The organism is Coprococcus eutactus (assembly GCF_025149915.1).
GTDB classification, from domain to species: Bacteria; Bacillota; Clostridia; order Lachnospirales; family Lachnospiraceae; genus Coprococcus; species Coprococcus eutactus.
Genome location: NZ_CP102278.1, coordinates 2449582 through 2564924 on the forward strand (window position 1 = coordinate 2449582; position 115343 = coordinate 2564924).

Genomic DNA, 115343 nt, shown 5'->3' on the forward strand with positions numbered 1-115343 from the left:
CCTCTGCATCTCCCTGAAGCACACAGGTGCCATTCTTGATAAAGAATGCGTGATCCACGATCCTCTCAAGCTCATCCACAAGGTGGCTTGACATGAGCACGGCTGTGTCATCCGATATATTCCGGACAATCGTGCTGATGATCTTCTCCCTCGCTATGATGTCTATTCCGTTCAGTGGCTCATCAAGCATAACGATCCTGCTGTCTCTGGACAGAGTAACCGCTATCTTGAGCTTTGCAAGCATTCCTGAAGACATGCTCTTCGCCTTCTGATCGGGATTCAGCTCCATCTCAGCAAGCAGTCCCATGTATTTGTCATAGTCAAAGTCATCAAAGAAATCTTTGTAATACTTTCCTATGTCTTTACAGTTCATATATCCGAAGAAGAAAGCCTCCGTCGGCATATACGCTATGTCTTTCTTTGACCTGTATGTCATAGGCACTCCATCTATTGTAATAGTTCCTGAATCCGGCTTGACCAGACCAGCTATGATCTTCATAAGTGTTGACTTTCCACTTCCATTCGGACCGAGCAGCGCATATATGTGTCCCGGCTCAATCTCCAGTGACAGATCGGATATGGCTGTGGTCGTGATATACTTCTTAACCAGATGTTCGCATTTTAACATTGTATCATTTCCCTTCTTTTTTATTACTTCTTACTTCCCAAAGTGTTCTTTTAGCAGTTCAAGGATCTCAGCCTGTGAAAACCCCATACCGGTGAGCTGTTCATCAAAGCTCTGTATGATTTCCTCTATTCTCTCCTTTTTCAGGTCGTCTATGACCTTGTCATCCTCCGTCACAAATGTTCCTATTCCGCGTCTGGTATAGGACAACCCCATAGACTCCATCTCGCTGTAAATCCTCGCTGCAGTATTCGGATTTATCTGGTATTCTATGGCAAGTTCTCTTGATGACGGAAGCTTAGATCCCAAAGGCAGTGTGCCCGCTATGATCTTCTGCTTTATATCCTCTATGACCTGAAGATATATGGGGATATTCGTCTTAAATTCCATCACACACCTCCTCCTTGTATGCTGTCTAGCTCTTCTGTACCGCTGTACTAGTTGAATAGTACACTAGTATCATAGTATTGTCAACTGTATTTTTAAATAAAGTATATTTTTTTAGTTTTTTGTCATCTCGATAGTAACTCATGCACCCGGTCATCTCGTCATCTTTGCTTATTACCTACATTTTATCTCATATACAATGTTTTCACTTAAAAGATAAAAAATTATCCATAAAACACATTATTCTGTGTCCTACGGATAATTTTTTAAAATTTTTTCTTTTTTAGAGATTTTTCATCTATTTGGAGATAATTTTGTATCTTTTCCCTGGTTATCCCAACAGCCACTAGAGAATTCATACAAATTAAATTTCTAACAAACCCTCAGCACCAGTGCTTGCAGCTCGCACACATTCATATAAAGCTTCTCAACTCTGTCTGCAAATATCGCTGTGGAGAATTTATCTGCCGACTGCACCGCATTTCGTCTGAGCTGCTGCCTTGAAGCCGCACTCATATCAAGCCACTTTACCAATGCGTTCTCAAATGTTTCCTCATCCGTGAATTCCCATCCATTCTTTCCGTTATCCACCACATCGATAAGACACGTATCCTCTCTGCACAGAAGGGGGATCCCGGCTGCCAAAGCCTCCACATATGTAAGCCCCTGTGTCTCGCTTGTGGATGCACTCACGAAGAAATCACCTGCCTGATAATACTCAGCCACCTTGTCTGGCTCAATCATCCCTGTAAATATCACACTCTCTGAGATTTCAAGCTCTCTTACCTGTTCCTCTATCTCTGCCCTGTATGGTCCGTCTCCAACTATCATGAGGATTGTACCATATCTGCTCACTCTCTTCTGACATCTGAGTATCTCAAGGGTATTCTTCTCTTTCGCCAGTCTCCCAACATAGAGAAGTACCGTCTGTTCTTTGCTGAGTCCATACTGCTGCCTGATCCTATACCTGCCGTCCGTCTCTATATATTTGCCGAATTTATCCGTGTCGATCCCAGATGGAATCACCTCAACAGGACATAACACATCATACTTTTCAAGCACATCCTCTATCTTCCTGCTCGGTGCTATCATGGCTTCCACCCTCGATGATAACATCCTGGTAAGTTTCTGCACAACTTTACGTCCCCACGCTGCATTTGGCGAAAAGTAATGAGTGTAATCCTCGTACACCGTGTGATATGTGTGTACTATCGGCGCATTTGTCTCATCTGCTATCTTCTTCGCCATGAAGAAGGTTGAAAACTCACACTGGGAATGTATGACATCCGGTTTCCATTCTATGAGTTTGTCTATTACCGCCTTAATGACAGGCATCTTAAGTCTTGCCTCCGGATATATCTTTCCGGCACCTATCGATGCAGCATATATCACATCCCCTTCTGCGTATGTATGATGACTTCTGGACAGTGTGAGTATTTTCACCTCATGCCCTCTTTTCTTGAGTTCATTTGACAGATTGACAACTGATGTCACAACTCCATTTATAACAGGTTCATACCAGTCCGTAGTAATAAGTATCTTCATGATCTATCGTCTCCTTCTATTTCAGGCGGCATTCATTCTGTACATCACCACCTGCACTTTATCCTCATATCAACTACTTTCTGATTACTACTCTGCCATACACATATAAATTCCCATTGTAACAAATCTAAATATTATATAAATTGTATCTATGTGCACCCAAAAAACAGATCTATGACCACCTCCCAAAATAGATCTATGACCACCCCAAATGGATAATTATCTGCTACTGATAGATTTTCTGTTTCATAAAAGAGCTTTTCGAAAAGAGCTTTTCGAATATTCTGAATATAGATTGCCGCGAAGATTTCTGTGTTTGAAAATTTCTGGGAGTAAAAATTTCTAGTGTTAAAATTTCTTGGCAATTTATTTAGAAAACTCCTTGCATTTTTTTCAGAATGTTCTTATACTATTATGGCAGTGTTGATATAACACTATCGGTGCGTGGCTCAGCTTGGTAGAGCGCTTCGTTCGGGACGAAGAGGTCGTGGGTTCGAATCCCGTCGCACCGATTTTTTATGCGCAAAAATATCTTGATTTCCTGTCAGAATATCACATCTGATCTCTTATCCGAATCAGTCTTGAAATACTCCACAATATTGTGACCCGTTATGTCTGCAACCACCGATGAAGGGAACTGACTGCACAGATTGTTATAATTTGTCACACCTGCATTGTACAGTCTTCTTGCCGCCTGGATGTGCTCTTCCGCATTTGTGCAGCTGTTCTGAAGGACCTCTATATTCTTGCCCGCCGTCAATTCCGGATACGCCTCCACTACTGCATTTATCTGATCCGAAGCGTTTTTCATAAGCTTCTCCACTCCTGTCTTTTCATCAGGTGTCATTCCTTTCCTGAGCTTTATCGATGTTATCAGATTCTCGCTCTCATACGACATATATGACTTTACAATCGCATACTGTTTTGTGAGCAGATCATATCTCTTTGCAAGAGCAACATCAACATCCGAATCCAGCTCTCTTACCTTATTTTCCGCTGCTTTCAGAGCATTTGCAGTCTTTATCACATACGCTAAAAATATCAAAACTATTACCACCAACACACCAAATACTAACACACCTTTGCTAAATAATATTGTAAACATACATTTTCCTCCGTGTACTTTTGCTCATTTTCACAATTTCTCTTCTATAGTAACAGAGCCGCATCCAGCGTCTCCTGCAGCATGCGCAGGTATTTGTCCAGATAAGCTTCCACATCATTCATACTCTTTATATTTTTCTCTTCGTCAAATACCATGTATTTATCACTCTTGCTTATACACATATACAATCTGTCCCCATCGAATGTCACATGGAGAGCCGCCTTCTCCTTTGGATAAAGTGCCGCCAGCCTCTCCATAACATACGGGGTAAGCATATAAAATATATTCTCCTCATCATTGCAGTTTATAGTGAACAGCAGATTAAAGTTCTCGTTTTCTGTCTTTTCTATTCTTCCCACTGCGCCACTCTCCGAACCACACTTCAATATATTCTTCATCGCCAGTTCAGAGTTTCCCATGACTCCCAGCAAAGCCGATGAAACCTTTCTATATGGTATCTCAACAACCAGCCCCCCAAATAATTTGTCTATTTTTTTCTCTTTATCACCATCACTGTACTCGTGATAATACTCGTACTCCATGTATTCATAACTGCACCTGAAATGAACACCCTTGTATGTTCCCTCCACCATGTCGCGGCCGTTAACCAGCAAAGGCTTGCCATCCAGTGTAAATGGTCTGCCAGCAAAGCAGTTCAGTCTTCTCATCTGTTCATCAGGAAGTCCGCCCTGATGTCTGTATACGCTACCCTCTCCATAACGTCTCCTGATAATCTGTGGGATCAGCTCCGTGTAAATCACACTGGAATCTGAAATATTCTCTTTTTTCTTTTTGCTCTTACTCACCCATCTGAATATAAGGAAGATAACTACTCCGTATACGATCACCAGTCCGCCGGGATTTTCTGAATCTGTTCCGCCACCAGCTCCCGCACCGCCTGATGATATGTTGTCCATATCGCCAAATATCTGCTCTACCCTGTCAAATATCCGCTCTGTTATACTCATGCCGTTTATCAGCCCGGCCTCATTAAGTATCGTGAACGCCATGATCACCACTACTACGGTTATGAGCACTATTCGTATCCCGAGCCATTTTGCCCTTCTCTTCGCATCCGCCTGATCGCTCCTTCTCTGAAAATCACCGGGCAAGCCTCCATTCTCGTATCTTGATATAACATCCTCTGACCGATCATTCTGTCTGGCTTCCCCGTAGAGCCTCTCCTCTATCTCCTGGCGCCACATGGCATCAAGTGCTTCCCATCTCAGCTTTATCTGCTCATTTGTCATGCCCTGCTCCCGCATCTCTTTCTCTCTTTGGCTGCGGTATATTCTGGAATACATGTTGGGCGCTCCGGCATCCGGTCCAAGATACATTCGGTCTCTCTCATCTATCGGCAGATCGGCATATGCATCTCCGGGCATAAGCGTCCCATCCGCATAGTTCCTGACATGATACTTGGCTGATTCATTTGCAAATTCAAGTGCGCGAGCCAGTCTATCCCCGTGTTCCTTTTTCATCCGTGATTTCTCCTTTATCCCCGTCCAGATCAACTGTTATTTGATTTACTATAAAACATTTTCACGTCTGTCCACTATCAGCGCCGTGTAAAATTTCAGTCAAATGCGTGCAAGACGGCACTTATCTGCTCAATATAACCGGCGACTCCGCATCCCAAAAATGAAGGTGGGGACGGAGGGGTCAGGTACCTCCGTCCCCACCTCCATCTCCATTTTTTCTCAGGACGACTCTATCTGAGCAACGAAAGTTTTTTATCTGCCTGAATGTTATTTCACAGATATACATTAGCAAATTTGAGTATAAAACTCCTGTTCACTGTCCATACTCTATTTAGGAGAAAATCCACAGACTGCCAGGCAGTCACCAGTTTTTTCAGATAGATTCATAATTTCAGGAGGTATACAGTACATGTCAAATATGTTTTGTTTTCAGTGTCAGCAGACAGCGGGGGGATCCGCATGTATCAATACCGGAGTGTGCGGCAAGCAGCCATCCACATCTAATCTACAGGACGAGCTTGTGTGTGAGCTTATAAAACTTGCAGAACTCTCAAAAAATGAGAATAAACACAGCGCGGTCGCCGACAGACTTATCATAGACGGTCTTTTCACAACCCTGACAAATGTAAACTTTGACAACAATGCAATAAAAGAATTTATGGGAAGGGTTAAAAACGAGCAGAACAAGATCAGCAGACCTGAGGCTGAAAAGATACAGGTGATCAACCTATGGGATGGTGACACGGATATAGTGTCCTTGCGTTCCACCCTGCTGTTTGGACTCAAGGGGATGGCGGCATACGCCCATCACGCCATGAATCTCGGCTACACAGATAATGAGGTTCTGAAGTGGTTCTACAAGGGACTATGCGAGGTTAACAGGGAGCACAGCGTCACCGAATGGATAGAACTCATCATGGAATTTGGCCAGGTCAATTTCAAATGCATGGAGCTGCTGGACAAAGCCAACACTGAATCATTTGGCAATCCTGTGCCTACGAGAGTAAATGTTGACATCAAAAAAGGGCCATTTATCGTGGTCTCCGGTCACGACCTGAACGACCTGTCACAGCTCCTTGAGCAGACTGAAAAGACGGGAGTAAATGTATATACCCACTGCGAGATGCTGCCTGCGCACGGCTATCCGGAGCTTAACAAATACCACAATCTGGCGGGCAACTTCGGAACGGCATGGCAGAGCCAGCAGACGGAATTTGAAAATATTCCCGCACCGGTGCTTTTTACAACAAACTGTCTCATGCCGCCAAGGCCGAGCTACAAAGACAGAATCTACACCACATCGGTTGTTGGCTATGATGGTATGGTACACATCTCCGGCACAAGAGCCGGCAAAAAGGATTTCACTCCTCTGATCAAGCACGCACAGAAACTTGGCGGCTACGAACACGACAGGAGCATGAGTGGCATAAACGGTGGTCACATGCTGACAACCGGCTTTGGCCACAGCGCGGTTCTGTCACAGGCTGGCAAGATCATAGACGCCATAAAAGCCGGACATATCAAGCACATTTTCCTCGTTGGTGGCTGTGACGGCGCGCATCCGGGACGCAACTATTACACCGAATTCGTAAAACAGACTCCGATGGACACTCTTGTCCTCACCCTCGCCTGCGGCAAATACCGTTTCAATGATCTCGATCTCGGTGACATCGATGGTATACCAAGAATACTCGACATGGGTCAGTGCAATGACTCCTACAGTGCAATCAAAGTCGCCCTGGCTCTGGCCGATGCATTTAATTGCAGCATAAACGATCTCCCACTCACCCTTGTACTGTCATGGTACGAACAGAAAGCCGTCTGCATTCTTCTCACCCTGCTGTCGCTGGGCGTGCGCAACATGTATATCGGACCGACACTTCCGGCATTCATGTCCGAGACCGTGGTGAAATATCTAGTGGAGAATTATAAGCTAAACCCGATCACTGCTCCTGAACAGGATATGGATGCGATACTGAAACGTTGAGTATATCACTTATACTCTCCGCCATATCCGCATTTATCCCTATAGCTCTGTTCCCAAGACTTTCTGGAATCACAGCCTGATCGAGATTTAACCTGATAAGGGTTATGTTATCGTGTTCTCGTATCAGCTTCTCAAAAGGAAATCGGATTATGGTTGGCGTGTTGAATCCAACCCCCAGCTCAAGGAGCACAAGCTTCCTGTCCAGGGATCTGGAGACAAAATCACCGAAGCGTCGCTCTGCCTCATACCAGGCACTGTCCTGAACAAAATAATCATCCTTGCGGAGGTTCATGTCCATCGGACCTCCGCAGACAGGACAGCGTGGAACCATAAATGTTGGGATCTTGCAATCTCTTCTTACCTGATCCATTTGCAGAAACATATCAGTGGCATCGTATGTCTTGTCATGGCAGGCATGCGCGCACTGTATATGAAAATAATCGCCCTAGGTGCAGAATTAGCTGCACCCCCGCAAATGTATGGATACAGTTGTCAATACAGGCGTGACAAGGAATATAACATCCGGTCATGCCACTATTTGCTGCATTTACTATGGCCGAGACTGCAAGCCTTGTTATATCTCCTCGCCACACATATGTGTCTCTCTGGATCTCCGCGATATCTTCCAAGTCCACTATTCCTTTCTCGAAATTCACCTGCGCCAGATATTCGTCCTGTATCTTCAGAAAATCCGCATCAATAGCTCCCGGCATCCTGACATTCATAAGAAAACGGAGAAGTCTCCGCTGAGCCTCACTGCCAGATGGGATCTGCATGCCTGAACAATCGCTGCGTTCTTCCAGCAACCGTTTTATCAAATATATTCTTCTCTCACTCTGGTTCATCTAATTCTCCAATCAACTATCACTATTTACCCTGGGGCACTAATCAAGACCTGCCACAAGGCTGTACTGGCAATCCCCGATCTGTCCATCTTTCAGATTGCACTGGTGCCTCTGCCTGTAGACAAGCTATGCCACAAAGTCTGTCGCCGGATTTTTCAGTATCTCCGTCGGCGTGTCATACTGTTCAACATCACCTTTGTTCATGACTAACACCTTCGTTAGTGCAGACAGTGGGTCTGATTTATCACAAAATCCTTAATGCGCTTCTGCGGGCAGATCCGCTCACATTTCCCGCACTGGATACATTTGTCGGTTATCTCGTATCCCTTGAAAGTCTTTTCACTAAAATAACCATACCTCATATGAAGTATGGTCATCTAATAAACCGTTATATTACTCAGATATTTCTTCCCTGGTACTGAACGGTTACTATATATACTCTATTTTGCTCCTTATCAATCTTGAATATTACGATGTAGTTATCTACTATCAGTTGCTTATATCCTTTTCCAGCAAATCGCCCAACCAAGCGGTCCTGATGTGATTCAGGCAATTGTTCAAGTGATTTTATCGCATCCCATATCCTATCCGTTTGTCCCTTTGCATTCTCCGGGGACATCTTCTCAAGCGCTATATACGCATATATGTCATCGATATCACGAAAGGCTCTGGGATATAAGATTACGCTATATTTATCCATAGTATTTTTTGTTCAGCCTTTCTATAGCACTGTCTACCGATATCAGTTCAGCCCCATTCTCTACTTCTTTTTCAGCTTCATAGATTGCCTGATCGATCCTGTTGATCTGTGCAAATTTTTCGTACAGCTCTGCACTCATTACAACTAAATCACTATATCCATTTTTTGTAATAAAAATAGGCTCCTGTTTCTTATGAGCTAATTCTGAAATCTCACTTGTATTTCTCAAATCTCTAATTGGCATAATAGTTGGCATGATCAACACCTCTCTTTCTTGTGTCATTATTGTAGCATAATTATGTCACACTGTAAATGTATAATCTTATGTCAACTGTCACCCCAATATGCGCATTCATATTATAAAAATTGCCGGCATGCCCGGTTGAGACGACATTAAGTCTTATCGGCGACAAATGGAAGGTTCTGGTCCTGAGAGATCTGATAACCGGCACAAAGAGATTTGGAGAACTGAAAAAATCCATCGGAACTGTTTCACAGAAGGTTCTCACCGCACAGATCCGTGACATGGTGGAAAACGGACTCGTTCACAGAAAGGTGTATGCGGAGGTTCCTCCCAGAATGGAATACTCACTGACTGAACTCGGTCAGAGTCTCCAGCCTGTGCTTGACGCAATGAGAAATTGGGGCGAGGATTACAAAAGCAAGAATGCCTGAAACAACATTGTTATATACAAAGCAAGGGCTGACTACTCTGTTTAGAGAGACCGTTTCAAGTTTTGTGTAAACGTTAAAAACTGATATAAGATTTGTGAATAGTTACAAATGGGCAGAGCCGATTTTCCGGATTCTGCCCATATCTGCATTATACAGTAGTTTTTAGGCATGTCAATAAAACCTGCCTAAAATTGACTGCTTTACAGGTTCCGTCCCGCCAGACGTTCTTCAAAATAAATTTCAAGCTGGGAATGGATCTGTCCCCAGTCCTGCCTGTGTCCGGTCCATTTTTTCGTGATATCCATGGTTGCCAGATACAGCATTTTCAAAAGGCTGTCATCCGACGGAAAAACCGTTTTGCTTTTGGTCACTTTCCGGAGCTGGCGGTTGAATCCTTCAATGGCATTTGTGGTATAAATCAGCCGTCTTACTGCCTCTGGATATTTGAAATAAGTGGACAGTGTTGCCCAGTTATCATGCCAGGATTTATAGATTTTCGGGTACTTGGAATCCCATTTATCCTTGAACAGTTCCAGTTCATTTAAAGCGGTTTCTTCCGTTGGAGCCGCATATACAAGCTTCAGATCAGCCATCAGTTTTTTGATATCTTTGTAAGAAACAAACTTCGTTGAATTACGGATCTGATGGATGATACACTGCTGAATCTCTGTTTTTGGATAAACAGCCTCGATTGCCTGTGGAAATCCATTTAAACCATCAACGCATGCAATCAGGATATCCTCAACGCCTCTGTTTTTTAATCCATTCATGATAGAAAGCCAGAACTTCGCACTTTCGTTTTCTCCAACATACATTCCAAGAACATCTTTTTTCCCATTCATATCGATACCAAGGGCAATGTAAACCGCACGTTTTACAATACGTCCTTCACTGCGGACGTGATAGTGGATTGCATCCATAAATACTACAGCATACACTTCTTCCAAAGGGCGTTCCTGCCATTCTTTTACAATCGGCAGGATTTTGTCTGTGATCCGGCTGATTGTGCTGTCAGAAATATCAATATCGTATAATTCACGCATGTGGGATTCAATGTCTCCAGTTGTCATTCCCTTGGCATACATGGAAAGTATTTTTTCTTCCATGTCCTGAGTTACGGTATTCTGATATTTTTTAATCAGCTGTGGTTCATAATCACCATTACGATCCCTTGGGATTGCCACATCCATATCTCCATAACTGGTGTGCATGGTTTTGCTGGAATGTCCATTTCTACTATTGTCTGTTTCTTTGTTTCGATAGTCGTACTTGGAATATCCTAATTCTTCATCCAGTTCTTCATCCAAAGCACCTTCCAAAATGACAGACATCATGTCACGCATGATACTGTTTACATCGGTGCCGTCTTTGATGCTGATATCATTATTCTTCAGATAATCACGCATCATTTCTCTCATTGCTGCTTTTTGTGGGCTGTCTTTTCTTCTTGCCATAAAAATAACCTCCAAACTGAGTAATTTTATCTTACATCAGTTTGGAGGTTTACACAAACTTTGGGATGCTCCCTGTTTAGAGCAGTCAGCCCAATTATTGTCAGTCGACAATTTCGTCTAATTCCCGCTTAACCTTCTCAAGCTCTGCCTTATAGTCTGCCAGATGTCTCTTCTCCTGCTTTATCCTATAAACATAATTGCTGGTATCCTGGGATGTTCCTTTCTCCTCCTGACGGCAGTGAACATACATTGGTATCTCTTTCGCAGCTATCTTTTTCTCGGACTCAGAGATCAAATTCTCTGTATCCCGGATTTTCGCCGTGAGCTGCTCTGCGATACTCATCACCTATTTCTTCATTTGACTTTTTCTGTGATACCGATAAATGCATATGTCTTCCTCCTTATTTCCTGAATATCAATCTCACTTCAACCCCGTCATCGACATTCTTCATCTCACAGTCAAATCCATGTCTGTCCATGATGGTCTTGACGATCGAAAGTCCAAGTCCGGTGCCCTTATGTCCATGACGACTGTTATCACCCTTGACAAATGGCTTCCACACATTTGTCAGTGTGTCCTTATCAAGCGGTTCGCAGGAATTGACAAATGACACCTCTTTGTCAGACAGCTCCACCGCGATATGTCCGCCGCCAGTCACATACTTGACAGCGTTATCCATGATGTTGACAACAGCCTGATACATCAGAGCTTCATCCGCAGAGACCGTGCATGCCCCCGATATATTGATCTGCACGTTTTTCTCCGATATTTTCTCATTATATATCTGTGCCACAGTGTCAACTATGCCTGTCAGATCCACTTCTGTCTTTTTGAGCTTTGTATCCACGTCCTCTGCCTTAGCCATATCCAGTATAGTCGCAACCTGCGTATTCATCTGTCTGACCTCATCCAGTATGCCGTCCATATAATACTGGTTCTTCTCAGGATTTGTGCCAGCCTTGAGATTTTCAGCGTAAAGTGAGATGACCGCCAGTGGACTCTTCAGATCGTGCGCCATAGCATTTGATGTGGTACGCCTGTACTGCTCCATGTCATAGACAGATTTGTATGATCTGTACAATACATAGGCTATTGCAAGAGAGACAAGCGTGCTCAGCAGTGCTATTCCTATCCACGTGGCAATTATTGCTTTTCCAAATGAAGACTTTACGAGGTCGGTGTGATAATCCATCACCAGATAATAACTATTTCCAATCGGTACCACATCGGTGTTGTGCTTTCCCTGATCACAATTCCTACTGACTCTTGATGAACTTCCAACACCGGAGTCCCCCAGATCTGCCACAAGAGTCTCTATATTTCCTTCATAATCCATATTACGGGAAGCTGCTCCCGAACCGATAAGACTGCTATTATAAAAATGGTATCCTTTGCTTGTGTCAAGCTTCACATAACCATCGGGGATCTCTGTTACTGTGACACTCTTCTCATCAGATTCGCCATAGTCCATTGGGGCCTCATGAGTTCCTATGACCTTAACGTCATCACCGTAGTCATAGTAACTGTATTTACTTATCCAGAAACTGGTTCCCTTTACATATATCTCTTCTATCCTAGATAAAGCAGGCAAACCATCGGCACTTCCGTATCTTGGAGCCTCCGCCATCATCTTCTGATAATCCTCATATGTACATGACAATTTAAACTTTTTATTGTTATCATCTGTGACAACAAAAAACATACGGTAGTCATGCCCGGCAACCAATGTCAAAGTGCCATCTGAGTCCTTATAGTACAGACTTGCAGCAGCACCGCCATCCACTGCAATCGCACTTAGCATTTCGCACGTATATTCAACATCACTGGTGAATTTGTTATCCGCAGTCTCAAAATCATAATTGATCCCATCCACATAGGCTCCTGCCAGTGCATCTTGATATTCTGTAACTGCTTCATTTACATTTGACCTGATTCGTTCCTCAGCACTCGCTACACCGTTGTCTACACTAGTATTATATATAGATACCAACAGATAGGTCACGATCCCTCCCAGCAATGCTGCCACCAATATAAACGGCACAAATATTCTCAGAAAAAATGAACCGAATCTTTGTTTTTTCCCATATAACATATTTTTATTCATATTATAAAACATCCTTTCCCTTTTAATAACCTCCGAGTCATGGGGTCTGTGTACTGGCACATCCGTTAGACCTTCATACACTTTGCACAGTCTTAATCCATCCTGTATCCCTTTGCAAATACTGTCTTGATCTTTTTACCCGGCTCTCCAAGTGCCTGGCGCAGTTTCTTGATATGATTGTCCACTACTCTGTCGCTACCCTCATAATCATAGCCCCACAGCCTGACCAGAAGGTCGTCCCTTGTGATAAGCATTCCTCTGTGTTCCATAAAGTACTTCAGCATGGCATATTCCTTCGGTGCAAGCCTTACCTCGTTCCCGGCAACAAATACCTGAAGCTTGTCCGGATAGATCACGATGTCATACGCCTCTATGCTGCTCTTCTTCTCCCACAGCCCCTTGCTTCTTCTGAGGAATGACATGATCTTTGCAGAAAGCTCCGCCATGGAAAACGGCTTCACCACATAATCATCACAGCCTATGTCATAGCCGTACAGCCTGTCCTCCTCCCTGCCCCTTGCAGTCAGGAAAATGACAGGCACATAACTCTTTGCCCTGATGGCCTTGCATATCTCAAATCCATCTGCCCCCGGAAGCATGATGTCCAGCAGCACCAGATCGTATTCGTTCTCATACACAAGCTCCAGTGCCTTGTCTCCATCATCAGCCCAGGTAAAACAGGTCTCATATTCTGCTTCCCCGCCGTTCATATAGTCCATTATCCCCTCTGCTATCTTCTGCTCATCCTCAACTAGCAATATGCTATGCTTCATATTTCCTCCCCGTGGCAGCTTTGATTCTATATACCTCACGGCGCCGTGCCACTCTATGTAAATCGTCGATATCTAAGATTCTGAACACAGTATACTTCAAACTTATATCCTTTTTATATCCTTTTTGTATCCTTTTGCATGTTTTTTATAAACAAATTGACCTTCTACCAGGAATCCGATTACGTATCGCGTAATCAGGTGTATGCATACAACCCAATCATAAACGAGTCTGGGGACACTTCTCTGGAGGTTTATCTGCTCAATTCTAATCTGAAGGACTTTACATTTCCTGAGTCTTTCTGGGGAGTACCTGTGACACGGATTGCTGAGGGCGCATGCAATAACAAGTTTACAGGTTCGGCAATACATGTTTTGAAGCATGCAGCTTCATTTCGGATATTACACTACCAGACAGTCTGCAATATATTGGAGACTACGCATTCAACGACGCTTTGAGGAATGTAAGTCTGAAGATCCCATCTACTGTAAAGGAGATCGGGAAGCGGGCATTTTACAGGAGCGTAACCCCGGCATATGGTGGATACCTGTCGCTGATCGTTGAACCTGGCAGTTATGCATACGACTACGCAAAAAAGAACGCCTTATCCATGGATCTGGGTGAAACTACTATCCTATACACAACCTGCATGAATGGTGATCAAGACTGGCGCGTCATCGTCGATAAGGACCCTACATGTACAGAGGACGGACAGAGCCATGAACAATGCTATGATTGTGAGATCATAAAAGAAGGCAGTGATAAAGTCCTGCCTGCAAAAGGACATAACTGGGGATATGAATATATAAGACAGGCTACATGTACCGAAGATGGCTACAAGTCCTACGACTGCATGAATAAGGGCTGCATTGCAACGAAAAAGGATACTCTTCCTGCCACCGGTCACAAGCTGGAGGAATATACCAAGTATGAAGCCAATTCACACAAGGGAACCAGATACATCTATTGTGTGAATTGTAATTACTCCAGAACAGAAGCTGTGATATATGTGGATTAACAGAAACCCGCAAATATGGGAAAAAGGTCACCGCGACAATGCGTGTCAATGTGACAGCCATCACATTGAACACAGGCCAGAGCTCAAGCAGACTGAAGGTTACAGGTTTTCAGAGAGGGGACAGTGTCAGGGCATGGACATCTGGCAACAGCAGGATCGTGAAAGTTACTGGAAAACCCAATGGAACCTGCGTTCTGACCGCCGGCAAGGTAACAGGCAAAACCACCATTACCATCACTATAAAGAGCGGCATAAAGAAAACAGTCACGATAACTGTCAAAAAGCCTGTTGTCAAAACCAGAAAGATTACTAAGGTTCCAACGAAGATCAACCTTAAGCGCGGCAAGATATCTGCCAGATGCAAAGCTACAGTAAAGTAAATAAAGTGGACGGGGGATTCTATCCTCCGTCCACTTATGTGTTTTATATCTAGTTGTTGGATACCGTCCCCTCGGATTGCTGTGCCTCCAGCGACACAGTCTCTCCGGACATATACTTCACATAATCCAGATAGTCATTATTCCAGTCCGCATACTTTTCTGAATGTCTCTTATCCTTAAAAGAATAATTCTCTGAAATATATTTTCCAAGATAGGCGCTTACCTTCTCTGCGCCCTTGCAGTTGAGATGTCTTCCGCCATCCCTCGTGTCGGTGCTCCAGTCAATAGCATAATCACCCTTGAGCGTATTCATATCGACAAAATCAATATTCTTGGCCTTAGCATACTTAACCATTGCATTGTGTCTTGCATAATTCCATGACTTCGCCGTCGGAGTCTCCATGAATATGATCTTGATTCCATTCTTCTCACACTTGTCTATAAGCTTATCGAGCAGTATCTTTGATACCTCCGGTATGTCCTCAACAGCCTTGGTTTCCACCATCTTGCTCTGGCCTGAAAACGGCTTAACATCCATGCTCAGATACTGGCCTCTTGATGCCGATCTGTATGTATAATCCTTGCTTCCGAACATGTCCTTCACATCCATGGACTTCCATCTGTTGTGATACTGTGCAAGAGGCAGATACTTATATGCCAGATTCTTCAGATTGTTCTCCACCTTTTTCAATGTCGTCTTGCCTGTCCACAGCATATTTACATCGAACACCACAAGCTTCGGTTTCTGACATGAGAGCACCTCGTCCAGTAGGTTTGAGGCACCTGTCACATTCTGAAATCCCTCTGCTGCAACATACGTTGGTATCCCGAATCTGTTCCATATATACATTGGCGAACATGCACTGTATGCATTGCTGTCTCCAAGTATCAGCACATCTATCGAATTCTTTGGCTCACCATAAAACCCTCTTGCATTTGAGTTTGTTATTCCGCTTCCCGGGTCACTGCGCTTCGGGGTAAATGCCACGCCAAGCACCCCCAGGATAACCACAAACACCATTGCAAATGCTATCATCTTTATAAGATTATGTCTGCTGTCTTTTTTCATAATCATCACCCTTACTGTTGCCTGTCAGTCAACTGTGATCACTCCCCCTCGCCTGCATTCCCCGGCTCCTGAACATCATCACTGTCAACTTCTATATATATTTTCTTCTTCAACATATAGCTTCTATACTCCGCATACTCCTTATTCCAGTTTGCGTACTCTATGTCATTCTGCTTATTCTCAAATGTATAGTTGGATGTGAGATACTTTCCAAGGTACGCAGTAACTTTTCTGGCACCGTACGAATTCATGTGCATTCCGCCATACCTGGTATCCTCACTCCAGTCTATTGCATATTTTCCTGTCAGAGTATTAAAATCAATAAATGTCATATCGTGCTCTTCCGCATAAGCTTCCATAGCAACATGTCTTGCATATGTCCACGAAGTTGCAGTTGGAGTCTCCATAAGAACCACTTTTATTCCATTTTCTTCACATTTTTTTAAAAGCTTTTCAAAAAAGAATTTCGTTATCCATGGGATGTCATCAACCTCATCCGATTCCTGCATCTTATCCTCGCCAACATATGGAAGAACCTTCCTGCTTAAATTCTGTCCGCGGGTACTTGATCTGTAAGTATAGTTCTTGCCCTTAAATCCATCGCCCAGAGACATATTCTTCCATCTGTTGTGATACTTTATGATCGGCACATACTTATACAGTATATTTGTTATGCAGTCTTCTGTCCGCTGTGTATCGGTTTTTCCCGACCACAGCATATTCACATCAAATACCATAACCTTGGGTGACTGACACTCAAGCACCTCATCTAGTATATTTAGTGCACCCACGATATTTTGGTTTCCCTCTGCTGCTACATATGATGGTATACCATATTTCTTCCATATAAACATAGGTGAATACGCACAGTATGCATTGCTGTCACCAAGTACCAAAAGGTCTATGGAATTCTTCCTTTCTCCGTAAAATCCCCTGGCATTTGGATTTGTCATTCCTCCCTGCAGATCGCTTGTCTTAGGTGTAAATACCTCACACAGCACCGCCAGCATTGTTGCAAACAGTACCACAAATATAATTGACTTTATCAGTTTCTTAATACTCTTGCTATTCATCCGGATCAATTCTAATCTCCACTAAAATTTTATAAATCTAGAACTGGGCATATATGAATCCTGCCACCTCGTAGCCCTTTCCATATGCGCCAAGTATTATCACAGAAAATAGCAGCACATAATATACTGCCCATCTGAGGACTATATTCTTCGATGCAAGCTCCGCTCTTATCTGATGTCCTTTCTCCTTGTAAAGTCCAACCAGGAACAGTATGAGCGCTCCCGCCATCAGCACTGCGAAATCAGCCATGTCAAGCTTTATTCCAAGCAATGTTCCATTTGTAAGATCTGCAAATGTAAATCCCTTGAACATTGACACAAACATATGCCCAAATGCTGTCAGATCATCCGCCCTAAACATGAGCATTCCAACATTTACAAACAGGAAAGTTCTAACAACCTGAAGCAGCCTGTATATCTTTCCCTGCCTGTCCACATGCATTTTATCATAAAGCTTTTTGAAAAACGGCTCGGTAAGCAGTCCGATAATCATAATCGCCCAATAATAAAGACCATACATTACATATTTCCAGCTTGCGCCGTGCCATATTCCCGTTCCAAACCAGACGATAAACATCGCAACAGACATAGGGACAAATGTCGCGAAGAACGCATTCATATGTTCCCTTGTCTTCTTGCTGAGCTTTACAAACGGCTTCGATAGGGATACAGAATAAAATACATAATCCTTGAACCATGAGCCCAGCGTCATATGCCATCTTCTCCAAAACTCGCTCACCGTCTTTGATATAAATGGCTGGTTAAAGTTCTCAGAAAGTCCAATTCCAAACATCTGGGCACTTCCTCTCACAATATCCATGCATCCGGAAAACTCTGCGTAGAGCTGAAGTGTGTAGAGAAGCATTCCGCATACGACAGGAAGTCCTGTGTAATCACTGTAATTGTTAAAGATCTGGTTGACGTACATATTTGCACGGTCCGCAATCACTATCTTCTTAAAAAATCCCCACAGTATGAGCTGAAGTCCCATCGTCATGTTCTCATAACTGAACTTGTGCCCCTCATACATCTGGTCAGCCACCAGGTCAAATCTTGCTATAGGACCCTCAACTATATGAGGGAAAAATGCCAGGAACAGAGCCACCTTGCCAAAACTGTCCGAGGCTCTGTATTTGCCCCTGTATACATCAACAATGTAGCTTACTGCAGACAGAGTATAAAATGATATTCCTAGAGGCATCATCCTCTGATACATGGGATTCTCAATATTTATATGTATAAGTCCCAAAATGTCCGTGAACACCTGTCCAAAGAAAACAGAGTATTTCAAAAATACCAATATGCCCACATTCACAAGCACAACACACACACATATACATTTCTTCTGCCATCCTACCAGTGCCTTGTACTCTTTTTTATTCTCCTTCGGAAGTGCCTTGCGCGCCATATTGTAGCCATCATCTATCTTGTTAATCAGCAGTCCGCCAATGTATATTGTCAGAGAGCCAAACAGGATAAACAAAATGTATTTTCCTGAGTTGATAAAATAAAACAGATAACTGAATGTAAGCAGCACCTTCCATCTGTGTTTGATCGGCACTATATTGTAGACTATAAAGCAGCCCAGCAATATAAATACCAGATATGATATCGACGTATATGACATATTTTCCACTCCTCAAGTATTTTTGACGGCAGTCAGTTCCAACCATCTTCCAATATCTGTATCTTGATCCTACTCATCTTCAAGTCTCTTTATCATATCGTAGATAGTCTGAACCGTCTTGAAGTTCTCAGGTGTGATGTCGACAGGTGTGATATCAACGTCAAATTCATCGCTGAGCTGGAGTACCAGAGTTACCATCGTGATGGAATCCAGAACACCGTGTCCTATAAGGTCTGTCTCATTCTCATAATCAACACCAGGCTTAACGTCATTTAAAATCTTTAATAATTCTTCCATAATCTCATATCTCCTTATAATAAAAATTTTCTACATATTATAGTAATACCATCGCAGCAAATAAAGTGGATTATATAGATATTCGCTATTTACCCTGCGCGTATTCCGCCTTCAGCTTCTTTCTGTCAATCTTGCCATTTGCATTGTGTGGCATGCTCGTGATCCTTATGAATCGGTTCGGCTCCATGTAGTGCGGAACCCTCGCCTTAAACGCATTTAGCAGTTCAGCATCGTCCTTCTTCTTTCCTTCATATATGAACAGAATCTTGTCCGCCGCATCATCGTAGATACATGCATAACTCCTGATTCCTTCTATGGCTCCCGCCGCAGCCTCTATCTCTCCAAGCTCTATACGATATCCCATGTGCTTAATCTGATAATCCTTGCGGCACACATACACAAGCTCGCCATATTTGTTGTACTTCACCAGATCACCAGTCTTGTACACCAATTCTGGATAATTCGGATTGAGCGGATTCTGGACAAATGCCTCCTTCGTCTTCTCTGCATTTCCATAATACCCAAGTGCCACAAATGAACCTCTCGCGTAGAGCTCTCCTTCGCAGCTGAAGCCGGTCTCGGGATCCACCTCCGGTGACACCTCTTTTCCATCTTCGCCAAGGACAAACACATCGCAGTTGTTGCATGCATGCCCCATTGGAAGCGGCTCATCATCCGCAAATTCCCTGTTCACGACATAGTATGTGCATATGTCTGTTGTCTCTGTAGGTCCGAACAGATTTGCGTACATAGCATCCGGCAGATTCTCTCTCCAGTAATTTAAAGGTCTTGTCGGCATGACCTCTCCGGCAAACAGAACCTTCTTGAGCTCCGGCAGTTTTGCATATTGGAACATCTTATAATTTGCAACGATCTGCAGAGCCGAAGGCACCCAATATATCGTGTTTATCTTATAGGTGTTCAAGAACTCCATCAGTTTCATAGGGAAGGTGAAATATACCTTTGGTATGATATACAGTGTCGCTCCATTTTTCAGTGTGCTGTATAGATCAGATACCGACATGCTGAAATAAAACGGTGTCTGGCTTCCAAACACTGTATTTTCATCTATGCCAAATGCCTCTGTGTACCAGTCTATGTAAGCAATGATATTTGAGTGTGATACCACAGCGCCCTTTGGAACTCCTGTTGATCCCGATGTGAAAAGCGCATACACCGGATCAGTGTCTATCATCCTGGCTCTTACACCGTCCAGCCCGCTCTGATCCGCGTCAACATCCATCTCATCAAGATCTAACACTTTGATCTCATCAATGCAGCAGTTTCGTTCTCCTTCTTTGGAAACAGCCACCGCTTCCTGTGGCTCTGCCATCTTCTTCACTGCATATGCGACGTCCTTCGCAAGCTCCACATGAAGATCATCCGTCAATATCGCTGCCGGTCTTAAAGCTGCAAGTATGGACTCCGCTCTCTGCTTTGGCATCTCTGCATCGAGCACCACATAAAAGTTACCGCTGTAGACAACTCCCATGTACGCCGCCACACTCTCTGGTTTCTTGTCCAACAGCACAGCTATAGCTTTATTTCTCACGCCCTTGATCTCCGCCAATATCCATGCGCCTATCTTTCTTGAAAAGCTCTCCAGCTGGCTGTATGTCAGGCCACCATTCTCATCCGCAACCGCCAGCTTATCAGGATATCTCGCTGCTGAATTCTCTATAAATTCAAGTATATTTTTCAATACAACTCACCTCGTTCAATAACCTTTTTATCTTCTTTAAATCGAATTGATTATATGCCGTGCAACGTGTCAAATTCAACTTAATATACATTCAACATGCTTAATTATAAGTAAGACTTATTACAATTCGATCGGGGGCGGAGGGGACAGGTACCTCCGTCCCCCACATCGCCGGGGGATCAGGCACCTCCGTCTCCACACCACTGCTGTACATCCGGTGATTATAATAAATTTATTTTTAAGGTTCAATTGGGAGATTCTTTAAGAAAACATTAAAAAAGGGGCTGGATCACTCCAGCCCCAAGGTTTAAGGGAAATGTTTTATGTGAAATTTTTAATACCTATTTTAATGTGAGTCTTTCCATTGCCTCACTCTCTTCCGGAATCGATCTGAGTCCTCCGCGCTTTTCAACGCACAGGCTCGCCACCGCATTTCCATATCTTGCATACTCTGCAAGCTCATCTATACTGAATTCCTCCAGTCTCTTGCCCACTCTGACAAGCTGTGATACAAATGCTCCCCAGAATGAATCTCCAGCCCCCGTCGTATCCACCACATGGCTGGCAAATCCGGGAACCTTTCGGCTGCCATCCCTGCTGCATATCAGCACGCCCTCACTTCCCAGGGTTACCGCAACAAGTCTGACACCGCTTCCCAGAAGATACTCTGCTGCCTCTTCCGGATCGGCAAATGGTGTGAGAAGTGACGTCTCCTCATCCGAGAGTTTCATTATATCTACGAACGGAAGAATACTCTTCATCCTCTCCATCGCATTTTCTCTGCTGTCCCACAGCGGTGCTCTGTAATTTGGATCATACGATATAACCGCGCCGTATTTTTTTGCCTCCTTCACCGCCTGGAATGTAGTTGTCCTCGCCGGTTCATCCGTAAGTGACAGCGAACCTATATGGAACACCTTTGTATCCCTGATCAGCTCAGTATCAATCTCCTTGTAACAGAGCATCGTATCCGCTCCCGGCTTTCTGGCAAATGAAAATTCTCGCTCTCCGTTCTCATCCAGAGTGACAAATGCCAATGTGGTAAATACCGTGTCATCAACTACTATACCTTTTGTCTCTATCCCCGCCTGTTTTGCGGTCTCGATCAGGAAATTGCCGTGCATGTCATCTCCGACCTTACCTATAAAGGCGGTCTTAAGCCCGGCCTTGCCGGCTGCTGTTAGCATGTTCACCGGAGCACCGCCGGGATTCTGCTCGAAGAGCTTCATCCCGGAATCAGTGTTTCCGGCAGGTGTAAAGTCTATCAGGAATTCGCCAAGTGCCACAACATCATATTTCTTTTCCATGTTGGATCCTCCTTGTGAATTTTACTTTCCTGTGATCTCTATGTCATAGAATTCTACTCTGGCATCCTGTGCCAAAAGTCCTGTCTCAAACTCAGGCTTTGCATAGATCCTGTATGTGAACGCAACCTGTTCTCCGACAAATACCTCCACCATATCGTGGTCAACTATGATCTTTACATCTATCTCGCTGCCCTCTGTTATGTCAAATGTCTTCTCGCACACTCTGACTCCATCAGGACCCGGCTCAGTTGCCGGAGGTACAGACTGGCAGGACTGAACCCAGAATGGATCAACTCCCATAGGAAGATTTACCAGTGACACTCTCTGCATAGCCACATCGAACTCAAGGAGCAGGCATCCGCTTGCCTCTTTATCTGACTTGAGTAATATTCCAAAATGGTCATACACCTCTCTAGGCATGATCTTGCACTTCAGCATATAGCTCTCCTCGCTGTGTCCAAGGAAACCGTATGTACATGTGCTGACTGAATCCATCTCAACCAGTCTGTCTCCGTGAAGCTCTGCATTTCCAAGGACCGGAATGTAATCCCAATCTACATGTTTCTCAAATACATGCTCATATTCCTTTGGAAGCTTTACATCAAGTCCACCATCCTCAGTGGCAACAACCTCATGTGGCACACAGAAGGTTCCGCCCCAGTACCATTCGCCTCTGTCACTTCTGTCTGCTCTGTCGTGAGCCCAACCGAAGTAGAAACGTCTGCCGTCATCATCCTGCATGGACTTGGCTGCGTAGAATCTTCTTCCGCCTATGCCGTCCTTCTTTGGCTTTCTCCAAGGTCCAAATGGAGACTTTGCTACTCTGTATATTGTGTTTACATATTCTGAGAATCGTGAGTATGAGAGATACCAGTTATCTCCCATCTTGTACATCTCAGGGCACTCAGGACAGTTTGTGTGTCCCGGTGAATATATCGGTCCGTAATATTCCCAGTTGACAAGATCCTTTGATCTGTAGAGAACTATACAGCCCCTTCTGGTTATCGGCATATCCAGTCTTCTAGCTGAAATGAGGATCCAGTAGCATTTGTCCTCCTCATTATAGAAGACATATGGATCTCTCCAGTCAAGTTTCTCGTAAAGCTCTATCATAGGTGTGATGACCGGATTGGCAGCATCCTTCACCCATGTGATTCCATCCTCACTTGTTGCATGACATATGGTCTGCTGATACTCTGCAGTGAGGCAGTAGCCTGTATAGAATGCATGGTATCTGCCCTCGCCGTATATAACTGAGCCTGTCCACACTCCTGATGCATCCGGCTCGTCGCCCTCACCCGGATAGAGTGCTGTAGGAAGCTCCTCCCAGTGTACCAGATCCTCTGATACACTGTGGCTCCATGTGGTTCTAAGTCTTGCCGGGTACACTGTTGTTCCCGGAGGGGAAGTCAGTGAGAATATATGATATTTGCCCTCGTGGTAGAAAGGTATTGCATCTCCCGTGGAATCCGCGAAGGACATCTTTCTAAAAATCTCCATATTACTAATCCTTTCTATTGCTAAATTTGTTGAATATGTTAAATCGTTGATTGCCCGATATTTCTATCATAACCAACTAGTTTGCTGCAAGTTTCTTCTTCTTGAGAAGTTCAAGCTTGCCCTTCTGTCCGTCAAGGAGTACCGCACATGCGATGATAAGACCCTTGATGATGAGCTGCCAGTATGATGACACTCCTATAAGGTTAAGTCCATTTGAGATGATTCCGATGACCATGGCACCAAATACTGTTCCGCTGATTCTTCCCTTACCACCTGTCATGGACGTTCCTCCAAGTACACAGGCTGCGATGGCATCAAGCTCATATCCGCTGCCGACTGAAGGCTGTCCTGAGTACATTCTTGAACAAAGTACAAGTCCTGCAAATGCTGAGAGAAGTCCTGATATTGTAAATACTATGATCTCTATCTTCTTGATAGGTACACCTGAGAGTCTTGCAGCCTCACGGTTACCGCCTATCGCATATATATATGTTCCGAATTTTGTCTTGCTAAGGATAAAACTGAATAATATGATGAGCACTACCATGTACACTACTGGAAGTGGGATCACATTGAACAGGTATCCTGTTCCGATCTCGATGAAAAGCTTATTGGTGATACGTGTTGACTGTCCACCCGTGTAGACATAAGCTATACCACTTGCTATGTTCATCATTGCCATTGTGATGATGAATGCAGGCACCTTGAAGTTAGCAACTATAAAACCACTTATAAAGCCCGCTGCTGTACCTACCAGAAGTCCTGCCACTATGGCAACTCCGAGAGGGAGTCCCTGGTTAACTATAAATCCTACGGTCAGGGTTCCCGACATAGCTACTATCGATCCAACTGACAAGTCGATGTGTCCGAGTATGATTATCAGTGTCATTCCAAGTGCTATGTAGGTATTGATAGATATCTGTCTAAGCACTGATATGATGTTGTTGGTTGTGAGGAATTTGTCTGTGGCAAGTGCTACGGCCACACACATTATTATCAAAACCACTATGATTCCTATGTTACCCTTGACGATCGATGTCAGGGGATTGTTCTTCAATATAGAAGTTGCCTTTGAATTTTTCTTTGTCTCGCCCATATTATTCGATACCTCCTGCAGCGTATTTCATTATCTCTTCCTGTGAAAGCTCGTCCTTTGACAGTTTCTTAACAAGTCTTCCGGCTCTCACAACACACACGTTATCGCACATGTTGATGATCTCAGGAAGCTCACTGGATACCATGATTATCGCTATGCCTTCCTTTGCTAGTTCATTGATTACCGTATATATCTCAAATTTTGCATTTACGTCAACACCTCTGGTTGGCTCATCCAGAATGAGCACATCCGGCTTGGTTGCAAGCCATTTGCCCAGAACCACCTTCTGCTGGTTTCCGCCTGACAGGCTGCCCGCCTCAATCTCAGGCGATGCCGCCTTTATCCTCAGTCTCTGTGAATAATGGTCAATTACCTCGCCTCGTTTTCTCTCACTTATAGCGATTCCATTCATATAGAATCTGAGGGATGAAAGTGTGAGGTTGAATGCCACGCTGTTGCCAAGTACAAGGCCCTGTTTCTTTCTGTCCTCCGGAACCAGTGCTATGCCTGCCTTGATAGCCTGCATTGGATTCTTGAAGTGAACCGGCTTTCCTCCGAGTATCACCTCTCCCGATGTGAGCCGTGTTGCGCCAAATATCGCCTCCATGATCTCACTTCGTCCAGCACCTACCAGACCTGAGAATCCCAGGATCTCGCCCTTATGTACTGAAAAACTTATATCTTCAAAGACACCTGTCTGAGAAAGATTCTTTACCTCCAGAGCGACCTCTGCCTTGTCCATGTCGCAGTAATCTCTTGCATAGAAGCTCTCTAGATCTCTTCCTACCATCATCGCAACCAGCTCATTCGGGCTTGTCTCTGATGTCTTTTTTGTTCCTACGTATGCACCATCCCTGATAACGGTAACTCTGTCAGATATTCTGAACAGCTCCTCCATTCTGTGGGAGATGTAGATTATACTTACCTTTTTCTTTCTGAGATTCTCAATGATCTCAAATAACTGCTCAACCTCCTCATTTGAAAGTGATGAGGTTGGCTCATCCATAACTATTATCTTGCCGTTGAATGAGACCGCTTTAACGATCTCCACCATCTGCTGCTGTGCGATGGTCAGATTTTCTACTATTGTGTCTGCCTTTATATTCACACCGAGGGATGATATCATCTCCTCTGCTCTTCTGTTCATCTCTGCAAAGTCCAATGTTCCAAGCTTTGTCCTTATCTCTCTGCCGAGAAACAGGTTCTGTGCCACCGAAAGATATGGAACAAGTACGATTTCCTGATGTATTATTCCTATACCATTCTCTCTGGCAGCCGGAACTCCGTTGATCTTGACCTCCTTGCCATTTACCTTGATGATTCCGCTGTCAGGCTGGTAAATTCCGCCGAGGACCTTAATCAGTGTGGACTTTCCTGCACCATTCTCACCGAGCAGTGCGTGTACCTCTCCCAGTTCAAGGGAAAAGTCGATGCCGCTTAAAGCATATATTCCAGAGAAGCTTTTCTTTATCCCTATCATTTCCAGAACTGTCTGTCCCATATTAAACCTCCAAGTTTCTATATCAGATCATTTGTTGTCTTGCTGTCATTTTTCGGGATTACGGCCGGAGATCTCAGATCCCCGGTCTCTCCCGTGTTATATACATCTACATTGTGTCATATCTGCCAATTCCGGGTTCAGCTCCTCACTATTATTTTTGGAGCCGGTCCGGCTTTACTGCCAGTCGTTAACTGTCTTTTCAGCCTCATCCTTGAGTACAAGGTGTGAATCAAGATATACCTTCTTCTCGTCGATGGTCGTATCTCCGCCTACATACTTCTGTGCTGCGTTGAATGCATACTCTGCAATCTGTACAGGAACCTGACATGCAACTGCTGTGAACTCACCGTCAATGAGTGCCTGCTTACCATCTGGTGAAGCATCGATACTGTACACACCGATCTTACCAGTCTTATTTGCTGCCTTAACTGCTGCTGCAGCGCCGAGTGCTGATGGATCATTGATGCAGAAGAATGCCTGAAGATCTGTGTTTGCTGTGATGATATCCTCTGCAAGACTCATTGATGCATCAAGTGCAGCCTCGCCATCCTGCTGTGCCACAATATTGAACTTGTCCTTGTTGTCACCGAGTCCATCGAGGAAACCATTTACACGGTCTACACAGCTCTCATTTGATGGGAAGTCAAGGATCGCAATGTCTGCTCCATCCGGATAATCCTTAGCCATCTGCTCACCTACAAGCTGTCCTGCCATGTATGCATTTGTTCCAACGAACTGTGTTACAAAGTTCTCTATATCATCCTCGATAACTGCTGTATCTACATTGAAGATTGGGATTCCTGCATCTTTGATCTCTGCAAGACCAGATGTGATACCTGCTGAATCAACTGGGATGATGAACACTGCATCGTATCCACTGTTTGCCACGTCTGATAACTGGCTGAGCTGTGTGTTCAGATCGTAGTCAGGATCAAGACATGTATATGATATTCCGTTCGCATCACAGAGTTCCTTGAGCTTTGCATCTATTGAACTCTGGAATGTGTTGTTAAGTGTGTTTGTACAGAATGCAAATGACAGGTCGGATGACTTCGTGCTCTCCTGCTTTGTACCTGATTCAGATGAACCGCCGTCCGATGCGCCTCCTGCTCCTGATCCACAACCTGCCAGTAAACTAAGTGACATGCACAGGCATGCTCCGACTGCTAATAACTTCTTAATCTTTCTCATAATTTTTACCTCCAATATCATGTATTTCGTTTTTGCTAACTCGTTGTCGAAAAACTGTTATTAACCGGTTTTATTTACGTAAATTTTTAACTGTTTTTCGTCCCTTGTATGTTTAGATGATATATCCTTTGTCTGTTATTGTCAATAATTAGTGTTTTATTTATTATTTATTCGTCACTGTGCACAAATAACATTCATTTGCATTATACGCTTCGCAGACTGTTTATTATTTTTTACGTAAATATTCGCGTAATTATTCCGGAGTCTTGTGTATAAACGCAAAAAATCCTCCAGAGAGTTACATTTTTCTCTCTGGAGGATTTCATATCACCCAAGTCTGTCCGGCATGGACTCATGGAAGATTTCCTTCCATGCAAGCCTGAGCTGTTTCGGCTCGACCTGATACGGCTGAACTCCCACATACTTTGGAAGCTGTTCTTCACTTACCAGGGACTTGGCAACGACTGCAGCTGCCGCTCTTCCCTGCTCATATGGTCTCTGTGTGCTGAGTCCCTTAACTATTCCTTCTTCCATACACCGGGCTATGCCATGGTCAAGATCAGTGGTGAACACTGCCACATCCTCCCTGCCAAGCTCCTTGAGTGCCTTTATAGTCAGAAGTGCCGGGCGATCCCAGCTCACATACATTGCCTCAATTTCGGGATTTGCAGTTATCACATCCTTGGCTACCTGATATGCATTAGATATCTCTCCAAAACTCCTGATCGTCACTATGTCGATATCCGGATAACTGTCCTTTATTATTCTCTCAGCAGCATTATCCCTGACTCTTGTTCCATAGAATGCCGCGCCATGAATAATGAAACCTGCCTTTTTTTTCTTATTTTCCTTACAATATTCTCCCAACATTCTTCCCGTGTTCGTTCCATTCTCCGACTCATTTACTGATACACAGGACACATAGCTGTTCTTGGACATGCCATCTGGAACATTGCTTATGAACACAAGCTTTGACACCTTTGAAAGCTCCTGAAACTTTTCTCTGGTACGGCTGTCATCCGCTGGAATAGCTATAACTGCATCCGGTTTCTGAAGTCTTATGCCATCAAGCTGTGCATTCTGCAGTTCCGAGTCAAAATGTGCATCCATAACTGATACAACATCTATCCCAAACTGCTCAAGTTCCTCCCGAATTCCCTTCTCATGCAATTCTGCCCAAGACGTTCCGGTATAGTGGAAAGAGATCGCAACCCTGAAATGTCCTGTCTTTAGTCTGTGTTTCTCTTCTTTTGTCAGTACAACCGAATCCGGCGCTGCCGCTTTATCTCCAAATGGTCCATTGTCAAGCATCTTTGTGGATTTTCTGACTACAAGCTCTACATCTGCATAACAGTCATGCGATATGGCAACTCCCGTATTGATCTTCTCAAACAACATCCCAACAGCCTTGGCACTTAGTCCCTTCACATCTCTTCTCAGTATTGTAAGAGGTGGATAAGTAAGTTCAGACCAGCTCTCATCACCAAATCCAACCACAGATATCTCTCCCGGACAGTCGATTCCCATATCTCTCAGTGTCTTCATAAGATAAAGAGTTATTCTGTTGCCCCCCGCAAGTACAGCGGTCGGCCTGTATCTGCGCAGGGCTTTCTGAATAGCCAGCATGCAGTCATCCTCTCCTTTTTCCAACGTCACATCAACAATGTTTGCATCATTTGTATTTATATTGTATTTCTCCAGAGCATTCAGGAAACCTTTTGTTCTCTCATCCCTGGTGGTACTGTCCGTACTCTCTCTGAAAAACAAAACATTTTTGTGTCCACTCGCAAGCAGATAATCCGCGCCCTTAAATATAGCCTCACGGTCGCGAAACTCAACTGAGTCTATCCCTGATCCAAGTATATTTCTCTCCACGCAGACAAATGGAACACCCGACTGTATGAGTTTTGTGTAGTTAGATGCCACATCGCTCACCGGCGCATGTATGATACCGGCAACCTTCTTGTTGACCAGAAGTCCGGCAAGCACCTGCGCCTCCTCCTTGAGATCATTGTCTGTTATCGCCACAAGGAACTGATATCCCTGCACACTGACAAGCTGCTTCACATAAGCTACCATATCTCTGTATATAGTACTTTCAATGTTTGGAATGACTGCAACTATCGTGGACTCCCGTCCAACCAGCAGTTTTCTCTCCTTATCAGCTATCTTATTCTGGTATCCCGTCTCTACAATGATCTTCTCTATCTTATCCACAAGCTCAGGTCTTACATACCTCGTCCTATTTATAACATGTGATACCGTGGCTATTGACACCCCAGCCATCTCCGCTATTTCTTTTATTGTAACCTTGCTTTTACTCATACAGCATCCTTTCTCCCTTGTAAGCCACATACATCAGTTCTGCCAATTGATATTCTCCCTCTGGATAAGAGGGTATCTGGCAAGCTCTGCGCCGTCCAAATTCTCCCTGTTCATATCCACTGCATTTATCTGATGACCCTCGTAGGTATTGTAATAGTATATTCCCTTGTCAGCGTTGCAGCAGGACGTGTATATAGTGATCTCATATTTGTCAGATGCCACCTCACAGCATCCCCTCTGCTGATCCACAGAACCGAGTATATGGAAAAACTGGCTCACACTCTCAGCCTCAGAATCTCCAGACAGACTGTTCTGCTTCACAAATGCCACCCTGGCAAATCTTGACGTCGACGACAGATCCCCAGGAAGTCCTATTGCTCCCATGCCACGGCTGTACGTATTCAGTCCCACCTCCGGTGCAAATGTGTTCAATGGCTGCTTTGGCGACAGTCCCATATACTGATTGAGCAAGAACATCTGCTGCGGAAATGGCGGGTTGTTCGTGAGAACCCCAACAGGATTCTCATACACATGAAGTCCGTCAGCCATGCACTCCACTGTTATGGCGCCATTTCTGTCCGCGATGATCCAATGAAGCTGTGCTGTAGGAAGCTGCTCGGAAAACGGTGTTCCTGTCAGAGTCATCCTATCCAGTGCCACCCTTGCCTCGCCTACACTGGCACAGCTTCCGAGTATCCATGGAATAAACTCATACTGGGCAACATTGTCCCTATCACCGCTCTCATCCACTTCCTGATACGCGGCATTTCCAACGAAATTCAGGCCTGCCATTCCAAGCCCCTTTTCATTTATAGCATCATAGTAGAGAGGATAGCCACCCGCCACATGTGCCATCCCTATCATGGCATAATGGCTGTCCTTCCTGCCCATATATCTGAATTCAAACGGATAATTTCTCGGAGTCACGGTGATCTCATCGCCGTACGAGAATTCATAATCAAGTGTTCTTCCAAAATAGAAATTCTTTGTCTTATATGTCGCTGCTGTACACATATTTGTCTCCTTTCAAATCTCCACAGATAATTTATATCATCATCTCAAAGCCGTAGCAGCTCTTTTCAAAGCCATAGTGCTCGTAGAAGCCATGTGCCCCTGTCCTCGGAAGTCCGGAATCAAGGGTGATAGCCTTGCATCCCCTCTGCTTTGCAAGCTCCTTTGCATGATTCAGGAGTGCCACACCATATCCCTTGCCACGGTCCTCCTCTCTTGTTATGAGACTTGACACATAGCATGTGAGCCCCGACATCCAGAATGTATTTAAATAGTCTCCATGGCACATGCCTCTGCAAATGCCTTCATCCCATAATAAAAACGCAAAGCTGCGTTCGTCATCTATGACGTCCATATATACTTTGCGTATTTCTTCCCTGTCATATGTATTATATGTCCATAATTTTTCTATAAAATCAAATACAATATCAAAATCCTCTGCTGTCGCTTTTCTGATCTCCATAATTATATTCTCCTTTCCCACTGAGTTTCAGTCCACGTAAACTGACTTTGCACCATCAACTAAATTACAACCAATGCTTACATTATAAAATATCAAAGTGATTATTAACAGACCGCCACTCATAAATTTATTATAAAATATCCCGGTAAAAAGTGAGGAGGCAGATACGCACAACGCTGTATCTGCCTCCTCACTTTTATATCTTTGTCTCCACATCCGGGAATTCAAGTACTATCTCAAATCCATTCTGCCACTTTGAATTTGCCGTCACTGTGATGCCTAGGTCATGCGCCATCTCACTGACAAGATACAGTCCCATGCCCGTTGCATGCTTCCTGTTCTCACCCGAATCACCCGTGACACCCTTCTCGAATATGTATGGCATGTCACAGCTCTTTACACCTATGCCATTGTCACTCACGGACAGCAGCTTTTTGTCACCCGCCGTCCAGAAGTCAAATGATATCTCCGGCTGCTCATTTGTGTATTTCATGGAATTGCTCACAAGCTGACCGAGTATAAACTGCAATCCCCTGCGGTCACTGTACACCTCTCCATTCTCAAGACACTTTCTGACCCGTATGCCCTTCTCCTCAAGCAGGGATCTGTAGTCAGCTATCACCTCATCCACGCATTCTTCCACATCTATGCTCTCCATGAGATAATCCTTGGAATCGCTTTTCAGTCTGGCGTAGTAGAGCATCTGGTCCACATAGTTCTGCATCTGGCTGGTCACATTGTCCATCTTCATCACAACATTATGAGGCAGCTCATCTCTCCTGTTGTCCACCACAAATGTCAGCAGAGAGATGGGGGTCTTGATCTCATGTGCCCAGTTCTCCACATACTCCTGATAATCCCTGAGCTGTCTGCCACTCTGCATCACTGAATCTCTCAGATCGTGAAGCTCCTCCGACAGCACGCTCACATATTCCTGTTCAGAAGCCCCGCACAGGCTCCTCATTTCTATCTCGCTCTGTTCATCCGGGTCAGTGACAAATCTCCTGAACGCCTCAATCTTCTTCCTGTCCTTTATACACAGCACCGAGCACACCGCCGCGAACAGTATCACAGTGAACATGCCAACCAGCACCCTTATTCTGACAAATGCCTCTGGTGCCACAAGCCACATGAAGAAGCAGAACGCCACGTCCGTCAGAAGCAGCAGACCAAGCCAGACAATATTCTGTTTTATAACAAGTCCAAATCTTTTCATATTTTCTCCACTCTGACAAGTGGGTCAGGCACCTCCGTCCCCAGGGAATATTTTGTATCCAACGCCTCTTACAGCTATGATCTTTGCCTTCATATCCAGTCCCGCCATTTTCTTTTTGAGTCTTGTAAGATTCACCTGCAGGGCATTTTCATCTATATACTCCGATGTGCCCCACACTGCCTCACAAAGTTTCTCCTTAGACACGACATCTCCTCCGCTTGTCATAAGTGTCTCAAATATACGTCCCTGATTCTGTGGAAGCACCGCAGATCTCCCATCTATATACAGAGTGTATGTCTGAGTGTCCAGAAGAAACCCTTCTCCTTCGATCAGGTTCTGTCTGCCCTCGTACCTCTTGAGCACATTTGCCACCCGGGCCAGAAGCCGCTCACGGCGGCATGGCTTCGTGAGGAATTCATCAGCGCCCAGCTCCAGCGCATGGAGCTCGTCCTTTAGCTGGTCCCTCGATGTGAGAACCAGCACCGGGACAGAGCTCCGCCTCTTGATCTCCCGGCATATGTCAAAGCCGCTCCTGCCAGGAAGATTGATATCCAGCAGAAGAATATCCGGAGCCATGTCCAGTATCTGTTCTATTATGTTGTCAAATCCATCTGGCTTAACTGCCCTGTATCCTGCCTTTGTCAGCATATCCAGAAGTTCATCGCACATGAGGACATCGTCCTCAACCACCATCACACACTTCACCGTTTACTCAACCCTTTCCGGTGTCATCATCGCCATGAGATATCTGTTGCTTGAGCGTTTCACCGCTGTCATATAGATATATTCTACCACACACAACAGGATTATCATAACCGCAGCTATGATAAGTATCTGTTTCACACTGCCTCGCATGGATTCTGACAGGATTCCCGTGAGCAGAGCACGCACACCGAATATACTGCTGACCGCCGCCACGGCAACCGGGATTCCGAAATACCAGCCCACCTGTCTGTTTGCTGAGCTGCAGAGCATTTCGTATGTCGCGCCAAGCTTCACAAGGGTTCTGTACCTTCTGCCGGACTTTCTCTGTCCCATCAGGAACTGAACACCGATTATGGTATTTGCGATTATGAGGAACACCACCGCCAAATAAAGCGTTATATATCCTGCAGCCACCGTGTAGAACATATTTCTTCCTATGTTCTGCAGATAACTCTCGCAATCAGCGTTTATACTCTCAAAATCTATGCCGTCAAGTTTCTCATTTTCGTCCATTATGGCTTTCATGAGGCCCTTATCGTCCACGATATCCTTTTTGAGAACGGCATTTACATATAACTCGTAATTGTCATTTGTCAGTCTGGCAAATGTATCATCGTCCACGATAAGTCCGAACGACAGGGTTATCGATGAATCTGTCACAATCTTCGTGGTCTGGACCTCTCCGGTCAGATGATACTCATCTCCTCTTACATCCACCTCCGGACGCTCTGCCAATACCTCATTCAGTAAACCTCCGCGGTAATCAGTAAAGAAATCCGTATAGAGTGCCAGTTCATTCTCTCCGAGCTCCAAAGGCTCCTTTCCCGCAGTCTCAAGCACCTTGTTGTACGCACTCTCCTGGATCAGGTAAGGGTATGTCATGTATGACATGTTATTTATAAGCACGTCCCTGTCCTCTGAAACCTTGAGTTTTTCAAGTGCGGATATGACATTCCCCACGTTCACAGCATCATCATGGGACTCATTTTCACCCATCTTTATATAACCAAGCTTCATATCGAATACGTCCGAGAAATCCTCCAACACGCCGGTTTCCTCCAGTTTCGCGCGGATATTCCTGCTGTCCGTCTCAGCGTCACCCCCATATGAGGCAAATGTATAATCGAGCACATGATCCATATTCTGTCTGGATATACATATGCCAACGCCCGCACCGCAGCAGCACAGAGCGCCGAGTATGAGTATCGAGCTTATTGCAAGCGTTCCAGATTTTGTTGCTACATTTTCGTGTATCTGCCTGAAACCGAACACAGCAAGTGGTTTTGAGCCATTTGCACGTCTGGCCAGTGCATCAACAAAGAGCCTGAGACCGAAAAACAGCAGGAACATGCCAACAAATCCCAGTGTTATGGTGACCGCCATATATTTTACGCTGATCCACGAATAGCCACCTATTCCCTGACAGTATGCAATGACCAGCGCAACAAGACCGAGGACTGCACTCACACCATACACAGGAGCCGGAAGCTGTTTCTTCTCTGTCTCCGGTGTATCTACAAGGAGATCGCCTATCTGCTTTCTTGCAAGCTTACCGCTCAGTATGAGAAATGCTGCAAGCTTTATCGCTACAAATCCAACAGTTGTCAGTATGACTGCCTGCAGTGAAAATGATACGTGATGACCTATAACGCCAAGACCTACCAGTCTGGCTGTGAGAAGGCTGACCACCTCAGACATCAGGATCGCTATAGGAAGTCCGATGAGCAGAGCCACTACGCTGCTGCCCAGATCCTCCGCAATCAGCAGGGCAAAAAGCTTTGATCTCCTCATCCCCATCATTATATACATTCCAAGTTCGTGCCTCCGTCGTTCGAGCTGGTATTTGCTTGCATAGTATATAAGAAAGAACAACATGACCAGTGAAAATACATAGAACACCGCCGCTATCTGAAGAAGACTGTTCACCGCATCGCTTTCAAGACTTCTCAGGAATATCATCACATCCTGATGGGACAGCGCCAATATGATATAAAATGCCACTATGGACACGACCAGCGAAGCGAAGAACAGACCATTCTCTTTCCTGCTTCTCCGGCTGTTCCTCATTGCGAGTTTAAAGAACATTTGCGCTGCCTCCTCCCATCTGCGCCATCAGCTTGAGTATCCTCTCATAAAACTCCTGCTGTGACTCTCTCTCCATATCTCTTCTGAGCTCATGGAATATCCTGCCATCCTGTATGAAGAGTATCCTCTTGCAGAAGCTGGCCGCATTTGAGTCGTGGGTCACCATAAGTATGGTAGTGTTGTCATCCCTGTTCAGTCCCAACAGTTTCTCCATGAGTGCCTTTGCATTTCTTGAGTCGAGTGCTCCGGTCGGCTCGTCCGCAAGAATGATCCCCGGATTAAGTATGAGTGCTCTGGCGGCCGCAACCCTCTGTCTCTGACCACCAGACATCTGCGATGGGAATTTGTCAAGCACGTTATCTATCTCCAGATATGATGAAAGCTTTTCCAGTCTGTTTCTGCTCTCATCCTCGGATACACCGTGTATTGACAACGGAACCATAATGTTCTCTCTGCCTGTTAGATTGTCCAGAAGTTCAAAATTCTGGAACAGATAACCTATCTCCCTGCCTCTGTACTGCGCAAGCTTCGCACCTTTAAGCGCCTGTATCTCTTTGCCCTGAAGCTCTATGGTTCCGCTGTCAGGCTTTATGACCGTTGCGATACAGTTCAGCAGTGTGGACTTTCCCGATCCACTGCTACCCATGATGCCAAGGAACTCCCCCGGCATGACCTGAAATGATATGCCGTCCAGAGCCTTAGTCTGGTTTGGCTTTTTGCCATAGTATTTCTTCAGTGATTCTATCTTTAATAAACTATCCATATTGTTCACCTTTCTTTATTTTTATTTGGGGGGATTTTTGCCGATTTTCTTATAATGGGGACGGAGGTACCTGACCCCTTTTGACCTATTTTTGAAAAAGCAAAAACAGCGCCGTTCTGAAATTATAATATCAGAACAACGCTGTTATTAACACTTACACCTTATGAAAGGTTTTTACTCTGCATCCTCAGTCTTTGGGGCCTCGTGGGCATCCATGTTCTTAGGAAGCACAAGATTCAGAATGATGGCAACTATGAATACAACAGCCACACAGTTCTCAGCAAATACCGTCTGCACGATCTTAGGGAAAAGTTACTGATATGATCGCGTTTCAGTTGAACTCCGGCTTAAATGGCATGATGTGAGGGAGCGCTATGACTGATGTTCCGCTGAGTGCGGAGAAATCCACCATACCCATGCACACTGCTACTATATATCCAACCACAAGTCCGAACAGAACTGAGAGCTGCTTCCAGTATGACTTTGCAAATATATGGACGAGCAGACAGCACGCCAGCGTCACTACTCCAATGGAGTCTTTTTCCTGCATCTGTGGCTCTGTCGTGCAATACATACATGACTTTTTGTCGCATTTTTCTAATTTTTTTAGTATAATATAAACGTTGTGGGCAGCTTCTGATAACACTTGCAGCTCACAGCGTATATCAAATAATATCGGGTGCTTTGTATTTGACAGCACCTAAAATATGGAGGGATAACTATGGCATGGTATGATGAGGCAGTTTTTTATCACATTTATCCACTGGGACTTACGGGAGCCCCTAAACAGAACGACTACGGTGAGCCTGTTCACCGCTTAAACACCCTGCTTCCATGGGTGGATCATATAAAGGAGATTGGCGGTTCAGCACTGTACATCGGACCACTCTTTGAGTCAGTCGGACACGGCTACGAGACTACAGATTACAAGAAGCTCGACTCCCGTCTCGGAACAAATGAGGACCTGACAGCATTTGTGGCTTACTGCCATGAACAGGGAATAAAGGTCATCTTCGACGGAGTGTTCAACCACACAGGCCGTGACTTCTTCGCATTCAAGGACATCCAGGCAAACAGAGAGAATTCACAGTACAAGGACTGGTACTGCAACGTGAATTTCTGGGGTAACAACGAGTACAACGACGGTTTCTCTTACGACAACTGGGGAGGCTATAACCTTCTCGTCAAGCTGAATCAGAAGAATCCTGCTGTCGTTAACTATATATGCGATGTGATTCGTTTCTGGGTGAGTGAGTTCGATGTGGACGGAATCAGACTTGACGCGGCAGACGTTCTTGACTTTGATTTCATGAAAGCACTACGCCGCACAGCAAATGAAGTGAAGCCGGATTTCTGGCTCATGGGTGAGGTTATCCACGGCGACTACAGCCGCTGGGTAAACGGCGAGACTCTTCACAGCGTCACCAACTACACACTTCACAAGGCTCTGTACAGCGGCCACAATGACCACAACTATTTTGAAATCGCGCACACTGTAAGACGTCTCCAGAACATGGGAACATTAAAGCTCTACAACTTCGTAGACAACCATGATGTGGAGCGTATCTATACAAAGCTTACCAACAAGGCACATTTTGCACCTGTACATGTATTGCTCTACACTCTTCCGGGTGTGCCTAGCATATACTACGGTTCAGAATTTGGTATTGAGGGACGCAAGGAATATGGCTCGGACGACAGCTTAAGACCAGCTCTCAATATAGAAGATTACAAGGATTCAGTAAAAACTAACCCTTGCACAGCACTCATCGCCGCACTAGGCAAGGTACGTCAGGCTGTTCCTGCGCTGTCATATGGCAGCTACGCTGAGCTGATGCTCACCAACAGACAGTTCGCATACGCAAGGGATCTTGACGTAACACGTGTCATCGTGTCAGTGAACAACGACGATGCACCAGCCGGAATGCACCTTGCAGCAGGAAACTGTGCAGCGTACATCGGCGCCCTGTCAGGCGAAAAGGTATCTGTCCAGGATGGACATATCAACATAACCCAGCCAGCAAACAGCGGTGAGATCTGGGTGCCTGAGGGAACAGACCTGAATGTCAAGCCGGTTAAGGCTCAGAGCGTAAATGTTGAAAATACTGATAGTATAAATACGAATATAGAAGCCTCTAGCGTGGACACAGAAAAAGCAACAGACATGGTCGTTGAGGACACACAGTCCGAAACTACCAAAGCTGAAGATACTAAAGCTGCGGCTCCAAAAGCTGAAACCGCAAAAACAGCGTCAGAAAATACAGCCTCTGAAACCACAGCTAAGGAGTCCGAATCAGAAAGCACACCAAACGCTACAGCCTCCGATGATCCTGCAGATCCAGAAACCATCACAGTTGACTGGAGCAAGTCTCCGGAATCCATGACAGTTCCTGAGCTTCAGGCTGCTGTCCTGGCAAAACTTTCCGGCAACGGTCCTGTTGATGCGCAGATGAAGAAAACTGTCACCGACAACATCTGGCATGACTCTCTTGTGAACTGGCTGAAGAGTTTTAGATAAAATTACGTAGAAACAGCCAGGTGCATATTCTCCAAATTGGAGAACATACACCTGGCTATTTTTTCACCTAAAAATCAACAAATTGCAGCCTGCGGCCATCAAACCTGATATAACCATCAAAAAAACTGCTGACCATATCGCCTGACTGCTGAATATACCACTGTTTTCCAGATAAAATTCGTACGGATTTTCTGGGTTGATATAAAGATATACCACATCGCCTTTACTTATATTCAGTCCATATACATATGTCTGCTCATACACTTTATACTGCTTATCCCTGTATGTAAATTCAAATACTCCCGCCTCCGGATATCTTCTGCCGGCTCTCATATCCTGTCTCATATCTGCACGTACATCATGGCATACAGCTTTCACAGTAAATGAACATCTTCGCTCAAGCGCTTTTCTCTTACATATCACAGAGAGCAGTGTTATTGCACTGACCACAAAGAATGCACAGGCAAATATCTCTGCATAAAATGCTCCAACATTGCAATTTTCTCTCCCCAATATCCGTTCCGGGAGCAATACTATCTTATCCGCAAAAGAGCCATCTTTCACAGCACACGCCGCCCATATCAGCGCCGATGCAGCACCGGCAAACACAGATATGAACACTATACCGATGATGCTCCCCCGCTTTCGCTTCTTAATCATCGGAATAAGAGTCTTTAGAATTATGACAAGAACTATCCCGGCAAAAAACTGCCCCACAACAAGCATAACAGCATCCGTTCCGATCTCACTTGCAACAAATCCGGCTATAATACTGGCAACAAACCATATGCCAAATATTACGCCTCCAATTTTCTCAGGCATAGAAACATTTTTTTCTTCTAAATTGTTATTTCCCATATACCCCACCTCTCAGCAAATATCCGCCATTCATATAAAAAGAAAACTGAGAATCTGTCAAGTCATGTCAATTCTCAGTCTCTCTTACCTATATATTATTCATGAATCTTATATATACCATCAAATATCCCGCAGCGATCCTACTGCTCCCTGAACTTGATCTCTCCCGTAGCAGCGTCCATGCTGTCCACTATCGCAAGTGACTCAAGATGATATCCGAGATTTCTGATGACCTGTCCGCCTGTCTGGAAGCCTTTCTCAACTGCTATTCCGATTCCTTCAACGCTGGCACCTGCCGACTTCACTATGGAGATAAGTCCCTGAAGCGCACATCCATTTGCAAGGAAATCATCTATGATAAGAATCTTGTCCTCAGGATTGATGAACTTCTTGGACACGATAACCTGATTCTTGCACTTGTGTGTAAATGACTCAACCTCTGCCACATACACATCGCCCTCTATGTTGATGCTCTTTGACTTCTTCGCAAATACAACAGGCACATCAAAATGTCTGGCAACAACACAGGCAATGCCTATTCCGGATGCCTCTATAGTAAGGATCTTGTTGATCTCTGTTCCCTCAAATCTCTTCTTGAACTCCTCACCGATCTGATCAAACAGACGTATATCCATCTGGTGGTTCAGGAAACTATCCACCTTGAGAACATTGCCCTCCTTTACTATTCCATCCTTAGTTATTCTCTCTTCCAAAAAATTCACGTCGTAATTCCTCCTTGAATACCTGTCAAATACGAATCCGTCCGTACTCGCTCATTCTCTAAGTTCCAAACGTCATCTTCACCAACACTTTTATGCTATACGGAAATTATCCTCTTCTTAATCTGACGTTACTGATTCGCATGCAATCATAATTATAGACATAATACAACAACAATCTAAGTTTTTCCACCCTAATTATATACATTCATATACAACTTTTACATAAGGTATATTCAAGTAAATCACCACCGAACACAAATCTCACAATCACTAGATAAGTCCCCTGTTAGATGCCTCCCTGACCGCCCCGGCCTTATCAGTCACCCCGAGTTTCCTGTACACCTGGTTCAGATGATACTTTACATTCGCCTCCGACATGCTGAGTCTGTCCGCTATCTTCTGCCTGGACAAGCCCTCTGCCTGCAATTTAAGTATGGCTGTAGCAGTCTCACTGAGCTGAACATCATCCACTCCCGCTTTCATATATCCGGGGTAGTATCTCGTCATACTCTCAGTCTCCTTCTGCAGTTGTCTGAAATATGCCCTTCTTGTGGCTATCTCCTTGTCGTCAGCACCATCTTTCTCGACTTTCCATCCACAGGTATTTATAAGAGTATTCACTGCCGCACCTTCCCTGGATATAACCCTTGTAAAGCTGTATTCCATCGCAGTATCAATAACATGGCACATTGCCATTTTCCAGTCATCATTTTTCAATCGCTGCAAAGCTACAGCCATCAGCACACCACATTCTATCCCTATATACGTACGGGACATCATCTCAGCATAATACCTCAACTTTGTCAGCAGCGAATATGCCTGTTCATTCCGTCCACTTTGAAGGTATACTCTTACTTTGGTGAGATAGATAAACCTGTCATATATCCTGAATTCAACATTTTCATCCGGAGCATTTTCCATCCACTCTGTAACATAGGCTCTATCTCCTCTGTACAGGCTGCATCTGGTCTCAAATGCATATATATTGGGAAGGAGATTTTGTCCTTCCTCTTTTTCAGCCTTTTCCTCTATTCCATTCAAAACCTCAAGAGCCTCCTGTGGCTTTCCGTTCTGCAAATGCAGCCATGCCAATATACCATCAGCAACAAAGCACTGCTCAATTTTTCCTCCTGCTTCCGCCTGCATTCTGCCCTTTGCCGCAAGCGTTGCCACCTCGTAATTATCTCCGCTCTTTTCAAGAAAGCTCTCCGCCAAAGCAAGATTTACAAGACCTTTTCCGTATTTTCCAAGTACAAACTCAACAATCCTGCCAACCTTAGACGCCAACTCTCTGTCTCTCTTGCTCCACTCACAGAAATCTTTTCCACCATTCATCATTGATGGCAGATTGGATGTAACCGACCATTCCTGTATTCTTACTTCTTTATTAAAAACCATGGTGTATGCTGACTTCAAAAGCTTTAATACATCAACACTTCCCCTGTGCGGCAGACCAATATCCAGATACAGCAAAAGTCCCTTTGCATTTTTCCTGGCACTTCCTTGGTTTTCATCTGCATATAATTTTAGTCTGTCATACCATCTTTCACTCTCATCAGGATTTAGAAGGAGTGACTGCAGCATGCTCATACCACACATAAGCTCAGGACTTTTCTCGATGACATGATCCGGAAGCTCCAGATAATATTTTTTCAGGTCATAGTAATAACCACTGTTCGCTGCATGTCTGGCATTATCGACAAGTATTGAAACTATTCGCTCTGTAACTCCTGCATTTTCATACATCTCTAGAGCTTTCCTTATATCTCCGTTAAGTCTGTAAAACAGCCCGGCATTCTCATACAGGCCTCTTATACGTTCCTTCTCGTACTTCCGCTTAAGACGTCTGCGCATAGATACCCTCATGTAAAACTGCAGCTGATACTGTGTATTGCCATCCTTATCAACCCGGCTGGTCATAAAGTTTCCAAGCCACTTTGCCCTCTCGATCAAAAGCTCACTGTCACTTCTTCCAGTTATCATCTCAGCCTGTTTTGTTGTAAACTCATCCACCACGGATATTTCCATGAGAAATTCCTGCATTTCCACATCCCAGTTATCATACACATGATACTCAAGGTAATTACACATCTCATCCTCAACGCGTCTCGAAAAATCATTATACATATCATCTGTCATCTTGCTTGTACATGCCATTTCCATGTATTTGATGTGGCACATCTCCACAGCCAGCGGAAGTCCTGTAGTCTCATAGTACAATCTCTGCACTTGTGCCTCATTCATACTAAATCCAGCGTATTCAGCATACTTCTTTATATCCTCCAGACTGAACATAAGCAGCTTGCTGTCCACCACATAAAATCCTTCTTGAAATCTTACAGCAGAAAGCCACGGGGGAACCGGACACCGGCCAACGAGTATAACCCATACGTCTTCTCTTCTAATGAGTTCTATGATCTGCTCCCTCACTGTATCCACATCTCCCCATGAGAGCTCGTGCAGATTATCTATGACAATTATTTTTCTTGCATTGCTGACTTCTATCACAAGGTCATCCGGTCTGATACCGCCAGCATCCACCAGCATGTACTTACGTGTTCCCAGATATCTGCTGACAAGAGTCGTCTTTCCCGAACCACTGACTCCATAGATATACGATGTTACATTCTCATCATCCGCCGTTCTGAGAAGTCTCCATGCTTTTTTCGGTTTTATATAATATCCCTTATTACCTGTAGCTGCCTCTCCCATACTATGCCTCTCCTTATCCTATATGCCAATCAATGAAACCGTGCCGTCACAATCTATATTCTAAACCGGTTTTAAGATTTCCACAAACATTCCTGATCACGATACATGCATCTGTTTTCTGCCATTTTCTTATAAAAACACAGCCGGAGTCTGGTCTCCCAGACATCCGGCTGCTTAAGATCTCCGGCAATACCGCCTATCTAACTGTAATCTGTACTGGACTAGACACACCGCTTATCGATATGACATAAATCGTACATTTGCCTGACGCCTTAGCCTTCACAACTCCGTTTGCATCCACTATGGCAACATTTGTATTTGTTGAATAGTAGAATGCTCGAGGTCCATGCTCTGCACCGAGAAGTAACTTCGATGCGTTAGCTGGCGTAAATACCGGTTTCAATGTAACCGCCCGCTTTACAGACATAGTGTATGCCTTCTTTGCAAGTGTCACTTTCTTTATATTTGTTCGTTTTTCACTGTTTAATACAATGTGAAGCAGCACGCTCTTGTCTATGTACTTCTTCTTTCCATTTACAAGTTTGTATGCCTTAACCTGTATTTTTACTATACCACTCTTGCTGAGTGCAGTTCCATGCATTTTTGTGATAGTAGTCTTGTTACTTGATGCCCCCCTCACTGTCTTTACAGGGTTCTTTGTATCCATCTTCTTTGAACAATTCTGCATGAACACATCATATCCATTAGCTCCGGCAACCTTGCCCCACTTTATAGTCAGGCTCTTGTTAGTTATGGCTGTCTGGATATTCTTGTTTATTCCCGCTGTATCTCTTGCAGGTATCTGGGCAACAAACTTTGCATTTATGGTCATATTGTTGTTTGCTGCAACACGAACTGATGTCTTTGTACTCTTAAAGCTTCCAGACCAGTATCCAAGCTTGCAATTCTTTGCCGCCTTGGCTGTACACACGATAACAGTTCCTTCCTTTATCGCTGAGCCGTTCTTAACTGTCTTTCCATCCGCTGTCTTTACAGATATGGTTCCATTTACAGTCTTGCCGATTGCGATCTTGACATATCTGTACTTGAATGCAGCGCTTATCTTCATGTTCTTTGTCACAGTGAGCTTCACTGTGCCGCCCTTCTTGCCCTTGGCATCTCCGCCCCAGGCCGACAGATCACAGTGCTTTGCAGGAACTGCCTTGCACACGATAACTGTTCCTTCCTGTACCAGCTGTCCATTTGCTATCTTCTTGCCATCAGCTGTTGTCACAGTTATTTTTCCGTTCTTGACTGATGCTATATTTACCTTTGCATACCTTGCCTTGAACGCTGCGCCAACTGTGATGTTTCCATCAAGAGCCTGCTCAAATGTGCTCTCAGTCTGATCTGCCGCATCGTATGTCCATGTGTCAAAATCATAGTATTTGTCTGGTACTGCTGTATATGTGAGAAGTGTTCCTTCATCCATAGTCTGACCATTTGAAACTTCTGTTCCGTCTTCCTTTATAACTGTGATCTTTCCGTGCTGTGTATCCGCTATATTGACCGTATACAATCTGACGGCGTCAACTGTAAATGTCATATTTTCTGTCACATTCTCAGATACTACTCTGTATGCACCGGTTTCAGTACCATCCTCTGTGCGCACCGGAGTCACTGTCATAATATTCTCTTCCTGTCCAGAAACAGCATCAGATACAGTTATACCTCTGATTCTCCATCCATTTTCAGGTGTGATCGTCACACTGGCATCACCGTTTGCTCTCACCATATTGTCTATCACAGAACCATCTTCCGCTCTGAACACAACATTGTCAGGCTGCTTTGTAAGCTCTGATACCGTGTAGGCTGCTTCACTTCCTGCTTCACCTTCTACACTATTTGTCACCAGCTCATTTGCCTGGTTATAGTAACCTTCCGCAGGTATATAATAGCCCTTCTTGTCTACCAGCTCGGCACTTACCTCTATGCTGTTTGTCACATTTTTAAGAAGTATCTTATTTGTGAATCCAAAGTCTTTTCCAGACTCTTCCTTTACTATCCTGTCACCTCTCATATATCTGACTGTCCATGACTGTATCATGTAGTCATCGCCAGGTGTGATCTCAAAACTTACATCTTTTCCGGAGCCCACTCTGACTGAATTGTTCTCAGCATTTATGACTTTAAGTCCTGATTCATCTCCATCCTCAGCCACGTATCCGGCTCTGATATCGATCTTGTCGTATTTCTTGACCGGATCACTGTCCTTAAAGATCACATCGACCAGAAGTGATGGCGATACATAGGCATATACCGATCTGTCCTCCGTCAGATCATCTATCTGGTATGTGAGTTCTGTCTTATCGACTTCTTCTCCGTCAACTATCCAGTACTCTACTGTGTTGTATACATCCCTTGGTCTGACTGTCACCTTGAGATCTGCATGACGCTTTACCTTGACCTCGCCTGATGCAATGTCGAGCTTTACACCCTCAGATTCTGCCTCTATGTCAGCAGTACCAGTTCCGTTTATTCCCAGTTTTACTGTATATTCCGGAATCTCCACAAACTTCACATACACAGCAAGGTCTGCATATACTGCGTGTGCGCTGTACTCAGGCTGTTCCTGATTCGTTCCTTCTATGGCTTCTGTGCACTCAGGGTTCTTATACCAGCCCTCTATCATCTGGCCTTCCGCAGGAGCTGCCGTGAAGATGACATCCCCGCCTGCTATCTGACTATCACCGCTCACTATCGCCTTCTTGTCTGTTCCGTATACCGCAGATACCGTTCCAAGATCAGGATCATTTGCCGCAAATGTAATTACTGCCTTAAGCTCTTTCTTCGAAAAATGAGCTGTGACATCTGTATCCGATGACACCTTGTCTATGACAAGCACATCCCCGTTAAGCTCAGATGCACTGTACTGTTTCTCGCCGTCTGAAGTCTTAACCGTGTATCCCGTACACTCCATATACTGATCCGGAATAGCCGTAAACTTAAGCATTCTGTCGCCTCTGATATCCGCAGACTCTCCATATAGTGTCTCTCCTGATGTCACGTTCTCTGCCTCTATCTGTCCGGCTCCGTCCGCTGACCATGTTATCTTATACACAGGTCTGTCAAACACAGCCCTCACATCAACTCTCGTATCCTTTGGCACTTTGTATGCAAATATCTTCTCTGCCACGCCCTGACTGATTCCATTTACAAGCCAGTCTGCAACTTCATATCCTTCTGCAGCCGTCGCTGTGAATTCCACATATGAAGCAGCACCTATCATATCTCCTGATTCGAGCACCAGCTTTGTAGATGTGATCATGGCGCTCACCTCACCTGTTCCCTCTGTCTCAGGACCAAATGTGAGTACATCACCAACCAGCTCAAGACCAGCCATAACTGTCACATCAGATGAATCTCCGTCAACCGTGATCTTAAGGGTATCATTTACTTTCTTGTCTGAATATAACTTTATATTCTCCGTCTCGCTTGTCAGCTTATGTCCATTTATGATCCATTCTTTTACATTGTATCCATCATCAGGCACAACCTTGAATGTGATGACAGAATCTCTGTATATGTCTGTGATCTGCGCAGATTTGCTCTCCGTTGCATCACTTATGGTATCTCCTATCTGTATGTATGAAGGGAGATTTTTTCTTGACACATCTGCACTTATAGAGCCGTGTGTCTTTCCTGACGCCTCTCCAGCAGAAGCCTTCTCTATCACTTTCAGAGAATACTCAGCCTTCACGGATGGTGATATCTTTCTGTATGTGGCATTTACTGTCACATCCCCTGTAAATCCATCTGCCGGAGCACTCCACGTAAACGTGTATCTCTCTGTTCCGGACTCAGCATCCGCAGTCTCAGCCAGCTTTCCTTCTCCGCTGTTCTCCGCAAGACTGAATACATCCTCTCCTGCGTAATTTACCTTTATGTCAGCTATCTCATAATTTCTCTTCACCGCAAATGTGAATTTCAGATCATCCTTACTTGCATATGCGATACATCCGCCATTTGCCAGATCAGAATCTCCTGACCTTGCAGTCATCTCTGTGTCATTTCCTGATGTCCACGACACAACCGGCTGTTTGTAGAAGTATACGACAACCTTTGTATCCTTGCCGAGATATTCTAGTTCATACCTCTGGGCGCCAGCACCTTCTGCCTCAGCATCAACCTTCTCGCCATTTACCTCCCAGTATGCTATCTCGTAGCCTTCATTTGGAGTTGCTGTAAATACTATGTCACTACCCTGAAGCTGCTTGTCACCGGATACAAGTGCGTCTGTACCTCCTGCAACCACAGCATCTACTACACCGGCTGCATCATCATCCGCACCATATGTCACCTTGTATCTGTTCGGCGCAGTGTACTTAACTGTATAATCGAGGTCTGAAGCTATATCATACACTGTCATCGTCCTGAGATCCGCTGATACAGTTCCAAGTTCCTGTCCATCTGCTGCTGACCATCCGTCGAGAAGAAGTCCTGACGGAACTGTAACCTGAATGGTTACGTTGTCGCCTCGGCTGACTTCATATATACCGTCTTCACCGCTCTCTATAATCACTGTGCCGTCAACTCGCTGAGCCTTGACTGTGACATCCACACCTGTTGTCACTGTAGTCTTTCCATCGCTTCCAACAGTTACAGGCGAGACTGATATTTTGAAATTCTGTGCTTCTGCAAAATATGCCGTGATAAGTGTATCCTCGCTGATCTCCTCTGCATCATATGTGAGAGATGTGTTATTTGTCACTCCATCTTCCGCGAGAACGGTCTCCGGAACTCCATCTTCTCCCGTAACAGTCCAATGATCCAGAACATATCCTGCTGCCGGAACCGCAGTGAGTCTTACCTTCTGTTCTATATGAATGTTTGCACCTGAACCGAACGATTTTCCAATTGTTCCATCCGTCACATAGTTTGCTTTGAGTGTTCCATGAGCCTCATTGTCAGGCTTGTATGTCAGCTTGTGATATACAGGCTCAAAGTTTACTGCTACATTCATGTTTGCTTTCAGCTTATCCATCTGGATCTGGTCATCGCTGCACGCCTTGCCACCGGATGTTCCACACTGTGGATCCGTAACTGTCTTTCCATTTAGTGACCAGCTCTTAACCTTATATCCCTTATGAGGAGTAGCAGCTAAAGTGATCGTTGAGTTCTCAGGGAGTCTTGTTCCACTGTCAACTGTGAGTCCGTCACTGTTTTCATTTCCAGGCTGCTGGTACTTGATTGAAACTGTGCCATGTGTATTTGCCGGCCTGGCAGTGACGGTGTACACGTTTCCTGTCAGTGTGTATGATGCTTTAACCAGGTTTATTATATAGTTCTTCTCAAGTTCATTCATAACCTGTGAATGCTGATCGCCCACCTTGACGTATGCAACATCTATATCATATATACCCGGCAACAGCCCACTTACTCCATATGATCTGAGCTCGTAATCCCTGTCTCTCTGAGGCATTATGTCGGTATCCCATGCCTTGAGACCTGTTATCACCGCATCCTCGCACTCTCTTACAGAATCATTTACACTTTTCTCTGTATCCTGGGCAGCTATCTCAAGCTGTGCCCTTCCAACATTTATATTCTTCTGAGTCTTGTCTCCGCCATTTGATGCCGTTATCTGGAACATTCCAATAGACTTCGGTATAAACACGCCGTTTGCAAGTTCGTATTTGTCTGTGTCCTCAAATTCTCCTGTCTTATTATTCTTTATCTTAACTGTGTATTCTGAATCGTCCGTGATATCCTGAAGCTTTCCTGTATTGTCGTATGACACTTTCTCCAGAGACATCTTCACTGAATCTCCGTATCTTACATTATCCTGCATGGTCAGATTCATGTTCGTCTTTCCCTCAAATGAGGTATATATAGACATCGAGTCAGATATACTGTCGTTGTACTGTTTGTTTCCTGCAAAGTATACATATACGTTGTATATTCCCTGTCCGGATGGCTCCCACTGTGCAGTATAGCAGCCATTTGCTCTGTCGTACTTACCAGCTATGCGCTTGCTCTCAGGCCCTGTAATGACAAATTCCACATCTCCCTGTACATCCTCACCTGACAGTGATTTTGGCTGACAGCTGAGTGTGATCTTGTCTCCTGTATATGTGACCTCTGCTCCTGTGGTCTCAGATCTCACCGTCTTGGTCTGATATACTGATTTGAGATCAGTCTGGACCACCTTGACAGTATCTGACACATTCAGAGTCTTCTTTGAAGTCATCGTAAAACTTCCGCTTTCACTATCTGCCACATAATAGTACACCGTACTGTCTTCACTTCCCGATGTGTTTCCGAGGAGATAGAAGTTCTTGCTGCCATCCTCTGATACCCATTTTGCGAGTATCCTGTCATATGTAACATCATCAGATGCATATGACACCTTTTCACCTGCATAGTCATCTGCATTTACGCTGGTCAGCTTGTAAGTATTGCCATCAATATCTGCGATGAAATCTGATTCACTCACACCATATGCCGCGCCACCCACATCAGATGCTTTAAATGTCTGTGATTCTTCCACGTAACCATCGCTGTCCTTTTTGACGCTTACGCTGCATGGATAGTAATTCTCGTTACTATCTTTCCACATATAGTTTGTTCCGTCGCTGACAAGAATATATTCCCTGACTCCGGATGTTACTGTTATAAGATTTCTCTCCTTAGTCACGTTCTCCACCTTTGTAGTCTCTGAGCCCGATGCCCTGACTACGCTGCCATCCGACAGATCTTTATTCTCGGTATCGTTGTGCGCCAGAAGCATGACCTTGCTGTCCGCCTTATTTACAGTGAGTGTCGCAGTCTTGGTGTAGAGTGTGATGTCGTTGTAATAAACTCTGCATCGATATTCGTTTCCATCCATTTCATCACTTACATCAGTAAGTCTGAGCGTAGGATTGCTGCCTCCTGTCGATACGCTTCTCCATCCATTATCTGTATTAACCTGCCAGTTGTATCCAACGCTCTGGTTTACTCCATCCCCATCATAATAAACCGCATTTGCCGCAAATTCTGCATTTCCACCCGCAAACGTATTTGTATCATCAGGGTTCTTTGTTATATGGAAATTAGAACTGTCCTGAAGTGTCGTCGCGGTTGCCGGACGGCTGAACAGACTCTTTGAACCATTTGCCTGAAGAGCCCTCACTGCAAATGTGTAAGTCCTGTTGGAATATAGTCCCTTCACTTCATAGTCAGTAACTGTATATGGCACAACTGCCTTGCTGTTGTAATTACCTCCTGCATCAACGATACAGACCTCATAGTAATCTGCATCATTGGACGGTGACCACTCAAGACTGACACTGTTTCTCGTTGTGTCGACAACAGAAAGTCCCATCGGCATACGCGCCGGACGAACAACATTCTTAACATCATAGCCAATGACGAACACTGAATCACTGTCGCTGTTCAGCTTTGCAGTGTTCACCCGCAGCTGCCAGTCAAATGAGAAGCCTGTGCAGTCTGCCGGAACATTGTCCACCGTTCCACTGTATGTAACACCATTCGAGCTTACACGGGTGTAACCAAGACCCGCATGCTGGCTTGATGTCACACCGACAATGACCTTATTACCGAGTCCTCCGCCTCCAGCACCAAGCTTTTCGTTCGCCTCAAGGAACACTTCAGTCGAATACTCGTTCTCATCAGTCACAGATATCGTCTGAGTCTGATCTGCACCAGAGCTGGCATTTACAGAAGAATAATTGTTATTTCCACCTGACTGATAGGTGTACTTTAATTTACCTCCAAGAGTCTGGTATGTAGCAGGGTCTCCCGCTGTGTTATTCAGAATATTATTATATATCTCGTTGAGACCCTTGCTCCTTCTTGCAACCTTGTCGTAATCTGCCACATCTATGATTGAAGTTGAAGGTCCGAGACATACCGGCATAACCACCGGCTCCCATTTTCTCGCAATCGGATCATATATGGAGTATTCGTAATACATATATTTCAAACAGTACAGAACGACCTGATCAGAACCTCCACCTGCGGCATTATATGTTATCTCATATTCCGTTGTCTTTGTATTTGCATATTCAAAGCTTGCTCCATACGAAAGTTCAACCTCTACCTCACCTGCTCCGATGAGCTGGATCTCCGACGACACATACGCGCCAACTGATATTGACAAGTTAGCTGATACCGTGTTCGATGAACCTTTGCTTGTTGAATATGATGTTCCACCGTTATTTACATATTCATATACTTCCTGAACATCATCAAAATACGGACTTGCCTGAAGGATTGCATAGACCTCTGGATTTGTGTATACCGGATACTCTCCCTCGTACTTTAACCGCACACTGTCATTATCAATATCCGGAAGACACAGTGAAACAAATGTTCCATACATATCCTGTCTGCTGTTCGACTGGCATACTACACCCTCCTGACTGCTGTATGGGCTGCCGCCATCCATAGAAAATGTCGCTATGTCCAGCCAGTAATAATCATCTTTATCATTGAGTTTCTTCTCTCTGTGCACTCCCACAACGCACACAAAACTCTGTCTGTAATTGTTCCCCTTGGCATCCTTATCGACACAGCCAACCCTGACATCGCCGATCCACACCTGATCTTTTTTCTTCTTGTCGTTGCCCTGATTGCGCTGGTCGGTACATATACTCATGCTTCCTATCTCCGAACCTGTTATTCCGCCATCTTCCAGTGAGAAAGCATATACCTCTGCGCCAAAAAGCACACTGTCATTTTCATTATTGCCGTTCATGCCCTTAAGGTCTGCACACGCAAGCGCCATAGGTGCATTCACAGGTCTGTAATATTCGTTACTTTTAACCTCGTGATATTTCACGATTTCTTTACTCTTAGTCCCCAGGCTTCTCGTATGATAATCTGACAACACATAATTATCCGTCAGACTATCGTAGTATACGTATCTGTATGCAGCCTGCGTGGCTTCATATTCCCTCTGCACATATTGAGAATTGCTCGAATAATATCCACCAACTATAAGTCCTGTGACCATGGCTCCTGATCCAGGATACTTAAACCGGCCAAATGCACAATTTGCAGCATACATTCCATAGTTCTGTTTTCTGCCATCTGTGTCTCCAAGTGACACTTCATTCAGACCTTCTATAGGGACAAGTCCGCCGTCTTTATATGTATAGACGGTCATATGACCTGCCTTTGCCATGTTGTAATTCAGAACTGATCCAGATACGGCAACCGCGGCCTCATCCCGGCCATCCTGCTCCAGATCACCGCCGGCCAGAGTTACCACAGGAGCTCTTCCTATTCCATAATCACACCACGATCCACCCGCTCCACTTTCATAATTAGATGCAAGCCCGCCCGGTATGCTTATATTATTTCCCTTTGTGAACCTGCCGTTTCTCTTGCCATAATATACATCGACTATGGCATAGCGTATGTTCTGATCGTTTATATTTCTATCCTCGTAAGTTCCACAGTATACGAGAAGATCTTCAAAACCATCTCCATTCAGATCGGCCTTTTCGATCTCAAACATCGCATCCAGCTCCTGCTGGTATCTTCTGATAAAATACAAAAGTCCATCGCCATATGTAGAATTCTTGTTTAAAGTAGGGGTAAGCGTAGCAATTGAAGATCTTGTACCATCAGCTGCTATCTTGAAAATACTCACATCTATCTTTCCGCGGTACTCCTTGCCGTCTATGACAGTTTTAATACTTTTCCATCCAGCTGGACTGAATGCTTTATCTCCATGTACTCTTAGCTCCGCAACGTAGTTGGTTTTTCCGTCGCCTCCATCAAATGCAACGCTTGTCGCATACAGGCCGTTAAAACCATTACTGTCCTTTTTTAGAACATTTCCCATGTTGCTGCTTATGTTACTGTCTCCCGATCCGCCGTGTTCCACTTTCACATTATCTTCGCCAAGATCATAGAAACCATACGCTCCGTACAGATTGCCAAGGCTGCTGTTTACCTTTGTAGTCCTGTCCTTGAAATCTCCAATCCTGTCAAATCCGTCTCGCACAGTGTACTTGTTTCTGTAATTGCCGTTTGCCGCAACGTATACCTCATTCACCTCTGCAAATGTAGATATATTATCCTTGTCATACGGCACCGCAGCTTTGCTTTTGTCTATATCGGTGCTAAGACCCAGAGCTTTGTATGTACTCTCGTCAATCTCTGTCTCGACCACCGTCTTGCCTGTTTTCTTCGAGCTGTCCGCCGCGTATGCTTTTTGTCCGGGAATAAATCCGGACAGCATAGATAGCACCATACTGGCCGTCAGCGCCCAGCTTATCGCCCTCTTTCTCATAATTTCTTCCTCCCTTTCACTTAAAAAACTAACCATGAGCACCAGCCGTTTTAAGCTGCCACATTCTGATATCAATAATATATTTACAATTATAATTGCTATGTTTTTCCATGTACACTAACCAAAAGGCTAGTAATAGGCGTGAAAACAACTTTTTTGCAAAAAAATCCACAAAACGTACCGTCTATACTGTACGCCCTGTGGATCGTAATAAACATCTAAACTATTCTGTTACATGCCATATATGAAAGGATCATTCCACCGACTTAAGCGATTCCGCCATATTTATCTTATCAAGCTTGACTGACATAACTCTGTTAACAAGAAAATTGAACACAAATGTCAGAACGATACTGTACACATAGCTCATCGGCGCTATATATGTATCAAATGCGACCATATCCACCTTGATCTGTCCTATGACAAATGCATGCAAAAACACTCCAAGCACAAGTCCCACAGCGATTCCAAATGTCGTCAGGACTCTGTTCTCCCTGAATACATAAGCTGAAGTCTCGTTTTTGAAAAATCCCAGAACCTTTATAGTTGCTATCTCCCTGATTCGCTCTGTGATATTGATATTTGTCAGGTTGTAGAGGACGATAAATGCAAGCGCACCAGCCGAGAGTATGACTACAATTACTATATAATTCAGACTCTCCATCATCTTGGATATCCTGTTCTTCATATCCTTGTTGATAGTCACTGACGCTGTTGCTGCATCACCCATAAGATCAGCAGATATCTCGTGCGAATCTGCGCCCTCCTCAAGATTGAAGTACACCGATTTGTACTGAGGTGCCTCCCCCATCTGATCCTCATATGTTTCAGGTGATATATACACATAGTTGTATACATGATTCCTGAATATGCCTGATACGGAAACTCTTATCTCTTTCATCTCGCTGTCTCTGACCGTTATTACATCGCCCGTTTTGATGTCGTACTGTTCTGCCAGCGCAGTATTGATCACAGCTTCCCCTTTGCCCGGATATTCTATCTTCGCACCATCTTTATCCGCAAACTTCATATACCTGTCAACGTGCTCAGGTTCTTCCATGATGACCATGTTCACGGACTTTACGCCACCATCATGAACCAGATCCCAGGTAGATTCACTGACGAGATCATAGCAGGAGGTATCCTCGTCCAGCCGGTCTTTCAGACTACTGAAGCGCTCATCTTCTCTATCACCCGCAATCGAAGTATTCAGCGTTATCACTCCATCTCCGACCTGTATCTCCCCATACTGATTGTCCGCAAATCCGCTTATGGAATCATTTATTCCAAAGCCTGTGAGCAGCAGCGCAGTACAGCCGCTTATTCCTATTATCATCATAAAAAAACGCTTTTTATATCTGAATACATTTCTGACACTTACCTTTCTCAGAAATTTCAGTCTCTTCCATATAAATGGGATATGCTCAAGGAACACCCTCTTGCCCGGCTTCGGAGCCTTAGGCCTCATAAGGCTTGCCGCAGTCTCAGAAAGCTCGTATCTACAGGAAAACCAAGTTGTACCTACAGTGCACAGAAGCGAGGCTGCCAGCACGCCAATAACCAGCGTCCAGTCTGTGGTTCTCTCAAGCGGCATATGTATATACATCATATTATATGCGTACCAGATAACCTCCGGAAATACATATGTACCTATAAGATATCCACCTGCACATCCTACTACAGCTGCAGTTCCCGAATAGATCATATATTTTCCCATGATAGCCGCCTTGCCATAGCCGAGAGCCTTCAACATGCCTATCATAGAGCGCTGTTCCTCAACCATTCTGTTCATGGTGGTCATACACACGAGCACGGCAACCAATATGAAGAATACCGGAAATACCTTTGCAACTCCATTTACTATATCTGAATCGCTCTCAAAGCAGACATATCCGATATTCGTCTCTCTGCCGAGTATGTAGTAGTTCACACCATCTGCATCATCCAGCGTTATGTCCTTCACCATATCCTCCGTCATACCCTTTGCCATGAGGATATCCTTATACCTGTCTAACACACTGGTCTTGCATATTGACTCCCATTCGTCTTTCCTGTCGTCTATATAGTCTTCATACTCATCGGCATATATATCAAACTTTCTGTCAAATTTCACATATATATCGGTGTAGCATTCGCTGTCAAATGCTTCAGGACTGACATATACAAAGCCCGCGATCTTACCGTTTCCAAGGGTTGTGGTGCCTCTCTCAAAATTAATATAAAGAGGGGAGTTGACAGTTCCGACAACGGTGAACTTCTTCACCTTCAGTATATCCTGTGTACTGCTGCCCTCGCTTTCGTTTCCCGGGTCAGCAATGTCACTGTCTGTTTTCCCGTCAGACTTGCCTTCTACAGCATCGTCATCTGCCACCTCTATGACATCACCTATCTTTATACTGTCCATCTTGGCATCTACAACACATTCATCTTCCTTTTCCGGCATGCGTCCGTCCACAAGACTCAGTTTGTTGATGTTTTCCGGAACTGACATAGTCTTCAACACCCTGTCATTTTCACCCTGGTTCTTGTATAGGACGTCCAGGCTGTAACCGCCCTCTGCGTACAACACATCCTTCTCCCCGGCAAATGAATCCACGTCATCATCCGTGTATCCCAGAGTTGACAGAAGATGCAGATCATAGAAATTTCCCTCGTCAAGGAATTTTGATATGGTATTCATCATATCCGGCTTCGTCATCTTGAGACCCGAAAAGAATCCCACGCCCAGGGCTATGATCGCCATGATGGCTGCAAATCTTCCAAATGTATTTTTTATCTCACGAAATGTCGTGCGTCTCATCATTGATTTCATAGGCCACCTACCATTCCAGATCTTCAACGTTCCTGATGTTATCATTCATAACCACTTTCTCCACAGTTCCGCTCTTAACCGTGATAACTCTGTCCGCCATGGCTGTGAGTGCCTGGTTGTGCGTTATGACTATAACTGTCGTTCCCGTATTTCTGCATGTATCCTGAAGGAGCTTCAACACCGCCTTGCCCGTGTTGTAGTCAAGCGCGCCCGTCGGCTCATCGCAGAGCAGGAGCTTCGGATTCTTCGCCAGAGCCCTTGCTATGGCAACCCTCTGCTGCTCACCACCGGAGAGCTGTGCCGGGAAGTTCGCCATACGATCCTCAAGTCCCACCTGCTTCAGAACTGTCGCAGCATCCAGCGGCTCCTTGCAGATCTGTGCCGCCAGCTCCACGTTCTCAAGCGCTGTGAGGTTCTGTACCAGATTGTAGAACTGGAACACGAATCCCACATCATACCTTCTGTATGCCGTGAGCTGTTTCTTATTCAAAGTTGATATCTCTCTGCCATCCAGCTTCACGCTGCCGCTTGTCAGAGTATCCATACCGCCAAGTATATTCAAGATAGTAGTCTTGCCCGCACCGGAGGCTCCGACTATGACGCAGAACTCTCCCTTTTCTATCTCAAAATCCACATCGCGCAGAGCATTGATCTCCACCTCCCCTGTCTTGTATACTTTCTTTACATCTCGAAATTCTACGTAGCTCATCCTGCACCATCCTTTCTATATAGATATATTACCGTTTTCGCTCTCCACACATACGCTTTTCCCCGAAAAAGCTATCCCTATCTTCAATATGTTTTTGATTCCATCCCTTGCCATCTGAACATCACATCTTCTGTCACTAATCTGAGCCAAAGCTTCATCGGCCAATTTGTCAAGCGCATCTTTTCCCAGATTCTTCTTCCACTTAAGTTCCATTATTATACCTGGATATCTTTCACCCCTTGGGAACATGCATATGTCATATCTTCCATCACCTGACTCCCGGTTGGATTTGATCTTATACTGATTATCCATCATAGCTATAAGCCCAAGAACTAATCCGTGATAGAATCCTTCCGCCCCAGCATCATAAAAGCTTATTGCTTCATCTATATACTCACCTATTGCATGCTCCAATTTTACGAAATCATTGGCATACAGACTTTCAGCTATTTTATTAGCAGTTGTCCGGGTGATTGCACCGACCTGCAGCAAATGTGACAGAATTTCGCTTTTATAGACCGCCGCTATCTCTTTATTCGGAATAGAAACCTCACATAGATATGAGCCGTCTGCCTGGAGTTCTTTTTGAGGAGTTTTCAAGTATCCTGCCACCAGCAACAAACTGTAGATATTTGCCGGATCCTCTGCCAGTGATCTGTATACAACATTCTGATCGATTTTGGCAATGACCCTTTTCCCCTGTAATAATGAATATAAACTTTCAGAAATATCATCTATGGCGTTTTTCAAAACATCGTCAAGTATTTCATTTTTTCCAGTATTTACCCAATACGCCTGAGGTTTACAGTCTCTGGAAATATAATTAATAACCGACCAAGGATTATATATTTCTTCGTTTCCAAACAAATATCCATCATACCATTCCGCGAGTTCTGCTTTCTTTTCAGGCACACCATAATACCCGAGCATAGTTTCTACTTCTTCACTGGTAAATCCAAAATACCTGTCATACTCATCGTCCATAACAGAATTGACAGTAAGATTGTTAAGTCCACTAAATATACTTTCCTGCGCAATCCTAAGAATACCTGTCAGAAAGCCAAATGAAAGATTCTTATTATCCTTAAATGCTCCCGAAAAGAAATTTCTCATAAATCCTATAATCTCTTCATAGAAGTCCTTTGCGTACCCCTCCTGTATCGGTGTATCGTATTCATCAATAATGATTACAGGTGCTTTACCATAATAAGCATCCAGCATTTTGGACAATTTATCAAGCGCAGACGTAAGTTCTACCTCATTTGCCGTTCCATCGAGCATTTTTTCAAAGTATTTTTTTTCATAGGCCGATATCTTATCACTGTCTATAATCTCCTGATGCCTTCCATACTCCTCCTGGACAAGCCCTCTTATCTTTCCAATTGTAGCCTCCCATGTATCGAATTTCACATCTTTAAAAGTAAGAAATATAACAGGATATTGTCCCTGATGAGATTGGTATTCTTCACCGCACTTCCAGATTGCTTTATCCTTAAAATATCTGGAGGTGTCATCCTCTGATATCTCAAAAAACACTCTTAACATATCCATGTTTAAAGTTTTTCCAAATCTCCTGGGTCTGGTAAATAATGATACCAGCGGTTTTCTGTCTAGAAACTCCTTTATCATCATAGTTTTATCAACATAATAATACTCCGACTGTGCCCTTACATAATCTGAAATACCAATTGGTAATGATTTCTTTTCACAAGTATCTTTTTTCTTTATATACCTTCTATTGGAAACTCTGCCATCCACTGGTCTTACCGCATTATCTGGGATCTGCCATCTTCTTCCACTTTTTATCGCACCACTTATCTTGCCTTTTTTACACAGATCATTTATAGTCCGTTCTGACAAATTCCACTCCCGCGCAATCTGCTTACAACTTTTCATTTTCACATCTCCAATCATCTGACAACATCCTGGCAAACATCACCTCTATATACTATATCTTCTTATTACGCATATTATACAATATTATCCGCAATATATCAAAGTACAGTTGATATATTGCGGATATTTTTCGCGAATCGCGGATATGTAGCCGTACAAATTCCCATATAACATAAAAATCCCCCATACCTGCCTTTCGCAGATACGGGGGACTTTCGTCTCATATCACTACTTATGCTTTTTTGACTTTGGTGTAGCTGGTTCTTCAGCTGCTGCAGCGTTGTGATTTGCTGTCGCATATACCTTCTGAACTGCTTTCTTTTTCTTCAATGGATGCTTTGGGTTTTTATCCATTTTGAACACTTCCTTTCTGTTTCCATAAAATGTTATATAACAGAAATCTGCAGTGCATATGTCAAACGGTCATGTGCACCACCGGTTGTGCTATCCTTTTCTTATCTTTGACTATGTTATAGTCCTCTTTATTAGCAATGTCAAGTGTTGAGTGCTAATTTTTTTGTGAAGATTGTGTGAAGATTAGGTACTCGCATATTAACCAGGAAAGCGTACTGCCCCTCGGCAAAGATATGGTTCAGATACCCCCAATTCCCCCGCGGTTCATTGACACCATTTTCTCAATTGGATATATTGTGGGTGTTCAGTGCTATTTTTGACAATTTTGTCCACAGGGTAACAATTGAAATTATCCCGGTTATTATAATAATTATACCTATCCTCATATATTTCTATCATGTCATCCCAAATGAGATCATAGTTTCATTTTCACTCTATATATGATAATATGATTGTAGTTAGATGTGTCTAACCATATAAATCAAATTAGAAACTACAATATAACTATTGAACGGAGAAAAATACAATGAAAATAACAAAATGGGATGCACAGGCAGCCGAGGATATCGGCCATGCGTTTGGATATTACGACTATGGGCAAGAAACAGGTATGGGAGTGTTCTACAGCAGCAAAGAGGCCGTGGTAAATTACATAGCCGGCTACGTTCGTATGGCATTTGAGGGACAAATGCTCTACGCGACTAGCGAACGCGGCGAGGGGTATATCGCCTACACCCTGCCAGGACAGAAAATGAATCTCAAGGCGGGCATGGCTATCCTCAAAGCTCTGTTTCACAATATGAGCCTTAAAGAAATGATTCGCATGGGAAAAGCTCTGTCCAAGGGAGGAAAATCCCTTCAGGATCGAATGAAGAAAGAGAAGAAAGATTTTATATTCGTCGGCATGGTCTGCGTCCGCGAACAATACCAGGGACAGGGATACATGAGGAAAGTTCTGGACATAGCTTTCTCTGAGGGAAACAGATTGCACGTTCCAGTCATCCTTGAGACGGATGCCAAGTCAAAGTGCGACAAATACATGCATCTCGGCATGGAGCTTGAGGGTGTGCGCGATATGGGCGCTTATGGCAAAATGTACGATCTGATTAAATATCCTGATTAGGGAACAAGGAGCAGCACGCTTTAGCTCGTTGCTGACGCAAATTAAAAATGTCAGATAGATATAAGCTCCAAATCATTGCTCATATTTATCTGACATTTTTAAGTATTTAATGTTTACATTTGGATGGGCGGCGTATCCATCATATCAGGTTCCCGTGGGAGCGCAGGGTGCCTTTCCTGCTCGTCAAATGTATATTGTATATAATACCATTGGTTACCATTAAAGTCAATGTATCTTATTTATAAAAAAGTGTTACCACATACCGGAATTAATCTGCCTGACTTTACGTATGAATCTATTTTTCCTTTTTTCACATCAAATACCGTAGCAATATAATATTTTGATTTCTTTTCGTCTAACTTAATTGAAATGAAAATATTGTCATTATAACATTTAACCAACTCAATATTTCCATTATAACATCCTACATAATCTGGATGACTAATTATGTCATCTAAATGATCAATGTATTTTGCAGCAACAAAATGCTTTCTTTTAATAAGATGTGTCAACAATCCCTTAGATCTATAAATTGTAAAAGCACTATAATCAAAACCTAATACTGAATTGAGTTTAGTGTTATAATGTGCTACTTTTATTAACTTGTCCTCATTTCGCATATTATATATCTCCCTCTATTCTATATTAAATGTTGAATAAGGCTATTATTTGTTGTATAGTAACCATTGGATACATCCATTTTATATTATCCAATGGTTACTGTCAATATTTAGTCTAGGAGGAATAATAATGTCTGCTAAATTAATTCCAGAACGATTAAAAATTGTAAGAGAAAATATGGGAATAACTATGGCTGAAGCATCCAGGAGACTCAATCTTTCCAAAATTGGATATTGCAGATATGAGTACGGAGAGAGAGTTCCTTCTCAGCAAACACTTGAAATTATTGCCCAATGCTTTAACACATCTGTTGAATATTTGACCGGTCTTTCGGATTCTCCAGCCGCGACACAAATCGTAATTGACAAAAACAAGAATCCTGAGCTCTTTGCCCTTGTTGATTTATGTCAGAACAAGGATACAGAACTCTTACAAAGAATGTTAGCATATTGTAACCTGCTAATAAATTCATAGCAGATTTTGATTGATTTTTTATATAAATGAAAGGATAGAACAAATGTACCAGATAATGACAGCCGACGAGGCAATGGATCTTATAAATGACGGAGATGTGATCGCACTCAACTCATTTCTCGGCATAGATATTCCAATCGAGCTTCACGAGGCATTATATAAAAGATACCAGAGGACAGGTTCGCCGAAGCACCTCACCGCTATATCAAGCGCGGGCTTTGGTGCGTGGGATGAGAATAAGGCGGCAGAGGGATACATAAGAGACGGCGCAGTTGACAAGATCATCTGCGGACATTTTGGTGCCATGTACAGCACCAAGAAGCTTGTCCTTGAGGACAGATTTGAGGCATACAATCTCCCACTCGGCTGTATCTCACACGCAATACGTGCGCAGGCCGGCGGACTTCCGGGAGCACTCTCCAAGGTCGGGCTGGATATATTTGTCGATCCGAGACTTGAGGGACCGGGAATCAACAACATATCAAAGGATGACTCACTTGTTAAATACGTCGAGCTGGACGGTGAGGAATTCCTCTACTACAAGCTGCCGCTTATCAACGTGGCTATCATTAAGGGAACTGCTGCCGACCGCAAGGGCAACATCTCATTTGAGGATCTGTTTACCGCAGGAGATGCGCTGTCCATCTGTCAGGCTGTAAAGGCAAATGGCGGAAAGGTCATCGTGCAGGTTGACAGACTTGTGGCAAGGCCATCAAGACCTCACAATACCATCATTCCGGGATGTCTGGTTGACGCTATCGTTGAGATACCGCCGGAGCCAAGACACGCATCATACGAATCCCTGACAGGAAGTTTTGAGATTCCATATTCGCAGTGGCAGGACTGGGCTGAGATGCTTTCCGGTCGTACCAAGACAAAGAATGCCGTCAATACAAGCGCAGAGATCATTGGAAGAAGGGCCGCTCTGGAATTGAAACCGGACGATATAGTCAACATAGGTGTTGGAATTCCGGAGACTGTATCCAAGTATGCCAGAGAGAACGGTATTCTGGACAAGATAACCCTGACCGTAGAATCTGGAGGTGTAGGCGGATTTCCTGCATCGGGCAAGGTGTTCGGCGCTGTTATCGGCGCAGACTCCATATACGATATGGCAAACCAGTTTGACCTCTACAACAACGGCGGTCTTGATATCTGTTTCATGGGCGGAATCGAGGTTGACAGGTTCGGGAATGTAAATGCCCACAAGGGCCCTGGCGCATTTGCCGGTGTAGGCGGATTTGCAAATATCACCGCCAAAACAGCAACCGTTGTGTTCTGTCTCACATTTGACACGAAGGGACTTGCCGTAGAGGACAATGACGGCATCGTGACCATCAAAAACGAGGGAAGCATTCCTAAGTTCGTAAACGATGTCAGAAGCATCAGTTTCTCAGGAAAACGTGCGCTGGCAAACGGGCAGAGGGTTATATACGTCACAGAACGATGCGTATTTGAGCTCACTGAAAAGGGACTTAAGCTCATTGAGGTGTACCCGGGAATTGATCTTGAACATGACATTCTAAGCAAGCTTCCTTTCAAGGTGGAAGTGGACGAAAGGCTGAAATAGATGAACGGCTGTGATGAAAAGCTGAGCTAGGCGACTACGAATAGACGGCTGTGAATAGACGGCTGTGATATAAATAAATCCTAGTATATTAAAAGGTCGTGAGAAGATCCCTACGCAAATCTTCCCACGACCTTTTATGTACATCATTTTCTTATCTGCATTAGCTTTCTCACAATAACTAATGCATTCCCACCAACTCCACGCACACAATCTCTGGATAGTTAAACAGCCTCACCGGAATCACACTGTTGCCAAGGCCTCGGCTGACTATCATCTCGGTGCCATTCATATAATATTCACCTGCTGTATATTCTGGAAGAAATCCCTGATCCGGCGCTACTATCCCGCCGACAAATGGAAGTCTGAACTGTCCACCGTGGGCATGTCCGGAAAGCACGAGATCAACACCGGTACCGGCATACCTGGCAAGGTATTGGGGCTCATGTGCAAGAACGACCGTGAGCTCTTTTTCCCCAGAGTCTTCATTATCAGCGGTCTCTTCCTTCTGTTCAGCTTGATTATTCCTAATACTTTCGTCACTAAGCAGCGCCTCTAGTGTCCCATCCGCAAGGCTTCTGTCGTCAAGCCCGACCAGCCTGAACTTCGCATCCCCCCTGGATATCTCCACAACCTGATTGTCCAGGATAACCACCCCGGCACTGACAAGCCCATCCATAAGCTCGTCATATTCAGATTTCTCAAGCCAATATTCATGATTGCCTGTGACATAGTATACCGGACATATTTTCACGATCTCATCCACAAATTGGACTGCACGGTCTACATTTGTGTGATTTGAGTCCACAAGATCTCCGGTCAGAACGATCATATCAGGTTCACATTCTCTTATCCTGTCCACCAGTTTCTGGTTATTCTTGCCAAACTTTACATTGTGCAAATCCGATATCTGGACGATCCGATATCCCTCAAGATCTGCGCCAAGCTGCTCTGCCTTATAAGTATAATACGTTGTCTCCAGGTGCCTGTTCTGATAGCTGCAGAACAAAAGCAGCGCAATAACGATAAGTAAAACAAGCGCTGACTTTATATATTTTTTTCTGTTTGATCTTATATTTTCACTATTCATACCTGATAAAATTCCATTTTTTCTTTTTATTGTATATTACAATACCAGATCATGTTTTTGAATATCATTTTTCCATCCTTTCAAAAAGAAAAACCGGACAGATCTCTCTGCCCGGTCAGCTCTACATAACAACCTAATTCACAAAATACTCTTTCCTGTTATGGTAATAGCACATACAGATAAGGAAAATAACAATTAATCCTACCATTCCTGCAATATTTGCCTTCACAGAAAAAAGTTTTCCACCAAAATCCAGATCAATTTTCTTAAATATCACTATAGCGATACATGCATACACGATATTTCTTATGCCTAAAACCGCCAGGTAAATATTGAAAAACAATGGTCCTCTCTTCTGCCGTTTTGCCAGTTTGTGTCTTGCTATCAGGGCAAGCGGCGCGCAAATAAAAGTAATAATTCCCACAATATAAGTTACTATCTTACCATCAGGAAACACGCCGGACTCAATACCAAGATCATATAGCCACTGATACTCTCCTTTTCCTATGAAATATAACACGCCATGTGCAATAGAAGCTGCTGCTGTTATAAACAGCGCTATACAAAAGACTCTGTGCCATTTCATACCATATCCTACATTTGACTCCATATTATGTACCTCCACCCAATATTCCGAACTTTATTTCATCAATTCATCTAAAAGATCTGTCACAACAGCTAATTAATTTACGGCATCACTGTCATCCTTCTGCAGCAGGTAAAGCGTCACTGTCATGAATGTGTCATCTTTTCCCTGTTTTACAAATATTCTGCAATCCTCAGTAACGCCTGCCCAGTACACCTGATTATCATCATCTGTAATATCGTTGTAGTCCTCATCGTCTGTATAGCCATTGCGCTTGCACAACTCTATATATTCTCCAGCCTGCTCTTCATCAACATTATAAACTACATACTCTGAATGAACATTTTCACCTGGCGCTGGATAATAATCAGCTCTGTCTCGCATTATATAACAATCACCATTTTCTGGCTTTGGTGCATATTTGCCAAGTTTTCCATCTTCCCAGCCGCCAGTAACTGAGCCTGCCCGGTTTATATCTCCACCTACAGTCAGTACGATACAGTCTTCTCTATAATCTATAGCCATATAATCAAATGCTGCCTTATCTGAATATGCCATAAAACCGCAATCGTACTCACTCACATCCTGGTTAAAGCCTTCCTTTTTATATTTGTCAACCAGATATGTAAAATCATCCTTTGTCACATTGTCTATTTTGTATGCACACTCAAATTCCATATAATTATTATTAAACAGAGTGACCTCACCTCTATCAGGTACAGAGGCAATATCACAGCAGATTCCCTTAGCCCACTCAGCATAATTCGAATTTTCGGTATCAAGCTGAACTTTGTCTGCCATAACAGCATCTGAAGAGCCACCTTCTTTTATCATTTTTTCATAGTCTAAAATTCCTATTCCTTCAAGTTTGAGATACATCTGTTTCAGCTTCTCGTATGTATTTTCATCAGAACTGGAAATTTTATAATATTTTCCCCTTGTCCAATCCGTGCAATACTGTCCATTTACATAGCACAACCTCTTGTCTCCCATATAACCTTTGACTGATGTCGAGAACCCCAATGACACCTCATACGAACGTCCGAAAGTATCAAACGAAATATCTTCTTCGATTTCCTCATTCGAATTTTCGAAAAAAACGTCTGGAATATCCCCTTCGATCTCCTCATAATCCATCTCATTTACAAGATTTGCGATTCCCCTGACACGCACCTTATCAGTGGTATAATATTTGTTCGTTGATATCCTGTCTGCTGTCTTTACCCCAGCAAACACACCTGCCTTCTCGGTTCCCCCATCTGTACCACATGCTGTCAGCGAAATAGATGCTGCTAACATAAGTGCCAATAATTTTACCTTTTTCATATTAAATATTCCTCCCTAAAAGTATATAAAAGTGTATAACAAATTCCTTACCATTACTTTATTTCTCTTATCTGCAGTATTATGTCTGTATCTCTTAAGTGACAGATTCCTCACGATCCTGCATATATATGCCACAAATGGATTTGGTTCTTCAGGTGGTATAGTGTCCCAAAGCGTCAGATATGTATCATTGACACATTCCTCCACATCCTCGTTATTCTTTAGGATCCTATCAGATATCGATCTGCACATTTTCCCATATTTCTCGGAAGTAGCCGCTATTGCCTCCTCACACCTTTTAAAAAATAATTCAATTATCTTCTGGTCGTCCATTCACAAAGTACACCTTTCTGTTGTGGTAATAGAGCATATTGAGAAGAATGTATACAACTCCTGCGATTATCCCTACAACGCCCTCTTTGACAGAAAAGAATTCTGCAGGAAATTCCATATTAATTCTCCTGAATATAATTATGGCAACACTATCATACACGATACTTGCTGCCCCACTAACAATCAGATAAATATAGAAGAAAAGCGGCCCGTTCTTCTTAAATTTTGCCAGTTTCTGTCTCGCTACAAATGCAAGCGGACCAGACAGGATTCTCAGTGCTCCGACAATACATACAACCAGTTTGACGCTTGTGAATACGCCTGACTCCAGGCCCATACTATACAGTTCAGAATATTCTCCTTTTCCAAGTATGCACATCACCCCGGCCACAATTTCCAGAATAGCTGTAATGCACAGAACTACACAGAGAAAACGATGCCACTTCATACCATATTTTTTCTTTGACTCAGGATCCACATAAGGCATGTCCTTTATATTCTTGCTATTATTTGACTCCATTTTAATTTCCTCCCCAATATTTAGTGGATATTATTCACTTTTTACAAACTCAACTATCATAAACGTGTCATCTTCAGCTTTTGTTATACTGATCATTCCATCTGACGAACATCCAGTCCAGTCCACCCGCTTATCATCAATAACATTATAAGCCCCTTCAGCTGAGAAACCTTTGTTCTCACATAACTCCACGTATTCTTTGACCTTGGCTGTATCAATATTATAAACTACGCATCTAAGCTTAGCCGAATCACTCGAAACCGGGTAAATACCAGGTTTGTCAAGCGACAGATAGCACTCCCCACTCTCTGGTTTTGGCGCATACTGGCTCATAGTGCTGGCGTCCCAGCCGGCAGTAACTGAACCAGCACGATTTCTGTCTCCTCCCACGGTAATTACTATGCTGCCTTTGCCGACGCCTATGGCAACATAGTCCATTGCAGCATTTTCTGAAAATGCCATAAATCCGCGATCATACTCCACGATGTCCTGGTTGAAACCTTCCTTTTTATACTTATCAACCAAATATTCGAAATCACCCTCTGTCAGGTTATCCACCCTGTACGCACACTCAAATCCTGTATAATCATTGTTCAACAGAGTAACCTCACCTCTGTCAGGTACAGATGCAATATCACTACAGATTCCCTTGATCCACTCTGTATAGTTGGGATTTCCAGTATCATTCTTTACCTTGTCCGCAGTTATAACATCAGTGGATCCTCCTTCTTTTATCTTTTTTTCATAGTCCAGATAGTCAATCCCATTAAGTCTTAGCGCCAATTGTGCCAGCCTCTTATAAGTATTCTCGTCAGAACTGGAAACCCTATAATATCTGTCCTCATCGTAATCCATACAGTACTGATTGTCATAATATACTATGTGTTTGCTTGCATCACCACATTCAACAGCTGTATAAAACTCCAAGTCCACAAATTTATCATATAATTCCGGATGTTCAATACTGTCAATAAAAGAATATTTAGATATTACTTCCTCTGGTATCTCATCCATATCGATTTCCTCATAATCCATATCATTGACAAGTTTAGCCAATTCCTTAACCCGCATCTTTGCAGGAGAGGCAGAGAGAGTACCCACTGCCTTATTCGCTGTCTTTATTCCTGCAAATACTCCGATCTTCTTTGTTCCCCCATCATTTCCACAGGCGGTCAGCGCCATGGAAGCCGCCAGCAGAAGTGCCACCAACTTTGTCTTTTTCATTGTAAATATTTCTCCCTCTCCTAGAGGCGAACATTTTACGCGCCCCTTCAACAATATACTTCCCTTTTTTCATGTAAAATTACAGTTAAAAAAATTTTTTTTATTTCCCAATCTTAATCTGATCCAATATGTAATGTATATCATCCTCTGACATATCGTCAAATACCATATTGCCATAATAATCCCCATCCAATATCATGGTTGTACTTCTCACCCTCGTCACATATACAGATTCACCATTTTCATCGAACTGCTCGTCCTGCACAACATCGTCGGCAATATTGAAAACTATACCATTAGCGTTTGTATATACTCTCTCGTTCTGTTTGTTTTCAAATTGCAGGCTGTATCCCACATCGTCAGCAACATTTCCGCCCCATATCTCCTCAGTAAGGTAATATTCGCTACCATTATACTCTGCTACCACATCTATGAATTTTGCGTAATCATTATCACAATACGCATATGTGTATGTAACATCAGTAACTTCACCTGGAAGAGTATCAAACCACAGCTTCATACCTGTATCTGCCACTGCATCCTCGTATGTACTATAGATGTATATATCATTTGTATATGAACCTAGTATCTCAGTACTCTTGGTTATCCACTTTTCTGTACCATCGCTTATTTCTCCGCCAATCTGCTCAACCTCCGGTTCAGGTGTCTCGGTCTCAAACCACTCATCACGCACATAATCAGGATTTCCTGTCGACATTGTGTGTTCCGTGTAGAATATCTTCTTTAACACTTCCGCCCCGGCATGCACTGTTGCCGATCCAACCGCCAGCACAGCCAGCGTCACTGTGGCAGCCTTTACCAGCTTGCTTGTCGTTCTCGGGAAATTTATTATCTTACTCTTCTTATATGTAAGTGCTTCCTCTATGTACCTGTCGTCTATATTAGTAAGCGCTTCCTCAACCAATTCTTTCTTCATACCAATTCTCCTTTACAAGATACTGTTTCAGTTTCTCCCTTATCCTGTGCAAATGCACATTTACATAATTGGTACTCAGAGACATTTCCTCCGCTATCTCCGGAATCTCCATGCAAAACCAGTACTTCTTGACAAACATAACCCTGTCCACTTCCTTAAGACCTTCCAGAAATTTGTTTAATCTGTCTGTAAGTTCCTGGGCAGTGATCCGTTCGTCCACCTCTCCGCATGCCGCCACGCACTCTGATATCTCATCCAGAGATGCGTCGTAGTAGGAATTTCGCTTCTCTGCGGTATTATGTCTGTATCGCTTGAGCGACAGATTCCTCACTATCTTGCAGATGTATGCCACAAATGGATCCGGTTCCTCCGGTGGGATTGTTTCCCAGAGTGTCAGATATGTATCGCTGACACACTCCTCCGCATCCTCATTGTTCTTCAAAATCCTGTCAGATATTGATTTGCATAATTTTCCATATTTCTCGGAAGTAGCAGTAATTGCCTCCTCACACCTTTTAAAAAACAGTTCAATTATCAGCTGATCGTTCATTTGTCAATTACCCTCGCATATATATATCGAATCCCCGAAGTTATCGCTTAAAGATCTTTTGTCTTTTAACTCCCTCATACATATACTACCTTTCTGTTTTATCAAATTACACTTTCCGAGAAAAAAATTTTAATTTTCCATCTGTTTCTTCACCATTTGAAGAACACGCAGTTCCCTCTTTATCATAACCTCATCATCTCTTATTCGACCTCCGCCAGATCTTTCTCTCCTGGGCCTCCTTTATCAGCATGTCCCGGAAATCAGGATGAGCTATGGATATCAGTGCCTCCGCTCTCTCCCATGTGGAACGCCCTTCAAGGTTTATCACACCGTACTCTGTCGCCAAAAAATACACCTGACTTCTCGGCGAGGTGATGATATCTCCGTTGAACTGTGGCTTTACCCTGGAATGCTTCATTCCATTCCTGTCGGTGTGAGTGGAACTCATGCAGATAAACGCCTTGCCGCCACGAGAGCCCGATGCTCCGATCAGGAAATCAAGCTGTCCGCCGGTTCCGCTGATCTGGCGTGAACCACTGCTCTCCGCCGCAACCTGTCCGTACAAATCCACAGCCACACAGCTGTTTATGGACACCATGTTGTCTATCTGCGATATGACATATGGCCTGTTCACATACTCAAGTGGATATGCGGCGATTCCTGGATTGTCGTCCAGCCACTCATACAGCTCATTTGAGCCGATGGCACAGCCAAATACGCCTTTTCCACGATCTATGTTCTTGTATTTATTTGTCAGCTTGCCCGCCTTGTACAGGGCAAGATATGCATCCGAGCAGAGCTCCGTGTGCATGGCAAGATCCTTGAGATCCGACTGAGCCAGCATCTCACCCACCGCATTTGGCATTCCTCCGATACCAAGCTGCAGTGTTGAACCGTCCACAATATACGGAATGAGCAGCTCCGCTATCTTCCGGTCAACCTCCCGCGGTGCCTGTGTTTTCACATCAGCAAATGGCTCGTGCTCCCCCTCTACGATCATATCCACATCCGATATGTGAATACACTCGTCATATCCACCGCGTATCTTAGGCATGTGCTCATTCACCTCAACTATAACGATGTCCGCCTTCCTGGCAATAGGGGCAGCCACACCGGTATTTACCGAGAAGTTAAAATAACCATGCTTGTCCATAGGTCCCACCGACACCATGACCACATTTACATGGAGGAAATACTCATAGTAAGCCGCATTATTGTGGAACACCATCGGTATATAATAGCATTTGCCCTCATCGCACAGCTTTCTCTCGTACTGCGAACAGTGCCAGCTATGATACACAAAATGCTCCTGACTGTCATCGCACTCTGCAACCTCTATAGGCCCAGCCATCAGATTGCCCCTGATCTTCACATCGTGCAGCTCATCTCTCCGCTTTGCCAGTGCTCTGTCAAGTAGTACAGGTTTTCCAAGGGACGATGTGTAATCGACCCAGTCTCCATCCTTGACACACTCCACCGCAGCCTCCGGTGTACGCAGCTTTTCTCTATACATTTGCTGAAAATCGAACATATAAATCCCCCTTTATTGAATAACGTTTCACCGATTGTCCTCCATCACCAGTCTCAATCACTATTATCAAATAAATCAAATGCCATTTCAACATTTTTAGAGATATTCTGTGTAAATATCAATGAAAAAATTTACCAGCATTTACAATATTCCAGCCAAAATAGTCATAATATTTTCCACTTTCACTGGAACAATGCTCATTTACATCTAATAGCAGAACGCAAAAAAGCCCCCCGCATACCTGCACCTTGCAGATACACAGAGGGCTCTACGAATATTAGTCATCTGTTATTAAGTAATTATGCATTTCTTACATTATTCGATTGCGATGTAATTACTCTTCTCTACTTTCTTCTGCTCTTCCTTCTTAGGAATCGACAGCTTCAGTACGCCATGTTCATACTTTGCATGAATGTCTTCCTGGGTAACTCCCTCACCGACATAGAAGCTTCTGCTCATGCTGCCGGCATAACGCTCACGCCTGATGTACTTGCCGCTCTTCTTGTCCTTCTCATCCTTATCCAGACCCTTTGCAGCCTCAATTGTCAGGTAACCATCAGCAAGCTGAACCTTTACTTCATCTTTATTGAATCCTGGGAGATCCATATCTACTTCGTATGAATCGTCTGTCTCACGGACATCGGTCTTCATCATGTTCTTTGCATGCTTACCATACAGCGCACGCTCGGTAGGTGCTAACGCTTTACTGAACTCCTTGTCAAAATCCTTTCCAAATGGGAAATAGTCATTCATCCAATCATCAAATAAATCTTCTCCAAAAATACTAGGTAACATAAGTCATTTCTCCTTTCAATCTCAAACAAGTGTCGGAAATTGTGGCTTCTTATGAAACCCCAAGGCACTTAGACTTTTTGTTTACTGTTACTTTCAAAATAATTGTCAAGATAAGCTTTCGGGATTCTTTCTCTTCTTTCTAATCCCTTTCCTTATCTTTAACTATGTTATACACCTAGTTGTTAGCGCTGTCAAGAGGTGAGTGCTAATTCTTTTGTGAAGATTTTGTGTCCTATTCCTGTAATAGCCAATCCGCTATTCCGGCACAGTTTCCAGACCTATTTTGTTATCATAATAAGATTCAACCAGAGCGCAGTCCATGATCAAAACGTAGAATACATTTCCATAATAACGGTTTTCCACAATTCTTCCGTGATCAAGAACAGGAAGATATGTTCCATCTTTTTTTGCAAAATGGAACCTTACATAGTCATTATTTCCATTGGTCTTTGCATCAATCTGTTTCCAGATGCTGGTCTCAACAGAATCCCGTTCGTCTGGATGGATCAGGTTTCTGAATCTATGATCTGTGTAATCCAGAAAATCATCAAAATCCCTGCAGCCAGCAAATTCTATCAGTTCACGATTTGCAAATAAAATATTATCATTTTCAGGATCAGCTATATATATAAGGAAAGCTCCCGGAAGATTCTTTGATACATCCTGAAGTGCAAACCCAAGCTGGCTTCTGTGCTGCATCTTATAAGCTCCTCGATAAGGACTGCAATTATGCTTTCCATGAAGTTTTACCGCGTAAAGTGCCATATCCGCGCATCTGATAAGCTCCGAAACATCTTCACAATCTTTTGGATATTCTGCATACCCAAGAGAAATGTAAAATGGATGCTCCCCACCATTATATGTTATATACCGTGGCTGAAGAGTAAATTGTTCTATTTTCTTTCTTGTCTCTTCCTCTGTTGTGTCAACCAGAATGGCAGAGAACTCATCACCGCCATTTCTGCAAATAATAGAATTATCATTGAAATAGCTCTGCATGTCCTGTGCAAGACTTTTCAGTGCGGCATCTCCAACTACATGACCATACATATCATTTATAAATTTAAAATCATCAATATCCATCTGTATACCCACGCAATGAATATGAAGATCGCCCTGCATAACATTTTTGAGCTGTTCGTCAAACCCCTTACGATTCAAGAGTCCGGTCAGCGGATCTGTTATCGCCATTTTTTTTAATGTATCTCGATTTCTCTCAATCACAAGGATGACCACCGTTAATCCAGTTAAGAGCAAAATAACACATATTCCCAAAAACAGCTGCGGAAATACATTCCACCCGTGACTCCAGCCATCAGCAGGCATTACCTCAAAATCAAATAGACTGCCGCAAAATTCAAACTCAAATGTAATCGGATTCTTCATAATATTGCCGGATGATGATACTATCTCTGTATCATCAGACAAAGGGGAAACTGTCTTTGTCAGGGAGTAATCATAACCGAATTTTGTGAGTGCCTGAATTGATTCTGTAAATATCTCCGGAACACGTATAATTACTATGGTAAATCCCCAAAATACTTGAGAGCCATCTGCCCCCTCCAGATATACAGGATTTCTAATCGCAATGCCCTGCCCCCCCTGTTTTAAATCAAAAGGGCCCTGCATCGTGACTATATTTTTATCTCTTCCATAGCGGCATATCTCTCCACGACTTTCATCATGCATCAAATCTATCTTTCCAGCTTCATTCCCTGCCTCCGGATATATATCTGTGACAACACCGTCAGGCGCAATCTGTATGCTCTGAATAAAATCTGCCATCAGATCCCGAGCAACTTTTTGAAAATTGTCAATTTTCCCATTTTCGCTGATTGCTATCTCTTCAAGTGTATCTGTAATTGCAACTCCACGGTTCATGTCATTCTGTAGTCGTTCTGCATATGTTGCGGCATTAAGCGCTGTGACATTCCGTACCTGTTTATAATTTGATCTATATGAATGATATAAAACTACTGTCAAAACCAGACAGCCAACCAGAAAAATGAGAACCGGCAACATAAGCTTTTTATTATGGTTTTTACGCGAATTCATAGTATGTCATCTCTCCTTATTTTGGATACCATTTACAAGTTCTCTACAAATTGCACATATTTTATCGCATTCATGTAGTTTTGACAAGTCAGCATTCAGGGATGTTTTTTTAGAGGAATAGTATTATAATACAGAAACGAAAAGAGGTAATCGCTATGCAGATAAGTATAATTTTGCTCGGAAAGCTTATTAACTTTTTTATTATGATCCTGCTTGGATTTATTCTTGTCAACAAAAATATATTAAAATCATCTGACAGCCGGATATTATCTATCATCGTGGTATACCTGGTGATGCCCTGTGCCATAATTGGTTCATTTGAGATTGATTTTACAAAAGAAAAACTGCAGGGACTGTTATTTTCCGCTGTCATTGCGGTCATTATACATGTTCTGCTTTTGATTTTTATAAATATCGGAAGGAAATTTTGGCACTGGACCCCAGTTGAATGTGCAACTGTCATGTATTCCAACTCTGGAAATATGATTATCCCACTTGTAAGTGCTATTCTGGGTTCCGACTATGTACTGTATTCATGCGCATTTATGTCTGTACAACTGATATTTCTCTGGACACACTGCAGCACAATGCTCTCCGAAAAGCCACACCTGGAATGGAAAAAGATAATATCCAATATAAATGTATTAGCCATAATAGCAGGTCTCCTGCTATTTTTCTGCAAGATAAAACTGCCAGCCGTCATCCTTGCCCCGATAAATGACATTGGGAATATGCTTGCACCTCTAAGCATGATAGTAACTGGTATGCTGATGGCTGATTCGCCGATTCTGGCCAGCCTGAAGAATGCAAAACTATACCTTTTCTCTGCCATCAGGCTCGTTATCTGGCCTACTATTTTGCTGCTTATAATGTGTGTAAGTCATGTGTACGAATTTATTCCAGACGGAAGAACCTTACTACTCATAGTATACCTTGCCTCCATCACGCCATCAGCTTCAACAATCACCCAGATGGTTCAGGTATATAACAAAGATGCAACATACTCCAGTCTTTTAAATGTATTTACTACTTTGTTCTGTATCATAACCATGCCTTTGGCTGTCATATTGTTTTCATGGCTGATACTTTAATGGGGATACTTTAATGGGGACGTTTCTTTTGTCATGAGGAGTGTCCCTGGAACAGGCAAGCAAAAGAGCCCCCCGCATACCTGCACCTTGCAGATACACGGAGGGCTCTACGAATATTAGTCATCTGTTATTAAGTAATCACGCAGTTCTTACATTATTCGATTGCGATGTAATTACTCTTCTCTACTTTCTTCTGCTCTTCCTTCTTAGGAATCGACAGTTTCAGTACGCCATGTTCATACTTTGCATGAATGTCTTCCTGAGTAACTCCTTCACCGACATAGAAGCTTCTGCTCATGCTGCCGGCATAACGCTCACGCCTGATGTACTTGCCGCTCTTCTTGTCTTTCTCATCCTTATCCAGACCCTTTGCAGCCTCAATCGTCAGGTAACCATCAGCAAGCTGAACCTTTACTTCATCTTTCTTGAATCCTGGGAGATCCATATCTACTTCATATGAATCGTCTGTCTCACGGACATCGGTCTTCATCATGTTCTTTGCATGCTTGCCATACAGAGCATGCTCGGTAGGTGCTAACGCTTTACTGAACTCCTTGTCAAAATCCCTTCCAAATGGGAAATAGTCATTCATCCAATCATCAAATAAATCTTCTCCAAAAATACTAGGTAACATAAGTCATTTCTCCTTTCAATCTCAAACAAGTGTCGGAAATTGTGGTTTCTTATGAAACCCCAAGGCACTTAGACTTTTTGTTTACTGTTACTTTCAAAATAATTATCAAGATAAGCTTTCGGGATTCTTTCTCTTCTTTCTAATCCCTTTCCTTATCTTTAACTATGTTATACACCTAGTTGTTAGCACTGTCAAGAGGCGAGTGCTAATTATTTTGTGAAGACTTTGTGTCCACTCCCAGCCTCAAAGTGGTATTTGGCAATTCCAAGATCTATCTTCGTGCATATTCCTCTCGGAGCTTTCGCTGTCACCACACCCTCTCTCAGCTCAAACATGAACTTCTGCTGGTTCACTGCTGTCGGTGCCAGACACACCGCCTCCATCCCCTTTGTGAACCAATCTGTCTCCACATCTGCCCTGCTGATTTCTGATATATCTTTGCTCTTGTGGGCAACACCCTGATTCTCACCATACCCAAGGGCAATCACTATCAGCAGTTTCTGTCCTTTGCCTATGACTGCCTTGGTCTTACCATGTGACATTGCAACCCAGCATGTGTTAAGTCCAAGTTCCTGACATCCAAGCACCAGCTTTTCACCATAGTAGCCGGCCTTTTCCTGGTCGTTCTTCGCGCCAACTATCGCTATATAATTAGAAACATTTGTGAATTTGCCATAATGCGCCATAAACGAATCAAAACAGTTCGGCTCATCGTAGACCGCCTGCATGCTCAGTCCGCTCTCAGAATTTATCTCAGAGATAAGCCTGTCGATCTCCGCACGTTTCTCCTGCTTGATTGGCTTATCCTTATATTGCCGCACACTGTGCCGCTCCTTCATCAACTGTAACATATCCATGCATTTTCCCTCGCTCTCATTCTGATAATATGGGGACGTTCCTTTTGGCACGAGGAGTGTCCCTGTGGCATGTTATAAGTAAGACAGGGGACGCTCATTGTGACAAAAGGAACGTCCCTAAATCTCATACTGTTCAAGCATAGTCGGCGCCATATCCATAAATACAAAAAACTCTTCTGGCAACGTGCAAAGTTCTCGGCTTATAAAATCTTCCGCATTAATATACTTGTGATCATTTTCCGGATTGTAACATTTCTCGTGATTCGCAAAAATAACTATTCCCTTAAAACTCTTCTCAATCTCATAAACAGCCTCTCCCGGTACATCATAATTTAGGATAGCGACATGTAATCTATCCTTTGCATCAAGACTGTCAGCAATATAAAATTCATCACAAAATGGCAACTTATTCTCGACAGCAAAATTAATTGTATGCTGGAGATATTCCCTTAAAATCTCTCTGTCCAGCTTATACTTAAAGCACGAAAAAAATTTTTTCATTTTATTAAATAAACCCATATATCAAATCTGCTCCTTCCTATAGTTTCAAGCCCTAAATCATTGATTTTGGGTCTTTTTCTTTAAACAGTCACCTCACAACAAGTGCTAAAAATAACTTTTAGGAATTTACTTCCCTCTGCCGTTGTTACAAGGTAATATCTTTCATATTTATTTTCCGCCAGTTTCTCCGGTCCCCGGATAATATCAATATATGCTGTCTGATTCGCAGGATGAGATTCTTCCTGTAATACCTGTTCAAATGGTCGGACATAATCCATCTTTCTCTTTGTCTGAATCATTCCAAATCCCACCTGTCATGTGTCCTTCTACACTTGATTTTTCATTCTGACAAACTTGAAGTTATACACATCTACATTCCGTTCGTAATATACATGACTATCTATAATCCTTTGGTATCTGAGCAAATTTTTTCAAAAAGCTTTCTCTGGTATTATCATTTACAAACAATTCTCGCAACTCTTTCTCATTTTCTTCTCCTAAGGACACATATTGTTGCAAAAATATTTTGGTTAAATATAGATAATTTCCCTGTATCAATCGATAGTAAGAGCTTTCTAATAGGGTGTTTATCATTTTTATGCTTTGCTCATAGGTTTTGGTCTCTTCATAAAAGGATCTAATAAGAGGCAGAGTATAATAAAAAGCAGCTTCATACGCTTTTACCCTTTGCCTCATAGAATTTTCAAAATCTGCACTGTCTATATAACAGCGATTAAACGTCATATCTGCTTTTTGACATTTTCCTTCAACTATCTTATTATGGTTTTCCCAAATGTTTTCAAAAAAATGCGTAAATATACTCTTATCCGTTCTAACATAAACTGCTTTTTTCGCTGACATTTTGGGAATAAAATCATAGTTCCATCCCCACTTAAAGCTTCCACCTAAATCAGTTTGCTGGAATAGACTTAATACCCTGCGACGATGATTGCAATAATCATCAGCCCAGATACGATTACCAAGATATCGCATGCCTAGTTCTTTAGCAATCAATGGTGAAAAAACTTCATCTAATAACATATTCCACCCTTCCACCATCAAATCTCTCTCCGTATGTTCTGCTTCATACTCCGGCAACCAAGTACTGATTAAATATTTTTTGTATTTTTCAAACTCCATACTATGTAAATTCTCCATAAATCCTTGTTACTTACCCGTAATTTGTGACTAATTCATTAAATTCCGATTTTTCGTTCTCTGCGACTTCCCAATAAACGGGAATTTAGCGATTTCTTTTTCCGGTATTCTCTGTCCCACGGATTTCCTCATGATAGAAATAATCTACGATCACCGGATGTCCCTGCGGGACTCTGCCATAAGGCATTTCATTATCCACAAAGGCACAATCATACTTCTTAGCCATTTTCTCAGCTTTTACTTCAAGTGCTTCAAAGTAGCTGCGGTTATGCTTGTTATAGATCTCGTCGTAAAGTGGTACAAGATCAGGATATTTTCCGGCGATATAATCCATAATTGTCTTTTTGAAACCGCCTCGAAGATTGAGATTTTCGAGCCAGAACAGATCGCACTGATTCTTTACCCGCTTAAAGATTGCTTCAAAATCCGTGATACCAGGGAATACCGGGGATACGAAACAGACTGTACGGATACCTGCTTCATATACCTGTTTCATAGCAGCGATACGGTGCTCAATGCTCGAAGCAGAATCCATATCGTTCTTGAAATTTTCATCTAGTGTGTTGATCGACCATGAAACGGTTACACGTCCAAGTTTCTTCAACAGATCAATATCCCGTACCACAAGATCCGACTTTGTGCAGATCAGAATATCTGCGTCACTGCCGATCAGCTGCTCCAGAAGTTTTCTGGTATTCCCGAATTGCTCCTCCTGTGGATTGTAGCCATCTGTCACAGAACCGATGACCACGCGCTGTCCGGCATATTTCTTCAGATTTTTAATTTCCGGCCAATGCTTCACATCAAGGAAAGTGCCCCATTCCTCCTTGTGCCCGGTAAAGCGCTTCATAAAAGAAGCATAGCAATACTTGCAGGCATGTGTACAGCCTACATAGGGATTGACCGAGTAACCGCCTACCGGCAGACTAGACTTAGTCATGATGTTCTTTGTTTCCACCTCACGAATGAGGATTCCATTTATTACTTCTTCCATGATTTCTGTTCCTCTAACACTTTATTAAATTCTTCCGGCATTTCCTGAATCATATTTTCATCCCCTATGATAGGGACAAGGTCTTCCTTCATAAACACCGGAATGCCGAGCTTATGTGCCTGGTCCGTCAGAGACCATGCCCATTCCGGCTCCGTATGAGTCTTCCTGCTCTGAGCTCCGGTCATGGTGCCGACAACAATCCAATTGATTCCGGAAAGGTCAACTATGCCGGGATCGTCGAATAACGGCTCAAAGGTAACATGGTAATGTTTTGCTCTGACGTTTTTCCGAAGGGCGTCGATACGCCACAGTTCTGCTTTCCTCGTTACCGTAACGCCAAACCATGCGTTTTCCAGATCGGTATCAAAATCCAGCAAATCAGGTCGCTTGGTAAGGAACAGGAACTGATGCTGTGGATTTTCACGGATCTTTGCAAATACCTCGTCTCTCCATTCCGGCTTCCATCCGGAGAGATCGCTCATCCCGGTAAGAAGAAAGTTCTTCGGACGTTTCTTTTCCATCATCTTGAGCTTACCCGGAAAGAATTCAGGGTCAGAGAAGTCATCAATCATATGCCAGCGTTTCACGTTGTTGCGGGCATAGCAATATGTACACCCCACTGTGCAGCCAATGACGATATTCATGTTCTGAATCTGATCTTTGATACAAATACTCATGACTTCTGCCACTCCTCAAGATTCTTTCTGATGCGGTCGAGGCATTCCTCAAACCGGGTAATTTCTTCCTCTGAAAAACCTTTGTAGTAAATACTGCCCATCTCATCAGATACAGAATCGTACTCACCCTTTAAGGCATGTGCTTTCTCAGTCAGAAACAGGAGTGTTTTTCTTTTGTCCGTTTCAGACTGAACACGGCTTATCAGCCCTTGATTTTCCATTCTTTCCAGCATCGTAGTAAGAGATGTTATCGCTAATCCGCATTTAGTCGAGAGTGACCTGATTGAGATACCATCCTCCTGCCACAGTACATAAAGAATACGCCCCTGGGCTCCATTAAACGCATCAATATTCTTTTCACTGAGAATCTTCTCGAAAATCCGGTCTCCAAGCTGTTTTATTTTGGTGACAAGAAATCCTCCATTCATTTCCATACAAAAGCTCCTATATAGTAGTTTATTAAAAACATACTATATAGGAGCTTTATTGTCAACAGTTTATATGTCTTAATAGGTAAATCCCATTTTTTTCAATTCTCCAAACTGGAAGTTATCAGTCTGTTTCATCTTTTTTATATATTACGCCGTCCCATGCATAATATCCCGCGATATATTCATAATCAGGATATTCTTCTATCTCATATAATTTTCTCCCACTGTCGGATGTACAAATTACCACATTTGATATTTTATAATTTTCTAGTTTCGATGTTTGAGAATATCTAACTCCATTAAGATATATATAATCACCTTTTTCAATTGCCTCATTTTTATAACTTTTATTGTGTGCAAAATAATATCGACCACAAATAAAAATAACAACAATTGTAAGTAAAATAATAATTAAAACTATTGATTTCTTTTTTTCTACCATCATTCTCATTAGCTTCCTCTTAACATTTCATAAAATCCCGATTTTCACGTTAGGTTTCATCCAAATATATTTCTATTTTGCTGAATACCTTATCTTTACAGAAATTAAACTCCGGAGTCTTTTTGATATAGCTGAATATATCTTCTTCAATATCCTCATTCCATATAGTTCGTTGAAAATCTTTATTTTCTTCCGTTGGAATATATAACACATCCACATGAATTTGATAATACTCTTCCTCATCATTAGGAAATTGTCTAACCAAAGAAAAGTTAAACATAGGTTTCCCTGTAAAAGAATAGGTTCCTGTTTCAAATAAAATCATATCTTCTTTAAGTGGCATATTACACATCTCTTCGAACACGCTTACTATGTGTTCCAGGCTAGAATTATCTGAAATGCTATTTTGCAAATATCCTAATAAACTTTCCTTTGATGTCTTCTTAAATCTATCAAATAATCCCATTTGAACCCTCCTGTAATTTGTACTTATGCTTCTGATTTTTGCAACAAATGATTGATTTAACGATAAATCTTGCCCCTACTTTAGTATATTGTCCTATACAAATCCCAAAACCTAATTGATTATATCATTTACCTTTTGCATAATTGCTTACAAAAAGCAAATTCAACTATTAACATAATGAAAGCTAATAAAACATATTTCATGGTGGCACCGATGAGGTCAATGATATAATAACCACCTGAAACTATCCGCACTTCCTGATTTTGACCAAATACTCTCCCAAGTTTCAACCTTCCAGTCACTATTTTTTTGATATGTTACTAAAAAGGAAAGTTCACCTTTACATACATAAAGCACTTTAGCTTTTTGTTTGTCATACTCTAACACCTTGCAATATGAAATATCTTCAATCATTTCAAAGCTCTCTAAATCAAATTCTGTTCCATATTTTAGCGTCAATACTTCCGCTTTAACATAAGGATATCCAGAAACAATCAATATAATAAATAACATACATATTATTATATATTTCTTTTTCATACTTCACCTACTATTTATCCATCATAACAACTCATAAATTCCGAAAAGCTCAAAGGGTACATATGAACCTCATCCCCTCTGCTGCCAAATTCAGTAGCTATATCTCTGGATAAAAACTTTGCATTACTTCCCGTTACAAACACGTCGCAATTCTTCTTATTCCTGTTACAATTTTATTCAGACCATTTCCTTCACGATTTATAAGTTGTTCTAAATAGTAATCTCTTTTAATTTCTTTTACCATGACATTTTCTTCCAAAAGATATTTCGGTTAATATATACCAAAATATCTTCTAGAATCTTTCCACATTCATATATAATATAAACACCAAAAACGGCAGGCCGTCTGTTATATGACCACCTGCATGTTACCTGCTCTAATAGTATTTTCCGTGTATCACCAGTCCATCAAACTTGAAGTCGACCAATATCATTTTGCGTTCTTATACGAAAGCAAAATATGGCTTGGCGCAAACAATATTGCTGCGATAAGCAACAGAATTGATCTGCTCATAATTCCACTAAACAAGAACAAAACTGAGGGAATAACAGATAGCGCCAGTGCTCTGAATATGCTGCTCTTCTTAAAGCAAATTATCCAAATTGCACAATACAACACTACTAATATCGCGTCCACAATAAGGTATATGGCAAATGCTTCGTCAGACCACCACCCGAACCATGTTCCAGGAATGTTAATTATCATAAAACCAAAGCAGCCAAACCTTCCTATCTGTTCTGCAACCTCAACAAATTTATTGCTCCATTTGTTTTGAAATCCCTCTTTGCATCTAACTGCAAAAATAATATTGGGTATCATAATAACTGCAATCATTATCAGTCCGAATATATTTAACCAGTCCATAACTTTCTCCATAAATTCACATCACCACATGCCCTTGTCTGGACGCACCACTGAATTTTATCTGATATTATCATAAAATCTCTGCAACACGATCGCCAACTCTTCCGGAGCTTCTATGTTTGCTTCATGACCTGTTTTCGCAAGTTCATGGAAACAGGCGTTGTTAAAATATTGGCAAAGTTCTTTTGAAGTTTTTTTGTTTGCAGCGTCCTTTTCCCCACAAATGAGCAATACCGGACAAGACACCTTATGCAGGGAGTCACTGAAATCCAATTCAGCCATCGTCCCGCACAGGCTGATAACATCCGCTTTTTTGAAACCCATTTTACTGAATGCCGAATTCGGCATAAGATGAAACAACATATTCTGAACTTTCAATAATTTTTGAGGCATTTTATACTGTGCTGCAATTAATACGAGCGACTTTACTTTATCTGGGTGGTCTATCGCATAATTAAGTGCCAAAACAGCGCCTAGAGAAAGCCCACATAAGACAATTTCATCGTTCACCTTGTCACATTCTGATGAGAATGCCGAATATAATTCCTTATATGTAGCAGATTTTCCTTCTAACATCTCTGCCAAACTCAATTTGACACTACTTTCCGATACCTTCGTTTCTTTTATTACTCTATTCCAACTGTCTGGTTTTTGTCCTAGTCCATGCAAATATAAATACTTCATATATTGTCACTCCTTCAAGCCCAAATTTACAAATTACATACCGCATATAGTGGTATATTTACCATCCATTCCTGATCCATATACTTTAGAGTTGAAAAACGTACAGCTTTCTCAGGATGGAATTTATCGCAATATGCTTTTAGACTCTGAGACCTTATATTCGTTTCTGCCTTTACTTCAATAGGTATAATTGCAGCCTCTTTTTGGATCAAAAAATCCTGTTCAAACGTAGCTTTTTCTGTCCCATAGTAATATGGTGTGTACGGCGTATCTGAAATCAACTGCTGCAACACATATTGCTCTGTAAGCGCACCCTTAAATTCTATAAAAATATCATTTCCTTCCAATATGGATGTCGCTGGCAACTCACTTAATGCCCCCAGCAATCCGACATCCAGCATAAACAATTTATACGCATTCATGCTTTGATATGCTTTTAGAGGCATATGAGGTTCATTTACACGATTAACTTTATAAATCAGTCCACAGTCAAGCAGCCATTGAATTGCTATTTCAAACTCGCTGCTACGAGCCCCCTTTTTTATTTGACCAAAAAAGAATTTTTTGTTTTCTTTTGCCAACTGCATTGGGATAGAATTCCACACTATTCTGATTCTTGGAAGCACCCTGCTTTCAATATGCTTTCCAAAATCCCCTTCATACTGTCTTAATATATCGCTTTGAATCTGCCTTACTTCTGTATAATCTTTGTCTAGTCGAAAAGCATCAACTACCGCAGGCATTCCTCCCGTGTAATAATAGTTTTTTAACCAGAAAAGGTATTTGTCAGAGAAATTATCAATAATGGAATAGTCCTTTGTTTTTAATTCATCTGCCAGTTTTTTCTCGCCCATAGCATATAAAAACTCTCTAAAGTTAAGCGGATATAGATCCAACAAGTCAACTTTACCAACCGGATACGACACTCCCTCATGAATTGCCACTCCCAGCAGTGACCCTGCTGCTATAATATGGTATTCTGGTGCTTCTTCGCAGAAATATTTCAAGGATTCTAAAGCTTTTGGTGTGTTCTGGATCTCATCAAAAATAATCAATGTATTCCCTGGAGTAATTGTTACTCCTGACTCAATATTTAAATTCATTATGATTCGTTCAATATCAAAATCATTTTCAAAAACCGCATTCATACGTTGGTTGTTATAAAAAGAAATGTATGCTGTTTTCTCATAACAGTTCTTTCCAAATTCCTTCATCAACCAGGTCTTTCCCACCTGTCTGGCTCCCATTATAATTAAAGGTTTTCTATTTTTCTTCCCTTTCCACTGTAACAGATCATTCATTGCAAATCGATACATTATCACACCGTCCTTTCTCTGATAGTATACCACATTTTTTATGGTCTATTCTAGCATTGTTTCAGCACTTTTTCCGACCTTGTTGGCTTTGTCTTTGCATTTTTTCCGACCTTGTATCGCTGTGATATCACATTTTTCCATTACTGGTCATAAATTTGTTACGTTTTTAATAGCCACACATGTCGATTCTATCAAAATAAGAAGAAGTCCGGGTGTTCCCGGACTTCTATCACACAATATTGCATGATTGTTTTTAGAAAATACGTGCATTGTCTTATCTCTGTATTATTTTTAATCTCGTCAGTTTAACAAACTGGAATTTGACTTAATATCCATGGTCAACATGCTGCCACTTTCCGCCATCTGTTCTAACTAAAATCCACTTCCAATCACTGTATGTACTATTTGGATTCAAAGACCCGTCTCCACCAGATGAATCAACATCGAATGAAGATAATAAAACAATGACTTCATCTGCATTGTTTCTGTCTGCCCAATCTTTATGATCTTTCGTGCAGTCATCTCCGGCATAGTAAATTTCTGTGAGAGTGCATCCTTTCCAGTCACTCTTAAACTCCTTTTTTATTGTGTCAATAGCGGCTTTAATATCCTCTTCTGAATAGCTCTCAGATTCAACATTATGAGTTTTTACTTCACTGACATCTCCACCACAAGCACTCAAAACAAATAAAAGCATAATACATAGCATTGTACATACGATTTTCTTCATACAAGACCTCCTTAAATACCGATTTTCTTGATTCTACAAACTAGAATTTGTAAATATTATTTTACATTTTTATATGAAATCACAATATGACTTGGTGCAAATAATACTGATGCAATAATCAATAGCACTGACCTACTCATAATCCCACTAAATAAGAACAACATTGAAGGAATAATAGAAAGTGCTAATGCTTCGTCAGACCACCTCCCGAACCAAGTTCCCGGAATATTGATTATCATGAATCCGAAACAACCCAATCTCCCTACTTGTTCTGTGACCTCAACATATTTATTGTTCCACTTATTATCAAATCCATCTTTGCACTTAATCGCAATCTCGTTAAAGAGCGTTGCGTCTTTTCTCAACCCACGAAGCGACACCATACCGTCAGCTTCCATCTGCTTTAATTGCTCCATATAGGTCGGAGCAAAAGGCTTTTTGAAATGCACATTATAGGGTATGCGTTCCTCAATCATATTTATATTTTCATAGGTTTCATTCTTGCGTTCGTTGTGCCTTTCCGCCTTGCTCACATCAGAAACGGTGTACTTTTTACCCTTGCACAACTCATATCCGCCTTGTTGCTTTTCGCCATTTCGTTCTCCTTTCTCGGCAGAGCAAGCAATCCTCCTTTCCTGCCGAAAATAAAAACCACAGGAAAGATACATTAAGCCTTGTTTGTGTCATTTCTCAGGGCGAAAATCAGGGGAAATTTCCTTTCTAAGCCTTTCAAAAAATCGCAAGGTATTTGTACTAACCTGTGGTTGTGTATGAAATTGTGGGTTTGGGATAACAAAAAACACCGTATTTCTACGGTGCGTTCTGTAAGATATATTCTGTTTTATGATAGCAGAAAACTGGAATTCACAGTTCTTCCATCCTTCCCATCTTCAGCGCCATAACAAGAGTTCCGGCTGCCATCACAAAGACACCAATTTCAATCACATAGATGGGAAGAAGCGCCGGACCTGCCACGGCAAAGAAGTCCACGATAAAATGAATCCCATATGCAAGAACCGCTGTAAAAGCCGCTGTCCTGTATTTGCCTGCCTTTACCGCCCGGTAGATCAGCAGTGACAACCCGATATGCAGAATGATAGCACTGATTCTTTCGATTCCGCTTACAAAAAAGAGTGGTGCCGGTGTTGTCCATAGGGCCGACAGCTGTGACACAGTCTGATTTGCAGACTCAGCAGGAAGTGCCGCCAGCGTATTCTGCATGGCTCCGCTGTTGATCATCAGCATGGACACAAGATTGCTGATTCCGGAGAGTCCTCCGAGCAGAATAGCCTCCACACCGCCATGCCCGATTCCATACATCAGTGCATTTGGAAAATCCAGCCATTTCTTCATCCAGAACTTCATGGCAATCAGTCTTCCGGTCTCTTCAAAAACAGCTGCAGCCAAAGCCGCGTACACATAGTAAAGCCATGGCCTGCTCTGTGCGTTCAGTCCGCAGAACCGAATGACAAGAACATGCAACAGCTGCTCCAACAGCATGGCAAACAGCAGATAGGTTCCTGCTCCGATAAAGAACGAGGAAATCCTTGCCTTAAGCTTCACCCTTCCTGCAATGAACAAAGCAATCGGTACCCCCATCGAGAGGACAACGGAGCAGATAACTCCCGCTATCGCCAGACCTGATATTGTGTTCAATTCCATCTTTATACCTCCCTGATTCTCAAAAAATTCCTTTATTGTATTTGAACTGTCCATACAATATAAAGCCTAATCCGACAATAACTGCTGGAAGAATGATATAATCTATAATTATTTCACTCCAAAACGAAACAATAAAACCTAATATAAGAGATATTCCTATAATCAGCGTTCCTGTGCCAACTGTTTTTCCATACTTTGGTATATCTTCTTCCTTTACTTTTCGCCTGTTATAAGAGTGAATTGTGCTGATATTGCCTTTGATATTTACAATTCCCACAACAGATATGAACACTCCCAAAATCAACAGTATAATATTTTCCATAGTGACCTCCTAAAAATAGAATAGTTCCTCAAATTTTTTGTCCAATGCAATACAAAGAATTAGAGCCAATTTTGCAGTTGGATTAAACTGTCCTGTTTCAATAGAACTAATGGTATTTCTTGATACCCCTACCATTTCTGCAAGCTGAGCTTGAGAAAGATTTGCTTCTGTGCGAACTTCCTTTAAGTGATTTTTCAGTTGTAATTGTTCTTTCATATTCTCACCTCTAAAAGGTGGCTAACAAATCCAACAAATGCAAAAATGGAAACCACAAAAAACAGAACGGTCAAGACCAAATCACTCTTTCGCTTCATTTTGATAAAACGAACTAACCATTGTGTTGCAATAATGCTGAAGTATATAACCCACGGACTGTAAATCATAGTATGAGCAAGCACAGAAGATAACAGCGAAAGCAAACAACACACTAAAGCACCAACTCTGCTTGCGTGACTTCCGGCTTGATATACCACTTCCATTTCAGCCAAGTCCTTATTGCGATGTTCTTTTCTGCTTGCATTTAAGATTTCGTCCTTTTTCATAAAAACACCTCCATGCCAAGTTTTCTTTGCATGTTTTAATTATACACATACCAAGTTTTCTTGTCAATAGAGTTCATAAAAAAGTTACAACCGATATAATAGATAACTTTTCTACCACTTCGATTATACTCGCAACTTAATGACTTCTTGAATACTTGCCGAAAAAGAAAAACTGCCATCGGTTTGACAGCAGTTCTTCTTCGGTTGGTATCCGTTAGGAATACACAATATCATTCATTACAATCTCATCGGCACAGGCTCGAATGTTATTCATCAATCCTATCCATCTCATCATATCCGTTGCTTTCAGTTCTTCTGTTACACCTTGCTTCTTTGCCATTTCCTTTATCAGATATTCCGCCATATCACGAGCCGAAGTATCAATTTCGGCAAGGTGTTCATATAACTTTCCGCTTGTCAGCAGATTAAAATATAGCACACTTTTCGACAAATTCTTACAAATAACTACAAATTTTTTCACAAGAAACGAAAAAAACGATACTGCATCTCTGATAAGGCTTTTCATACAGATCCATAAAATCATCCGGACAGGAAATCTGATTACCAATATGGTATCTACAATCAGATATAGTGCAAATGCTTCGTCAGACCACCCCCCGAAACAAGTTCCCGGAATATTGATTATCATGAATCCGAAACAACCCAATCTCCCTACTTGTTCTGTGACCTCAACATATTTATTGTTCCACTTATTATCAAATCCATCTTTGCACTTAATCGCAAATACAACATTGGGTATCATAATGACTGCAATAAAAATCAGCCCCAAAACATTAAATCATTCCATATTATCTACCATCACAAACTTCGATTTGTAAAACTGTTGCATTGATTATATCAAAGAATCATGCTTGCAGCAATCTCCTTAAAACGAAAGGCAGGTGTGCCCTCCTGCCCTCAAAAAGGAAGGGAAGGTGAAAAATATATAGTCAACTGCTGTTTCCAGCAGCTATGAATCGTTACTTACCATAGAAGTCATGGTTTACTTCTGCTTTATAGTAATTACTACATGTTACCGGAGCATTATACAGTGTCGTGAGCATATAGCTTCGTATGTTGCGAACCTTTGTAGCATTATTCCGCAGACATTCCAGCACATACTCCATCGTATGAAAATCTATCTTCTCCAATCTGCTCCGTATTCTCTGTATTTGTCTTACAAAACTTTGTATGAGGTGGTACATCGTTTTGTGGGAGGGTGGTACAAAATTTTGCAGGAGGGTCATACGAAGTTTTGTAGCAGGCTTATTTACTTGGTTTTCCGTAAAAGTCCGATAGCTTCATTCTCCCCTATAACCTTGAGGAACAACAGCGGCAAAATGAGCGTGACCTGAAGGAGTTGCAACACTACCAGAAGGAAATTGACACCTATCTAGGGAAAAAGCATGAGGATATTTAGTCCTCATGCTTATCAGTAAAGATTTTATAGGAAGATCATCCATATTCTCATTTCGTAAACTCTACGGAGTAATAATACATATAATCATTCTCTGTATTTAGATTATCTCCGGAAATATCCTGTATCGGTAACATACTTAATCCATTTTTACCATAAACCAAAGCCGCTAACCCCTGCTCTGTTCCAAAATCTATCGGACATGTATGGTTTATGCTTGTCGCCGATCTTCCATAATATTCCCGATCTTCAACATCATTTAAAATTGGATTTTCTGTTGTGTATTTCGTATAGTTATCTGCCACAATTAGACTTGCAGAAAATTTTTCAAAATTAGGAACAACCACTATCATTCCAGTTTCGGTAGATTCTGTACCATTAAAAGATATTTCTGCAATTTTCTCATGCGATACTCTTTTTCCGGATTGATATTCAGACAAGTAAACAAAAAGGCATTTATAGTTATCCTTTGTCTTATACCGAAACATCATTACCCCATCTGCTCCAGACATCAGTTCCGCAGTTTTCATTTCCGCACTATCCGGCGATACTTCTTCTATGAAATTTCGGGGTTGTCTCATCTTCTTACACGCTATAACAGCGATTACAGTGATAAGTCCTGTCAGAATAATACAAAGTGCTACAATGATTCGTCGCAGAAATTTCTGTTTATTCTTTCCTTCCTTTGACACCTGCAATAGCGTTTCATCAGACTTTTCTCTTACACTATCTTCGCTAATATCTTCACCGGCTAAAAATTCATTGATGCTGATTTCCAATATTTTACACAGTTCCATATATACTGAAACGTCTGGAAGGCAAATTCCACGTTCCCATTTTGAAACAGACTTATCACTCTTCCCGAGCTTATCTGCAAGCTGTCTCTGTGTCAGCCTAGCTCTTTTTCTTTTTTCTGCGATATATCTTCCAATCTTAGCAATATCCATAGGTCATTCCTCCTTTCATCATGATAATCTTATCTTATCACAGCAAAAAAATACACCCCTCAAAGGTAGAATTGCCACATTTACTGCCTATATCCAATCACAGCCACAACTTTTCCATTCTCTGCCTCTATGTTTGATAGTCACGATATTATATCTGTACGGCTTGTATTTCTGTATTCGCTCGGTGTAACTTTGTATCGTTCCTTAAATACCCGATTGAATGTTCTCTGACTTTCAAATCCGCTATCATAGCATATATTTGTAATGGCATCACTGGTATTTTCTAAGCGATGGCAAGCATAATTTAGTCTTGCATCATTCAGATATTGATTGAAATTACGATGGAATGTTTTGGAGAATGTTCGTGATAAAACATACTTGCTCACTCCCAAATCTCTTGCCATATCATCTAACGAGAAATTCTTTCTAAAATTACCAGACACGTACGATACTGCCTGATAGACAAGATCTTTACTTCCCACATCTCCTTTATCGACCAGTTTCAGCTTTCCAATGCATCTTGCAATCAAAATCTGCAGGTATGCCTGTATAACTGCTATATCCATGTGGTCTGTATCTAAGATGGTATTAATTACCCGGTATACTTCCGGCTCCACCATTTCTGCCTTTATGATTGGGTAATCCGGTGCCATCGTCTGTATAATATCAGCATATTTCCCAATCGCAAAAGGTGGAGAAATAATGTAAACCGCCTTATTCACTCCCGAAGAGAAAACCTGATAATGATGGATAATATCAGGAAATACAAAACCAATATCTCCCTTTTCCATGTGGTATAACTCTTGTCCAACTCCCAGCTCCAGTGTTCCATTTGTCACACATACGATCTCCAATGCATTATGTAAATGCGGAGCAACATGCTTCGATTTTCTTTTTAAAGCTAATATTTCTTCTTTTGTATCAACAAATGATAAATGCATTGGTTACGCCCCCTTTGCAAGATTTGTCTACTTTTTCTTTCGATTTGGCAAGCAATCACATTGTATTTATTCTATAATCAACTTGTAAATAATTATAATCAGCTTGTAAATAAGGAAAGGAGGTACGCATTATGAACAAGTTTAAGAATTATATGAACAACCTTTTAGTATTCTACGCTGATTACTTTGAACATGTATATCATGCATAAAATACTAAAAGGACTACTTTGTGAAAACTGAATACCTAGCTTGCAGACCATTTCACAAAAATGAAATGGTCCTTTTTATAAATTATCAATAAATCTATTGAATGCAGCAATTCCATCTGGTGTTCGTTTATAAACGCCTGCATCCTCTAAAACCTTTGTAAAGACAATTCCGATTTCCTTTTGCACGATAGAATGAATATTCTCCGACGTAATGTCATACTTAGGGATCTCTATTATTGTATTCGCCTTCAAAATATACACCTTCTTGCACAAAAAGCATTGCCTTTCTCGAATGTTCAATTAGACAATGCTTTTCATTACATATAAACCTTAATACTTTGTTGCGTCTGTTACTTCATCAGACTTAATTCCCTTTTCAGCTTTCAATTTTTCATTTACAGCTTCCACGTTCATTCTGGAAAGAACAATCATAATTAACACATCAAGGATCAATGGCAACCATAAATACATAAACTGCATCATATCAAGTGCTGACTGCGGCTGTGTTGCATTTGTTCCGACATAACCACTAAGCTCTAATAACCAGCCACATACTGCAGTTCCGATTCCTCCACCAATCTTTACACCCAGTGATGTACAAGAATACATAGTTCCGTCAATTCTCTTTCCCTGTGTCAGATAAGTATACTCTGAACAAGAAGCAATCACTGCGTTCATATCTCCCTGCCATGGGCCCTGTCCAAGTGCTGCAAGGGCTGTAAATGCCAGCATAAGAGGAATACTTCCCATATATCCTGCTACAACAACCAACGCTCTACCAATAACGGCAATGATATATCCTCTGAGATTCAGCTTGTACATACCATTCCACTTACCAACGAGTGTCGGAGTAAAGATAAGAGCTATAATAAGCGGGATATTCACCGCCCAGGCGAACTGACCAAAAAGATTCTTGTTCTTCAATACCCATGTCATGTAGTAGATACCAGCACCGATCATGGCACTATAAAGCTGCTGTAAAATATATGTTCCACAGATCATCATATAATACTTGTTCTTTACAAGAAGCTTAAATGCCTGAACCAGTCCATACTTTTCTTCATCTCCTTTTACTTCTCCCTCGTTAAGCTCCTCCTCCGGAAGCTCTTTTACGGAGAGCGCTGAGATTGTATTTACAATCAGACCGATAATTGCATAGATGATTGCTACCGTTCTCCATGCTGCTGCATCTCCACCGCAGTAATCAACAAATTTTACGGTTACAGACTGGATCAAAAGGCTTGTAGAAAATGCGAAGATGAAACGATAAGATCCCATCTGCACACGCTCTTTACTGTTCTTCGTAATCAAAGAAGTAAGTGCAGAATACGCAATATTATTTGCTGTATAAAACACACCATTTAACAATGTATATGCAATAAAGAACCATGCATATTTTGCTGTATTTCCCCAGCTTGTAGGAACCGCAAAACAACATACCAGTGTAATCGCACATCCAATGTAGCCGTAAAGCATCCACGGTTTCGCCTTACCCATCTTGCTGTGTGTCTTGTCAATCATCGAGCCAAAGAAAATGTCTGTAAATCCGTCAAACAGTTTGGAAACTGCGATCAACGTACCTACTATACCTGCTGCAAGTCCGACTGAATCCGTCAGATAAATCATCACAAAGGATGTTAAAAATGCATATACTACATTTCCTGCTATATCGCCGGATCCGTATCCGACTTTGTTATACCATTTTAAATACTTTTTTTCTTCCATAGAATCACTCCTCATCTTAATCATGTTTAGAATTTCATGTGTCAAACAGTCTGATGCCTATATTATTCTAAATGCTTTTACTTTTGTTCTCTTGTATCCCGAATATCCCCGTATGTCCGGACTTATACGTCGATATTCGGGAAAATACTGTGTCAACGAGTTATATCATTATCCTTTCACATACGGAACCAGTGTAAACCGGAACCGGAATAATCTATCATCAAATCTGTATGCTTCTAACACGTCTGGTCCGCAGCTGTTAGAGCCTATTCCATTCTGTGCATAATCAAGACAGAATACCGTACTGTCCGATTCTATCAGTTCATAGTTATGTGCCTTTTCTTCCAGCTCCTCCTGTGTATAGAAGGACGCATTGAATGAAAATGTATCCTCCTCTGCAACGGCAGTGATACCGTACTGGCTGTTGCCAAGCTCCACATAATCGCAGTCGTAATGACTTCCGTTTTCCTGTGGGCGAATATAGTCCTCATGCATATCGGAAACCTTCAGACGATACAATCCGTGGCTTGCTGCTCTATGCTTGTCCCGGTAGCTTTCCTGCGGTCCCATACCGAAGAACCCTGCATCTGTAAGCTTCTTATCTAAGAACATCCGCACACCAAATCTTGGTAGATCCGGAAACTCCTCATCCTTTTTCACTGCGATATCCGCTCCAATTCTTCCGGCTGCGTCAATCGTCCAAGTGATTGTCACATCCATAATTTTCTGCACGGTTGCTGCCACGACCGAAGCCTGACTTACAACAGTTACTCCGTGCTTTCCCTGAATCACCTCTGACTTGTATGCTCTTGTATAGGCTTCGTTGTAGTGGGCTTTCTTCCACTCTGCCTTGATATACATATCGTTATCCGTCGGTGCTCTCCAGATGTTCAGTTCCATCGGATGATTCATATATTCTCTGCCTGCAAATGTCAGGCTGTCAAAAAGTGCTGTCCGCTTGTTGACCGTATAGGAGAAATCCCGTCCCTTTATGATGATCTCTATATCATTTTCCTGTACCTGAATACCCGTATCAGGCACTTCCTTTGTAAGCCAGCCTACTGCCTGCTGATTCTTTGCACCCTTACTGCTTACATCTATCTCGTCAAAGCCTAAGACATACGCCTTGGAAAGAAGCGGAATGTCCTTCTTCAGCTTATAGAACAGCTTCAGATATACCTTTCCATTCTCCGGAATTGAAAGCTTTAAGGTCGTGCTTCCATCACAATGCGGTAATACGGATACTTCAGAAAGCTTCCCCTTTCCGATCACAAGTCCATCCTGTGACAGCTCGTAAGTAATCTCAACATAATCCTTCAAATCATCGAAATCCATATAGTTGTGAAGCACCAGCTCACCGCTTGCTGCATCATACGATACTATTCTTGCCGGTCGGTATACATTCTTGTACTCCAAAAGTCCGGTGTGTATCCTTCTGTCCGGATATACCAGACCATCCATACAGAAGTTGCTGTCATGGATTACTTCGCCATGATCGCCGCCATAGGCATAGATCGTCTTGCCATTTTCGGCTACACCATGGGCGATTGCATGATCGCACCACTCCCATACGAAACCACCGCACATCTTATCCTCTGCCTGTATCATCTGGAAATAATCTTCAAAATCTCCGGGACCATTTCCCATACTGTGGCAGTATTCCACCAGAAGGAATGGTTTGCTGCCATCCTTTTCCAAATATTCCTCTATCTCAGTAAGTGCCGGATACATTCGGCTGTATAAGTCAAGATTCCCGTAATCATAGGTTACATCGTAATTGCGGTATCTGGCACTCTCATACTGCGTGATACGTTCCGGATCAAATCCCTTTGTCCATGCCAGTGCCTTCTCAAAGTTGCAGCCATAAGCGCTTTCATTTCCCATAGACCACATCACGATACAAAACCGGTTCTTGTCACGCTCCACCATCAGCTTCACACGGTCAACAATCGCAGCTTCCCATACCGGATCATCTGCTATCTTCTCATTCCAACGCTTAAAGCGGTTGTAATCCGTATCCTCTTTTCGATACAGCATAAATGGTCCGTGTGCTTCGATATCTGCCTCGTCAATCACCATAAATCCATAGCGGTCGCACATTTCATAGAAAAATGGTGCATTTGGATAATGGCTGGAACGAATGGCATTGAAGTTGTGCTGCTTCATCAGGGTAAGGTCTGTCTTGATCTGCTCCATGCTAATTGTAAATCCGGTGACCGGATCGGAGTCATGGCGGTTCACACCACGGAATTTAATCTTCTGTCCATTTAAGTAGATTACCTGATTCTTGATCTCGATCTTGCGGAGTGCTATATGGTCTACGATTACCTCCTGCTCCGTCTCCAGAATAATCGTATACAGATACGGATTCTCTGTATTCCAGAGTGTATAATCTACAATCTCAAAAGTCGATTCTCCACTCTCGGAAATAACACCCTCGGAAACAACTGCTCCATTCTTATCCTCGAGCTTTACCCGAACCTCTGTCGGCTCGTAAAATGCTGCTGTAAGATTTATCCTTGCAATGTCTGAATCTAATTGTGTTGTAATGCGATAATCACGAATTCCCTTTTCCGGACGTTTTAAGAGATACACATCACGGAAGATTCCGCTCATACGGAACTTGTCCTGATCTTCAAGGTACGAACCGTCGCACCACTTCATCACAAGCACGGAAATCCGGTTCTCTCCTTCCCGCAATACGTCTGTCACATCAAACTCACTGGTCATGTGGCTCACCTGACTGTAGCCTACATAGGTGCCGTTTAACCATACATAAAAGCAGCTATCCACACCTTCAAAGTTAAGATATGCCTTTGGTGCTGCAGCATCCTTTGCATAGTCAAAGGTATGCACATAAGCTCCACATGGAATATCCTGTGGCACATATGGCGGATCAAACGGAAATGGATAACGGATATTTGTGTATTGGTGTGTATCATAACCTGCCATCTGCCATACACTCGGAACTTTGATCTCGTCAAAGCCCTCAACCGAATAACCATCCTCATAAAAGGCATCCTTCATATCATAGATGCTGTCAAAATACTGAAACTTCCATGTACCATTCAAAAGCTGCATTCTGTCTGACAGCTCTCTGTGCTCTACCAGGTCATCCATCCGCTTGGAAGCCGGCATGTAATAAGCTCTCGCCGGCATCGTATTGTCATGTAATACACTTAAGTCCTCATAGTAACGTGGCACGATCATAAATAATCCTCCTTCATTCATACAGTTTATACACTTTTTTGTTGTTTGTACCCCTGCTAACAGTTTTCTCCTTACTGTCTGCTTTTTTTTCTTCTCGCTTTTGTTAGATTTATATTACCTTAATCCATTTCTTATGTCTATAAACTAGAATGGACAAAATATGCACAAAATGATACAATAATCCCATCAAGCAGAAAAGTGGACGAACTGCTTGCAACATCGGGCACTTTTCTATTTGATGGGTAAACAGTCATAAGCACGCAGGACGATAGTCCGGAGTGCGCATGGCTGGCACGATTTCGAGAGTTCGAAGAACGAAGAAATCGTGATTATTGTATCGAGTGAAAGGAGTGCTGCCCTATGTACATGAACACCGGTTATTTGAACCATTCACATATGGATTTTAAGGATAAAAGCCGACCACTGATTGTCGGTAGCTGCGGAATCTATCGTTTGTCTGAGCACACAAAGATGCCAACCTATCGCCCAAGAGGACGTGTTGATTTTCAGATTATATATATTGCAGCCGGATGCGGACATTTTCATTTTGATACTGTTGATAACGAAACAATTGTTCCCGCTGGTAACATTGTCATATTCCGTCCAAAAGAGCTTCAGAAATATGAATACTATGGGGAAGATAAGACAGAAGTCTACTGGATTCATTTTACTGGAAGTGATGTAAAAAATATCCTAAGAAAATATGGTTTCCCAGATAACGAGAGAATATTCCCGGTTGGTACATCCATGGAATATGAGCGTGTATTTAAGAGAATTATTATAGAATTACAACGTTGTCAGGATAACTACGAAGAAATGCTCACATTATTGCTCCGTCATCTTCTGATCATATTCCAACGTGAGCTTACCAGAGAGCAAGTTTTAAAAAATGAATATCTCGACCACGAGATGGATACCGCCATGACATATTTTAACGAAAATTATAACCGTGATATCAATATAGAAGAATATGCGACATCCAAGGGGATGAGCGTCAGTTGGTTCATACGAAGCTTCAAGAAGTTCACGGGTTCTACTCCTATGCAGTTTATTGTTGCGCTCCGTGTCAACAACGCACAGGTCTTGCTTGAGACAACCAACTATTCCATCAATGAAATATCTAAGATTGTAGGCTACGATAACCAGCTCTATTTCAGCCGATTATTTCATAAGCTGAAGGGATTTTCTCCGAGGGAATATCGGAAAACCAGAAAGTCGGAAATATAAAACTAAAGCCAGGAAAAAGTCACGCATATAATGCATATTCTGTATCATTTCATTCATTGTTTCGTATGTAATATCCATCTATAATAGGAATAACTACTATTATGGAGCTTGTTGGTTCTGTAGGCATGATAAGTTTCTTATTTTTCTCATTATGTACGGGACTTTCCTCCGGCATAGGCGTAATCGTTTCTAACTGTTTTGGTGCAAAAAAGAAGAAGAAGTGAAAACTGCGATTGCTAACTCCATATATGTGATGAGTGGAGGGTACGGACAAAATTCTGGACTACTATAGGGCTTCGAAAGGAGCCTTTTTATGTATTCAAAAGAACAAAAGTATATTGCACTACGGATATATCATCAAACAGAGTCTGTAACTGAAACTATTAGGATTAACTGTTTTTTACGATGCGTAAGTAATGAAAGGTTGATAATCACCGCCATAGAGATTGCAATGTTGTAGAATATACCAACTTCTAAAACCAGCTAAAATTCCAAAACCAGATACATTATCGACATATTTATTTTCTTCTATATCAACACTATCTAACCCATATTCATGCACCGGCAGACGACAGGTGGCAGGTAAGGTATCTATAAAAATCTGTATTTATTTAAATGATTCTGCCACCCATCGAAAACTTTCTTCGTCTCCCAGTTTAAATGCCATTGTCTCCCCTGGTGGCGCAAGAGAACTTTTTTCATGAATCAATACCCTTGTGATTGGATCTTTTCTTACTTTCCCGATGAAAATCAACTCTCTCTGTGTCTCTGCATCTGTCCAGCTATTTTCTTTCTACTCTTTCCAGATCAATCCCACAGACAGGTTTCTGAACTAACCAGCTACTGATTTTTTACATTTTCTCCATCCGATAAAATGCGCCTTTTTTCTCTAGCAATTCTTCGTAAGAGCCACATTCCAGAACATTTCCTTTTTCAATCACAGCAATCCGGTCAGCATTGCGAATGGTAGACAGACGGTGGGCTACGATCAGTGTGGTACGTCCTTTCACAAGTTTCTGGATTGAATCCTGAATCTTCTTTTCAGAGATGCTGTCAAGCGCAGAAGTTGCCTCATCCAGAATCAGGATCTTCGGATTCCGTAAAAATGCACGGGCAATGGAGATGCGCTGCCGTTGTCCGCCGGAAAGATTTTCCCCATGTTCTGTTATCATCGTGTCCAGACCATCAGGCAGTTTCTGGACAACTTCTTCCAGGTTGGCTGCACGGATGACATTCCATAACTGTTCCTCGGAGATAGATTCAGATCCATAGGTGATATTCTCGCGGAGAGTTCCGGTGAAGAGAATGGACTGTTGTGGAACGACGGCAATCTGCTTTCGGTAGCTGTGCAGATCCAGTTCCATCAGGTCATTTCCATCAACCAATACCTGTCCGCTGTCAGCTTTCAGGAAACCGATGGCAAGATTGAGGATTGTTGTTTTTCCAGAGCCGGAACCACCGGCAAAGGCAACTGTCTCCCCCGGCTGAATCTTGAAGTTCAGATGACTTAATACCGGTTTTTCATTGCCTTTATAAGTAAAAGATACATCCTGAAATGTAATCTCACCTTTCAGATCAACTACTTTTTTCTTCCTACAGTTGTCCTCAATATCATTTGCACAAAGCACATCACCAATCGATTCAACGGATTCCAGGCCTTTCGCAATGATTGGCAACAAAGTCACTATACTTGCAATCTGAGCGACGATGCTGGAAAAATAAGTCTGGTATAAGGTGATATCTCCGACACCGATGATTCCTCTCCATGCAATGTAGGCTGTAAATGCAAGACAGAATACCTGAAAGATCTGAAATGCAACCCAGCTGATTGAAGAAAAGTATGTCTGAATCATATCAAGCTGAAGCCCTTTTTCAGCAACTTTACGAAGCTGTTCACTCATTTTACGGGCTTCCTGATCTTCCAGAGCGTGAGCTTTAGTTACAGGAATCATTTCAACCATTTCCATTACTTTTGCAGAAGTTTCTTCCATTTCTTTACGGAAAGCACGGTTATGGGTTTTGATTTTTCCTTTAAAACCAACAATGATCAAAACAGAAACCGGTATCGTGCAGAGGAAGAAAAGAAATACGATCCGACTTTTGAAGATGACCACTCCGAAGGATACACCAATGTTCAGAATGATAGTCAAAAGAGAGATAAAGATCTGAGATGCAAGATTTTGTATCTGTTCTACATCTCGCATGATCTTCGACTGAAGCCTTCCGGACTGCATTTCCTTGTGATAGGTAATCGACAATTGCTGAAGCTTGCAGACTAGGGCTTCGCGCAGTTCTTTCTCTACTGTTCGTACCGTTTTAGCATAGAGCCAGGTATGGATGTAGTTGGTTGGTATGTTCTGTACCAGAAATGCAATCATAAGGATGGTATTCAGAATCAGAATTTTGGTAATATTCCCGTTGTGGTCTGTCACTGCATTGATAATATTAGCTGTGACGATTGGAAGAACCCAGGTTGGGGAATGCTTGATAATGAAAAAGAAAATGGAACCAACCAGCGCGCCATAGTGTCCCTTGAAAAGAGAAAGAAGCGTGCGCAGGTTATTTTTTCTGTTCCGGCTGAAGATGTGCATCACGGCAGCTTCTTCCTGCCAGAGATCCTGTTCTGAAGTTTGTTGTATGCTATTTTCTTGTGTCTCTCCCATAGTAGTCTTTAATAACCTCCTGTATCGGTTTGTTGCAGATTTCGTAGCTGGTATCTCTTGATGCAATACTTCTGGACGGAATAACCGGGGCCCATTCCCACATGGCAAAACCATTGACCCATGAGCGCTTTGCACAGGCCTCAAACATAGCACGATACCAGTCTGGCTGTTCCTCCAGACATAAATCTCCCTGAATTGCCCAGTTGTTAGGCACCAGTGAGGATCCTTTTCTGGACATGCATCCTGCTTCGGCGAAGAAGAATGGTTTCTTGAATTTCTGAACGACTTTTTCAATACGGTCAAGTTCCTGTTCCCACTGATCAATCGGATAATATCCGCTGGAAGAAATCATGTCGACACAGTCCCACCAGGTTACATTTTCTTCCTGATATTTATCGGTATTATAGGAAACAGGTCCGTGGTAATAGTTTCGGATCGCAGCGATTACGTTTCTCCATTCTTCACTGCGGTGTTCCGTCATTACCATCTCACATCCTGCAATAAAAAGATCACATTGTTCGGCTTCTGCAATTTTGGCATAGTGTGTCTGGAATTCTGTGTAAGAGGCAAACCAGTTTTCCCATTTCGGTTCACATGGAACATCTTTTTCAAAGAAACTGATGTAAGCACGCCAGACACCATTTTTACAATTAACGGTAGGTTTCAAGGCAACACGGATGCGCTTGCTTTTTGCATAGCGGATCATATTGATTAATTCTTCATCTGAGAATGTGGCACTGGAAGTGTAACAGATCTCTTCTGAGTGTGCGTGGTCCTGTAGCCCTACAGGAGCAAGGATTACGAAATCAGCAGCAGTGTGTTCTATCATATAATCAAAACTGTCACGGGCAGTCTGTGTAGAAAGAGAACCACGTTTGTGAAATGGGGCAAATGTAATTCCTTTAATATATCCAAATTGATTTTGAATTTTCATTTTGGTAAAAACCTCCTGTCTTTCGAATTATATAGTTTCTATTTTCTGCTGGAAGTATATCATGTAGAAAAAAGATATGATATAATGAATCTATTATAAAATTGTAAAAATCTATGATGGAGATAATCTGTGAAACCTTATTTTGAATGTTTAGACAAATTAAACAAACCATATGAAGCCTTTTTATTTGATGCACAGACATCTGAGATGTTCCCAATTCTTCCACATTGGCATTATTTTGTGGAGATTCTTTACATGGTGGAGGGAAAGGCGTATGTAGAGGCAGGAGAAGAGAATTATGTATTGGAACCGGGAGATCTGATCGTATTTTATCCACAGATGGCTCATGCAATTTATTCAACAGGACAGCTTCCAATCCGTTACTATGTCCTGAAATTCGATCCGGCACATCTGAATATATCCGGTTCAGCACTTCCATCGATTTCGAGTCTGATCGCCATGGCCGCAGTGGAGCAGAAGCTATCGGTTTATTTTTCGAAAGAGAAATTTAATCAGGAAAAAATGAAGCAGCTGATTCAGGGATCAGTGAAGGCGTTAGAAGAAAAGCAATTTGGTTATGACATTATTATGCATTCGAATTATTGTCTTCTTATGGCAGAAATTCTTCGTATCTGGAAGCAGGAAGGCTTTCAGATAAAAAAAAGGAAAAAGGAAACTGTATTAAGCGAAAAATTTACAGAGGTATCTGAGTACATTTCACAGCACTACCAGGAAGATCTCTCGGTGGCGGAGCTGGCAGAAAAATTTCATATGAGTTATTCGTATTTTGCCGCAATATTCAAGGAGTACTATGGACAGACCTGCAAGGAGATGATTCTCACGGTAAGACTGCAAAAAGCGGAGGACTTATTGCAATTCACAGATTTTGACCTAACTTATATCAGCCAGGAGACAGGATTTTGTGACTGCAGCCATTTTATCAAGGCGTTTAAACAGAAGTATGGAGTGACACCGAGGAAGTATAGGATGAAGGAGAAAAGTTTTGATTTTGTATCACGGAAGTAAAGAAATTGCAGAGGGATTATTACCTTCGTTTGCATCAAGATATACCTTAAATCTGATGCTTCTGCTATTACAGGACATTACCGATAAAATTGCAAGTCCTTTTTATCGGACACATCATTTTGCATAATTGACAATAAGAAAATTCTATAGAACTGAAAGAAGGGATTTTTATGGCGGTTACCAATAATATCCGAGAAATCCGAGAACAGCGTGGCATTTACCAAGATGACCTTGCCGCCGCTATCGGATTCAGCACCAAAACTGTCGGCAGGATAGAACGTGGGGACAGCACCCCATCTGCCGAGTTTATGCTACGGATTTCTAAATACTTTAATTTATTGGTGGAAGATGTCTTCCATGTAGAAGATTGAGCTGGGTAGATGCCACCCAGCTCTTTTTATGTTTGAATCGTCAACCTTCAATTCGATTATGTTTTCATCTCCAAACACATTTTTTCATCCAATGCAATGTTATATTAAATAAAAAAATCATTTGATATCATAACAAAAGTTATATTATTCTCTTCTTATATGTGCATATAATCCCAACTATAATGATAGTTATGTAATAAAGAATAGTACGAGCATTTTTAATTTTATCAGCTATCATAATTCTGTATGCCTCCTTCTTCCATGAGATTACAGCAAACGTAGTAGTAATGTCTATCAAAAGGCTTTTACATATTAGATAAAAGCATGTAAAATTTCTTTTACATAGCTTAATTGCGGTCTATTTAGCTTGTTTCTTGACTACTCAGGAAAAATATTTCTACCCTCGCCCCACCTGTATTTTCAGAATTTGAAAGTTTAATACCTCCACCATATTTTTCAGCCACAGTTTTTGCAAAAAATAGTCCCATCCCATAATGGGCTTCGCCATTTCTACTTGTGTCATCCATAAAAAACTGCTCTGTGCCATGCAATAATGCTTCTTTTGTAAATCCTGATCCGCTATCCTCCACAATGAATGTCAGCCGGCCATCCTGCTCCTTTGCGTCAATATAAATGATTCCATTTTCTTTTGTATGCTCCACTGCATTCTGAATCATATTCATTACGGCCCGGAACATTGGATCATAAGCAATCGTTACCTTTTTATCACTTTGTCCCGCCTTCCAATCTATTTTCTGGTGATAGATTTCTACCAGTCCGAGTGCCTGTTCCTTTATATCTGCGAAAAAATCTTCTAACCTCACCGTTGTATAGGTAACATCACTGCAATTCCATGATTTTGTGACATCTATCAACTGTTTTACATAACTTTGTATCTGTGTTGTTCCGTTTAAGACATAAGTAACATTATTTTTCTGTTCCGGCGTCAACTCCGTTTCTGAAAGCAACTCCGCATTTCCTCGTACAATGGTAAGGGGTGTTTTAATATCATGCGCCAAAGCAGACATCTGTTGTTTCTTTTCCTGCTCTGTTTTCCACTGCTTTTCTAAAGATTCTCGCAATGCATCTCGCATATCATCGATTGCCGATAAACAGTCATCAAACTCTTTGATACCGGAACAGGATGTCTCATATTCCAGATTTTGATCCTTTATTTGTCTGATTGCGTCTAATACAGGCTGCATCTGCTTTTTGATTCTTTTTCCAAAACGTATGGACGGAATGATGATAATCGCTACCGCTCCAATCACTGACATAATACTCATCACATTCTGTGGTCCTATAAAATGCTCCCTCAAAAAAGCTGAATGATATTGAGGTGTCAGGCGATATTGCAATACAACATATTCATTTTCCCTTACAATTACTTTATAAAAATATTTCCCGGATGCGTTTCCGTACTTTGCAACATTCCATGCTATCTGTTCGTATTGTTCTGACAGATCTCCACCTATTTTCTCTCCATTCTCTGAAAAGATTACATAATCACAAAGTGCAGGAATCATCTCAGCAGTTACTTTATCCGCACGTAAAATCGTATCATATGCTTCATTAATCTTTTGCTCTGCATAATTCGCCGGATAGATACAGCCCACACTAATCAAAAGGTACAGCAGCAGCCAAGCAACAATCACCAAACCTACTAATGATCCAAGCATGACCAGTACATATCTCATAAAAATCCAGCTGAGTGCATTGCTTCTCTTTACTCTTCCCATTTATATCCAATCCCCCAGACTGTTTTTATCGGTGTATAATCATAATCCGCAAATTTTACTCTTATATTTTTGATATGCGTGATAATGGTACTGTCATTACTCTCACTGTCAAAACCAAAGACCTCTTCTAAAATCTGTTCCTTCGAGAAAACCTGTCCCCTGTTTTTAGCCAGAAATTCACAGATTTCGTACTCCGCTTTCGTAAGAGGAAGTTCCTTATCATCAACCAATAGTTTCTTTTGAGATATTTGAATACAGACCCTCCCCAAAACCATCCGAACAGAATGTTCCCTGTGCTCTCTTCTAAGATGTGCATTGATCCTTGCCCGAAGTTCCATCACTCCAAATGGCTTTGAAATATAATCATCTGCTCCTAAAGAAAGTCCGTTTACCAGACTGTTTTCCTCCGTTTTTGCCGTAAGAAACAAAATCGGACAATCCACAAGTGCCCTGATTCTTTTGCATAATTCGAAGCCATCAATTCCAGGCATCATAATGTCCAGTAAAATCAGGTCATAACGATGTAATTCTTCCATATTAATTTTTAGTGGATTACTTACTTTGGTAACCAGATGTCCATCCTTATTCAAAATGCTTTCTATCATTTCCAAAATTGCCGGTTCATCATCAACTGCCAGTATTTTTGCCATAGTTTCCCTCGATTCTATTCCGATATTCTGTTTCCTTCCCAGTGGTTTACCCACCAAAAATAGTATACCATACTAATCCCTGTAAATATTAAGCAACCTGGTATGAATGACAACCATTCACCTACACTAGTTTCTCCCAATACAGATTGCAGATAAGTATATGGTACTCTACCCGTCCAGCAGATAAATACATATTTCCACACATAATCTCCAAGTCCGGTAAGCATCAATGCACTAATTAGTCCTGATATAATCCCTGCTCCAATGGATACCCCTTTTCCAAACTGAAAAGCCAGAATCAGCTGCCACAGATAAAGTGGAACACTGCTTCCCCACAGCAGCAATGCTGCAAATATACATCCTTTCATGATTTCGATATCGCTTGATGCGATTCTTCCAAATCCAATTCCGAATATGATTGCTGTCAATAGGATAGAGCACAGACACAAAACCAGTAGCATCAACAGTTTCGATAAAAATGCTGCAGGTTTATCTGGTAAAGACAACAGGTTTTGAAAATTACCTGCATTTTGTTCTTGTTCCATCACACTTGCTGTAAAAATTCCAATAAGTACCGGAAGTCCTGCTCCTATTGCCTGATAAAATGCAATCACTTTCATATTTTCATTCCATGGTGAAAAAAAGTAATATATTAAAAATATAACGCTGGTTATAATCGGAATCAATAAGTGTGCCAGAATCACAGATGTTCCTTTCATCTTTCGCAAGTCTGCATTAAGAGATCTTCCAATCATCTTATTTCACCTCTCTTCTCTCAAACCATTTCAAAAACAGAACCGTTACAAAAACAAACCAGATGATTGAGAGACACATTCCCGGAACAATGACTCCCGTATCCAAAAGAGGATTCCCTGCTTCTGCGGCAAGTCCATTTGGTAAAACATGAAGCAATGGGCACATCATTCGCATAGGGATTGCAGAAACAAGTACATACCAGATTCTGGTTTGTGATATTACCACACCGCTGACGGTAATAAATAGGCAGACGAACAGGTTTACAATCATTCCAAATCGTTCACTTAAAAATAAAGCTACCGGAATCTCCCATAACTCAGAAACCGTCAGAAACAATACTGCAATCAACGCTCCTCCAACTGGAACATGTGTCGTTAGAAGAAAGCCTCCAAGCGTTGCTCCTGCAAACACAATCACATTAGAAAACAAAATCATGTACCCAATATAAATAATTTTCCCCAGCAACAATTTTCTTCTGTCTGTGGGAATAGTCATTAAATGATAGTATTTTATCTTTTTCTCCTGCGCCACAGAAAGATAACAAAATAGAGCAATCATCCCCGGCAGCAAAAGTGTATACCACCAGTTCCAAACACTTTCTGCATAAGCATTTGTCATCCCAAGAGTAAATATAAATGCCATGACAAATGTAAGAAGAGGAAATCCCCAGATAAACTTTTTTCGCATGGTTCTTTTGGCTTTTTGATGTTCTGCTTTTATAATATTAACCATGGATTTCACCTGCTTTCTGGTTTTTTCTTACCACATTCATAAACAAATCTTCAAGATTATCTCCCTGCTTTAATGCTCCTTCGTATCCTAAGATTCCACCTGAAATAATCCCGACTTTATCTGCAAGTAACTGTACCTCTGAAAGAATATGACTGGAGAGAATTACAGTGATTCCCTGTTCCGGAAAAGACCGGATCAGCTCTCGTAATTCCTCGATGCCTATTGGATCTAATCCATTCGTAGGTTCATCCAATATCAAAAGTTCCGGTTCTCCAAGCAATGCCATTGCAATGCCTAGTCTTTGCTTCATCCCCAAAGAAAACTGTCCTGCTTTCTTCTTTCCGGTGTTTGTAAGTGATACAATCTGCAAGACCTCATCAATTCTGTTTTCATCTGTACCAAGCAATAATTGTCTTACCTTCAAATTCTCTCTGGCGGAAAGATTTTCATAAATAGGCGGATTCTCAATTAGCGCTCCTATTTTTGATAAATCTTTCCTATCCCAAAGTTTTCCATCAAAGTAAATCTTTCCTGCAGTGGGTTTCATCATACCGGTCAACATTTTCAATGTGGTAGATTTTCCCGCACCATTCGGTCCAAGCAGTCCATAAATCTGTTCCTTTTCGATATTAAGTGAAACATTATTTACCGCTTTCTGTTTTCTAAAATATTTACATAGTTTTTGTGTCTGTAACATCATTTCCATCTTTACTATCCTTCCTTCTATATTTCATTTCTTACTGAAATATAATCTATCAGGGAAAAATAAAGATTTGATGAAGATTTATTCCCGTATGGAATAAACCATCAATTGAATATCATTATCAGAACTCGGCTTTCCACTGAAATCAGTAAAGCTGTTACAAATACGAAGTCCTAATTTACAGAATATCTCCGTGATTTCATCCAAACTATATAACCTTATAGGATTTCCTTATCTTGTAGTTTGCGAATATCCGTACAAATAGAAAAAGGACAGTCGATTTTCTCAACTCTCCTCTCAGATTGGTTATGTAATTGTAAAATGTTATTTTTCGTCAAACTTTTGAATATTTCCGTAATCTTTAAGCTCACTATTTTCAAAAGCTTGTTGTAAATTACCGCTATCCAAAAACAACACATTTCCACTTGAGGTCAAGGGCAACAAACAAGAATCAGCTTTCAGTATTTCTGCCGGATTGTCTATTAGCATAACCAGAGGATTTTTTGCTTCTATCGGCTTCGCTGCTCCAAGAGTTACATTTACAGGAAATGCAAGCAGACCGCCACCTTCGTATTCGTATAACCCTGTTCCTTCTGGCAATACACTTCCGTCGTTTGTCAATATCGGCATTTGACTGTCTAAAAACTCTTGCATACTTTTTGATAAGCTGCTATATTCTATAGGTTTTAATTTGCCAGAATCGCCAAAGTTTTCAATCCATTTGGGATTTGTAAACACCAAATGGTCATAATCTCCCAGCTCGTCAGAAAGTTCAATAGCGCTATCTACTACATAGGAGAGAAGCAAATTGTCCTCTTGGTCAGATAGCAAATTGCTTCCAGCAGTTATCAGTTCTTCATCTTCGCATACTGTATCTATGTCATTATATTCTATAAAGCTAATTCCGGTCATGTCATATTCGGAAAGCTTATTTGTATTTCCGCACCCGGTTAAACTAATCACAAGTGCTAATGCAGACATGATTATAATGTTATTATGTTTCATAGATTCCTCCATTTTCTGTTTGTTTTAAAAATGGGCAATCCCGATTGGAATTGCCCACTCATTTATCACTCCAAAATCCAACGGCTTTGCCGTTGCCGTGCTTCGCACTCCTTGATTTTGTCGTTGTCACATCAGGTGAAAACAAATACTCGCTTTGCTCGTGCTTGCTTTCCTGCTGATGTTCCAAATTATGCGATTTTCTCTTGCTTGCACCGATTTCTGCATCAATTGATGTAAGTTTGATGTAAATCGCTGTTTTTTTAGTTTTTTATCAAATGAAGTACGTCCCGTCTATTTACTATGAAAGTCCTGAACGGCAGCCATGAATGAGTCATGCTTGCATGAACGAATTCATGGATATCGGGCAGGCTAAACTGTATGAGTAAGCAGGGCAATCGCCCGGATTACGAATGCAGTTGGCAGTTACGTGAGTGCCATAGGCACGGAGTAACTGACTTTCATATATTTACATCTTAATAGAGCTTAGCACCTGCCGGAATGTGGTCATCAACCATCAGAAGATGGAGCTTTTCTTCGCCTTCTTCTTCGTGGATAGCACTGAGGAGCATACCGCAAGAGTCAATGCCCATCATAGCTCTCGGTGGAAGATTTGTGATAGCGATAAGAGTCTTTCCAACCAGTTCTTCCGGCTCATAAAAGCTATGAATACCGCTTAAAATAGTTCTGTCTGTGCCTGTTCCGTCATCAAGAGTGAACTGTAACAGTTTCTTTGACTTCGGTACTGCAACACACTCTTTAACCTTTACTGCACGGAAATCTGACTTGCTGAATGTGTCAAAATCTACTGCTTCTTCAAATAAAGGCTCAATCTTTACCTTAGAAAAATCAATCTTTTCAGGCTCAGCTTTCACTTCTTCAGCAGCCTTAGATTTTACATCATTTTTCTTATTTACACCATTCAAGGTCTTCATTGTCGGGAGCTTTTTTGATTGCTAAGCTAACTCTTGTATATCCTTGTAAACCCTTGGAAAATGGGCTTTCCCGGATTCTATATACTTGGATACTCTTGGACGTTTTTTTGACTTTTGTGCGTCCAAAAGATGTCATTCGCCTTAAAATACGTCTTTTTATTTTAAGACATGTACTGCAGTGTCAAACACTACAATACTAGATGAGTATAGCATATTTATCTCAGTATGAATAGGTATATTTTCAATCTTCAAAGAGTTCAATCGCAGGACTCTTTTCTAAAAAATATCCATATTTTTTGATAATTTCTCAATTACTGATTTGGTAACATCTGGGTTTGCTTCTGCATATATGTTCATGGTAGTCGATACATCAGCATGTCCCATTACCTCTTGAATTACTTTGATGTTGGTTTCATTCTCGCAAAATCTTGATGCAAACGTATGTCTGAAGATATGGCAGGAGAATCTTGGAATCATAACAGGTTCTCTCTTCTCCTTTTTAGCAGCCACCTCTTCTTCTGAATTATGTGTATCCACAATTCTCTTGATTGCCCGGTTTACTGCTGCTGGGTTATGTGGCATCCCAAATCGGTTTGTAAATACAAAATTGGTCATTCCATCCACATTCTCAACACAAAAGCCTTCTTGCTTCTGTCTCTCATATTCTTCCTGAAGCACATCATATACCTGCTGCATCATAGGTATTCTACGATTACCAGCTTCCGTCTTTGGCAAAGATACTCTAAACTCACATTTATATGAATCATCCGCTCTCTGGTAATAGGTTAAGCTATGATTGATATCAATGACTCGATTCTCCAAATCAATATCATCCCAGCGTATCCCAATTGCTTCTCCTATTCTGCATCCAGTTCCTAACAAAAATACAAAGAATGGATACCAGTGATAAAAGAACGGATTCTTTGCTACATACTCCATGAATTTTCTCTGCTGATCCACAGTCAACGCTCGCCTTGTCTTTCTGGCACCACCATTACGCTTTTTTACTTCACAGTATGCTCCGTCTACCGGATTCTTCCTTATGATATCATCTCTGACAGCAAGCTGAAATGTAGGTCTTAATACTGTGTTAATTGTCTCAAGCGTATTAATCTGTAATCCCTGATTATTAATCAAGTCTGTATAAAAGAACAACACGTCTGAGTATTTCACATCTCTTACTTTCTTCTTGCCAAATGTATCACGAATAAAATGATTCCATGTATACAAATAATTACTGTAAGTAGTGCTGCGCAATTCTGTTTTAGTTGATATGTACCTGTCAAACAAAAAGTTCACATCAGCCTTTCCTGCGACATAGACATCAAGTCCATCCAACTGGTCTTTTTGTAACTGTTCTTCTCTTTCTCGAAGTTTTACCAAAGACTGTGCATAAATGGTCCTTTTCTTGCCTAATGGATCAATATATACATATGAGTATCTTCCGTCGCCTTTTCTGTAACCCTCACCCTTTCTTAATACTCTGCCTTTACCATCTTTTCTACAAGCCATTATTCTCTCCTTTCCGGAGAAAAGAGCCTGTTCTACTGATTAGCCTGTTGCTTCATTTGTAATTCAACACCCATTCTAATCAATTGCGAAATGGATAGATTATGAGTCTCAGCATACTCAACCATTATCTGGTATTCCTCTTCTTTGAATTTAACAGTCACCTTATGGTCAAAAGGTTTCTCTGCTTTTGGTCTTCCAGTTCTAGCCATCTGTATGCCTCCTTCATATCTTAATCATATTATACTTTTGGTCTGACCGAAAGTTAATACATTTTTTCTCTCTTGGCTCATTTTTCTCCATACTTGTTTGTAGCATCATCATCAGGTCTTATTTGTATGGAAATGCAAGGAGCAATGACAATCTTTGCAGTAAATCTTAAGAGAATAATTAAATTAATGAATGAAAAATAAGAACTTTATCCGAAAAAGACAAGCAATTTATATTTCGCCTAACAAAAAATCCACCAGAATCATAAAAACTCTGATGAATTTTTTCTTTTTTATTAAAGTCAAAATAAAAATGGTATGTTTTTCAGTGCCCTCTCATTTTGTAGATAGGGGTAGTATAATGTATAATGTCGAGATATTACGAAGATAACTCGTAGAAAATGCAAAGTCCAGTCGCAAGTTTAGACACGATATTTCTCTTAACCGTCGTATAAAATCAACATTTGCAGGGATTTATCAAATTCCGACATACCGTCTTAGAAAATGAATAATCCCTCGCAATTCATTATGAACTACGAGGGACTGCTTACTGACTGTTAAAGCGGTAGCCGATCTCACGAACACTATCTATGGAAAAGTGAGAGTTTGTATCACAAAGTTTTTTACGAAGATTCCGAATGTAAAAGCCTACGGTATCCTTTTCATTGCCTGCTGATATTTCGCCCCACACCTTATCATAAATCTGCTCGTATGTAAGAACACGACCTTTATTGGCTGCGAGTAAGCAGAGTATATCATACTCTTTGACGGTCAGTTCAATTTCCTGACCGTTATTGATAACTCTGCGCCGGCTCAAATTGATTTCTAAGCCGGAAAGGGATAATGTCGGCTCATATGAAATCTCTAATTTTTCAAAATCAGGGTGCTGTTTTACAAAAGCCAGCATATCGTCAAAGGCTGTTGAGTCTTGTGCTTTGAACTCCATTATTACGATTCGTCCGATATTATCACCCCCCTTGGTTAGTTTTTTTGTCTTGGACAACATAAGATTTATTGCGTGAGATAATACGATTCATCAATCGTTTTCAGAATAAAATTCACATCGTCATAACGAGAGGAATCGGACTGAGAGCCTAAACTGCATATCAAAAACTCTTTTCCGTGCTGCTGATAAAGCACAATCAAGTTATAGTCGTCAGACAGAGAGCCAGTCTTAATTCCGCATACATTTTCGTTGTAATATTCGGATGTCGGATCAAGGAAGGCGTTTGTATTCTGCCATATTTGTGTACTGCCATCAGGCAGTGTTGCCGTATAAGTGTTTTGAGATACAATTTCTCTAAACCACGAGTATTCCAACAACCGATATACTACTTCTTTCAAATCTAAAGTGGTGGTAAGTGCCTCCATATCAAAACCACTCGGATCATATAAAACTGTGTCTAAGTACCCCTGCTGTTGCAAATGCAGGTTTAAGTTCTCCATGAAAATCCTCACACGCTCTTGACAGCTTTCTGCTTGCGGCGAAAGTAATCCTCCACAATAATCAGCAACCACATAAGCTGCGTCATTCCCTGACGGTACTAACATTGCCGCAAATAGATTGTGTAAAAAGTATTCTTTTTCCTTGATTTGAGCAACAGACGAGCCGGGTTTCGTGAGTGAAATAGCACCATAGTCTGCAACAACGATACTATCAAGGTCTGCTAAAGTTGACGCATACTCAATAACAAACAGCTTGGCTAAACTTGCAGGAATTTGTGGCTCGTTCTCGTTTTTTGAAACAAATATTTCATCATCAGAACAATCCACCAAAATCAGCGATTTTGCATTATAAGAGTCAAGAAAATCTTCTTTGTAGAGAAAACCATTTATTTTATTCTTTACCTCTCTGAAATTTTCCGGCTGCATTGCCCACGGCACAAACATTATACCTATGCCGATACAAACTACAAGCAAAAACAAAAATACTCCAAATCGTTTTTTCTTACGGCGTTTTCTCTGCATATATGTGCTCACCTCCCAACCCCAAAACTCTTATGTGCCATTTTTTAATCGGCATAATTTGCCTGAATACACTCTGTAAATCCAGACGGATCTCCCAACTTAGCTTTATCAATATTATCACGAAGATATTTGCGTGTGGCGTCATCACAGCGATCTGTTCCCATATAAGGCATATCAAAGGCTTTTTCGAGTTCAGCTAAGGCTTTTGCCGCCCTTTCCGGATTCGTATTGTAAGTATCAAGCCATTCCTGCATCCAAGAATATTCCCAAAGGTTAGATGCTTTTGTATCGCCATATCCTATCTGAAAAGACGCTCCCGTATCTTCGCCTTCCAAAGCATCAGGCGGAGTAACGCCCTCCGGCCAATTCAAACTCTCAATGGTCGTTAGGTATTCTTCTTCAATGGTAGCAAAGTCCGTGAAACCTCTTGTATTTGTGTCGGAGTCCGAAGAAGTGGAGCAGCCTGCCAGCATAATCACCAGCAAAGAAATCATAACACACAGTAACAGTCTGTACGGTCTTTCGGATTTTGAGATTGTTCGTTTCATTTTGTTTCCTCCTTGAATTGAGTTTTATTATCTAAGAGCCAATGCAGGCTCTAATTTTGCTGCTTTCAATGCTGGTAATAATCCGCCCAATAATGCTGTAAGCACAGACACAGCAACTGCAACAACAGCAACGCTGATTGGATAACTCGGTGTTCCCACCGGGGAATCCACAGGGAGCAACGCTCCAATACAATGCACCAAAATCAGCGAAATCAAAATAGCTGCAAAGCAAACGAATATTGATAAAATCAACTGTGAGCCTAAAACCAGTGCCACAATATTTGTTCGTGAAGCACCTATCGCTCTGCGGATCAGCAACTCATGTGTGCGCTGTTCCAATGAAGATAGTCCGATATTGATCTGCCCTAATACGGAAACAAACAGCAACAAAAGCGAAGTAACCAAAAGCCCTAATTGCAGTATGGACAATACCGAATCATAGGTATCTCCAATATCACTCCGCCCAGCACTTTCCCAGTAACCGCCAATGGTATCAGTCAAAATGTCGCCAAGGGCAGAATGTATCTGTTCGATTGTCAGTCCTGTTGTGGGATGCCAATACACATTTGCATTTTGTACTTGCCACATTGCTGGTGCGAAATTGAGGATCGCCGCAGAATCCGCATAGATAGTCGGAAAATCCCTGCCATCGTTTACTACTCCGACAATATTGAATGGGGTTAACGAAAGTGTGCTTTTTACATTTCCTGCAGCATAGGGCGAATCATTAAAATAGTTTTTAGCTTCTTTGTTTATGACCACTTCAAGCGATCCGCCCTCACTCAAAGGCTCTAACCATCTACCGGATGTCATTGGAAGATTATAGACTTGACTATATGCCTCCGTGGTGCAAACTACATCAAAAGCCATCAGGTTTTGGTAAACATCATTCGGCGGTATTGGCGTTAAATCTTTCATTGGTGCAAATCGAATATCCTCTCCCATAGAAAAAGTAACAGCGGCTACATCATCAATGGCTTCAAATCTCTGGAATAATTGTTCCATTTTATTTCTATCGTGAAAATCGGATTCCGTTATCACGAATGAGTAAGTAGGTGACCAGCCATATACCTGTGCGTTTACGGAAATCAAATACTCCCGTCCAAGCGTACCAACTAATACCGATCCAATCATTGCGATAATGCCTACAAGCATTGAAACACTTGTCAGAATACTTCTAAGTGGAGACAGACGAAGGTCTTTAAGTATCATTTTTAGCACAAGTTATCCTCCCTCCATCCATTTCAAAAATCGTATCACAGGTATCTGCAATATCAGGATCGTGCGTAACCAACAGCAGCATAATTCCATTTTCTTTTACGACGCTGTGCAACAGTTCCATAATCTGCGTTCCCGTCTTTTTATCCAACGCTCCCGTAGGCTCATCACATAAAATGGCTTCCGGAGATACTGCAAGTGCCCTTGCGATTGCAACTCTTTGTTGTTCACCGCCGGACAAATTGATTGGGTAATCATTTTCCTTGCTTTCTAAGCCGACACTTTTTAGCAAGCCTGTAATTATCTCGTGACGCTGTTTGGCGGTAAACGACTTTTTGGCATAGAGTAGGGGTAATTCGATATTTTCCCATACCCGCAAGTGCTTAATCAGAGAGTAATTCTGAAATACAAATCCGATATTATTGGCTCGCAGTATAGACAGATCACGGTCTTTCAAAGCAGAAATAGATATACCATCATAAAGGTACTCGCCCTCATATTCCCGATTTAACAAGCCAATAATAGATATAAGGCTTGTTTTGCCTGAGCCGGACTTTCCGACAATGGCATAACTGCGCCCTCGTTGCAATTCCATATTAGCGTTGGTTACTGTTGTCAGCATATCGCCATTATTCAATTTGACGCTTGCTTTCAAATCCTTTATTTTGATTAAAGTCTTTTCGGAAATTCCTTTCATTTTATCAATTCCCCCTCGGATCAAGGTTTGGCGGAGTAGCAGAAACCACATCGCCCTCCTCTAAGCCGGACAGTATTTCTATATTGGCTCCGTCTGTCACACCCAATGTCACTTTTGTTTCCACTCTTTCTCCATTCGGAGTAATTACAGTAACCAATCCCGTACCTTGTCTACCCGCTATTACCGACAGCGGCAATATAAGGACATCATTTCTCGTTGTCGCCGTTATGACTACCGTTGCACTTTGCCCCGATTTCACATCGACTGTTTGACTGATCAAGCATTGCAGAATGCCCTCTTGCGGCACGATTCCCGTAAACGCATTTTCATCTGCGGCAGGCGACACCACGGCAATCATATCGGTTGGTCCTACACCATCATATACTTGAAATTTTGCTTTCAACTCTGCATACTCCGGTAAGGTACTCAAAAAATTATCTGCCTCTACATTGAGGGCAAATCCTGTATAATGCACTATCGCTACGGGATAATTACTCGGTACGCTTTCATTGGATGGGGCAATAGAG

General features: G+C 42.2%; 109 protein-coding genes, 1 tRNA gene and 3 pseudogenes (2 of these 113 only partly in view). 14 read left to right on the plus strand and 99 right to left on the minus strand.

Translation table 11 applies throughout. The features are described from left to right. From NQ536_RS10870 to NQ536_RS10880, 3 genes are all read right to left on the minus strand, one after another. Nucleotides 1-628 carry the 5' portion of an ABC transporter ATP-binding protein gene (locus NQ536_RS10870; protein ID WP_004849959.1) on the minus strand. Its footprint begins 59 nt before the window's first position, so only the first 628 of its 687 coding nucleotides appear in the window; its start codon is at nt 626-628; the stop codon falls past the left edge of the window. A 30-nt stretch (nt 629-658) separates the two neighbouring features. Further along, nucleotides 659-1015, minus strand: coding sequence for a GntR family transcriptional regulator (locus NQ536_RS10875; protein WP_004849957.1), 357 nt, complete (start codon nt 1013-1015; stop codon nt 659-661). A gap of 369 nt (nt 1016-1384) precedes the next feature. Further along, a complete protein-coding gene (locus NQ536_RS10880) occupies nt 1385-2557 on the minus strand; it encodes a glycosyltransferase family 4 protein (protein ID WP_004849953.1) in 1173 nt (390 codons plus the stop codon). Between the two features lie 438 nt (nt 2558-2995). Here NQ536_RS10880 and NQ536_RS10885 point away from each other — a divergent pair. Then, nucleotides 2996-3069, plus strand: a tRNA-Pro gene (locus NQ536_RS10885). 32 nt (nt 3070-3101) lie between these two features. Here NQ536_RS10885 and NQ536_RS10890 read toward each other — a convergent pair. Together NQ536_RS10890 and NQ536_RS10895 are read right to left on the minus strand one after the other, a co-directional pair. Further along, a complete protein-coding gene (locus NQ536_RS10890) occupies nt 3102-3662 on the minus strand; it encodes a LemA family protein (RefSeq protein WP_004849950.1) in 561 nt (186 codons plus the stop codon). A gap of 44 nt (nt 3663-3706) precedes the next feature. After that, nucleotides 3707-5143, minus strand: a complete 1437-nt coding sequence (locus tag NQ536_RS10895; protein ID WP_004849949.1) for a DUF3137 domain-containing protein — start codon at nt 5141-5143, stop codon at nt 3707-3709. A 418-nt stretch (nt 5144-5561) separates the two neighbouring features. Here NQ536_RS10895 and hcp point away from each other — a divergent pair, with 418 nt between their 5' ends. After that, nucleotides 5562-7130 (plus strand): hydroxylamine reductase, encoded by a 1569-nt coding sequence (hcp, locus tag NQ536_RS10900; RefSeq protein WP_004849944.1) that lies wholly within the window; start codon nt 5562-5564, stop codon nt 7128-7130. Here hcp and NQ536_RS10905 read toward each other — a convergent pair. From NQ536_RS10905 to NQ536_RS10925, 5 genes are all read right to left on the minus strand, one after another. Next, entirely contained in the window at nt 7087-7500 is a 414-nt protein-coding gene (locus NQ536_RS10905; RefSeq protein ID WP_155803787.1) for an SIR2 family NAD-dependent protein deacylase, read from the minus strand. The genes hcp and NQ536_RS10905 overlap by 44 nt on opposite strands. 34 nt (nt 7501-7534) lie before the next feature. After that, a complete protein-coding gene (locus NQ536_RS10910) occupies nt 7535-7975 on the minus strand; it encodes a macro domain-containing protein (protein ID WP_004849942.1) in 441 nt (146 codons plus the stop codon). Nucleotides 7976-8193: 218 nt separating this feature from the next. Then, nucleotides 8194-8352 (minus strand): 4Fe-4S binding protein, encoded by a 159-nt coding sequence (locus NQ536_RS14045; RefSeq protein WP_004849940.1) that lies wholly within the window; start codon nt 8350-8352, stop codon nt 8194-8196. Between the two features lie 20 nt (nt 8353-8372). Next, on the minus strand, nt 8373-8675 hold the full coding sequence (locus NQ536_RS10920; protein ID WP_004849939.1) for a type II toxin-antitoxin system RelE/ParE family toxin: 303 nt from the start codon (nt 8673-8675) through the stop codon (nt 8373-8375). Beyond that, entirely contained in the window at nt 8668-8931 is a 264-nt protein-coding gene (locus NQ536_RS10925) for a type II toxin-antitoxin system prevent-host-death family antitoxin (protein WP_022059559.1), read from the minus strand. Before NQ536_RS10925 ends, NQ536_RS10920 begins: the two co-directional genes overlap by 8 nt. 110 nt (nt 8932-9041) lie before the next feature. On the opposite strand from NQ536_RS10925, the gene NQ536_RS10930 reads away from it, so the two are divergent. Then, nucleotides 9042-9350 (plus strand): winged helix-turn-helix transcriptional regulator, encoded by a 309-nt coding sequence (locus tag NQ536_RS10930; protein ID WP_004849936.1) that lies wholly within the window; start codon nt 9042-9044, stop codon nt 9348-9350. Nucleotides 9351-9550: 200 nt separating this feature from the next. Here NQ536_RS10930 and NQ536_RS10935 read toward each other — a convergent pair whose 3' ends face one another. The 4 genes from NQ536_RS10935 to NQ536_RS10950 form a co-directional block, all read right to left on the minus strand. Beyond that, nucleotides 9551-10768, minus strand: a complete 1218-nt coding sequence (locus tag NQ536_RS10935; protein ID WP_167530854.1) for an IS256 family transposase — start codon at nt 10766-10768, stop codon at nt 9551-9553. A 136-nt stretch (nt 10769-10904) separates the two neighbouring features. Beyond that, a complete protein-coding gene (locus tag NQ536_RS10940) occupies nt 10905-11147 on the minus strand; it encodes a hypothetical protein (protein ID WP_004849930.1) in 243 nt (80 codons plus the stop codon). A 58-nt stretch (nt 11148-11205) separates the two neighbouring features. Beyond that, complete coding sequence (locus NQ536_RS10945; RefSeq protein ID WP_044997829.1) at nt 11206-12909, minus strand: sensor histidine kinase; 1704 nt, start codon at nt 12907-12909, stop codon at nt 11206-11208. A 92-nt stretch (nt 12910-13001) separates the two neighbouring features. Next, a complete protein-coding gene (locus NQ536_RS10950; RefSeq protein ID WP_004849921.1) occupies nt 13002-13682 on the minus strand; it encodes a response regulator transcription factor in 681 nt (226 codons plus the stop codon). A gap of 198 nt (nt 13683-13880) precedes the next feature. Here NQ536_RS10950 and NQ536_RS10955 point away from each other — a divergent pair, with 198 nt between their 5' ends. The 3 genes from NQ536_RS10955 to NQ536_RS10965 are packed head-to-tail and all read left to right on the plus strand — an operon-like array spanning nt 13881 to nt 15078. Next, nucleotides 13881-14138: a hypothetical protein gene (locus NQ536_RS10955; protein ID WP_259805321.1), complete on the plus strand. Its 258-nt coding sequence runs from the start codon at nt 13881-13883 to the stop codon at nt 14136-14138. Then, on the plus strand, nt 14099-14698 hold the full coding sequence (locus NQ536_RS10960) for a leucine-rich repeat domain-containing protein (RefSeq protein ID WP_233419681.1): 600 nt from the start codon (nt 14099-14101) through the stop codon (nt 14696-14698). The genes NQ536_RS10955 and NQ536_RS10960 overlap by 40 nt, the downstream gene beginning before the upstream one ends. 38 nt (nt 14699-14736) lie before the next feature. Next, entirely contained in the window at nt 14737-15078 is a 342-nt protein-coding gene (locus NQ536_RS10965; protein WP_004849915.1) for a hypothetical protein, read from the plus strand. A gap of 49 nt (nt 15079-15127) precedes the next feature. On the opposite strand, the gene NQ536_RS10970 is transcribed toward NQ536_RS10965, so the two are convergent. The 19 genes from NQ536_RS10970 to NQ536_RS11060 form a co-directional block, all read right to left on the minus strand. Further along, nucleotides 15128-16153, minus strand: coding sequence for a hypothetical protein (locus NQ536_RS10970; protein ID WP_004849913.1), 1026 nt, complete (start codon nt 16151-16153; stop codon nt 15128-15130). 32 nt (nt 16154-16185) lie between these two features. Further along, the gene (locus NQ536_RS10975) at nt 16186-17220 is read right to left on the minus strand and encodes an SGNH/GDSL hydrolase family protein (protein WP_004849911.1); all 1035 of its coding nucleotides are present in this window, start codon (nt 17218-17220) and stop codon (nt 16186-16188) included. Nucleotides 17221-17257: 37 nt separating this feature from the next. Beyond that, nucleotides 17258-18847, minus strand: coding sequence for an MBOAT family O-acyltransferase (locus tag NQ536_RS10980; RefSeq protein WP_044997827.1), 1590 nt, complete (start codon nt 18845-18847; stop codon nt 17258-17260). Between the two features lie 69 nt (nt 18848-18916). Next, nucleotides 18917-19144, minus strand: a complete 228-nt coding sequence (locus NQ536_RS10985; RefSeq protein WP_004849907.1) for an acyl carrier protein — start codon at nt 19142-19144, stop codon at nt 18917-18919. 85 nt (nt 19145-19229) lie between these two features. Next, complete coding sequence (locus NQ536_RS10990; RefSeq protein ID WP_004849906.1) at nt 19230-20846, minus strand: AMP-binding protein; 1617 nt, start codon at nt 20844-20846, stop codon at nt 19230-19232. Nucleotides 20847-21187: 341 nt separating this feature from the next. Continuing rightward, on the minus strand, nt 21188-22153 hold the full coding sequence (locus NQ536_RS10995) for a carbohydrate kinase family protein (RefSeq protein ID WP_004849905.1): 966 nt from the start codon (nt 22151-22153) through the stop codon (nt 21188-21190). A 21-nt stretch (nt 22154-22174) separates the two neighbouring features. Then, nucleotides 22175-23653, minus strand: a complete 1479-nt coding sequence (locus NQ536_RS11000; RefSeq protein ID WP_004849904.1) for a glycoside hydrolase family 32 protein — start codon at nt 23651-23653, stop codon at nt 22175-22177. 76 nt (nt 23654-23729) lie between these two features. After that, nucleotides 23730-24749 (minus strand): ABC transporter permease, encoded by a 1020-nt coding sequence (locus NQ536_RS11005; RefSeq protein WP_004849902.1) that lies wholly within the window; start codon nt 24747-24749, stop codon nt 23730-23732. A 1-nt stretch (nt 24750) separates the two neighbouring features. Next, nucleotides 24751-26250 carry a sugar ABC transporter ATP-binding protein gene (locus NQ536_RS11010; RefSeq protein WP_004849900.1) on the minus strand — a complete coding sequence of 500 codons (1500 nt, stop codon included), beginning with the start codon at nt 26248-26250 and terminating at the stop codon, nt 24751-24753. A gap of 174 nt (nt 26251-26424) precedes the next feature. Then, nucleotides 26425-27432: a sugar ABC transporter substrate-binding protein gene (locus NQ536_RS11015; RefSeq protein WP_408639981.1), complete on the minus strand. Its 1008-nt coding sequence runs from the start codon at nt 27430-27432 to the stop codon at nt 26425-26427. Nucleotides 27433-27768: 336 nt separating this feature from the next. Continuing rightward, a complete protein-coding gene (locus NQ536_RS11020; RefSeq protein WP_004849897.1) occupies nt 27769-29766 on the minus strand; it encodes a LacI family DNA-binding transcriptional regulator in 1998 nt (665 codons plus the stop codon). A gap of 33 nt (nt 29767-29799) precedes the next feature. After that, nucleotides 29800-30780 (minus strand): choloylglycine hydrolase, encoded by a 981-nt coding sequence (bsh, locus tag NQ536_RS11025; RefSeq protein WP_004849896.1) that lies wholly within the window; start codon nt 30778-30780, stop codon nt 29800-29802. Nucleotides 30781-30811: 31 nt separating this feature from the next. Continuing rightward, a complete protein-coding gene (locus NQ536_RS11030; RefSeq protein ID WP_044997826.1) occupies nt 30812-31240 on the minus strand; it encodes a GNAT family N-acetyltransferase in 429 nt (142 codons plus the stop codon). A 196-nt stretch (nt 31241-31436) separates the two neighbouring features. Then, nucleotides 31437-32456, minus strand: coding sequence for a sensor histidine kinase (locus tag NQ536_RS11035; protein ID WP_004849888.1), 1020 nt, complete (start codon nt 32454-32456; stop codon nt 31437-31439). Nucleotides 32457-32480: 24 nt separating this feature from the next. Beyond that, nucleotides 32481-33149 carry a response regulator transcription factor gene (locus NQ536_RS11040; protein ID WP_004849887.1) on the minus strand — a complete coding sequence of 223 codons (669 nt, stop codon included), beginning with the start codon at nt 33147-33149 and terminating at the stop codon, nt 32481-32483. Between the two features lie 15 nt (nt 33150-33164). After that, nucleotides 33165-35246 (minus strand): FtsX-like permease family protein, encoded by a 2082-nt coding sequence (locus NQ536_RS11045; protein WP_004849884.1) that lies wholly within the window; start codon nt 35244-35246, stop codon nt 33165-33167. Continuing rightward, nucleotides 35236-36009 (minus strand): ABC transporter ATP-binding protein, encoded by a 774-nt coding sequence (locus NQ536_RS11050; RefSeq protein WP_004849881.1) that lies wholly within the window; start codon nt 36007-36009, stop codon nt 35236-35238. The genes NQ536_RS11045 and NQ536_RS11050 overlap by 11 nt, the downstream gene beginning before the upstream one ends. A 174-nt stretch (nt 36010-36183) precedes the next feature. Beyond that, nucleotides 36184-36306, minus strand: coding sequence for a hypothetical protein (locus NQ536_RS11055; RefSeq protein ID WP_004849879.1), 123 nt, complete (start codon nt 36304-36306; stop codon nt 36184-36186). 34 nt (nt 36307-36340) lie between these two features. Further along, nucleotides 36341-36583 (minus strand): solute carrier family 23 protein, encoded by a 243-nt coding sequence (locus NQ536_RS11060; protein ID WP_015534066.1) that lies wholly within the window; start codon nt 36581-36583, stop codon nt 36341-36343. 147 nt (nt 36584-36730) lie between these two features. Here NQ536_RS11060 and NQ536_RS11065 point away from each other — a divergent pair, with 147 nt between their 5' ends. Further along, nucleotides 36731-38527: an alpha-amylase family glycosyl hydrolase gene (locus NQ536_RS11065; RefSeq protein WP_004849876.1), complete on the plus strand. Its 1797-nt coding sequence runs from the start codon at nt 36731-36733 to the stop codon at nt 38525-38527. Between the two features lie 63 nt (nt 38528-38590). Here the strand turns inward: NQ536_RS11065 and NQ536_RS11070 are convergent, their stop codons facing one another. The 8 genes from NQ536_RS11070 to NQ536_RS11105 all read right to left on the minus strand — a co-directional run bounded on the left by NQ536_RS11070 (nt 38591) and on the right by NQ536_RS11105 (nt 58836). Beyond that, nucleotides 38591-39385: a hypothetical protein gene (locus NQ536_RS11070; RefSeq protein ID WP_004849874.1), complete on the minus strand. Its 795-nt coding sequence runs from the start codon at nt 39383-39385 to the stop codon at nt 38591-38593. Nucleotides 39386-39525: 140 nt separating this feature from the next. Beyond that, nucleotides 39526-40107 carry a xanthine phosphoribosyltransferase gene (locus NQ536_RS11075; RefSeq protein ID WP_004849872.1) on the minus strand — a complete coding sequence of 194 codons (582 nt, stop codon included), beginning with the start codon at nt 40105-40107 and terminating at the stop codon, nt 39526-39528. A gap of 270 nt (nt 40108-40377) precedes the next feature. Next, nucleotides 40378-42819 (minus strand): LuxR C-terminal-related transcriptional regulator, encoded by a 2442-nt coding sequence (locus NQ536_RS11080; protein WP_004849870.1) that lies wholly within the window; start codon nt 42817-42819, stop codon nt 40378-40380. Between the two features lie 196 nt (nt 42820-43015). Next, nucleotides 43016-53065, minus strand: coding sequence for an InlB B-repeat-containing protein (locus NQ536_RS11085; protein ID WP_044997825.1), 10050 nt, complete (start codon nt 53063-53065; stop codon nt 43016-43018). Nucleotides 53066-53318: 253 nt separating this feature from the next. After that, nucleotides 53319-55922 (minus strand): ABC transporter permease, encoded by a 2604-nt coding sequence (locus tag NQ536_RS11090; protein WP_004849865.1) that lies wholly within the window; start codon nt 55920-55922, stop codon nt 53319-53321. Beyond that, nucleotides 55885-56586 carry an ABC transporter ATP-binding protein gene (locus tag NQ536_RS11095; RefSeq protein ID WP_004849863.1) on the minus strand — a complete coding sequence of 234 codons (702 nt, stop codon included), beginning with the start codon at nt 56584-56586 and terminating at the stop codon, nt 55885-55887. Before NQ536_RS11095 ends, NQ536_RS11090 begins: the two co-directional genes overlap by 38 nt. A gap of 15 nt (nt 56587-56601) precedes the next feature. Then, nucleotides 56602-58482: an AAA family ATPase gene (locus NQ536_RS11100; protein WP_155803786.1), complete on the minus strand. Its 1881-nt coding sequence runs from the start codon at nt 58480-58482 to the stop codon at nt 56602-56604. Nucleotides 58483-58710: 228 nt separating this feature from the next. Beyond that, nucleotides 58711-58836, minus strand: coding sequence for a hypothetical protein (locus NQ536_RS11105; RefSeq protein ID WP_004849860.1), 126 nt, complete (start codon nt 58834-58836; stop codon nt 58711-58713). A 526-nt stretch (nt 58837-59362) separates the two neighbouring features. Between NQ536_RS11105 and NQ536_RS11110 the strand changes: the two genes are divergently transcribed. Then, nucleotides 59363-59959: an N-acetyltransferase gene (locus tag NQ536_RS11110; protein ID WP_004849857.1), complete on the plus strand. Its 597-nt coding sequence runs from the start codon at nt 59363-59365 to the stop codon at nt 59957-59959. 239 nt (nt 59960-60198) lie between these two features. On the opposite strand, the gene NQ536_RS11115 is transcribed toward NQ536_RS11110, so the two are convergent. After that, nucleotides 60199-60579, minus strand: a complete 381-nt coding sequence (locus NQ536_RS11115) for a PBECR3 domain-containing polyvalent protein (RefSeq protein WP_004849853.1) — start codon at nt 60577-60579, stop codon at nt 60199-60201. A gap of 130 nt (nt 60580-60709) precedes the next feature. Between NQ536_RS11115 and NQ536_RS11120 the strand changes: the two genes are divergently transcribed. Together NQ536_RS11120 and NQ536_RS11125 are read left to right on the plus strand one after the other, a co-directional pair. Beyond that, entirely contained in the window at nt 60710-61054 is a 345-nt protein-coding gene (locus NQ536_RS11120; RefSeq protein WP_004849852.1) for a helix-turn-helix domain-containing protein, read from the plus strand. A 43-nt stretch (nt 61055-61097) separates the two neighbouring features. Continuing rightward, on the plus strand, nt 61098-62624 hold the full coding sequence (locus tag NQ536_RS11125; protein ID WP_004849850.1) for a CoA-transferase: 1527 nt from the start codon (nt 61098-61100) through the stop codon (nt 62622-62624). A 178-nt stretch (nt 62625-62802) separates the two neighbouring features. Here the strand turns inward: NQ536_RS11125 and NQ536_RS11130 are convergent, their stop codons facing one another. The 11 genes from NQ536_RS11130 to NQ536_RS11180 all read right to left on the minus strand — a co-directional run bounded on the left by NQ536_RS11130 (nt 62803) and on the right by NQ536_RS11180 (nt 73568). Further along, entirely contained in the window at nt 62803-63711 is a 909-nt protein-coding gene (locus tag NQ536_RS11130; RefSeq protein WP_004849848.1) for a metallophosphoesterase, read from the minus strand. Between the two features lie 133 nt (nt 63712-63844). Further along, nucleotides 63845-64321 carry a hypothetical protein gene (locus NQ536_RS11135; protein ID WP_004849847.1) on the minus strand — a complete coding sequence of 159 codons (477 nt, stop codon included), beginning with the start codon at nt 64319-64321 and terminating at the stop codon, nt 63845-63847. Between the two features lie 72 nt (nt 64322-64393). After that, the gene (locus NQ536_RS11140) at nt 64394-65623 is read right to left on the minus strand and encodes a hypothetical protein (RefSeq protein WP_004849845.1); all 1230 of its coding nucleotides are present in this window, start codon (nt 65621-65623) and stop codon (nt 64394-64396) included. 15 nt (nt 65624-65638) lie between these two features. Beyond that, nucleotides 65639-65956 (minus strand): RNA polymerase sigma factor, encoded by a 318-nt coding sequence (locus NQ536_RS11145; protein WP_004849843.1) that lies wholly within the window; start codon nt 65954-65956, stop codon nt 65639-65641. After that, entirely contained in the window at nt 65934-66476 is a 543-nt protein-coding gene (locus NQ536_RS11150; protein WP_004849842.1) for a hypothetical protein, read from the minus strand. Before NQ536_RS11150 ends, NQ536_RS11145 begins: the two co-directional genes overlap by 23 nt. A gap of 30 nt (nt 66477-66506) precedes the next feature. Then, complete coding sequence (locus NQ536_RS11155) at nt 66507-67700, minus strand: hypothetical protein (protein ID WP_004849840.1); 1194 nt, start codon at nt 67698-67700, stop codon at nt 66507-66509. 100 nt (nt 67701-67800) lie between these two features. After that, complete coding sequence (locus tag NQ536_RS11160) at nt 67801-68637, minus strand: hypothetical protein (protein WP_004849838.1); 837 nt, start codon at nt 68635-68637, stop codon at nt 67801-67803. Beyond that, nucleotides 68618-69187, minus strand: a complete 570-nt coding sequence (locus NQ536_RS11165) for an RNA polymerase sigma factor (protein ID WP_004849835.1) — start codon at nt 69185-69187, stop codon at nt 68618-68620. The genes NQ536_RS11160 and NQ536_RS11165 overlap by 20 nt, the downstream gene beginning before the upstream one ends. A 193-nt stretch (nt 69188-69380) precedes the next feature. After that, entirely contained in the window at nt 69381-70718 is a 1338-nt protein-coding gene (locus tag NQ536_RS11170) for an acetyl-CoA hydrolase/transferase family protein (protein ID WP_004849834.1), read from the minus strand. 315 nt (nt 70719-71033) lie between these two features. Beyond that, nucleotides 71034-71513, minus strand: a complete 480-nt coding sequence (locus NQ536_RS11175) for an Hsp20/alpha crystallin family protein (protein WP_118017860.1) — start codon at nt 71511-71513, stop codon at nt 71034-71036. Nucleotides 71514-71768: 255 nt separating this feature from the next. Continuing rightward, entirely contained in the window at nt 71769-73568 is a 1800-nt protein-coding gene (locus tag NQ536_RS11180; protein ID WP_004849826.1) for a diguanylate cyclase domain-containing protein, read from the minus strand. A gap of 155 nt (nt 73569-73723) precedes the next feature. On the opposite strand from NQ536_RS11180, the gene NQ536_RS11185 reads away from it, so the two are divergent. After that, nucleotides 73724-74659, plus strand: coding sequence for an AEC family transporter (locus NQ536_RS11185; RefSeq protein ID WP_004849828.1), 936 nt, complete (start codon nt 73724-73726; stop codon nt 74657-74659). A 154-nt stretch (nt 74660-74813) separates the two neighbouring features. Here the strand turns inward: NQ536_RS11185 and NQ536_RS11190 are convergent, their stop codons facing one another. The 28 genes and pseudogenes from NQ536_RS11190 to NQ536_RS11330 form a co-directional block, all read right to left on the minus strand. Then, complete coding sequence (locus NQ536_RS11190) at nt 74814-75293, minus strand: Hsp20/alpha crystallin family protein (RefSeq protein WP_055145672.1); 480 nt, start codon at nt 75291-75293, stop codon at nt 74814-74816. Nucleotides 75294-75502: 209 nt separating this feature from the next. Continuing rightward, a complete protein-coding gene (locus tag NQ536_RS11195) occupies nt 75503-76144 on the minus strand; it encodes a nitroreductase family protein (protein ID WP_317134906.1) in 642 nt (213 codons plus the stop codon). Nucleotides 76145-76267: 123 nt separating this feature from the next. Next, the gene (locus NQ536_RS11200; RefSeq protein ID WP_004853476.1) at nt 76268-76669 is read right to left on the minus strand and encodes a hypothetical protein; all 402 of its coding nucleotides are present in this window, start codon (nt 76667-76669) and stop codon (nt 76268-76270) included. A 62-nt stretch (nt 76670-76731) separates the two neighbouring features. Further along, on the minus strand, nt 76732-76950 hold the full coding sequence (locus NQ536_RS11205; protein ID WP_004853474.1) for a hypothetical protein: 219 nt from the start codon (nt 76948-76950) through the stop codon (nt 76732-76734). Between the two features lie 97 nt (nt 76951-77047). After that, complete coding sequence (locus NQ536_RS11210) at nt 77048-77791, minus strand: hypothetical protein (protein WP_044998366.1); 744 nt, start codon at nt 77789-77791, stop codon at nt 77048-77050. Between the two features lie 103 nt (nt 77792-77894). Continuing rightward, entirely contained in the window at nt 77895-78803 is a 909-nt protein-coding gene (locus NQ536_RS11215; RefSeq protein WP_004853470.1) for a radical SAM mobile pair protein B, read from the minus strand. Further along, nucleotides 78791-79480, minus strand: a complete 690-nt coding sequence (locus NQ536_RS11220; protein WP_004853469.1) for a radical SAM mobile pair protein A — start codon at nt 79478-79480, stop codon at nt 78791-78793. The genes NQ536_RS11215 and NQ536_RS11220 overlap by 13 nt, the downstream gene beginning before the upstream one ends. Further along, nucleotides 79477-79914, minus strand: coding sequence for a radical SAM mobile pair system MarR family transcriptional regulator (locus tag NQ536_RS11225; protein ID WP_004853467.1), 438 nt, complete (start codon nt 79912-79914; stop codon nt 79477-79479). The genes NQ536_RS11220 and NQ536_RS11225 overlap by 4 nt, the downstream gene beginning before the upstream one ends. A gap of 118 nt (nt 79915-80032) precedes the next feature. Then, complete coding sequence (locus NQ536_RS11230; RefSeq protein WP_227909634.1) at nt 80033-80362, minus strand: hypothetical protein; 330 nt, start codon at nt 80360-80362, stop codon at nt 80033-80035. Nucleotides 80363-80402: 40 nt separating this feature from the next. Continuing rightward, nucleotides 80403-80819 carry a hypothetical protein gene (locus NQ536_RS11235; protein ID WP_004853461.1) on the minus strand — a complete coding sequence of 139 codons (417 nt, stop codon included), beginning with the start codon at nt 80817-80819 and terminating at the stop codon, nt 80403-80405. A 219-nt stretch (nt 80820-81038) separates the two neighbouring features. Then, on the minus strand, nt 81039-81359 hold the full coding sequence (locus NQ536_RS11240; RefSeq protein ID WP_004853459.1) for a hypothetical protein: 321 nt from the start codon (nt 81357-81359) through the stop codon (nt 81039-81041). 17 nt (nt 81360-81376) lie between these two features. Continuing rightward, nucleotides 81377-81511 (minus strand): annotated as a pseudogene (locus NQ536_RS14050) (AAA family ATPase); the annotation flags it as partial. A 278-nt stretch (nt 81512-81789) separates the two neighbouring features. Then, entirely contained in the window at nt 81790-82236 is a 447-nt protein-coding gene (locus NQ536_RS11250) for a hypothetical protein (protein ID WP_004853452.1), read from the minus strand. A gap of 45 nt (nt 82237-82281) precedes the next feature. Beyond that, on the minus strand, nt 82282-82908 hold the full coding sequence (locus NQ536_RS11255; RefSeq protein WP_004853450.1) for an alpha/beta fold hydrolase: 627 nt from the start codon (nt 82906-82908) through the stop codon (nt 82282-82284). 26 nt (nt 82909-82934) lie between these two features. Further along, nucleotides 82935-84122 (minus strand): ATP-binding protein, encoded by a 1188-nt coding sequence (locus NQ536_RS11260; RefSeq protein ID WP_334303825.1) that lies wholly within the window; start codon nt 84120-84122, stop codon nt 82935-82937. A gap of 427 nt (nt 84123-84549) precedes the next feature. After that, complete coding sequence (locus tag NQ536_RS11265) at nt 84550-84954, minus strand: LptM family lipoprotein (protein WP_004853444.1); 405 nt, start codon at nt 84952-84954, stop codon at nt 84550-84552. A 56-nt stretch (nt 84955-85010) separates the two neighbouring features. Continuing rightward, nucleotides 85011-85622: a plasmid recombination protein gene (locus tag NQ536_RS13875; protein ID WP_004853443.1), complete on the minus strand. Its 612-nt coding sequence runs from the start codon at nt 85620-85622 to the stop codon at nt 85011-85013. A gap of 196 nt (nt 85623-85818) precedes the next feature. Then, nucleotides 85819-86616 carry a YhfC family intramembrane metalloprotease gene (locus NQ536_RS11280; protein ID WP_227909633.1) on the minus strand — a complete coding sequence of 266 codons (798 nt, stop codon included), beginning with the start codon at nt 86614-86616 and terminating at the stop codon, nt 85819-85821. Nucleotides 86617-86635: 19 nt separating this feature from the next. Then, nucleotides 86636-86938 carry a hypothetical protein gene (locus NQ536_RS11285; protein WP_004853440.1) on the minus strand — a complete coding sequence of 101 codons (303 nt, stop codon included), beginning with the start codon at nt 86936-86938 and terminating at the stop codon, nt 86636-86638. Between the two features lie 9 nt (nt 86939-86947). Beyond that, nucleotides 86948-87154, minus strand: a complete 207-nt coding sequence (locus tag NQ536_RS11290; protein WP_003865061.1) for a helix-turn-helix transcriptional regulator — start codon at nt 87152-87154, stop codon at nt 86948-86950. Next, the gene (locus tag NQ536_RS11295; RefSeq protein WP_004853437.1) at nt 87151-87480 is read right to left on the minus strand and encodes a DUF6442 family protein; all 330 of its coding nucleotides are present in this window, start codon (nt 87478-87480) and stop codon (nt 87151-87153) included. Before NQ536_RS11295 ends, NQ536_RS11290 begins: the two co-directional genes overlap by 4 nt. Nucleotides 87481-87694: 214 nt before the next feature. Next, nucleotides 87695-88270, minus strand: coding sequence for a TnpV protein (locus NQ536_RS13880; protein WP_227909632.1), 576 nt, complete (start codon nt 88268-88270; stop codon nt 87695-87697). Nucleotides 88271-88460: 190 nt separating this feature from the next. Next, complete coding sequence (locus NQ536_RS11305; RefSeq protein ID WP_233419716.1) at nt 88461-88631, minus strand: DUF6017 domain-containing protein; 171 nt, start codon at nt 88629-88631, stop codon at nt 88461-88463. 316 nt (nt 88632-88947) lie between these two features. Beyond that, complete coding sequence (locus NQ536_RS11310; protein ID WP_004853427.1) at nt 88948-89844, minus strand: helix-turn-helix domain-containing protein; 897 nt, start codon at nt 89842-89844, stop codon at nt 88948-88950. A gap of 140 nt (nt 89845-89984) precedes the next feature. After that, complete coding sequence (locus NQ536_RS11315; protein WP_004853425.1) at nt 89985-90785, minus strand: AraC family transcriptional regulator; 801 nt, start codon at nt 90783-90785, stop codon at nt 89985-89987. A gap of 284 nt (nt 90786-91069) precedes the next feature. Then, nucleotides 91070-91222: pseudogene (locus tag NQ536_RS11320) on the minus strand (UDP-glucose--hexose-1-phosphate uridylyltransferase); the annotation flags it as partial. Nucleotides 91223-91324: 102 nt separating this feature from the next. Continuing rightward, entirely contained in the window at nt 91325-92719 is a 1395-nt protein-coding gene (locus NQ536_RS11325) for an MFS transporter (RefSeq protein WP_044998364.1), read from the minus strand. Nucleotides 92720-92887: 168 nt separating this feature from the next. Then, on the minus strand, nt 92888-95929 hold the full coding sequence (locus tag NQ536_RS11330; protein WP_044998363.1) for a glycoside hydrolase family 2 TIM barrel-domain containing protein: 3042 nt from the start codon (nt 95927-95929) through the stop codon (nt 92888-92890). A 360-nt stretch (nt 95930-96289) separates the two neighbouring features. On the opposite strand from NQ536_RS11330, the gene NQ536_RS11335 reads away from it, so the two are divergent. Further along, entirely contained in the window at nt 96290-97156 is an 867-nt protein-coding gene (locus tag NQ536_RS11335) for a helix-turn-helix domain-containing protein (RefSeq protein ID WP_044998362.1), read from the plus strand. Nucleotides 97157-98007: 851 nt separating this feature from the next. Here the strand turns inward: NQ536_RS11335 and NQ536_RS11340 are convergent. Next, on the minus strand, nt 98008-99819 hold the full coding sequence (locus tag NQ536_RS11340) for an ABC transporter ATP-binding protein (protein ID WP_004853414.1): 1812 nt from the start codon (nt 99817-99819) through the stop codon (nt 98008-98010). After that, complete coding sequence (locus NQ536_RS11345) at nt 99797-100753, minus strand: glycoside hydrolase family 113 (RefSeq protein WP_004853411.1); 957 nt, start codon at nt 100751-100753, stop codon at nt 99797-99799. Before NQ536_RS11345 ends, NQ536_RS11340 begins: the two co-directional genes overlap by 23 nt. A gap of 255 nt (nt 100754-101008) precedes the next feature. Between NQ536_RS11345 and NQ536_RS11350 the strand changes: the two genes are divergently transcribed. Beyond that, nucleotides 101009-101779 (plus strand): AraC family transcriptional regulator, encoded by a 771-nt coding sequence (locus NQ536_RS11350; RefSeq protein WP_233419715.1) that lies wholly within the window; start codon nt 101009-101011, stop codon nt 101777-101779. A 170-nt stretch (nt 101780-101949) separates the two neighbouring features. Next, nucleotides 101950-102150, plus strand: coding sequence for a helix-turn-helix transcriptional regulator (locus NQ536_RS11355; protein ID WP_004853407.1), 201 nt, complete (start codon nt 101950-101952; stop codon nt 102148-102150). A 362-nt stretch (nt 102151-102512) separates the two neighbouring features. Here the strand turns inward: NQ536_RS11355 and NQ536_RS11360 are convergent, their stop codons facing one another. The 16 genes and pseudogenes from NQ536_RS11360 to NQ536_RS11435 all read right to left on the minus strand — a co-directional run. Next, nucleotides 102513-103889 (minus strand): sensor histidine kinase, encoded by a 1377-nt coding sequence (locus tag NQ536_RS11360; RefSeq protein ID WP_004853405.1) that lies wholly within the window; start codon nt 103887-103889, stop codon nt 102513-102515. Beyond that, nucleotides 103877-104539 (minus strand): response regulator transcription factor, encoded by a 663-nt coding sequence (locus NQ536_RS11365; protein ID WP_004853402.1) that lies wholly within the window; start codon nt 104537-104539, stop codon nt 103877-103879. The genes NQ536_RS11360 and NQ536_RS11365 overlap by 13 nt, the downstream gene beginning before the upstream one ends. A 14-nt stretch (nt 104540-104553) precedes the next feature. Next, nucleotides 104554-105294 carry a lantibiotic immunity ABC transporter MutG family permease subunit gene (locus tag NQ536_RS11370; protein WP_004853401.1) on the minus strand — a complete coding sequence of 247 codons (741 nt, stop codon included), beginning with the start codon at nt 105292-105294 and terminating at the stop codon, nt 104554-104556. Nucleotide 105295: 1 nt separating this feature from the next. Continuing rightward, a complete protein-coding gene (locus NQ536_RS11375) occupies nt 105296-106027 on the minus strand; it encodes a lantibiotic immunity ABC transporter MutE/EpiE family permease subunit (protein WP_004853398.1) in 732 nt (243 codons plus the stop codon). Beyond that, a complete protein-coding gene (locus NQ536_RS11380; RefSeq protein ID WP_004853392.1) occupies nt 106020-106733 on the minus strand; it encodes a lantibiotic protection ABC transporter ATP-binding protein in 714 nt (237 codons plus the stop codon). Before NQ536_RS11380 ends, NQ536_RS11375 begins: the two co-directional genes overlap by 8 nt. 321 nt (nt 106734-107054) lie before the next feature. Beyond that, complete coding sequence (locus NQ536_RS11385) at nt 107055-107735, minus strand: DUF6619 domain-containing protein (protein ID WP_044998361.1); 681 nt, start codon at nt 107733-107735, stop codon at nt 107055-107057. 58 nt (nt 107736-107793) lie between these two features. After that, nucleotides 107794-107922 (minus strand): hypothetical protein, encoded by a 129-nt coding sequence (locus NQ536_RS11390; protein ID WP_004853389.1) that lies wholly within the window; start codon nt 107920-107922, stop codon nt 107794-107796. A 286-nt stretch (nt 107923-108208) separates the two neighbouring features. After that, nucleotides 108209-108673: pseudogene (locus NQ536_RS11395) on the minus strand (lysine--tRNA ligase); the annotation flags it as partial. A 270-nt stretch (nt 108674-108943) separates the two neighbouring features. Further along, on the minus strand, nt 108944-110179 hold the full coding sequence (locus NQ536_RS11400; protein ID WP_004853386.1) for a tyrosine-type recombinase/integrase: 1236 nt from the start codon (nt 110177-110179) through the stop codon (nt 108944-108946). Between the two features lie 32 nt (nt 110180-110211). Then, nucleotides 110212-110388, minus strand: coding sequence for a DUF6290 family protein (locus NQ536_RS11405; protein ID WP_004853384.1), 177 nt, complete (start codon nt 110386-110388; stop codon nt 110212-110214). Nucleotides 110389-110932: 544 nt separating this feature from the next. Next, nucleotides 110933-111331: a winged helix-turn-helix domain-containing protein gene (locus NQ536_RS11410; protein WP_227909631.1), complete on the minus strand. Its 399-nt coding sequence runs from the start codon at nt 111329-111331 to the stop codon at nt 110933-110935. A gap of 65 nt (nt 111332-111396) precedes the next feature. Further along, the gene (locus NQ536_RS11415; protein ID WP_004853380.1) at nt 111397-112353 is read right to left on the minus strand and encodes a D-alanyl-D-alanine carboxypeptidase family protein; all 957 of its coding nucleotides are present in this window, start codon (nt 112351-112353) and stop codon (nt 111397-111399) included. A 44-nt stretch (nt 112354-112397) separates the two neighbouring features. Then, nucleotides 112398-112901 carry a hypothetical protein gene (locus NQ536_RS11420; protein WP_044998360.1) on the minus strand — a complete coding sequence of 168 codons (504 nt, stop codon included), beginning with the start codon at nt 112899-112901 and terminating at the stop codon, nt 112398-112400. Nucleotides 112902-112928: 27 nt separating this feature from the next. Beyond that, complete coding sequence (locus tag NQ536_RS11425; RefSeq protein ID WP_004853375.1) at nt 112929-114113, minus strand: ABC transporter permease; 1185 nt, start codon at nt 114111-114113, stop codon at nt 112929-112931. Beyond that, nucleotides 114103-114816 carry an ABC transporter ATP-binding protein gene (locus NQ536_RS11430; RefSeq protein ID WP_004853372.1) on the minus strand — a complete coding sequence of 238 codons (714 nt, stop codon included), beginning with the start codon at nt 114814-114816 and terminating at the stop codon, nt 114103-114105. Before NQ536_RS11430 ends, NQ536_RS11425 begins: the two co-directional genes overlap by 11 nt. A 4-nt stretch (nt 114817-114820) precedes the next feature. Next, nucleotides 114821-115343, minus strand: partial view of an RND family efflux transporter gene (locus NQ536_RS11435; RefSeq protein ID WP_004853369.1) — the 3' portion only. The gene runs 335 nt beyond the window's last position; only the last 523 of its 858 coding nucleotides appear in the window; the start codon falls outside the window, past its right edge — the gene reads right to left on this strand; it ends in the stop codon at nt 114821-114823.

Bases quoted from the DNA above. Each gene is read 5' to 3' on its own strand.
- NQ536_RS10875 (WP_004849957.1), bottom strand. From the start codon at position 1,015: ATGGAATTTAAGACGAATATCCCCATATATCTTCAGGTCATAGAGGAT.
- NQ536_RS10880 (WP_004849953.1), bottom strand. From the start codon at position 2,557: ATGAAGATACTTATTACTACGGACTGGTATGAACCTGTTATAAATGGA.
- NQ536_RS10890 (WP_004849950.1), bottom strand. From the start codon at position 3,662: ATGTTTACAATATTATTTAGCAAAGGTGTGTTAGTATTTGGTGTGTTG.
- NQ536_RS10895 (WP_004849949.1), bottom strand. From the start codon at position 5,143: ATGAAAAAGGAACACGGGGATAGACTGGCTCGCGCACTTGAATTTGCA.
- hcp (WP_004849944.1), top strand. From the start codon at position 5,562: ATGTTTTGTTTTCAGTGTCAGCAGACAGCGGGGGGATCCGCATGTATC.
- NQ536_RS10905 (WP_155803787.1), bottom strand. From the start codon at position 7,500: ATGGATCAGGTAAGAAGAGATTGCAAGATCCCAACATTTATGGTTCCA.
- NQ536_RS10910 (WP_004849942.1), bottom strand. From the start codon at position 7,975: ATGAACCAGAGTGAGAGAAGAATATATTTGATAAAACGGTTGCTGGAA.
- NQ536_RS14045 (WP_004849940.1), bottom strand. From the start codon at position 8,352: ATGACCATACTTCATATGAGGTATGGTTATTTTAGTGAAAAGACTTTC.
- NQ536_RS10920 (WP_004849939.1), bottom strand. From the start codon at position 8,675: ATGGATAAATATAGCGTAATCTTATATCCCAGAGCCTTTCGTGATATC.
- NQ536_RS10925 (WP_022059559.1), bottom strand. From the start codon at position 8,931: ATGCCAACTATTATGCCAATTAGAGATTTGAGAAATACAAGTGAGATT.
- NQ536_RS10935 (WP_167530854.1), bottom strand. From the start codon at position 10,768: ATGAGAGAAATGATGCGTGATTATCTGAAGAATAATGATATCAGCATC.
- NQ536_RS10940 (WP_004849930.1), bottom strand. From the start codon at position 11,147: ATGAGTATCGCAGAGCAGCTCACGGCGAAAATCCGGGATACAGAGAAT.
- NQ536_RS10945 (WP_044997829.1), bottom strand. From the start codon at position 12,909: ATGAATAAAAATATGTTATATGGGAAAAAACAAAGATTCGGTTCATTT.
- NQ536_RS10950 (WP_004849921.1), bottom strand. From the start codon at position 13,682: ATGAAGCATAGCATATTGCTAGTTGAGGATGAGCAGAAGATAGCAGAG.
- NQ536_RS10965 (WP_004849915.1), top strand. From the start codon at position 14,737: ATGCGTGTCAATGTGACAGCCATCACATTGAACACAGGCCAGAGCTCA.
- NQ536_RS10970 (WP_004849913.1), bottom strand. From the start codon at position 16,153: ATGATTATGAAAAAAGACAGCAGACATAATCTTATAAAGATGATAGCA.
- NQ536_RS10975 (WP_004849911.1), bottom strand. From the start codon at position 17,220: ATGAATAGCAAGAGTATTAAGAAACTGATAAAGTCAATTATATTTGTG.
- NQ536_RS10980 (WP_044997827.1), bottom strand. From the start codon at position 18,847: ATGTCATATACGTCGATATCATATCTGGTATTTATATTGCTGGGCTGC.
- NQ536_RS10985 (WP_004849907.1), bottom strand. From the start codon at position 19,144: ATGGAAGAATTATTAAAGATTTTAAATGACGTTAAGCCTGGTGTTGAT.
- NQ536_RS10995 (WP_004849905.1), bottom strand. From the start codon at position 22,153: ATGGAAAAGAAATATGATGTTGTGGCACTTGGCGAATTCCTGATAGAC.
- NQ536_RS11000 (WP_004849904.1), bottom strand. From the start codon at position 23,653: ATGGAGATTTTTAGAAAGATGTCCTTCGCGGATTCCACGGGAGATGCA.
- NQ536_RS11005 (WP_004849902.1), bottom strand. From the start codon at position 24,749: ATGGGCGAGACAAAGAAAAATTCAAAGGCAACTTCTATATTGAAGAAC.
- NQ536_RS11010 (WP_004849900.1), bottom strand. From the start codon at position 26,250: ATGGGACAGACAGTTCTGGAAATGATAGGGATAAAGAAAAGCTTCTCT.
- NQ536_RS11020 (WP_004849897.1), bottom strand. From the start codon at position 29,766: ATGAGTAAAAGCAAGGTTACAATAAAAGAAATAGCGGAGATGGCTGGG.
- bsh (WP_004849896.1), bottom strand. From the start codon at position 30,780: ATGTGTACAGCAGCGACATATAAGACAAAGAATTTCTATTTTGGAAGA.
- NQ536_RS11030 (WP_044997826.1), bottom strand. From the start codon at position 31,240: ATGGAGATCAGAAAAGCGACAGCAGAGGATTTTGATATTGTATTTGAT.
- NQ536_RS11035 (WP_004849888.1), bottom strand. From the start codon at position 32,456: ATGAAAAGATTTGGACTTGTTATAAAACAGAATATTGTCTGGCTTGGT.
- NQ536_RS11040 (WP_004849887.1), bottom strand. From the start codon at position 33,149: ATGGTGGTTGAGGACGATGTCCTCATGTGCGATGAACTTCTGGATATG.
- NQ536_RS11045 (WP_004849884.1), bottom strand. From the start codon at position 35,246: ATGTTCTTTAAACTCGCAATGAGGAACAGCCGGAGAAGCAGGAAAGAG.
- NQ536_RS11050 (WP_004849881.1), bottom strand. From the start codon at position 36,009: ATGGATAGTTTATTAAAGATAGAATCACTGAAGAAATACTATGGCAAA.
- NQ536_RS11060 (WP_015534066.1), bottom strand. From the start codon at position 36,583: ATGTATTGCACGACAGAGCCACAGATGCAGGAAAAAGACTCCATTGGA.
- NQ536_RS11065 (WP_004849876.1), top strand. From the start codon at position 36,731: ATGGCATGGTATGATGAGGCAGTTTTTTATCACATTTATCCACTGGGA.
- NQ536_RS11070 (WP_004849874.1), bottom strand. From the start codon at position 39,385: ATGGGAAATAACAATTTAGAAGAAAAAAATGTTTCTATGCCTGAGAAA.
- NQ536_RS11080 (WP_004849870.1), bottom strand. From the start codon at position 42,819: ATGGGAGAGGCAGCTACAGGTAATAAGGGATATTATATAAAACCGAAA.
- NQ536_RS11085 (WP_044997825.1), bottom strand. From the start codon at position 53,065: ATGAGAAAGAGGGCGATAAGCTGGGCGCTGACGGCCAGTATGGTGCTA.
- NQ536_RS11090 (WP_004849865.1), bottom strand. From the start codon at position 55,922: ATGATAACATCAGGAACGTTGAAGATCTGGAATGGTAGGTGGCCTATG.
- NQ536_RS11095 (WP_004849863.1), bottom strand. From the start codon at position 56,586: ATGAGCTACGTAGAATTTCGAGATGTAAAGAAAGTATACAAGACAGGG.
- NQ536_RS11100 (WP_155803786.1), bottom strand. From the start codon at position 58,482: ATGAAAAGTTGTAAGCAGATTGCGCGGGAGTGGAATTTGTCAGAACGG.
- NQ536_RS11105 (WP_004849860.1), bottom strand. From the start codon at position 58,836: ATGGATAAAAACCCAAAGCATCCATTGAAGAAAAAGAAAGCAGTTCAG.
- NQ536_RS11110 (WP_004849857.1), top strand. From the start codon at position 59,363: ATGAAAATAACAAAATGGGATGCACAGGCAGCCGAGGATATCGGCCAT.
- NQ536_RS11115 (WP_004849853.1), bottom strand. From the start codon at position 60,579: ATGCGAAATGAGGACAAGTTAATAAAAGTAGCACATTATAACACTAAA.
- NQ536_RS11120 (WP_004849852.1), top strand. From the start codon at position 60,710: ATGTCTGCTAAATTAATTCCAGAACGATTAAAAATTGTAAGAGAAAAT.
- NQ536_RS11125 (WP_004849850.1), top strand. From the start codon at position 61,098: ATGTACCAGATAATGACAGCCGACGAGGCAATGGATCTTATAAATGAC.
- NQ536_RS11130 (WP_004849848.1), bottom strand. From the start codon at position 63,711: ATGAATAGTGAAAATATAAGATCAAACAGAAAAAAATATATAAAGTCA.
- NQ536_RS11135 (WP_004849847.1), bottom strand. From the start codon at position 64,321: ATGGAGTCAAATGTAGGATATGGTATGAAATGGCACAGAGTCTTTTGT.
- NQ536_RS11140 (WP_004849845.1), bottom strand. From the start codon at position 65,623: ATGAAAAAGGTAAAATTATTGGCACTTATGTTAGCAGCATCTATTTCG.
- NQ536_RS11145 (WP_004849843.1), bottom strand. From the start codon at position 65,956: ATGGACGACCAGAAGATAATTGAATTATTTTTTAAAAGGTGTGAGGAG.
- NQ536_RS11150 (WP_004849842.1), bottom strand. From the start codon at position 66,476: ATGGAGTCAAATAATAGCAAGAATATAAAGGACATGCCTTATGTGGAT.
- NQ536_RS11155 (WP_004849840.1), bottom strand. From the start codon at position 67,700: ATGAAAAAGACAAAGTTGGTGGCACTTCTGCTGGCGGCTTCCATGGCG.
- NQ536_RS11160 (WP_004849838.1), bottom strand. From the start codon at position 68,637: ATGAAGAAAGAATTGGTTGAGGAAGCGCTTACTAATATAGACGACAGG.
- NQ536_RS11165 (WP_004849835.1), bottom strand. From the start codon at position 69,187: ATGAACGATCAGCTGATAATTGAACTGTTTTTTAAAAGGTGTGAGGAG.
- NQ536_RS11170 (WP_004849834.1), bottom strand. From the start codon at position 70,718: ATGTTCGATTTTCAGCAAATGTATAGAGAAAAGCTGCGTACACCGGAG.
- NQ536_RS11175 (WP_118017860.1), bottom strand. From the start codon at position 71,513: ATGTTACCTAGTATTTTTGGAGAAGATTTATTTGATGATTGGATGAAT.
- NQ536_RS11180 (WP_004849826.1), bottom strand. From the start codon at position 73,568: ATGAATTCGCGTAAAAACCATAATAAAAAGCTTATGTTGCCGGTTCTC.
- NQ536_RS11185 (WP_004849828.1), top strand. From the start codon at position 73,724: ATGCAGATAAGTATAATTTTGCTCGGAAAGCTTATTAACTTTTTTATT.
- NQ536_RS11190 (WP_055145672.1), bottom strand. From the start codon at position 75,293: ATGTTACCTAGTATTTTTGGAGAAGATTTATTTGATGATTGGATGAAT.
- NQ536_RS11195 (WP_317134906.1), bottom strand. From the start codon at position 76,144: ATGTTACAGTTGATGAAGGAGCGGCACAGTGTGCGGCAATATAAGGAT.
- NQ536_RS11200 (WP_004853476.1), bottom strand. From the start codon at position 76,669: ATGGGTTTATTTAATAAAATGAAAAAATTTTTTTCGTGCTTTAAGTAT.
- NQ536_RS11205 (WP_004853474.1), bottom strand. From the start codon at position 76,950: ATGATTCAGACAAAGAGAAAGATGGATTATGTCCGACCATTTGAACAG.
- NQ536_RS11210 (WP_044998366.1), bottom strand. From the start codon at position 77,791: ATGGAGTTTGAAAAATACAAAAAATATTTAATCAGTACTTGGTTGCCG.
- NQ536_RS11215 (WP_004853470.1), bottom strand. From the start codon at position 78,803: ATGGAAGAAGTAATAAATGGAATCCTCATTCGTGAGGTGGAAACAAAG.
- NQ536_RS11220 (WP_004853469.1), bottom strand. From the start codon at position 79,480: ATGAGTATTTGTATCAAAGATCAGATTCAGAACATGAATATCGTCATT.
- NQ536_RS11225 (WP_004853467.1), bottom strand. From the start codon at position 79,914: ATGGAAATGAATGGAGGATTTCTTGTCACCAAAATAAAACAGCTTGGA.
- NQ536_RS11230 (WP_227909634.1), bottom strand. From the start codon at position 80,362: ATGAGAATGATGGTAGAAAAAAAGAAATCAATAGTTTTAATTATTATT.
- NQ536_RS11235 (WP_004853461.1), bottom strand. From the start codon at position 80,819: ATGGGATTATTTGATAGATTTAAGAAGACATCAAAGGAAAGTTTATTA.
- NQ536_RS11240 (WP_004853459.1), bottom strand. From the start codon at position 81,359: ATGAAAAAGAAATATATAATAATATGTATGTTATTTATTATATTGATT.
- NQ536_RS11250 (WP_004853452.1), bottom strand. From the start codon at position 82,236: ATGGAGAAAGTTATGGACTGGTTAAATATATTCGGACTGATAATGATT.
- NQ536_RS11255 (WP_004853450.1), bottom strand. From the start codon at position 82,908: ATGAAGTATTTATATTTGCATGGACTAGGACAAAAACCAGACAGTTGG.
- NQ536_RS11260 (WP_334303825.1), bottom strand. From the start codon at position 84,122: ATGAAGGAATTTGGAAAGAACTGTTATGAGAAAACAGCATACATTTCT.
- NQ536_RS11265 (WP_004853444.1), bottom strand. From the start codon at position 84,954: ATGAAGAAAATCGTATGTACAATGCTATGTATTATGCTTTTATTTGTT.
- NQ536_RS13875 (WP_004853443.1), bottom strand. From the start codon at position 85,622: ATGTATCTTTCCTGTGGTTTTTATTTTCGGCAGGAAAGGAGGATTGCT.
- NQ536_RS11280 (WP_227909633.1), bottom strand. From the start codon at position 86,616: ATGGAATTGAACACAATATCAGGTCTGGCGATAGCGGGAGTTATCTGC.
- NQ536_RS11285 (WP_004853440.1), bottom strand. From the start codon at position 86,938: ATGGAAAATATTATACTGTTGATTTTGGGAGTGTTCATATCTGTTGTG.
- NQ536_RS11290 (WP_003865061.1), bottom strand. From the start codon at position 87,154: ATGAAAGAACAATTACAACTGAAAAATCACTTAAAGGAAGTTCGCACA.
- NQ536_RS11295 (WP_004853437.1), bottom strand. From the start codon at position 87,480: ATGAAAAAGGACGAAATCTTAAATGCAAGCAGAAAAGAACATCGCAAT.
- NQ536_RS11310 (WP_004853427.1), bottom strand. From the start codon at position 89,844: ATGGATATTGCTAAGATTGGAAGATATATCGCAGAAAAAAGAAAAAGA.
- NQ536_RS11315 (WP_004853425.1), bottom strand. From the start codon at position 90,785: ATGCATTTATCATTTGTTGATACAAAAGAAGAAATATTAGCTTTAAAA.
- NQ536_RS11325 (WP_044998364.1), bottom strand. From the start codon at position 92,719: ATGGAAGAAAAAAAGTATTTAAAATGGTATAACAAAGTCGGATACGGA.
- NQ536_RS11330 (WP_044998363.1), bottom strand. From the start codon at position 95,929: ATGATCGTGCCACGTTACTATGAGGACTTAAGTGTATTACATGACAAT.
- NQ536_RS11335 (WP_044998362.1), top strand. From the start codon at position 96,290: ATGTACATGAACACCGGTTATTTGAACCATTCACATATGGATTTTAAG.
- NQ536_RS11340 (WP_004853414.1), bottom strand. From the start codon at position 99,819: ATGGGAGAGACACAAGAAAATAGCATACAACAAACTTCAGAACAGGAT.
- NQ536_RS11345 (WP_004853411.1), bottom strand. From the start codon at position 100,753: ATGAAAATTCAAAATCAATTTGGATATATTAAAGGAATTACATTTGCC.
- NQ536_RS11350 (WP_233419715.1), top strand. From the start codon at position 101,009: ATGGTGGAGGGAAAGGCGTATGTAGAGGCAGGAGAAGAGAATTATGTA.
- NQ536_RS11355 (WP_004853407.1), top strand. From the start codon at position 101,950: ATGGCGGTTACCAATAATATCCGAGAAATCCGAGAACAGCGTGGCATT.
- NQ536_RS11360 (WP_004853405.1), bottom strand. From the start codon at position 103,889: ATGGGAAGAGTAAAGAGAAGCAATGCACTCAGCTGGATTTTTATGAGA.
- NQ536_RS11365 (WP_004853402.1), bottom strand. From the start codon at position 104,539: ATGGCAAAAATACTGGCAGTTGATGATGAACCGGCAATTTTGGAAATG.
- NQ536_RS11370 (WP_004853401.1), bottom strand. From the start codon at position 105,294: ATGATTGGAAGATCTCTTAATGCAGACTTGCGAAAGATGAAAGGAACA.
- NQ536_RS11375 (WP_004853398.1), bottom strand. From the start codon at position 106,027: ATGGTTAATATTATAAAAGCAGAACATCAAAAAGCCAAAAGAACCATG.
- NQ536_RS11380 (WP_004853392.1), bottom strand. From the start codon at position 106,733: ATGGAAATGATGTTACAGACACAAAAACTATGTAAATATTTTAGAAAA.
- NQ536_RS11385 (WP_044998361.1), bottom strand. From the start codon at position 107,735: ATGAAACATAATAACATTATAATCATGTCTGCATTAGCACTTGTGATT.
- NQ536_RS11400 (WP_004853386.1), bottom strand. From the start codon at position 110,179: ATGGCTTGTAGAAAAGATGGTAAAGGCAGAGTATTAAGAAAGGGTGAG.
- NQ536_RS11405 (WP_004853384.1), bottom strand. From the start codon at position 110,388: ATGGCTAGAACTGGAAGACCAAAAGCAGAGAAACCTTTTGACCATAAG.
- NQ536_RS11410 (WP_227909631.1), bottom strand. From the start codon at position 111,331: ATGGAGTTCAAAGCACAAGACTCAACAGCCTTTGACGATATGCTGGCT.
- NQ536_RS11415 (WP_004853380.1), bottom strand. From the start codon at position 112,353: ATGCAGAGAAAACGCCGTAAGAAAAAACGATTTGGAGTATTTTTGTTT.
- NQ536_RS11420 (WP_044998360.1), bottom strand. From the start codon at position 112,901: ATGAAACGAACAATCTCAAAATCCGAAAGACCGTACAGACTGTTACTG.
- NQ536_RS11425 (WP_004853375.1), bottom strand. From the start codon at position 114,113: ATGATACTTAAAGACCTTCGTCTGTCTCCACTTAGAAGTATTCTGACA.
- NQ536_RS11430 (WP_004853372.1), bottom strand. From the start codon at position 114,816: ATGAAAGGAATTTCCGAAAAGACTTTAATCAAAATAAAGGATTTGAAA.